Genomic DNA, 111,895 nt, shown 5'->3' with positions numbered 1-111,895 from the left:
TGTGCAGCTCCTTGCCGTCGAGCACCACAATCTGGTCGCCGCGGTCGATACCGGCCTTGTAGAGGCCCGAGCCAATCTGGGTGTTGTAGGCCACGATGCAGCGGCCTTCGTTATCAAACTCGACCTGGTTGGGCAGCGCCGCGCCCAGGGCGCGGGTCGGAATCACGGCCATGCCGGCCACCAGCAGGTTTTCGGTGAAGCGCGGCGTTTCGCGGCCGTACACATACTGCCGGAAGAAACGGTCGGCGAATACAGTGTCCTTGCTCACCTCGCCCAGCACGCGCTGTAAATCGCGGGTGGTGTAAGGCGCTGCGGGCGCGTAGTTGCTCTGCTTGCTACCAAACTGCTGCCACATGGCCTGCATAAACTTATCAAGCGAGGAGCGGTGATGCTGGCGCAACTGCAAATCCATCATCAGGGCAATGCCCGCGCCCTGGTCGTAGTACGACAGGCTGGTGTTCACCACGTTCATGGGCGTGCCGCCCTGGCCCGCGCCGTCGGTGAAAGCGGCCTGGCGGCTCATGTCGATGGCCGACGCGTAGCGCGCGCCGGGGCTGTTCTGGCGCAGATTCACCCAGCGGCTGATGTCGTCGAAGAACTCCTCGTCCTCAATCAGTTTAGCGCGGCGCAGGGCCAGGCGGCCGTAGTACTGCGTGAAGCCTTCGGCAAACCAGAGGTTGTCGCTCATATTGGCACGCTGGAAGTCAAAGGGTTCCAGGTCCTGGGGACGCAGGCGCTCCACGTTCCAGGCGTGGAAAAACTCGTGAGCAACCGTGCCTAGGTTTTTGGTCGCGTCCTCATCCTTCAGGGTCCGGGAACTGGTGAGCGAGGTCGAGTTGCGGTGTTCCATGCCGTCGCCAGTGGCCTGGCTCAGGTAGTCGGCTATAAAGGTGTAGCGGGCGAAGTCGAACTTGGGCAGCTCGCCGAAAATGGCCTTTTCCTCCTTCACTACTTTCTGCACGTTCTTGGCAAAAGCGTCCATCTCGGCGGCCGGGCCCTGGTAGAGCATGGCCAGCTCGATGGTTTGGTCGCCTTCCTGCCAGGTGCGCACCTGCTGGGCTCCCAACGATACGGGGCTGTCCATGAGGTATTGCAGGTTGGGCGCGCTGAAGGTGTTTTTTTCTTCGCTGGGCCGCAGCTGAGTGGCTACTTTCCAGGCGGGCGGCACGTCGAATTTTACCTCGGCGGCCCGGTCTTCGAGGCCGGTGGCGTAGCACAGCGTGGCGGGCAGGTTCAGGTGGGCGTGCTGCTGGTCGATGCCGGCGAACGTGCCATCGGTCTGGTCGCCGTAGAGGGTGTAGCTGAAGATAACCGTGCCGTCAGCCCCGGGCGTTACGTCCCAGCCGTAGGGGTCGGGGCGGTTCACCGGCAGGGGATGGTTAGCGCCGTCGGTAGCCACCACGTAGTAAACGTTTTTGGCAAAATCATGCACGGCGTAGCGGCCGGGCGAGCTGCGGGCCATGCGCACGTGCAGCGGGCCCCGAGGCACACCCGCAAAGGTGGCCGCCACTTTGGCTTCGTGGTGCACGGCATTGGGGAATGACAGCGCGTAGCGTATCGGCGCACCCGGCGCTTTGGATTGGGCCGCCGCCATGCCCACGCTCAGGCAGAAGGCGATGCCAACAGTAACAATGTGTTTCATAGGGTAAATTATAGCACAATAAGTAAACTAGCCATAATACAGGCTGGACAGGAAATGTAAAGTTGCGGAAAATTTACAATACAACCGCCGTTTTTACCCAAAATTAACGGACGGGGGACGTTAAAATTATGTTTCAGTCCGGCCAGGTCTAAATATGGCATATCTAAGCCGCGTGCTTACTCACTGAAACACCACGGCTTCGGTTGCTCCGTAGTAGAACCGTCCCTGCGCTTCGCCCCGCAGCCCCCGGGCCGTCAGGGCCGCGGCCAGGTCGGGCAGCTCGCGGGCGCGCAGCTGCGTAGTGAGGCGGAAAAACCAGAACATGGCCGCCAGCAACAGTCGCCGCCAGCCCCGGCGCGCGGGCCGGAAATCGGCCAGTAGCCAGCGCCCGCCGGGGCGCAGGGCGGCGTGCAGCCGGGCCAGCGCCCCCGGCAAATCAGGCGCGGCCACGCAGTCGAGCACGAAAAACGTTAGCACGGCATCAAATACCTCGGCAGGCCTAAGCGCATCCTGTGTACCATGCCGGAATTCGACCTGCGCCTGCTGGCCGGGTGCCAGGCGGGCCCGGGCCCGGGCCAACATGCGCGGCGAGGCCTCGAGGTACAGCACCGTAGCGGCGGGGCACCGGCGCAGTACTTCTGCCAGCACCCAGCCCGTACCGCCGCCCAGAATAAGCACGTGCGGCGCGCCAGTGGGCAGCCCGGCCAGGGCCGCCCGCTGCGTGTGGCGCAGGGCCGGGCCAAATACCAGCGCCGTCAGCGCATCGTAGCACCACGCCACGCGGTCGAAACCACGGAGGGGCGGGGCCGCAGTGGCCGGCAGACCCGGGCCGGCAGAGGAAAGAGCCACGTCGAAATCGATGAGAAAGAAAAAAAATGCCCCGGCAAGTAACTGAGAAACAATTGCCGATACCCCGAAAAGGCTCCGGAAAGCGAAAAAAATAGCAGAAAGGTTGCGTAGCCGTAAAACGGGTCTGTATCTTTGCAGCACCAAAAAGCCGCCACCCATCGGGCGAATGGCTTTTTAGTCTAGCATGCGCTTGTGGCGAAATTGGTAGACGCGCTGTCTTCAGGCGGCAGTTCCGCAAGGTGTGGGAGTTCGAGTCTCCCCGAGCGCACGTAGAAAAAGCCAGTCCTTCGGGGCTGGCTTTTTTATTTTACCTCGGTCCAGCTTCGGGGCTACGTCCAGCGGCCCGCCACATTCCGTATTCAACGCTATGAAACGTTTTGCTTCGCGCCTGCTGGCATTTGCGGGTTTGCTGACCGTCGAGGTTTTGTTTGGAGCGGTGTTGTTCGTTGTCGCTTTTGCCGTGTTTTTTTACCTGGTGCGCGTGGTGTTCGTGCATCATTCTCTGGCCCTCGATGGCTGGGCTTCGGACCTGGTCGATGGCTGGCAACGTACCTGGCCCGGACTGTACGGGCCCGTCCGGTTCGTTACGTTTTTCGCTTCGCTGCCGTTTTTGCTGCCGGCCAGTATCATCGCGCCGCTGCTGCTAAACCGGGCTGGCCACCGCCGCGAGGCCAAGGAGCTGGTGCTGGTAATGGCGGGCGCGGTGTTGCTCAATCAGCTGCTAAAGCTGTATTTCAACCGGCCCCGGCCGGCCAATGCCGTATTGCACACCTTCGGCCTGAGCTTCCCGAGCGGGCACGCCATGCTGGGGCTTACTTTCTACGGCTGCCTGGCCTGGCTGCTGGCCCGCCACTTCGGCCGGCCAGGCTGGGCAGCCCCGCTGCTGCTGTGGGCCGGCCTCATTGGCCTCACGCGGGTGTGCCTGCACGCCCACTACGCAACCGACGTGCTAGCCGGCTTTGCCGGCGGCGCGGCCTGGCTGGTGCTGTTCCGGGCCGGCCTCAAGCTGTTCTGGAAGGAGGAAAAGGTGCTTTTGGGCGAGGAGATTATTTAATCACCCGCCCGGGCTGGTACGTAGCTAAAGCTGCACCCGCACGCGCAGGGCCAGCAGCCCCTTCACGCCCTGCAGCTCTTCCAGCTCCAGCTCTTCCACCCCGGGTGCCAGCATGCCGCGGTCCTGCAGGTAGTCGATGTACTCGTAATATTCCACGGCCTCGCGGCTCTGCGCGTATACTAGGGCAATGGTGCCGGGCTGGGTGAGGCGCTCGCCGGTGCCCTGCACGGTGGCCTTGTCGATGCGCTTCTTGATGATTTCGTAGCGGATGTTGTAAGCCCCATCCACGTCGAACTGGCGCTCGTCCTGCCGGAAGCGGATGCTCAGGGGTTGGCCGTGGATGAGGATGAGCTGCGTCGTATCGAGCGGCACGGGCAGCATGGGCTTGAGGGCGGCGGTACGGCGCGTAATTTCCACCATCGTCAGCAGCTGCCACAGGCGCAGGTTTTTCAGGAACACCAGGTCGAAGGGCTTGTCCTGCACCAGCGTGCTGCCCACGTAAATATTGAACTCAACGCCATCGGTTTTGTAGCGCTGGAAGTAGTGCGGAAACATGAGCTGGGCCTTGTCCTCTTCCTCGTCGAGGTAGTCGCTCACGGCATCGTTGAGGGTGGTTATGCTCAGCTCAAAATCCTTCCGGCGCTTGTAGAGGATACCCAGGCGCGCATCAATGTTCTGCCAATAATTTGTGATGACCGGGCGCAGCTCGACCGTATGCGTGGCCAGATACTCGAACAACGGCTCCACCTCGCGCTTCAGCGAGTCGTAAATGTTGGCTTCGTCGCCCGAAAGCAGGCCCTCGCGCAGGCGCTTCAGATTCTTGCTGACGTAGAACTTCAGCTCGTCCAGAATGGGCAGCTGCTGGTACTCAGAGGCTTTTTTCAGTACTTTGTTGGCCAGGGTGAGGTGTTCCATCAGGTCGCCCTGAATGGCCTCGTTGCGCACCGTGCTGCTACCCCTGATGTCGCAGGAGCCGTGCAGGGGGTACACGTCCTCGAACACGATGGCTTCCATCTCGGCCGTGCGGTTGCCCTCGTCGAATTGGGCCAGCAGGTTGCGGGCCGCGTCGGTAAAGCGCCATTCCATGGTGGGGTGGATAGCGGTAAACTTCTGCTGCACAATGGCCTGCACGCGGGTCTGCTGGTCCTCGGCGTTGCGCTTCACGGCCACCGCAAACAGCGGCAGGAACTGGGCCACGGTGTCCATGTCGAACTCGTCGAGGCCGCCCACGTCGGGCGACCCAAGCTCCAGCAGGCCCACCGTGTCGTTGCCATAGGGCAACAGCGCCAGAATGGCCGAGCGAATCCCCAGTCCTATAATCTGCTCGCGCAGGTCTTCGGGCAAGTCGGAAGTAGCCAAGTCTTTAAGTACCAATGGCTCGCGGTTGCTGAGCAGGCGCTGGTAGATTTGTCGGAAGCTGCTGTCGGCCGCCTGGTGCTGCACCTGTTTGGTGAGGAAGCTGTGGTTGATTTTGCGCCCGAAATCCATAAAGGCCTTCTTCTTCTCGTCATAGGCCGCGATACCGAGCTGCAGCGCCGGCTGGGCAAAAAGTACCCGCAGCTTTTCCTGAATCTGCTCGAAGCGGGCCGGGGTTTGCAGCACGTCGCGTTCCAGTAGGTCGTATTTCAGCTCCGAAAGGATTTCCTGCTCCGTCACGTCGGCCAGGCGCAGCACATTAAACCCTTCCAGCTCAAAGTGCTCGGCTGGCAGCATTGCCTGCCACACCTCGGGCCGGTGGCGGTTGTGCAGCAGGGTTTCGCGCTGCTCGTCGCTCAATGGCGGTGCTTCGCCCACTACCCGTACGCGCACAAACGTGGAGTCGAATCCCACGCTGTAGTGGCGGTAAAGGCCGATTTTGTAATCGGGCACCGTGAAAACGATGGCTCCTAAAGCCGGAAGCTCGGTGCCGTACACGCGCTGCAACACCAGCTGGTAGGCCATCAGGCCCAGCTGCCGTTCCATGGTGGCCATGTCGATATTCAGGGGCTGCTTTACCAGACCGTCCTTGTTCAGCATGATGTCGCGGAACAATTGGGTGTTAAAAAAGCTGCGCCGCTGAAACGGTCCCACCGCCCCACTGATATCGGTGGACAGCGAAGCCGGCGGAAATACGGCCAGCATCAGGGTTTCCACCAGGTCGCAGTGCTCTTCTAGCAGCTTGGGGTCGGCCACGGGCTGGGTTATCCAGGGGGCCTGGGCCACCTGCGCGCCCACGGCCTGGGCCAGCAGCGCCACCCCGGCATTGGTCGACTGCTCGCGCTCGAGCCAATAATCGACCAGCGGCGCGAGGCTGAGGGAAGTGCGAAACGGAAACGATTGAGCAGTCGGGACCACAACAGCGGAAGGAGAAGAGTCTATTGCCATGAAAGCTTGCAGAAAGAGGAAGCGAGGAAGCGCGTTCGCCAGTCTATACGGACTGCACCCCGGCAGCGACTACCGTGTTACGGCCAGCACCGCGTGGCGTGAATTCAGGTTAGCATAGGTTGCCGTTTTGGTCGAGTCGGGCCGGGTAAGGGCCAGCTTGCGCGAATTGGTGTAGCAGGTACAGCAGCCGTTGCCCTCGAATCCTCCGCTCAACTTTACGCGGTCGATGACCAAGGCCAGCTTGCTGGGGCGCAGCTTGGGCTTCGTACCCGGGTAATACCGCACCACGTAGCTGAACGTGTCGAGCCGGGCACTGCCCAACTGGCTAAATGGAGTGGCGTTGCTAATGACCAGCGTGTCGTTGGCGGCAAGCTGCGCGGCGGTGCGTACCAGCGTAACCGTTTCAGGCTTGGGCAGGGGTACTGATGGATTTTTTAAGTCGGGATGCAGGTAGCGCACCAGCACCAGCGTATCCAGCTCATCTTTCGGAAACTTACTATCGAAGACAATGCGGATGGCATCGGCCTGGGCCTCATTGGGGCAGTCGCACACGTTGTTGGCACAGCAGCCCGCCAGCAGTACGCCAAGGCCCGTCAGGGCCGCCAATCGGTTAAGCAGAGATAAAGCCATCACGCGCCAAAGGTAAGGCCCGCCGCCCCCAAGTGGCCCAAAAGGAACCAACGGAGGGGCGGCGGGCCCAAAAATACGCGGCTGCCGGGGCAGGCGGCCTAGCGGCCGCCCGTTGCCGACGAGGAAGCCGCCGGAATAGTCGGGTTTTCTACGCTGCCACCGGCCAGCAGCAGCGGGCGCAGGCGAGCGGTGGCGGTATCAAGCTGCGGGCGAATCTGGGCTAGCGCGCCGCGCAGGGCAATAATGTCGGCCAGGCGTGGGGCAGTGGTTTGTGAGTACCCGTGGTACATGGCCACCTTCACTTCGGAAGTACCGGTGCCATTATAGGAGCCGAGCAGGTTGCCGGCAGCATCGCTCACCTGTAATTCGGCCTGCAGGGTGGTTTTATACCACTCCAGCGGCACGCCTACTACGGCCGGCAGCAGGAAAGTAAGCACCTGGGCCCCTTGCAGGCCGCGCCCGGTACGTAAGGTTTTTACCTTTTTCACCACCAGCTTGGCGTAGCCGTAGGTGGCCGAATCGGTGGGCTCGGTGAGGTTGATGCGGCATTCCTGCTGGAACAATTTGAGCGGGTCGTCGGGCAAAGCACCATCGTTCATGGCCAGGGGGCCCTGGTCAGCCAGAATTTCCAGCGGAGGCAGGCGGTTGGCGATAGCCGCCGTCGGCGTGCTCTTCATTTGGTTTTTAACCGAAACGCAGGAGCCTGCTCCCAGCAGGGCGGGTACCAGCGCCACCACCGACCATTGACGAATGATTTTCATAGCTTGAAGATAACAGGAAAGCCCGATAAAAAGAAGAAAAGCAAAAATTGTCTTATATTTAGACGAAAGCCCCACAACAGGATTTCTAAGGCTAAATTACGGTATTCATGTGGTATTGTGGCCATTTTGCCCGAATTTTTTACGAAACGAGGTGCCTGGAATTTGTCCGGGCACCTCGTTTTCGTTCAATTTTGTGGATTGCCGCCGGCTACTCGGCCGCCGGGTCGGGCCCAGTGTAGTCGTCCACAAACTCACCCTCCCAACGCGCCACCACGGCCGAGGCAAGGCAATTGCCGAGCACATTCACGGCCGTGCGAGCCATGTCCATCAGCGCGTCAATACCCAGGATGATGAATACCGGCCAGGCTGGCAGGTTGAACGAGGCCACCGTGGCCAGCAGAATTACGAGCGAGGCACGCGGCACCCCGGCCACGCCCTTGCTGGTGAGCATCAGGGTAAATACCATCAGCAGTTGTTGGCCGAAGGACAGGGGCACGCCCGCCGCCTGCGCTACGAATACTGCCGCCAGCGAAAGATAAAGCGTGGTGCCGTCGAGGTTGAAGGAGTAGCCCGTCGGCATCACAAACGCGACGATGCGGCGCGGCACCCCAATGCTTTCCATGGCTTCCATGGCCCGGGGCAGCGCCGCTTCGCTGCTGGTAGTGGCGAAGGCAATGCTCACCGGCTCGGCCACGGCCGCAATGAAGCGGCGTAGGGGCAACCGCGCAAACAGCGCCACCGGCAGCAGCACCAGCAAAACGAAGGCGATGAGCGCGCCATAGAGCGTGAGCAATAGCTGCAAGGCATTGAAAAGCGGCGCGAACCCCATTTTGCCCACCGTATAGGCCAGGGCACCACCCACGCCCAGCGGCGCGAAATACATCACGACGTTGGTAAATTTGAACATGACCTCGGATAAGCTTTCGCAAAGCTCCAGCATTACGCGACGGGGTCGTTCGGGCGTGAGGGCCAAGCCGATAGCGAAGAGAATAGCAAAAATGACGACTTGCAGCACCTGGCCCTCGGCCACCGATTTGGCAATGTTCTCGGGGAAGATGTGCAGAATAATGTCGGCGGCCGTTTGGGGGGGGGCGGCGGTCAGGGCCTCTTCCTTCACGCCCACGCGGCTGATGCCCACGCCGGCTTTGGTGAGGTTGATGGCCCCCAGACCAATGAAGAGGGCAAATGTGGTCACGATTTCGAAGTAGACCAAGGCCTTGATACCCATGCGGCCCACCTGCTTCAGGTCGGCGTGGCCGGCAATGCCCACCACCAGCGTAGCAAAAACCAGCGGCGCGATAATGGTTTTAACGAGCCGCAGGAAGGCATCACTGAGCACTTTCAGGCTCATGGCCACGCCGGGAGCATCGTGGCCCAGCTCGATGCCGACGAGCATACTTACCACAATCCAGAGCGTGAGCGAGCGGCGGGGCGCGGCGGCGGCGGCAATGGCGGCCAGCGCCAGCCAGCGAGCCGCTACCGGTACGGCCGGCGGCAGGCCCGTGCCAAGGACCGTGAGCAGGGCAGCCAGAATAACAAGAACGACAGCAAGTAGGAGTAGGCGGGATTTGAGCATGCGAGGGTGGGAGTACCGGAAAAAACGAATTGTGGGCCTAAAGAACGGCATTATCCGGCCAGCCGCCGCCAACTGCTTGGTATACTCGGCCCGACCCGGGCCAAAAAAATACCCCGTGCCGGTAGCACAGGGTATTAAGATGCAGCTAAGTTTGTGGGAAAAGCTTACAGCGACAGTAGGTAGCCGATGGTGAAATTGGTGTCGTAGCCGAATACAAACTGCTGGCAGCCGGTGGCTTCGGCCAGCGCTTGATAAATATTCAGGCCCGACTTGATTTTGGCCCCGCTCAGCTGCGGGTACTCGGTAGGCGCTTTGAGCACGGTGTAGGTTTCCTGACCCTGGCGTACGGCCTTGGCCAACTCATAGGGTACCCCGCCGATGATGAAGCATATGCCGCGCAGGTTGGCCGGAACTTGGGCAGCCTTCGCTTTTACCGCTGCGGCCACGGTGGCATCGTCCACGTTCTTCTCGTAGTATTTCGAGCCGAAGGTATCCTGCACGCGGGGTTGGCCGTCAACGTACCACGAAATCTTGCTGTTGGCCGAGCCCATATCCATTACGAAGCCTTTTTTGGCGTAGGCTTCCGGTAGCGCGGCGCGTAGGCCCAAGGCACCTTCACGCTCCGGTGTCACGGTCGTCACCACATATTTCAAGGCTTCCAAGCCCCGGGTAATGCGGCGGGTGTTTTCCGAGAGTGCCGCCCCCGAGCTTACCACGAAGTGAATGTCGCGGCCGGGTACGCCGAAGTCGAGCATCTTGCCGATATATGACTTGAGGCCGGCACGTACGTCTTCTTCAGTAGCCATGTTTTCCATTACCAGGCTGTTGCCAAATTCAGATTTCTCCATTTTCCAATTGCGCTTATCATCCACACGGATGATAAACATGTTGAACCCGCTGGCCCCCAGCTCCACTACGCCGCGTAGCTTGCCGTTCACTGGCACTTCGGAGTGGTAGCTGAACGCGGCTGCTACTGGCGCTGCTACTGGCGCTGCTACTGGCGCTGCAGGTGCCGGCATCACGTTGGCGACTGAGTTGGCTACGGGCACCACGCTGGCCGTGGCATCGGCCGGTGGGGCTACATTGGCTGGCGATTTCTGAATAAGCTCGCCGTTCAGGCTCAGTAAGTCGCCTTCCTTCATGCGCACTCGGGTACCGTTGGCCAGCACCACCGACTGCGTCTGGTATTCCACGCGGCTGCCGTTGGGCAGGGTTACGTCCTTTTCCAGCGTTTTAGTGGTAGCCCCGGTTTGCACCACCATCGTCTTGTTTACTACCGTGAACCAAGGCAGTGACCCATTACCGGTCTGGGCGCTACGCTTTTGAGAGCTGGCTGGTGCGGCAGATGCCACCAGCAAACCGGCCGCCAGTAACAAAGAAGAAAGTAATGAAGATTTCATATTTGCAGAAAAGTTTAAAGTTGAATTAATTAATGGAAAAGCGCAAATTCGACTGATGCAAATGTATTATCAATCGAAGTTATTTCACCCTCTGGTTAGTGCCGGATAGAAAATAGTTGTCGAAATGCTAAGCTCGACCGTTCAATGCAAGCATTTTCTCGGTGAACGGATGAGGAGGGATTTGTCACTTTCTAGGCGTTGCCGCGTATTTGTGTCACTTAGGCCTCCGTGTGGAGCCTTAGCCTTGTCTCAGCAATTATGCTCGTCTGGTCAATTACGCCCTTGATACTGCCCCTGCGGTACGTGTGGAAAATTTCCCGCAACGCGTCCACTACCAAAACCAACCTATTAGTGCAGGTAGCCGGTGGTGGGCACCATGGCCAAGGCGAGGCGGCCCCTAACGTGCGCTACAGCGAGACTCCCGAACTGCTGCAAGCCCAATTCGCCACGCTGCAGGCGCAGGGTCTGAGCGAAGTAGTTGCTTTGGCCGAACTGGATGCGCTACTGGCCGCGCACCCCGTGGCTCATGCCCTTAGTTTTGGTCTGGAAGCGGCGCTGGTGCAGTGGCTGGCTTCCCGCGCCGCGCAGCCGGTGTGGCAGTATCTGGGCGTGCCTGCCCCCGCGCCGGCAGCACCCACCGCGTTTTCGCTGCCCATTATGGCTCCGGGCGAAGTGGCCGATTTTCTGATTGCGCAAAACGCGGCCCGCTTCGATTTACTAAAAATCAAGGTGAATGCCACCGAGGGCCTCGACCTGCTGCGCGAAGTGGCCCGTGCCCTGCCCGGGCACCCCTTATTAGTTGATGGTAACGAAACCTGGCCCGATGCCGACGGCGTACTGCAATTTCTGGAGCTGGCCCACGCCTTGCCCGGCCTGCACCTGCGCCTGCTCGAACAGCCCCTGCCCGCCGCTTGTACCGATGACTACCGCTACCTGCGCCCGCGCAGCGCCGTGCCGCTGCTGGCCGACGAATCGGTAACGGACACCGCCGATTTTGCCGATATCACCGAGCAGTTCCACGGTGTGAACGTGAAGCTGATGAAAGCCGGCGGCTTCCGCCGCGGCGTTGACCTGCTGCGGCGTACCCGCGCTCATGGCCTGCTACCCATGCTGGGCTGCATGGTCGAAACCAGTGTTGGCATTGCCGCCGCCCTGCAAATCAGCGCCCTGGCCGATGTGCTCGACCTCGATGGTTTCCTGATTGTTCGCGACGAGCCCTTCGGCCTGGTGGCGGAGGCCGAAGGGCACCTGCAGCTGCGGGCGTAGCCGGGCCGGGGTTATTTCACGGGCGCGTTCAGCTGGGCATCGAGGTCCGTGAGCTGCGCGTCGAGGGCTTTGGTGTCGGGGAGGTCGGCGCGACCCTGGCTCAGGAGGCTGATTTTCTGGTTCAGCAGCTCAATTTTTTTGTTGAGCAAGGGTACGCGCTGGGCGGGTTCGGCGTAGCCGGGACCACGCTGCACCAGCTTTTCGTAGGTGGCGCTGGGTGGGGTGGGGGCAGCCCCTTTGGCGGCGGCGGCGCTGCCGGGCGTGGCGAATACCACGCCGCCATCGGCGCGTACGTAATCGCCCTCGCGCAGGGTTATTTTTTTGCCGTTGGCATTAAGCTTGTCGGCGGGCATTTCGACGATGCCGTTTTTATAATTGATTTTGACGCCGCTGGCCAGCTTCACGTTTTGCGTGAGTGGCGTTATTTGGCTACCGTCGCGCTTCACCACTTCACCGTTCTGCATCACAAACCGGGTGCTGGCAGTGGTTTGTACGGGGAAGCCGCCGGCTTGGGCTGCGGCCAGCTGGGGAGCGGCGGTGGCCAGCGTCGCCGCCAGCAAAAAGATTCTGAAATGTTGCATCGCAAAAAAAATTAGGAGGACGTGAATGCAGCCGCCTACGAAGATTGGCGGGGTTTTGGCCATGGGCCGGAGGGCTTCACCCAAAAAAAAATGAAATTACAGGAATAATGTTGCAACATTAAATGTATGTACATTATATTTGCACTCGATTCCAATAATAGCTATGCGCATCGAAGACGAAATCAAGCAGCCGCTGTTCCAGGACGAACACCAGAAAGCGATTATAAATCTGATTTATACCTCGGGCTGGCTGCAATTGCGCCAGGCCTGTGCCTTTAAAAAGTTTGCCCTCACTTCGCCTCAGTTCAACATCCTGCGCATTTTGCGCGGCCAGCATCCGCAGCCGGCTACTGTAGCGCTGCTCATCGAGCGCATGCTGGACAAAACCAGCAATGCCTCGCGCATCGTCGACCGGCTGGAAGAAAAAAAGCTTGTTACCCGCATCGTTTGCCCATCCAACCGCCGTGCCGTCGACATTCGCATCACGCCCGCGGGCCTCGCCCTGCTCGACCAGATTGATGCATCCGGTGCGCTGAAAGCCGCTGCCCATGCCAGCCTGAGCGAAGCCGAAGCCCGGCAGCTAAACGAGCTGCTCGATAAGATGCGCGACGCTGAATAATCGCTCGCCGCATTTCAGCTACTACACCACCTTTTTTCAAGTTCACCCTTTTAATTACCACAAACCATGAAAAATTTTCTCCTGCCCGCCCTGTTCGCCTTTGCCGTAATCGGTGCCGCTCCTGTGGCTTCGGCCCAGAAAATGAACAGCGCCAAGATGGCTACTAATGCCCCCGCTTACGCCCTGCAGCCGCAGCTGAGCACCCTGGGCTGGGAAGGCAAAGCCGTGACGCACGGCCACGAAGGCACCATGAATTTCACCTCGGGCGAGCTGCTGGTGAAGGGCAACGCCGTGGTAGGCGGCACCGTGACCGTGGACATGAAGACCATGAAGGCCACCGACATTAAGGATGCCGACAGCCAGGGCAAATTCGTAGGCCACATGAGCAGCGATGATTTCTTCGGCGTGGAAAAATTTCCCACCTCGACCTTCAAAATCGTGAGCGTAGCGCCCATCAAAGGTGCCGCTGCTACCGCCGATAACGCCACCATCACTGGCGACATGACCATCAAGGGCGTAACGCAGCGCCTCAGCTTTCCCGCTAAAGTGGGCGTGAAGGACGGGGTGGCCGCCGCTACCGGCAAAGTGACCATCGACCGCACCAAGTTCGGCCTGAAATACGGCTCGAAAACATTTTTTGACAGCATCGGCGATAAGGCCATCTACGACAATTTCGACCTGACCTTCAACGTGATTGCCAAGAAGGGCTAATTGCTCAACGGCCCGTGGCTGTTTGCCTACGGCTTGTTGCATTTAAAAAAGCCCGCCGGTTTCGGCGGGCTTTTTTTATTCGGGAATCTCAAAGGTGCGGGGGAGCTCAAATTTCAGGTTGTGGCTCTTTTTGCGGCGGTGCAATTCACTCAGAACATCGTTTAGTTCGGATTGATATTCGACCCACAGGTCTTCGTGCAGCGATTTGAGGATGAGGGTGGGCAGGCGGGCCGCCAGGCGGGCGGTGGCATTGTAGAAGCCGTCCCACACGCTGTCGAACTGCCCCGAGTAATTATCGATGCATTGGTGCAGAATATACACTAGCAGGTCGATTTCAAGCTGCTTGTTTTTGGTGATGCGGCGGGCGCGGGCGGCTTCCTGTACGCTGGCGCGCAGGGCCTTCACGAGGCTCCGGTTGAGCAGGCGGCCCGATACGGCCACGTTGAAGAGTTCGTGGATGCGGTCGGCGGTTTCTTCCTGCAGCTGGCCCAGCGTGACGTCGGCCAGCAGCTCGAAGCGGAAGGTTTCGTAGAGCTCGGCATCGCGGCGCACGGCGCGCAGCAGCAGGGCTTCCTTCTCGGGTTCGGAGAGGCGCTTGAGGGCTTTTTTGAAATCGGCGGACGGAACGGGCATGGGCGGGGAGAAAGCGGAAGCGGGCAGCAAGGCACCACCGCGCAAAATTGGGGCGAATCTGACGAAACGAAACCGTCGCCAACGGGGTTATTAACGGCTGCCCCACGCGGGGTTTCCTGCGTAAATTTGCCCTATGAACACGCGTCCGCAAACTGACTACGATGAAGACGTTCTGCTGCTCGAAGAAGCGGTGGAGCTGCGCAACCTGGTGGTGTACAACGATGACATCAACACCTTCGACCACGTCATCAAAACCCTGATGGAGGTGTGCGGCCACCAGCCCGAGCAGGCCGAGCAGTGCACGCTGCTCATCCACTACAAGGGCAAGTGTGCCGTGAAAGTGGGCACCTACGAAGAGTTGGAGCCCATGTGCACCGCCATTCACGACCGCGGCATTTCGGCCGACGTCATTTGATTTTTGGTGCTTGGTTGGTGGTGCTTGGTGCTTGGTTTTCGTCAGAGCCACACTGCTTGCCAAACACCAAGCACCACCAACCAAGCACCAATTATTCTGAATGGAGTTCCCCTCAAAACTGATTGAAAACGCCGTGGGTGAGCTTTCGCGGCTGCCCGGTATTGGTCGGAAAACGGCCCTGCGCCTGGCTTTGCACCTGCTGAAAGCCGAAATGGATACCACTGCCTCGCTGGCCGAGGCCCTGGCTAAGATGCGCTTTGAAATCACCTACTGCAAAACCTGCCACAGCATTTCCGACGCCGAGGAGTGCGGCATCTGCGCCAACAAGCTGCGCGACCACAGCCTGGTCTGCGTCGTGTCGGACGTGCGCGACGTTATCGCCATCGAAAATACCGGCCAATACAAAGGCGTGTACCATGTGCTGGGCGGCGTGATTTCGCCCATCGAGGGCATTGGGCCGTCCGACTTGCACATCGACTCACTAGTGGCCCGCGCGGCGGCCGAAGACTCGGAGCTGCGCGAAGTCATTCTGGCCATTTCGCCTACTATGGAGGGCGACACCACGGCTTTCTACCTCTCGCGCCGCCTGCGCGATTTGCCTAATGTGCACATCAGCACCATTGCCCGCGGCATTCCGATGGGCGGCGAGCTGGAGTATGCCGACGAAATTACCCTGGGCCGCAGCATCGTGGACCGGTTGCGGCAGGCGTAATCAGGGTTTTAGCTGGCAGCTTTCAGTCGTCAGCTTATAGCTTTGTCGGCCGGTTATTAGTACAGAAGCACACAATGAGCACAGCTAATAGCTAACGGGCATCAGCTAACAGCTACAAAGTGAGGCTCTCCGTAATCATTGTCAATTACAACGTCTGCTATTTCCTGGAGCAGGCGCTGCTCTCGGTGCGGCGGGCCGTGGAGAAGCTGGGGCAGCCAGTAGAGGTGTTTGTGGTGGACAATAACTCGGCCGATGGCTCGGTGGCCATGGTACGGGCGCGGTTTCCGGAGGTCATTCTCATTGCCAACCACGACAACCCCGGCTTCTCGAAGGGCAACAACCAAGCCCTGCGCCGCGCCACCGGCCAGTACCAGTTGCTGCTGAACCCCGACACGGTGGTGGAAGAGGATACTTTCCGGGCCTGCTGCGATTTCATGGACGCGCACCCAACCTGCGGCGGGCTGGGCGTGAAGATGCTCGACGGCCAAGGCCGTTTTCTGCCCGAGAGCAAGCGCGCGCTGCCCACGCCGGCCGTGGCGTTCTACAAGATGTTTGGGCTGGCCAGGCTCATGCCCAAGTCGCGCACGTTCGGGCGCTACCACCTGGGCTTTCTCGATAAGGACGAAACCCACGCGGTGGAGGTGCTGAGCGGCGCGTTTATGCTGCTGCGCCAGGCGGCGCTGGCTAAAATCGGACTGCTCGACGAAGACTACTTCATGTACGGCGAGGACATTGACCTCTCGTACCGCCTCACGCAGGCGGGCTGGCAAAACTATTATTTCCCCGGCACCCGCATCATTCACTACAAGGGCGAAAGCACCAAGCGCACCAGCGTGAACTACGTGTTCGTGTTTTATCGGGCGATGGTCATTTTTGCGCAGAAGCATTTTGCGCCGGGCCGGGCGGGCCTGTTTTCGCTGCTGATAAACGCTGCCATCTGGCTGCGGGCGGGAGCGGCCGTGGCCGAGCGCCTGCTGCTGCGCACCGCGCCGCTGCTGCTCGATGCCGGGCTTATCTGGACTGGCATGTATTTTCTGAAGACTTATTGGGAGCGCAACCACAAGTTCGTGCCCGGCGACTACCCGCCGCAGTACATGGCCGCCGCCGTACCGGCCTACATCCTGGTTTGGCTCACTTCAACCTACCTGAGCGGGGGCTACGACCAGCCGGTGCGCACTTCGCGCATTGTGCGGGGCGTGGCCGTGGGCACGCTGCTGATTTCGGCTGCGTCTAATTTCCTCGATGCCTGGCGCTTCTCAAAGGCCCTCATTATTCTGGGCGGTGTGTGGGTCGTGACGGCGCTGGTGGGCCGGCAGCTGCTGGCGCATTTTATCAAATACAAGAATCTGCGTCTGAGCGAGCGAAACCAGAAAAATATTGCCATCGTGGGCTCGGGGCCCGAAAGCCAGCGCGTGCGCCAGCTGCTGGAAGCCGCCCATGTGTCGGCCCGCGTGATTGGCTATGTGCGCGTGGAGCCGGAAACGCCCGTAGCGGTGGCCGAAACCCATGCATCCGTTCATTCATTCGCTCATTCACCCATCGAAGAGCCCCTGGGCGAGTTGCGCCAGCTGGCCGATATTATCCGGCTATACGCGCTAAATGAGCTTATTTTCTGCGGCAAGGACCTGCCAGCCAGCCAAATCATTGCCCTCATGCTAAGCCTACCGGCCGACCCGCCGGTGGCCTATAAAATCCTGCCCGAAGACAGCCAGTACATCATCGGCAGCAGCAGCAAGGACGCGCCCGGCGACTACTATACCCTCGACATTGAGCTGAACCTGAACCAGCCCCAGAAGGCCCGCGCCAAGCGCCTGCTCGACCTGCTGACCAGCGCCGGGCTGTTGCTGCTGGCTCCGCTGCTCGTCTGGTTTCAGCCAAAAAAGATGGGTTTCCTGCGCAACTGCGGGGCCGTGCTGCTGGGCCGCCGCACCTGGGTGGGCCTGCGCCACACACCCGGCCCGGCCCGGACGGTGCCAGCCGTGGTGTCGCCGGCCGATGCGGCCAACACGGCCGCGCCGCTTACCGAAGTCACCAAGCGCCGTCTGGAGCTGCTTTACGCCAAAGACTACGAGCCGGGCATGGACCTGACCGTGCTTTGGCGCTGCTGGCGGCGGCTGGGCGACGCCTGATGGATGGAGTCTTGATTCGGCCTACCTTTACCGTGCATCTTAAATTCTGCGAAATTCTGCGAATTATGTCTGAATTAACTACGCTTGCCGCCGTTTCGCCGCTCTCCAACCGGGTGCTCAACATGAGCGAGTCGGCCACCATTGCCATGGCTAAGAAAGGCCGCGAGCTCGCTGCCAAGGGTGTCGACGTCATCAACCTGAGCTTCGGCGAGCCTGATTTTCAGACGCCGCAGTATATCAAGGACGCCGCTAAAAAGGCGCTCGACGACGGCTACACCTTCTACACGCCGGTGCCCGGCATTCCGGAGCTGCGGCAGGCCATCTGCGATAAATTCAAGCGCGACAACCAGCTCGATTTCCAGCCCAGCCAGATTGTGGTGAGCACCGGAGCCAAGCAGGCGCTGGCCAACGCCATCCTCAGTCTGGTGAACCCGGGCGATGAAGTCATCGTGTTTTCGCCCTACTGGGTGAGCTACGAGGAGATGGTGAAGCTGGCTGGCGGCGTGCCCGTGGCGCTGTTGGGGACTCGCGAAAACGACTACAAGGTTACCGCCGCGCAGCTGGAGGCGGCCATCACGCCCCGCACCAAGCTCATCATGTATTCGTCGCCGTGCAACCCCACGGGCGCGGTATTCAGCCGCGCCGACCTGGGCGCGATTGCCGACGTGCTGGCCCGTCACCCGCAGGTGTACGCCCTGGCCGATGAGATTTACGAGTACATCAACTTCGTGGGCGAGCACGTGAGCCTGGCCCAGTTCGAAGCCATTGCCGAGCGGGTTATTACCGTGAACGGCTTCTCGAAGGGCTACGCCATGACGGGCTGGCGACTGGGCTACCTGGCCGCCCGCCAGGACATTGCCACGGCCTGCGACAAAATGCAGGGCCAGATTACGTCCGGTACCTGCTCCATTACGCAGCGGGCCGGGGTGGCCGCGCTGGCCGGCGGCCGAACCTCGTCGGACGAGATGGCCGCCGCCTACCGCCGCCGCCGCGACTTGGTGTTGGAACTGGTGAAGGACATTCCCGGGCTGGATACGCCCACGCCCAGCGGGGCTTTCTACATCTTCCCCGAGGTGGCGGCCTACTTTGGCCGCACCGCGCCCGATGGCAGCAGCATCCGCAATTCTTCCGATTTGGCGCTATTTATTCTCAACGACGCGCACGTGTCGTCGGTATCGGGCGAGGCGTTTGGCGCTCCGGAGTGCCTGCGCTTCAGCACCGCCGCCGCCGATGACAAGCTGGTAGAGGCCTTTCGCCGCATCAAGGCGAGCCTGGCGAAGCTGACGTAATTTTTTATCATTCCTGTCATCCGGAGCTTGCGAAGGACCTTATCATGAGCGAACGGTTTGCAGTAGCTCAACCGTGATAAGGTCCTTCGCTGCGCTCAGGATGACAGATTTTTACTATGAGTTTGCCTACTTCTGATTCTTCCCTGCAAACGCTGTTCAACGACTTCAATAACCTCCGCGTCCTCATCATCGGCGATGTGATGGTGGATGCTTACGTGTGGGGCCGGGCCACGCGCCTCTCGCCCGAGGCCCCCGTGCCCGTGGTGCACGTGGCCCGTACCGAAAACCGCTTGGGCGGGGCTGCCAACGTGGCCCTGAACGTGCAGGCCCTCGGGGCCACGCCGCTGCTGTGCGCCGTGATTGGCGACGACGCCGGCGGCGACCAGCTGCTCCAGCTGCTCCACGCCCACGACCTGCCCGCCGACGGCCTCATCCGCAGTGCGGCCCGGCCCACCACCGTCAAGCAGCGCATCCTGGCCCACGGCCAGCAGCTGCTGCGCATCGACTCCGAAATCGAAACCGACCTGAACGCCGAGGAAGCCGCGCAACTACTAGCCGCCTACGACGACCTGCTGGCCCGCGCCGACGTGGTGATTTTCGAGGACTACGACAAGGGCGTGCTCAGCGAGGCCATCATCACCGAGTGCCTGGCCCGCGCCCGGCAGCGCAACATCCCCACGGTGGTGGACCCCAAGAAGAAGAATTTTCTGGCCTACCGCGACTGCACCCTCTTCAAGCCCAACCTGAAAGAGCTGCGCGAGGGCCTGAAGCTGGAGTTCGGCGAGCCCAACGCCGACCGAGCCGGATTCGAGGCGGCCGTGGCCCGGCTGCGCGAGGAGCTGACGCCCGAAATCGTGCTGGTTACGTTGTCGGAGCACGGGGTGTTTGCCCAGCAGGAAGCTGAAAAAACCTACCTGCCGGCCCACCTGCGCACGATTTCCGACGTGTCGGGGGCGGGCGATACCGTCATCAGCATCGCGGCCCTGTGCGTGGCGTTGGGGCGGCCGGCGGCCTTCACGGCGGCGCTAGCCAATCTGGGCGGCGGACTCGTGTGCGAACAGGTGGGCGTGGTGCCCATCGAGAAGCAGCGGCTGCTGGAAGAAGCGGTAGAGGCGGGGCTGCGGTAGCCGCGAAGCCCCAGCGGGGCGGCATACTGGTAGCAACAATAGCTGCAAACGTGATAAAGCCCCGGCGGGGCGACACTTGTTGAACGAGTGCCGCCCCGCTGGGGCTTTATGATATTGAGCTTTGTGGTTACTATCGATATGTCGCCCCGCTGGGGTTACCACTAGGCTTTCTTCAGGAACTCAGTTTTGAGCACCATGGTGCTGCCGCCGGCGCGGCCTTCAATTTCGGCGGCACTGTTGGTGAGGCGAATGTTTTTGACCACCGTGCCGCGCTTGAGCGTGAGCGACGAGCCCTTCACTTTAAGGTCTTTGATGAGCGTGACTGAGTCGCCTTCGGCGAGCAGGGTGCCGTTGCTGTCTTTTACGTCCATTGTAAAGAGGGGAATTTAGGATTTGACTTGTGTCATCCTGAGCGCAGCGAAGGACCTTCTCACGTTAGAAAGCTACATAACTCTAACGTGAGAAGGTCCTTCGCTGCGCTCAGGATGACAAGCATTATTGCCGCCTTACCCCCGCCACGCCTTCACCGTTTCCACAAACACCCGCACGTTGTCGGGGTTGGTGTCGGGGTACACGCCGTGGCCGAGGTTGGCGATGTGAGGGCCACCGGCGAACTGGCGGAGCATGGCTTCGGTAGCGGTGCGTACCTGCTCGGGGGTGCCGTAGAGGGCGCAGGGGTCGAGGTTGCCTTGCAGGGTTTTGCCGGCGGCTTGCTGGCGCACCTGGGCGGGGTCCTGGTTCCAGTCGAGGCCGATGGTGCGGCAGGGCATGGCGGCAAACTCGGGCACGGCCCACCAAGCCCCTTTAGCGAATACGGTGACGGGCACGAGTGGGGCCAGCGCTTCGCAAATTTCGGCGATATAGCGGGCCGAAAACTCGGTGTACTGCGCGGGCGGCAGGATGCCGGCCCAGGAGTCGAACACCTGCACGACCTGCGCGCCGGCCGCTACCTGGGCTTGCAGGTAGGCGATGGTGGTGGCGGTGACTTTGGCCAGCAGGCGGTGGGCCAGCACGGGCTCTTTGTAGAGGAAGCCGCGGGCTTTGCTGAAGGTTTTGGAGCCGTGTCCCTCTATCATGTAGGCCAGGATGGTGAAAGGGGCCCCTGCGAACCCGATGAGCGGCACACGGCCGTTGAGGGCTTTTTTGGTGATGCGCAGGGCTTCGAGCACGTAGCCGAGGCCGTCTTCAGGGTCGGGAATGCGGAGCTTGTCGATATCCGCCGCCGATTTGATGGTGGTGGGAAAGATGGGGCCGCGGGCTTCCACCATTTCGTAGGGCAGGCCCATGGCGTCGGGCACCACAAGAATGTCGGAGAAAATGATGGCGGCATCCACATCAAGCGCGTCGATGGGCTGGATGGTGACTTCGGCGGCCAGCTCGGGGGTTTCGACCAGCTCTTTGAAGCCGGAGAGGCGGGCGCGAAGGGCGCGGTATTCGGGTAGGATGCGGCCGGCCTGGCGCATGAGCCAGACGGGGGTGCGCTCGGTGGCTTCGCCCCGGGCGGCACGCAGGAAAAGGTCGTTTTTCAGCATAATGGATGGCAAAGGTACGCCCGACGGGCGCTCAGGCAGGGGATTACCGCGTCAGGGCGGGAAACAGTACGCCGATGGCCGAGGCCAGGAAGTTAACCCCAATAGCCAGCGTGATGAAGCCGATGATGCGGGCCATGGCGGCCATGCCGGGCTTGCCCAGAAAGCGGGTGAGCCGCAGCGAAAACAGCAGAATCAGAAACGCCGCCAGCGCCACCAGCGCGAAGCCGGCCACGGTCATGGCCTTGTCTACATACGTTGGCCGGATGAGGCCGATGCAGATAGCCATCGAGCCCGGCCCGGAAAGCATGGGCATGGCCAGCGGCGTGAAGCTAATGTCATCCTTCTGCTTGCTGGCTTCCAGAGCTTCGGGTCCCACGCGGTCGCGGTTGCCGCCGGGTGTGAGCAGCTCGAAAGCGGAGCGCATCAGCAAAATGCCGCCTGCGATGCGCAAATGCTGAATGCTGATGCCAAAGAAGTTGAGAATGTACTGCCCACCAAAAAAAGCGACACTCAGAATGCACACCATGTACACGCAGGCCCGCAGCGCCGTGCGCGCCCGTTCGGAAGCCCGGTCGTCGGCCGTGAGGGTGAGGAAAACCGGCATCGCCCCGAACGGATTGACGATGGAAAACAACGTGGTGAAGGTGGCGAGCAGAATCTCCATAGACCACAAAGGTAGAAGAAGCGCTGAACCAGACAGAAAAGCCCTATTTTGCCGCTTCAACGGTGGTCATCTTTCCGCCATATATCGGTTTCAGCCGATTTTTCGCCCCTTTAGTTCTTTTCGCTGAATGATTCCTGACGCTCCTACCGCTGCCGCATCGAGCGGTGCCGACGACCGCCCCGTGACCGAAACGCCTCTGGTAGGCATTATCATGGGGTCAAAGTCGGATTTAAAAATTATGTCGGCCGCCGCCGAGGTGTGCCGCCAGTTTGGGGTGCCCTACGAAATCACGCTCGTATCGCCGCACCGTACGCCGCACCGCATGGTGGAATATGCCGAAAGCGCCCGCAAGCGCGGCCTGCGCGTACTAATTGCGGGTGGGGGTGGGGCAGCGCACCTGCCGGGGATGGTGGCCGCGTTCACCATCGTGCCCGTGATTGGGGTGCCCATCAACAGCACGACGTCCATTCAGGGGCTTGATTCGGTGCTGAGCATGATTCAGATGCCGGCCGGCGTGCCGGTGGCCACGGTGGGCATCGATAGTGCCGCCAATGCTGCCGTGCTGGCCATTCAGATGCTGGCCATCGGCAATGCCCGGCTGGCCGATGCGCTGGAGAAATACCGTACCTCCCTCAAAGACCGGGTGATGCGTACGATTGAGGAGCTGCGCAAAGGGGGCTTTCAGGACGACGTGTAAGTGGAGGCTACTATGCCGTTTCTGCTGCTCCTAGTCTTGATTCTGTTCCGGCCCCTTTGCGCGGCTTTATTCCCACCCAGCTTGCCATGTCCTCTCTTTCATCTCTATTACTGACCGCCAGCCACTGGGCGGTTTGGCTAATTGGCGGTCTGGCCATTGTGGCCACTCTGATGCCCTTGTTGCGCCACACTGCCTGGTGGATTCGGGTGTGCGACTTTCCGCGCCTGCAAATTGTGGCGGCTCTGGTGCTCATGCTGGCTGCTGGTCTGGCATTGGGCGGGGCCGGGGCCGGCCCCTGGCAGCAGGGGTTTCTGCTGGTTATGGCCGGCGCGGCCATCTATCAGGTTTCGCGCATCATGCCCTACACCCCCCTGGTGCGCAAAGATGTGGCCGACAGTACCCGCGCTCACAACCCCAATGTCGAGTTCAGCCTGGTGGTGATGAATGTGCTGCAATACAACCGCCAGGGGGCGCTGGCCCTGGCCACCGTGCGCGCCGCCGACCCCGACGTGATAATGGCCGTTGAAACCAACGAATGGTGGCACCAGCAGCTGCGGCCGCTCGAAAAAACCCATCCCTACACCTGCCACGAGCCCCTCGACAACACTTACGGCCTGCTGTTTTTTTCGCGTCTCCCGCTCAAAGCCTGCCAGATAAAGTACCTGCTCGACGACGATGTTCCCTCGCTGCACACCCACGTGCAGCTGCCCGACGGCCGTACCTGGGTGCGCCTTTACGGCCTGCACCCTAAGCCGCCAGCCCCTCAGGAATCGAAAACCAGTACCAAGCGCGATGCCGAGCTACTGCTGGTGGGCAAGGAAGTAGACCGCCGCGACGAACCTACCATCGTGTTCGGGGATATGAACGACGTGGCCTGGTCGCACACCTCCGAGCTGTTTCGGCGCGTATCGGGCCTGCTCGACCCCCGCGTGGGCCGGGGCCTGATGCCGACTTTTCATGCCGACTATTCGCTGCTGCGCTGGCCGCTCGACCATATTTTTGTGTCGCCGCATTTCCAGGTGGTCGATATGCGCCGCCTGTCGCATGTGGGCTCCGACCACTTTCCCATTTTTGTTCGCCTCAGCTTCGAGCCCCAGCATAAAGCCGAACAGGTAGAAAACGCCGAGCAGGCCGATGCTGAAGACCACGCCGAAGCCAACGAGAAAATTGCCGAAGGCTTTGTCGAAGAGCAGGAGGAAGAAGTGTCGGAGGCCACCAAATCGTAGCTTGCGCCTGGGCCTCGCTTGCCGCCGTGGCGGCAGGTTCGGTCCCGACAGACAGCTTAAACCGCAAGGAGCCGCCCAGAATTGAGCGGCTCCTTGTGGTTTGGGAGTTGTACCAGTTATTTAGCCGAAACGGTTTTCTTGGCCGTTACCAGCTGCACGGGCTCGAAGCTTGATGCTGGCATCTGGCGGCCGGTGGCCCCCACGTACAACGGGCGAATCTGCACCACGAGGCGGCGGTTGGCCGCCGTGAAATCGGTGAAGCCGGCGGCGAAGGCGGCGGGCGTGCTGCCGTTTAGCTGTTCGGGCTTCACGTTGAGGTCAATGTTGATGGGCAGCGTTTCGATGGCGCTGGCTTCGAGTTGGGTATTGACGCCGGTGGTGCCCGTCGTCAGCTCCTTGCCGTCGAGCAGCAGCTTGTAGTCGAGCTGCTTAAGCTGCACACTAGTCACGCTGGGGTTGCGGGCATACACCCGCATTTTGAGGTGCAGCGGCAGGTTGCCGGCCGCCAGCGCCGTTTGCAGCTGCGCCTGCTGTGCCGATGAAAAATCATCAGCCTGGCGTACAAACAGAATGTCCTGGCCGCCGAGCTTGGCTTCGTCCACGAAGTTGAGGCGGTACTGCATCAGCGTGTACGCCTCGTTTTCCATTGCTTCGGCCGATGCTTTTTTGCCGGTGGGCTTGTCCTTCACTTGTTCGCTCACGCTGCACGAATCAACACCAATGAGCAAGGCACCCAAAGCCAGCGCGCGGGCGGGAAACAGGAGGGAAGAAAATATTTTCATATAAAATTGAAGCCTAGCAAAGGCAATGGTTAAGGTATGACAAGCTACCTAGGCCGCGCTTACGAGAAAGACTACAGCAAAGGTTAAAGTAAGACACGGTGGTGCTTATCCAACTACGTTTTTAGGGTTTGTAGCAGGATGGAAATGAAAACTCCGAAAATACCGAGCAGCAAAATTCGAAAGCCATGAACCCGGTCGCGCGGCGAGAAAGCCCGCACCCGGGTACCGTCTGAAAGGATTCTTTGGTGGAAGTGCAGGTGCCAACCAATAATGATGCCCAGGAATCCGCCAAGCACGGCGAAAAGGTAGCCGGCCACAATCCAAGTTTTCTGACTTGGCTCGGGCTTCGCCATTTCGGCTACCCGGTGCCGCCGCAATAATCGCACGGTATCCGACGATACTTCGCGGCCGCGGAGCCGCAGCATATGGCGGGCCAGGCTTACGTCATAACTGTTCCACTCATCGGGCTTCACCAGAATTTCGAACAACTCATCATCGGTAAACCCGAACAGATAATGGTCGGGGGCTGGCTGCTGCACCAATAGGTCATTTTCCGCTTCCTCCAGTTGGCGAGCCTGCTCAAAATCGGAAGGTTGCAGGCGTACTATAAAGCGCGTTTCGGTAGCATTATTGGCCATGCTCACGTCGAAGTCAGGCTTAGCCCAGCCGGTTTCCACCAGAATCTGGTGGCGCTCAAGTAGCTCAAGCAGTGGCTGCGCTACAATTTCTGACGCAAAAGACTGGTAGGGGAGAAATGATTTCATCACTAAGTCGGGCAATTTAAACCTTGTTGCCGGTCTTTTGACAGTCAAAGGTTGCCCAGCGCGAAGCGAATACCTAAAAAAGGGCCGGAAGCATCTGCTTCCGGCCCTTTCAAATCAAACGGCAATCCAAAATTATTTGCCGTCCACTTCTTCATAGTCCACATCGGTGACGTGGTCACCGGCTGGCTGGCCCTGGCCATTGCCATCGGCTTGGCCATCGCCGCCGGGGAAACCCCCGCCGGGCTGGCCACCTTCGGCCCCACCGGCAGCATACATCTCCTGCGAGGCAGCCTGCCAGGCGGCGTTGATGGCCTCCATGGCGGTGTCGATGCGAGCCAGGTCCTTGGCTTCGTGGGCCGATTTGAGGTCGGCCAGCGCGCCTTCGATAGCCGTTTTGTTGCCACCGCTCAGCTTCTCACCGTACTCTTTCAGCTGCTTCTCCGTTTGGAAAACCATCGAGTCGGCGGCGTTCATCTTGCTGATGCGCTCGGTTTCGGCTTTGTCCGACTCGGCGTTGGCGGCGGCTTCGTCGCGCATGCGCTTGATGTCGTCGTCCGTGAGGCCACTGCTGGCTTCGATGCGGATTTTCTGCTCCTTGCCGGTGCCTTTATCCTTGGCGGTTACGTTCAGAATGCCGTTGGCGTCGATGTCGAAGATAACCTCAATCTGCGGCACGCCACGGGGCGCGGGCGGAATGCTATCGAGGTGGAACTTGCCGATGGTGCGGTTCTGGCTGGCCAGCGGGCGCTCGCCTTGCAGCACATGGATTTCGACCGAAGGCTGGTTGTCGGAAGCCGTCGAGAACGTCTCCGACTTCTTGGTCGGAATGGTTGTGTTCGACTCGATGAGCTTGGTCATCACGCCGCCCATCGTCTCAATGCCCAGCGAAAGCGGGGTTACGTCGAGGAGCAGTACGTCCTTCACTTCGCCCGTCAGCACACCACCCTGGATGGCGGCACCGATGGCTACCACTTCATCAGGATTCACCCCTTTCGAAGGCTTTTTGCCAAAGAACTTCTCCACTTCTTCCTGGATGCGGGGAATGCGGGTCGAGCCGCCCACGAGGATAACCTCGTCGATATCGGACGTCGACAGGCCGGCATCCGACAGCGCTTTTTTCACCGGGTCCATCGAGCGGCGCACGAGGTCGTCGGCGAGCTGCTCAAACTTGGCGCGGCTCAGTTTCACCACCAGGTGCTTGGGGCCCGAGGCCGTAGCGGTGATGTAGGGCAGGTTAATTTCGGTTTCGGTCGAGCTGGAGAGCTCCACTTTTGCTTTCTCAGCGGCTTCCTTGAGGCGCTGAAGGGCCATGGGGTCGTTGCGCAGGTCGAGGCCTTCGTTGTCGGCTTTGAACTGGTCGGCCAGGAAGTTGATGATAACCTGGTCGAAGTCGTCGCCGCCGAGGTGGGTGTCACCGTTGGTGCTCAGTACTTCAAACACGCCGTCGCCGAGCTCCAGAATGCTGATGTCGAAGGTGCCACCGCCGAGGTCATACACGGCAATTTTCTGGTCTTTGTGCTTCTTGTCGAGGCCGTAAGCCAACGCGGCCGCGGTGGGCTCGTTGATGATGCGCTTCACGTCGAGGCCGGCGATGGCCCCGGCCTCTTTGGTGGCCTGGCGCTGGGCGTCGTTGAAGTAGGCGGGCACCGTGATAACGGCTTCGGTTACGGGCTGGCCGAGGTAATCTTCCGCGGTTTGCTTCATTTTCTGAAGCACCATGGCCGAGATTTCCTGCGGGGTGTAGTTACGGTCGCCGATTTTTACGGCTACCGTGTTGTTCGAGCCGGGCGTCAGCTCATAAGCCACGTATTTGCTTTCGTTCTGGACCTCCGAAAACTGACGGCCCATGAAGCGCTTGATGCTGGCGATGGTATTCTTGGGGTTGGTAACGGCCTGGCGCTTAGCCGGGTCGCCCACTTTGCGCTCGCCCTTGCCCCCGTCGAGGAAAGCGACGATGCTGGGGGTGGTGCGGCGGCCTTCGCTGTTGGGGATGACCACGGGTTCGTTGCCTTCCATTACGGCCACGCACGAGTTGGTGGTGCCGAGGTCAATGCCGATTATTTTGCCCATGAGAGGGGTGTGTTGGTTAAAGGGAGTGGAATATGTCAGGTTCAAAGCAGCTTTGCAGCCGCTACCCCGGGGTTACAAGCAACGTACCAGCGTCGTTTTGGTGACAGATTGTCACCGAATTCAGGCCTGGGCAGAGGTTATGCGACGCGGTGGCTGGAATTGTTTCGGGCGGGTGGGCTTTTCCTGACAAGGGGACGGGATGGGAGTTTCTGAAGCTTTAGAAGCAACTTTAGCATCATTTCTTGGCTGGCGCAATTAGGAATGTGTTATCACCAGCGTCAAGAAATTGGGGTGCAATCAGGTCGCCAATATTGAAATCTGTATTTAATTCTGAAATGTTAGACTCCAATACCTCCGATAAATCGGGCTCATTGATGAAATCAAAATCATATGATGGCAGGGCGCGCGGATTATTGATTGATACAATTCTCATCATTGATTCAGAGAGGACCGTCGCTTCAGCCTTCAACCATAGCATCCCTTCATAATCCCGAACCGGAAGGCGAATTTTATAGGTAATTTCAGAATTAATGCGTTCAGGTAGAAAGATGTCGAGGAAATAGGTGAGGATTTCAGTGAGATTTTCAGGACCGCCAACACCTTCGAAATTTCCCTTCTCAACCTTATACCCAAACCAGTTTGTCGTACTGCGTTCGTGTAGCACGTAAGGCATCTCACTTGCATCAAGGCAAGTGTCTTTTAAATTGATTGAGACTATCCATCCAGGATTGTCCAGTGTCTGAACGGAGATGCCATGCCAAATGGAAACGCCATTATCATGTTCCCAATCGCCGTCGCAGTTGATGGTGTACCAGCGCTGAATTCGTTGTAATAAGTCCATGCAGCGAATTACGATGAATCTGGCAAATCAGCGCCCCAGAAAAGCTCGCGTCTGCTGCTCCCAATCGGCGGAATAGCGCTGCCAGTAGGGCTCGTGGCCCACGCCGGGAAAATCGTAACGGGCTTTGGGACCGGCGAGGTGGGCAAAAATGGCATCGGTTTCGGCGCGGGTCACGCGCGGGTCGGCGGTGCCCCAGAGCAGGAGGGTGGGCGTGCGGATTTGGCTGGCGTAGTGCGCGGCGTTGAGCCCGAAGCCCCAGAAACTGTTTTGCAAACCGCCCCAGAACACTAGCAAATCAGCCATTGGAAACGCCGGGACGTGCATGGACTCGAAGCGGTTGTAGGCCGTTTGGCGCATGTTGCCGTAGGGACATTCGAGGATGTTGGCGGTGGGGCGAATACCCAGTTCCGCCTCGGCTCGCAGGATGGCCACCGCGCCCATGCTCACGCCATAGAGAATTAGGGTTTGGTGACTCGCGGCCGGTGGCTGATGCCTGGTCGAGTCGTTCAGCCAGCGCACGGCGGCCGCCACATCGTCGGCCTCGCGGTAGCCCACGGTGGTCCGAAAACCGGCCGAATTGCCGTTGCCAGCCTGGTCCACGAGCAGCACGTTGTAGCCGAGGTGGCGGAAGTAGCCGGCCTCGTGGATGAGGTGCGACTTGCTGCTGGTGTAGCCGTGGAACAGGGCCACCGTGCCCCGGCTGCGGCTGGAATCGGGCCGGGCATACCAGGCTTCGAGCAGACCGTTGGGGCTGGCAATGGTCACGGTTTCGACCGGGAAATTGGGTTTGGGGCCGGTGCGGGGCTTGGGATTGCGGATGCCGGTGAGCAACATCCACAGCTTCCGGCCCGGGCCGAGCTGCTCGGGGTTGGGCGAGTGGACGCCGGGCTCGTTGGAGAAATGCGTGAAGCGCCAGGCGTGGAAAAAGGCCACGGCATTCATCGCGCCGAAGATGGCGAGCAGGAGCAGGAATAAGCGGCGGCGATACAGCATTCGGATGGTAGCAAGTGGCCAGGGAAGCGCATAGCCCACGCCACCGAAGCCGCCGCCAGAACGGGCAGCCGCCGCAAAGATTGTTTCCCGCGTCGGCAAAATCCGGGTGGTTTTCCTATAATTTATCATGGCGGGCCAGGCCAAAAAAAGGCCTAACCCGAAGTCTTGTCGCCTGCGCGGCAATTCTCCAGGGTGGGCCCGTTTGCTAAGCGGCAAAACAGTAGGCAGCTGCTCAGGCTCGGAAGTTGGGCGGCCTGCGGCAGCGTACGCCGGCTTGCCAGCCGGCTACGACTGGTGTTGCGCCAGCATTTGCTTTTCCTGCTCGGCGTGGTTGGCGGCAAACTGCTCGCGCTGCGCGGCCGTGCGAGTGGTGCCCAGCTTCTCCAACTGCTGGCGGATAGCAGCAGCCGACATATCAGTGCCGTACACCGGCGTGCCCGGCTGCTGCCGCCACGACTCGTGCAGGCTGCCGCCGTCCACGGCATCGAAGCCCAGCTCATCCACCAGCGCCATTACTTTCTGCTTGGCGGTGGCATCGTCGCCGGCCACGGGAAGCGCAATGCGGCCGGGGGAGCCGGCGGGCTGGCCTGCGTTTTCGAGGTGCGCCGCATAAATGTTGTTGAACACCTTCACCACCGGCCGGCCCAGGTGCTGCTGCACCCACTCGCTTTCGGTCAGGTCGCCATCGAAGTCGGCCATGTGGCCGTCGCGCAGCAGGGGGTAATAATTGCTCGTGTCAATTACGGGTACATCGGCGCGCACGCCGTCGAATAGGTCCTGGGGCAAGTCCGGGATGTTTTTCAGCGGAATGGTTACGATGATGAGGTCGCCGTGGCGGGCGGCCTCGTGAGCCGTGACGGGTGTGGCACCGGTTTTGGTGGCCAGGTCGTGCAGGGTTTCCGGGCCGCGGGAGTTGGCCACGTACACCGTATGGCCCAACTGGGTGAGGCGGCCCGCCAGGGCCCCGCCGATGTAGCCGGCTCCAATAATTCCAATATTCATCAGCTGAGAGATTTAAAAGGTTGCGCGCAGCGGCTTCGTGCTGCTGCAAAGGGGGGAACAGCCCGGGGCGCTATTTGCTTTTTTGAGCCGCCGCGAATACTGCCACCCGGGCTTTAGCGGAAACGGCGGCTGGCGGGGGCGGGGGCTTGGCGCAGCAGCTGCACTTCGGCCGCTGTGAGCTCGCGCCACTGGCCGGGCTGTAGGGCACCCAGGCCCAACGGGCCGATGGCGGCGCGCACCAGCCGCAGACAGGGCAGGCCCACGGCGGCGCACATCTTGCGCACCTGCCGGTTCATTCCCTGCGAAACCCGGATTTCGAGCCAGCTGGTGGGAATGCTGGCCCGGTAACGGATGGGCGGGTTGCGCGGCCAAAGGTGGGCCGGCTCGGGCAGCTCGCCGGCCTCGCCGGGGGCAGTGAGGCCTTCTTTTATCTGCACACCGCGCCGCAGCTGCTGCAACGCCGCTTCCGAAACCAGCCCTTCGACCTGCGCCCAATAGGTTTTCGGAACTTTGAATTTGGGGTCGCTCAGGCGGTGCTGCAGCTCCTTGTCGTCGGTGAGCAGGAGCAGGCCTTCGCTGTCGAAATCGAGCCGGCCTACCGGGTATACGTCGGGCACGGGCACAAAATCCTTGAGCGTGGCCCGGCCATGCTCGTCGGTGAACTGGGTGAGGACTTCGTAGGGCTTGTTAAGCAGGAGGTAGCGCATTCAGAATTGTCAAATTCGAACGTCATGCTGAGCGCAGCCGAAGCATCTCTATCGTGGAAGTAAATCGTTTACTATTGCGGTAGAGATGCTTCGACTGCGCTCAGCATGACGTTGGTTTTAGTCCGTTTTTTACTCCCACCAACGGTCCTTTGGCAGCGCAGCCCCCAAAGTTACCGGCTGGCCCAGGCGCGGCGTGGTTATTAGTTGCCCCAGCCGGGTTGCCTCGGCGGTGGCGCGGGTCACGGGCTCGTTCCAGGGGTGGAGCGACTCGGTGAACGCGCCCCAGTGCACGGGCAGCATCACGGCGGCGCGCACGTCGCGGGCGGCCTGCACGCTCTGCTCGGGCTTCATGTGGATATCGGCCCAGCCCGCGTTGTACTGTCCGCATTCAACCAAGGCCAAATCGAAAGGCCCATACTGCCGGCCGATGGCGGCAAAATGCGGTCCGTAGCCGCCGTCGCCAGTATAAAAAACGCGCTTGCCGGCCCCCTGCACCACCCACGAGCACCACAGCGTGGAATTATGGTTGGTGAGGCCACGCCCCGAAAAGTGGCGGCTGGGCGTGCAGCGCAGCGTGAGGTTGGGTAGCCGCACGCTGTCGCCCCAGTTCATTTCGGTGATGCGGGCGCGCGGCACCCCCCAAGCCCGCAGGTGCGCGGCAATGCCCAGGGGCACGTAGAACTGACCCACCTTGTCCTTGATTTTCTCGATGGTTTCGAAGTCGAGGTGGTCGTAGTGGTCGTGCGAAATGAGCACGGCGGCGATGTAGGGCAGCTGTTCGGGCCTGATGGCCAGCTCGGGGTTGTAGCGTTTGGGCGTGGCCCAGCTCACGGGGCCCATCTTCACGCTCAGCATGGGGTCAATCAGAATGTTCTGGCCCGCGATTTCGAGTAGGCTGGCCGAGTGGCCGAACCACGTTACGCGCACCATTTCGGGCGTTTTGCCGATGATGGCCAGCGAGTCGAGCGGCTGCTGAGGCAATGGGCCCGGCGGCGCGGCATCGGGGGCTTTATGGAAGAAAAAATTCCACATCACGCCAAAGGTGCTGCCGCCGGTGAGCTGGCGGGTGGGCAGCAGGTTCACGAATTCACCGTCCTGGTAGTGGCCTGATTTCGCGAAAGTCGCTTTTTCCTGGTCTGTAGGCGTGCCGCCCAGCTGCGGGCTGAGGTTGGTGAAGGCCACCACTGCTACGAGCAGGGTGCCAAAAATGTAGCCGGTTGTCACAAGGAATTTCTTGAAAGATTCGCGCATAAATTGATTGAGCGGGATAAGAAGTCAAAGCGGTGGGCATGCTGCGTTTGAAGCAGAACGCTCGGCATAACCGCCGCTTTCAGGATTACTAAACCCCATTAGTTGCTTTAGCTCCGGCCAGGGCTACGATGTCGCGCACTTCGAGCACGGGCTTGGAATACCCGAAACTGGCTGCGTTAACCATGGCCCGGCCCACTTCCTGCATCGTGCATACGTATTGGGGAGCCACTTTGCGGGCCAGCGGATAGAGCCAGGCAATGGCCCCGTACCACTTCAACACATTGCGCTGGCCGGATGTAATCTGCATAAAACCCGGCCGAAATAGGTAAGCCGCCCGGCAGGGCAGGGCCCGCAGTTCGTTTTCGGTGCGGCCCTTCACACGGGCCCAATGCTGGCGGCTGGTTTCGGTGCTGTCGGTGCCCGCGCCCGACACGTAGTTAAAGGTAAGCTCCGGGTTCAGGCGGGCTAGGGTGTGGCCCACGGCCAGCGTCAGGTCGTGGGTGATGCGCTCATATTCCTCCTTCGAAATGCCCACCGCCGACACGCCCGCGCAGAAAAAGCAGGCATTGTAGCCCATAAGCTGGCTTTCCACGGCGCTCAAATTGGCTAAATCGGGCACCAGCAGCTCACTCATCTTAGCGTGCGTGCGGCCGGTGGGCTTGCGCGTGAGCACCATTACGTGCGCCACGGCGGGATTTTGCAGGCATTCGAGCAGAACGCCCTCGCCCACCATGCCGGTAGCGCCGGTTAAAATGACTCGGAGTTTCATGTTGGCTTGGTAAAGTAGGAGGGGGGACGGTTCGGGAGCGGTTCTACTTTACGCCAATGCCAAAAAGAACGGTGTAGCGACGCGACCCTTCGCGCCTCCGCGGTGGACGAGGTCCCCACAGGGCGAGCGCCGCGCCGTGACCTTGCGCAACGCTACATGATGCACAAGTTACACGCTGCCCGAATACTTGCGCACGGCCCATTCCACCGTCAAAAAGCCCAGAATGACGAAGAAAATCCACTTCAAATTGATTAAATCCTTCAGGTCGTCTTCGGTCGTAATCACCGGCTTGTAATTGGCTTTGAGGATGTCCTGGGCCAGCTTATCGATTTGCGCCGGGTAATACAGCCGCGAGCCGCTACGCCGCGAAAGCTGCGCCAGCAGGTTGTGGTCGGCTTTCGATTCCAGGGCCTCCAACGGCTGCGACTGCACCAGCAGCTCGCCGGCATCCTGCTGGGCCTGGCCGCCAAGCGTGGCGCGGGCCTGGTACTTATATAGGCCGGCCGGCAGCGGGCCCAGGTGCAGCGGCGAGCCATCCTCAGCATTGGCGAAGCTGAAACGACGGGTTTGCTGCTTGGCGTCGGTTAGCACGAGGTCGATTTGCTGGTTGTAGAGGCGCTCGAAGACGGCGTTGTAGGTTTCGGCTCCCAGCGTCACATCGTCCTGGGTGCCGAAGGCGTCCTGCGTGGGGTACACGTCGAGTCGCTTTTTGTTGGCGTTTTGGGTGAGCAGCTGGAGCGTGCGAATGATGAGGCGGTCGTAGGCTTCGGGCTTGTCGTCGTGGGCCACGGCTTCGCTCAAGCGCCACTGCCAGCTGCCGTCGGTGAGCAGCGTGGCCCGGCGGGCATCGGCGGGCCCGCCAAACACCAGCAGCGGCTTCTGGGTGGCTACGCGGCCCACCTGCTGCCAGAGGGCGGCCTCGGCCCCGGCCCCCAGGCGGTAGTCGCCAAACGGCACCGGCGCGGGCGGATACTGCGCGAAGCGGCGGGCCGATTCCTCGTCCGTCGCAAACCGGGCGAAGTCAGGGTTGGGCAAGGGCGTCACCTCATCGGTCTGCGCCCCGCGCGGCTGAATGGTGAGGCCCGCGCCCAACTGGTTGTAGGCCCCCAAATCGGACTGCGCCCCCAGGATGTAGAACGCGGGCGTGCGCTTGGCCTTCACCTGCGCCAAAATCTCGCTGCCGAGGCCGCCCTGCGCCGGCAGCTGGTGCAGAATGGCCACGTCGAAGTCGGTATCGGCTTTTAGCGGGTTCACGCCGGGCAGAGTCAGAGTCAGGTCGAAATTATCGTTGGCCAAGATGGCGGCGCGCAGGGCCTTCAAATCGGGATGGGGGGCCGCGCCGGCCAGCAGCACGCGCAGCTTGCCCTTCACGATTTCGACAAAGGCCGTGCGGGCGTTATTCAACTCCGTAAACTCGCCCGCCTGGGGCGCGATGCGGACTTCGTAGCGGCGCTTGCCGGGCGCGGGCGCGGTAAGCTGGAAAGTAGTGCGCACCCGGCGGCGGCCGGCGGGCAGGGCCACGCGGCGGCTATCGAGCACTTTGCCGCCGTCGCGCAGCTCCACGGTGGCCGCGCCGCCGACGTAGCCTTCGAAGCCCAATTCGGCCTCAATCGGAAACTTATTGCCGCTGAAAGCCACCCGGTTATACGTAAGGCCAGTCAGGCGCAAGTCGCGCTTGGGGATAGTGTCGCCCACCGCCACGCTGTAAATCGGGAAGTTAAACTCCGAATAGGCAGGGCTGCGACCCTGGTTCACGAGGCCGTCGCTCAGGAGCACCACGCCGGCCAGGTTGCGGCCGTCATAGGCCTCGCGAGTGCCGGCCAGCAGCTGGTCGAGGTCGGTAGTAGAGACTGAGAAGCGGAGCGAATCGGGCCGGGCCGGCCGGCCGGGAGTAGATGTCAGCGTTCGAGTTTCGACGGTGAAGCCTTTGCCGCGCAGTGTTTCGGCCAGCTTCGTGAGGCCGGTAGTGGCCTGGCTGAGCACGTTTTTGGGCGTGAACAGCTCCACCGACTGCGAATTGTCGACGGCCAGCACCAGCGTGGGCGCTTCGGTGCGCGTGGTGGTGGTTTTAATAACCGGGGCCAGCAGCAGGTAGCACAGGAAGCTGACCACGGCAAAGCGCAGGGCCGCCAGTGCGTAGTTCAGCCGCTTGCTCCAGGGTGCTTTGGCCGAGTATTGCAGCGCCGCGTAGCCCGCGCCCACGGCCAGGCAAAGCAGGATAAACCAGGGGGAATAAGAAGTGGTCAGCAAAAGAGAAAGAAATAACAAGGAGATGCCCGCAGCGTGTCAGGTAGGATTATCGAGTTCGGTGAGGGCTTGCACTACTGAAATGACGGGTAACGTACTGGCCCGAAAATCTTTTGGGTTGCGGGTAACAATAGCACTGATGGCAGGATGCGCAAGCGCCACAAAATACTGGATGCCGTCTTCAAAATCGGTAAAATCACTCGCCAGGGCTTGGCGAATGGTTGCTGCATCGACGGGAAGAATATCCACTAGCTGCTCCAGCTGTACCAATAGCTGCCGAGTCTGAGCCGCCGAGGTTTGCCGCCGCACGATGTATTCAATGTTGGCAAATGACAGACTGGCCGCAAACAGCCGGGCCTCGCCCGTTGCCCCCGTCTGCATCAACTCCGTGGCATCATCGCCGAAGGGCTGCCGTCGGGTCAGGAAATCGATGAGCACGTTTGTGTCGAGCAAATAATGTTTCATCGATATTTTTCCGCGAGCGCGTCGCCCAGCGCCTTTTTGTAGTCAAAGTCAGGTGGCAGAATAATGCAGCCAGCCAGGGCTTCGACTGCCGGTGACAAGGGCCGGCGTGGGCGGGCGGGCACCACCACCGGCCGCAGCAATTCGGCCACCAACACCGATAAATCGGTGCCCGTGCGCCGGGCATATTCCTGGGCCTGGTTAATTAAGTCGTCGTCGAGGGTGAGGCTGAGCGTAGACATAAGCAACAAGATAGGCGCGGCAAGTTAAGTCAGCCGACTATGGCTAACGGTTGAGTACGGCAACCAGTTCGGGACTATCGAAGATGCTGACCGGCGAAATCACGGTTTCATTCAGCGGCAAATGGTTGCTGTAGCGCTCGCGCAGCTTAGCCCGCACGGCGGCATTGCTCAGGTCGAAATCGCGCAGGTGCTGGAGTTGCCCCAGCCGCCGGCAGAGCCCGCGCTCGTACACCTTCCAGATGAGCTCGGAGCAGTAAATCCGGTCATCACTCCAGCCGAAATACAGGTCGTAGTTGTGCCCCAGCATGGGCTGTCCGGCCGCTTTTAGCCGGGCCAGCGCGGTGGGCGTGAGCACTGTGGCCGCATCGCGCAGCCGCTTGGTCACGAAGTGGCCGCCCTGGCCCCGCGCCACCCAATCGGCCAGCGGCGTCAGCTTCACCGGCTGCACAGCTTCAAATACCTGCCAATTAGCGCCTTTTCTATAAACGATGCCGCAGTGGCTCCAGGCCGAGTGCGTGGCCAACTGAATGGCCCGGCTTTGGGCCGATTGCGAGGTGTGGAAAATCAAGTCGCCGTCGCGGAGCTGGGGCGCGATTTGGGCGGTGACTGCGGTGGCAGCTCGGTGGCTTTGGAAGCGGAGCAGGTGGTGGTGCAGGCGCGGGTAGGCGACGAGGGCGAGGCCAGTCAGGGGCAGGAAGGAGATAAGGAGCCAGCGCTTCATTCTGAGTTATAGCTGTATGTTTCGAGTCAGAAAGCAATTGATTACAGACATGACACAAATACTCAGCTCGCCAAATGCTCCTGATTCAGAAATACACGACTCAATTGGGCAATTGTATAAGGTATTCACAAAATATCCATCTAATCCCAAGATGGATGGTAGCCCGTATTTCCAGGAAGAAATTACTCAATGGAACCGACTGGTAGCTGCTAAGCCCCTGCGAGAGCTTTCCGTTGATGACCTTCAAGTTTACTATTTCAAAGCCATGACAACTTGGGGGGAGGTCAATGATTTTAAACATTTTTTACCTCGCATATTTGAGCTGTTAGCTGAGTTGCCAGTTGATTTTGACGAATGGGTAACTTTGAGTAAGCTCAATTATGGTCATTATCAGGATTGGCCAGATAATGAAAAGAGTGCCGTAAATCGTTTTTTGTTAGTGCTCTGGCAGAAACTATTAGTTGAGGAATCAGATATTGTAGATGCTTATTTTGAAGGATATTTCCCTGCTATAGCTAACGTTTATCCCGATTTCGGTCAAATGCTGGACTGCTGGCTAATAGCCGATAATCCACAGAATAGTCGCCGTTTAGCTGAATTTATTTGCCGCAACGAAAAAAAGATATTAAAAAAACAGTTATTGCCCGGCTATGAGGATATGCCTTATCAAGGCCAGTTATTCTTTCAGTGGTTGAGAAGCCCCGTGGTTCTAAACAAATTAAAACAGACCGTGCCATCGGCATCATATCCTTACCTGGCTATGGAGTTATTGCCAGTGATACAGCAGCTGCAACAGCCGCTATAAAACGGCACGGTCTGTTTTCAAATACAACTTACGTCAGCATCCCGCCATCCACTTGCAGCACTTGGCCGGTGATGTAGGCGGAGTCATCCGACGCCAGAAACGCCGTCGCCTTCGCCACATCCTCGGGCCGGCCGCCTCTTTTCAAGGGAATTGCCTTGCGCCACTCGTCCACCTGCTTGGGGTCGAGGGCATCGGTCATTTCGGTTTCGATGAAGCCGGGGGCCACCGCGTTGCAGCGGATGTTGCGCGAGCCCAGCTCCAGGGCCACCGATTTGGTGAAGCCGATGATGCCGGCCTTGCTGGCGGCGTAGTTGGCCTGCCCGGCGTTGCCCTTAATGCCCACCACGCTGGTCATGTTGATGATGGAGCCGGCCTTAGCGCGCATCATGGGCTTGGTGGCGGCTTTGGTGAGATTAAATACCGACTTGAGGTTTACGTTCATCACGTTGTCCCACTGCTGCTCGCTCATGCGCATCAGCAGGCCATCCTGGGTGATGCCGGCGTTGTTGACGAGGATGTCGAGCTTGCCAAAATCGGCCACCACGTCCTCAATCAGCTTTTCGGCCTGCTTGTAGTCGGAGGCGTCGGAGCGGTAGCCTTTTACCTTGGTGCCAGCAGCCGAAAGCTCGGTTTCGAGGGCCTGGCCTTTTTCAACTGACGATAAATACGTGAAGGCGACATCGGCGCCGAGCTGGGCAAAGTGCGCCGCGATGGCGCGGCCAATTCCTTTGGAAGCACCCGTGATGAGGGCCACTTTTCCGGTGAGTGTGTTGGTCATGGGGCGAAGGTAAGTGTTGTGAGCTGTTAGCTTATAGCCGTTAGCTGTTAGCTTTGATAACTGTTTGGCGCGGCTGAAAGGCCGATTTTGAAGAAAGCTAACAGCTAACAGCTTGTAGCTAATAGCTTACAAAAATGGACATCTGTATTCTGGGCGCGGGCCCCGGCGGGGCCGCCGCCGCCCTGCACCTCGCCAACGCCGGCCAGCCCTGCCTGCTGCTCGACCGCGCCGCGTTTCCGCGCGACAAAATCTGCGGCGACGCCCTCAGCGGCAAGGTCATCAACGAGTTGAAGCGCATCGAGCCTGGCCTGCACGCCAAGCTAGCCGCCTCGCCCCTCCAGATTCCGAGCTGGGGCATCGATTTTATCGCGCCCAACGGCCGCAAGCTCGCTATCCCCTTCAAGCCCACGTTCGACAAAGCCACCGATGCCACCGCCGGCCACGTCGCTAAGCGCATCGATTTCGATAATTTCCTGGTCGAAGAAGTGCGGCAGCGGCCGGAAATCGACTTCCGCGAAAACGTGGACGTGGCCCGCACCGAGCGCACCCCCACCGGCTGGCAGCTCTTAGACAAAGCCGGCCACGAAATCGCCACCTGCCGCCTGCTACTGGTCGCCAACGGCGCGCAGTCCGAATTTGCCCGCAAAGTGGCCGGCCACGCCCTCGAGCCCAACCACCACTGCGCCGGCCTGCGTACCTACTACGACGGCGTGAGCGGGATGAGTCCCGATAATTTCATCGAGTTGCACTTCATCAAGGACTTTCTGCCGGGCTACCTCTGGGTGTTCCCGCTGCCCAACGGCCAGGCCAACGTGGGCGTGGGCATGCTTTCAAAAACGGTGGCTGACAAAAAAATAAATCTGCGCCAGCGCCTCGATGAGATTCTGGCCACCCACCCCACGCTGGCCCCGCGCTTCGCCGGGGCTACGCGGCTGGGCCCGGTAAAGGGCTTTGGCCTGCCGCTGGGCTCGAAGCGGCGGGCGCTGTCGGGCGCGAATTACTTCCTGCTCGGCGATGCCGGCTCGCTCATCGACCCATTTTCGGGCGAGGGCATTTCGCACGCCATGGTGAGCGGCCGCCACGCCGCCATCTGGGCCGTCGAGGCGTTAAAAAAAGCCGATTTCAGCCCCGAATTCCTGAAAAACTACGACAAGGCCGTGTACAACCGCCTCGGCCAGGAGCTGCGCCTGAGCCGCGTGATGCAGCGGCTGCTCAACTTTCCCAGCCTGTTCAATATCATCGCCAACCGCGCCGTGAACAACCCTACGCTGGCCGAAACCTTGTCCATGATGTTTATGGATTTGGACCTGCGCGAGCGGCTGCGCAAGCCGAGTTTCTACTTCAACTTGTTTTTTGGCGGGAAATAGGGGCGGAAACCTCAACAAAAAAACCGTCATGCTGAACGCAGTGAAGCATCTCTACCGCACCAGTAATTATTTACTTTCGCGGTAGAGATGCTTCACTGCGTTCAGCATGACGGTCTCTTGCTCTAAACTCGTCAGCCAGCCTACTTCTTCGCCGGCATGGGGCGCGGGGTGCGCGGGGCCGGGGCGGGCTTGATAGCCGCGCGGCCGTCGGCGTTGCCCACGTAGCGGCGCAGGCTTTTGGCGGCTTCGGGGTTCAGCTTAGCTGCTTTTTCGAGGTCGCGGCGGGCTTCCGACATTTTATCGAACGACGAATAGCTGATGCCGCGGTATTCCCACGCATCGGCGTAGGTCGAATCGAGCTGGATGGCGCGGGTGAAGTCGGCCACGGCGGGCTTGTATTGGTACATCTGCATCCGGGCCACACCCCGGCCGAAGAACGACTCCTTATCATCGGGCCGGTATTTGATGGCGGTGGCAAAGTCCGTGGAAGCAGCTTTGTACTGCTTCATCATCAGGCGGTTCACGCCCCGGTTGTAATAAGCGTCGGGGTTGTTGCGCTGGTACTTGATGGCTGAGGTGTAGTCGGGCAGCGCGGCGGCGTACTCTTTCAGGTAGCTTTTGGCTTTAGCGCGCTGCAACAGGGCGGTGGCATTCCGGGGGCGGCCCTTCAGGGTGGCATCGGCATCGGCCAGCATCTGGCGGTAGTCGGCGGTGCTCAGCTTCTTCTCGCGTTCTCGCTCGGCCGAAGCAGCGGTAGCCGACAGCGCGTTCGGGTCGGGGCGGTCGGCGGCCAGCGCGGCGGCCGAAGCGGCATCGGAAGCTACGGCGGTGGCGGGCGTGGCGGCAATGCCGCTGGCCGCGCCCGTGGTGCGGGCGTCGAGGGCCGTATTGGCCGCGCCGGTCGAGTCGGGCCGGCGTGCCTGCGTCACGGCCGGCATACTTATCGATTGGCTGGTGTTCGACGGCTTTTCCTTTTCCTTGACCGTAGTGGCGCAGTTGCTGAGAAAAGCCAGCAGCCCGAGGGCCGCCAGGGGCGAGCGGAAACGTGATTTCATGGAGTGCAGGAGGAGTTGTGCCCGGCCGGGAGCCCCGGCGGCGGGGTTTATACGGAAGCGAATCAACAATAGCTGCGCCAATGTGCCGCCAGTAAGTCGGCGCCGGACGCGGGCTTGATAGCGCGCGGTACGGAGGCGGAGTTATCTTTGCGCCAGAATGAAAAGAGCCGGCCGCCGGTTCCTTTTTTTACCATTTCCTTTTGAAGATTTATGGCATTGCAATTTGATTTGGTCGTGGTCGGCAGTGGCCCCGGCGGGTATGTGGCCGCTATCCGGGCTTCGCAACTAGGCCTGAAAGTGGGCGTAATCGAGCGCGAGTCGCTGGGCGGCATCTGCCTCAACTGGGGCTGCATCCCCACCAAAGCGCTGCTGAAATCGGCGCAGGTATTCGAATACCTCAACCACGCCGCCGACTACGGCCTCAAGGCCGAGGGCATCGGCTACGATTTTGGGGCCGTGATTTCGCGCAGCCGGGGCGTGGCCGATGGCATGAGCAAGGGCATCAACTTCCTGTTCAAGAAGAACAAGATTGAAACCATCATCGGTACCGGCAAGCTGCTGGCCCCCGGCAAAGTGGAAGTGACCAAGGCCGACGGCAGCACCGAAACCGTGGAGGCCAAATCCATCATCCTGGCTACCGGCACCCGCTCGCGCGAACTGCCCACGATGCCGGTTGACAACGTGAAAATCATCGGCTACCGCAAGGCCATGACCATGGAGCAGCTGCCCAAGCGCCTCGTGGTGGTGGGCTCGGGGGCCATCGGCGTCGAATTTGCTTATTTCTATCGCACCATGGGCTCGGAGGTGACGCTGGTGGAGTTCCTGCCCCGCATTGTGCCGGTAGAGGATGAGGAAATTTCGCGGCAGATGGAAAAGTCGTTCCGCAAAATCGGCGTGAACGTGCTTACCAGCGCCGAAGTAACCAAGGTGGATACCAGCGGCGAAGGCTGCCATGTGACCATCAAAACCGCCAAGGGCGAGCAGGTAATCGAGTGCGACGTGGTGCTGAGCGCCGTGGGCGTAACCACCAACCTCGAAAACATCGGCCTCGAAGAGCTGGGCATCAACGCAGAGCGCGGCCGCCTAGTAGTCGACGACTTTTACCAGACCAACGTGCCCGGCATCTACGCCATCGGCGACATCGTGCCCGGCCCCGCGCTGGCCCACGTGGCCTCGGCCGAAGGCATCATCTGCGTCGAGAAAATTGCCGGCCATCACCCCGAGCCGCTCAACTACCAGAACATCCCCGGCTGCACCTACGCCTCGCCCGAAATCGCCAGCGTGGGCTACACCGAAGCCGAAGCCAAAGCCAAAGGCTACGACGTGCTGGTGGGCAAATTCCCCTTCTCAGCCTCGGGTAAAGCCAGCGCTGCCGGCGTAAAAGACGGCTTCGTAAAAGTCATCTTCGACAAGAAATACGGCGAGTGGCTCGGTGCTCACATGATTGGCGCGAACGTGACCGAGATGATTGCCGAGGTAGTGGTGGCCCGCAAGCTCGAAACCACCGGCCACGAAATCATCAAGGCCGTGCACCCGCACCCCACCATGTCGGAAGCCATTATGGAAGCCGCCGCGGCGGCATATGGCGAGGTGATTCACTTGTAGCTTTCAGACGCTTTATAGACCAAGAGGCCCGGCTGATTCAGCCGGGCCTCTTTCGTTTGTAGGTAACATGATGTTACGTACGCCGTGTTTCTGCTATTTAAGAAGCCAGCTTCGTACAGTAACTGGAATGGCTTTTTGAAGCGCAAAGTAGTGAGTGCGTAGCGTCATTTTACAAGCGCATAAAAAGGCTGTTCCCGGATAAAACATTGCGCCTCCCGTTGCGAAAGAGAATCGGACTTATAATGAGGAGACGTGCAGAAATCGACGCCCACCCTGGCTCCAAACACGGACACTATCCAGTCACAATCCCCACTGTCCAATTGTGCATAGCACACCGTTCTTCCGCTGGTATTCAGCGCCTTTTGGGTGGCGTCGCGGCCATAGTATCGCACACATAGCTCAATGAAGCGCAAATGAATTTTAGTATGGTCCGTCTCTGCATTTGCCAGAAAAGGCGCGAGCAACTGAATGGCTTCGGGTAACCTGCCGAGCCTTTCATAAGCGTAAGACACCAGCGTCGTCACATTTACATTGCTTTCGTAATACTCATTCATATCGGAAAATCCGCCATTTTCGAAACCACCTTTTCGATGTGTCCAATCATCTTGATAGAAGCTTACGACAGCTTGGTAGTGTTTTGTCGCTAGGGGGGAGTTTCCGGATTTTTCAGCCTGTATGGCCTGCTTAATTAGGTTTGTCAAGTAATTCGGTGTCATCACTGGATAACTTGAACGCATATAAGTGAAAATGCCGGTTTCAACGACTGTCGTATCCAGCCTGTTATTAACCACAAATACAGTGTCGTTGTGTCTAATCACCGTATCCGCAAAATAGTAGAGCTTTTCTTCGAGGTCGCAATCAGGACATTCCGGAAACCGGGAATCTGATAGTTGTGGCCGAGAGTTCGTTCTTTCTGGTTGAGAGCAAGAACATACCGCAATTCCGAGAAGCAATAGCAACAGTGAGCAATTCATGAAGTGAGTGAAACGCAGTTGGTAAGGAATTCTAACCAATTGCTTAGAAAAACCAGTTGTCAAGTATTACTTGGCAACTCGAACTTGGGGAGAATTTATGCAGTTTTTGCATAAAACTACCCGCCGGCTGGCTGATAATGTCCTAGTGACCCTCACGCTGCCCATCGCCGAAAGCAAGCCGGAAGACAAGTCTACTATGGTAAAGCTGATGGCGAACCTGATTAATCCGAAAAAATACCCCTGAGCCGTAATCAATGGTTAGTTCATGAACTTCTAATCTGGAAGCAAGAGATACACAGCGTAACACCATTTTTGCCTAGGCGTTGCATCTGTTGAGGTGGATATTCAAGATTACATTGCCCGTGATATTCGTAATTCAACCAAAATTGAATATCATTTCTCAATACTCCCAATTGAGCAAGTTCGTCGTACTTGCCTTCTAAAATGTCTAAAAAGACGTTGATAAAATCGAAGTACTCATCATTGGAACCTGTGACAACCTGGTATGTCCAGATACCATCAGCGGGGTTGCTGAATTGTGCCGGCATTTTTCCGAGCAAGGTTGATATGGCAGCGTAAGTTTCTGGATTAGCATCATAGTCGATGGAGAGGTTGTGGAATTTGCTCTCTTGATTCTCCGAGGTGTCAGTATGCATTATATAATCAAATCTGGTTAATCCTGCACCGATTCCAGCGGCACTGCCGCCGCCTTCCGCTTCCAGCTCACCAGCCACACGCCCAGGAAGATGAGCGCCGCTTGCCCGGCCTTGCCCCAGGTGAGGTGGTCTTTGCCCAGGGCCACGGCGATGAGTACGGCCAGCACCGGCTGCGGGTAGATGTACACACCCAGCAGGGCGGGGGAGGCGTATTTCAGGGCCCAGTTGTTCAGCAAATAGGCTAGGATGGTGAGGAAGACCACCATGTAGCCGATTTCGAGCCAGATGAGGAGCGGGAAATGGGCGTAATCGGCCTGCACGGCATCGCGCCAGCCGAAGGGTACCGCGATGAACGCGCCCACTAAAAACACCCGCGCCAGCACCGTGAAGGCGTGGTATTTGCGCATGAGCGGGGCCGACAGCACCAGGTAAATGCCAAATACCGTGGCATTGGCCAGAATGAACAGGTTGCCCAGCGTGGCATTGGGGTACGCCGCCGCCTGGCTATTGCGGCCCAGAATGAGCAGGCCCGCGCCCACCATGCCCACGGCAATGCCCAGCACGCGCGGCAGCGTAATCTTCTCGCTCAGCAGCAGGGCCGAGGCAATTACTACCACGATGGGCGCGATGGTTTGCAGCAGCGACGCGCTGATGGGCGACGTTAGGTTCAGGCCCGAAAAAAACAGCAGCTGGTTCACCCCAATGCCCAGCACGCCGCACGTAAGGGCGCGCAGGTTGTCGGCCCGGCCGATGATTTTATCCTGCGGGGCCACGAAGTATTTGATGACGGCAAAGAACAGCGCCGCCCCCACAATGCGCAGCGTAACGATGCCGAACGGCCCCATGTACTTCGGCATCACATCCTTGGAGAGCGAATAGTTGGCCGCGTAGATGAGGGCAACGAAAAAGAGGGCCGCGTGCACGCGGAGGGAATTGCGCATAAAGGTGGCGTAAGCTTCAGCTTGCGCTGTTGGCTGGTAGTCGAAAGCGTCGGCCTTTAACCCGAACTTTGCGGTGCTTGTTGCCGCCTTTCAACGGCAAGCTAAAGCTTCCCGCCCGATGAACCTCTTCCCCGACGACGAACCTGCCGCCTTCAGCCCGCCGCCCGGCCCCGGGCCCGATGCCCCCCTGGCCGAGCGCCAGCGCCCCCGCCGCCTGGCCGACTACGCCGGCCAGCAGCACCTGGTGGGTGATACCGGCGTGCTGCGCCGCTACCTCAACGCCGGCCGCCTGCCCAGCCTGATATTGTGGGGGCCGCCCGGCGTGGGCAAAACCACCCTGGCCCACCTGCTGGCCGCGGAGTTGAAGCATCCCTTTTCGGCCCTCAGCGCCATCAATGCGGGCGTGAAAGACGTGCGCGACGTAATTGAAAAGGCCAAGCGGCAGCGCGGCACGGTGCTCTTTATTGATGAAATCCACCGTTTCAGCAAGGCGCAGCAGGATGCGCTGCTGGGCGCGGTGGAGCACGGCACCGTGACGCTGATTGGCGCGACCACGGAGAATCCCTCGTTCGAAGTCATCCCGGCGCTACTCTCGCGCTGCCAGGTGTATGTGCTCGAAGCACTGGGGGCCGACACGTTGCACGGGCTGGTGCAGAAAGCCCTGACCGAAGATGCGGCGCTCCAGCAAAAAAAAGTCGTTCTGAAAGAAGACCACGCCTTGCTGGCCCTGAGTGGGGGCGACGCCCGCAAGCTGCTCAACTTGCTCGAAATTGTGGTGCAAAGCACGCCGCCCGATAAAAAGGGCGTCATTCAGATTACCGATGCGGTGGTGCAGGAGATAGCCCAGCGGCCCCTGGCCCGCTACGACAAGGGCGGCGAGATGCACTACGACGTGATTTCGGCCTTTATCAAAAGCATTCGCGGCTCCGACCCCAACGCCGCGCTCTACTACCTAGCCGTGATGCTGGAAGGCGGCGAGGACGTGAAGTTCATTGCCCGCCGCATGCTCATTCTGGCTTCCGAAGACATCGGCAACGCCAACCCCAACGCCCTGATGCTGGCCACCAGCTGCTTCCAGGCCTGCACCGTCATCGGCCTGCCCGAGTCAGATTTGATTCTGGCCCAAACGGTTATCTACCTGGCCACTTCGGTGAAGAGCAACGCCGCCTACCTGGCCATCCGGGCGGCGCAGGCCGAGGTGAAGGCCAACGGCGTGTACCCCGTGCCGGTACCGCTGCGCAACGCCCCCACGCGCCTGCTGAAGCAGCTCGGCTACGGCCAGGAATACGCCTACTCGCACAACGGCGAGGGCAACTTCGAAGCGCAGGAGTTTCTGCCCGACGCGCTGAGCGGCAAACGCTTCTACGAGCCCGGCCACAACGCCAGCGAGGTAAAAATACAGGAGCGGCTGCGCGGTTGGTGGGGCGAGAAGTATGGGTATTAGGCACCGCTTCTGGCTGATAAATGAACGGCATGCCGAGCGCAGCCGAAGCATCTCTACTGGGTAAGTAATTCTGCCGATTGATTTTACTCTCGCAGTAGAGATGCTTCGACAAGCTCAACATGACGGGATACCTGTAATGCCGCCGCTTTTGCAACGATGAACTCATTACCTGCTCGCCCCAATCCCATTGATTCGGCCCCCGGGCCTACATTTACTCTCTCAACCTTTCAACTGCATCATGCGTCAATTCTTCAAATTCGTGCTGGCTACCCTCGTGGGGCTGGTTGCGTTTAGTTTTATCGGTTTCTTGATTCTTGCCGGCATTATCGGTGCGGCTGCCAGCAGCGACGGCAAGAAAGAAGTAGCCGCCAACTCCGTGCTGGAGCTCAAGCTGAATGAGCCCCTGACGGAGCGCGGCCGCGGCCGGGAATTCGGCCCCTTTGGCGGCAATAGCTCGACCGGCCTCATTGAAATCAAAGAAGCCATTGGCCGCGCCAAAACCGACGGCGACATCAAAGGCATTTTGCTGAACCTGGAGCTGGTGCAGGGCGGCATGGCTTCGCTGGAGGAGGTGCGCGACGCACTGCTCGACTTCAAGAAATCGGGCAAATTCGTGGTGGCCTACCACGAGGTGAGTTCCGAGAAGAGCTTCTACCTGTCGTCCATCGCCGATGAGATTTACCTGCATCCGCAGGGTACCCTGGAATTCAACGGCCTGAGCTCGGAGGTGATGTTCTACAAGCGGCTGTTCGAGAAGGCCGGCATCGAGCCCTACATCTTCCGCGTGGGCTCCTTCAAGAGCGCCGTGGAGCCGTTTTTTCGCGAGAATTTCTCCGACTCGGCCCGCTACCAGACCGTGTCGTTCCTCAACTCCATCAACGGGCATATGATTGGCCAGGTGGCCAAGTCGCGCGGCATCGCCCCGGCCCGCCTGAAGGTGATTTCCGACTCGATGCTGGTGCACAACGCCCCCGATGCCCTGCGCCTGAAGATGGTGACCAAGCTCGGCTACTTCGACGAGGTGCAGGACTATATGCGCGGCAAGCTGGGCCTGGCCAAGGACAAAAAGCCCAACCTGGTGAGCCTCGACGACTACAGCAGCGGCGATAAAGCCGACGAAAAAGAAGGCACTACCAGCGGCAACCGCATTGCCGTCATCTACGCCGAGGGCGACATCGTAACCGGCAAGGGCTCCGACGACAACATCGGCAGCACCAAGTTCGCCGAGGCCATCCGCAAGGCCCGGCTTGATGATAAGGTGAAGGCCGTAGTGCTGCGCATCAACTCGCCCGGCGGCTCGTCGCTGGCTTCGGATATCATCTACCGCGAAGTGTCGCTGACCAAGAAGGTGAAGCCGATTATTGCCAGCATGAGCGACGTGGCGGCTTCGGGCGGCTACTACATTGCCATGGCCTGCGACACCATCGTGGCGCATCCAAATACCATTACGGGCTCCATCGGCGTGTTTGGGGTGCTGCCCAACATTCAGCCACTGTTGGCCGACAAGCTCGGCATCACCGTCGACCGCGTGACGACCGGCAAGTTTTCCGACCTACCCACCATCACCCGCCCGCTGACGGATTTTGAGAAAAAGGTGTTGCAGGGCGAGGTGAATAACATTTACGCCGACTTCACCAGCAAAGCCGCCCTGGGCCGCCACATGCCCGTCGAGCGCCTGCGCCGCCTGGCCTCGGGCCGTGTCTGGAGCGGCCTCGAAGCCAAAAGCAACGGCTTGGTCGACGTGCTCGGCGACTACCAGGATGCGCTGAACATTGCCGCCGCCCGCGCCCACCTCAAGGCCGACGATTACCGCGTGCAGCGCCTGCCCCGCCAGCGCTCGACTTTTGAAGCCCTGATGGCCCGCTTTGGCGGCGATGACGTTGAAGTGAAAACCCGCGCCATCAAGGCCGAGCTGGGGCCGCTGTACCCGGCTTATGCGCAGTACCAGCAACTGCTGCAACTGCGCGGCGTGCAGGCCAAGCTGCCGTATTCGCTCGAAATCAAGTAACTCTCATCAATAGGAAACTATCATCCTGAGCGGAGCGAAGGAGCTTGTCACGTTTGAACTCATTGTTCAGGCGTGTCAAGGTCCTTTGCTCCGCTCAGGATGACAAATTTTAACCAGAATAGAAATGCTTTCCCATCTTAAAGAAGCCGCTTCCTACATCCAGGCCAACTCGCAAAATTTCCAGCCCGAAATCGGTATTATCCTTGGCACCGGCCTCGGGGCACTGGCTAAAGAAGTCGAAGTGGCCCACGAAATCAACTACGCCGATATTCCGCACTTCCCGCTGAGCACCGTGGAGAGCCACGCCGGGCGGCTGCTGCTGGGCCGCATGGGCGGCAAAAAGGTGGCCGTGCTGCAAGGCCGCTTCCACTACTACGAGGGCTACAGCATGCAGCAGGTGGCCATGCCGGTGCGCGTGCTTAAGCTGCTGGGCATTGGGCAGCTGCTGGTGAGTAATGCCGCCGGCGGGCTGAATCCCGACTTCAAAATTGCTGACCTGATGCTGATTGACGACCACATCAACCTGCAGCCCGGCAACCCACTCATTGGTCCCAACCTCGATGAGCTCGGCCCACGCTTCCCCGACATGTTTGCGCCCTACGATGCCGACTTGCTGGCCCGCGCCGAAGCCGCCGCCCAGGCACTGGGCCAGGCCGGCACCACCCGGCGCGGGGTATATGCCAGCGTGCCCGGCCCCATGCTCGAAACCCCCGCCGAGTACCGCTACCTGCGCACCATCGGGGCCGATGCCGTGGGCATGAGCACCGTGCCTGAAGTTATTGCCGCCCGCCACCTGGGTCTGCCGGTGCTGGCCGTGTCGGTCATTACCGACTTGTGCGCGCCCGGCCACCTCAAGCCCGTGGTGCTGGCCGATATTTTCGCCGCCGCCGCCGCCGCCGAGCCCCGCCTCACGGCCTTAATTAAGAAGGTAGTGGAAGGGCGGTAAGCCGAGGGATTGTTGAGCTGAACGCAGTGAAGCACCTTATCACGCTGGAATAAGTCGTTCCGGCGTGGTAAGGTGCTTCACTGCGTTCAGTAAGACGGCTGAGAAAAAAAACTACGGCTGGGCCGAAAAGGTGCGCTCCTCGGTCATGCCGTTTCTGTTGGTGAAGCTGTAGCGCAGCTCGGTAGCCGAAAGTGCCGCGACGCTGTACTCGGTGCTGGTGCCCTTGTTATCCGTGAGATGCAACATGGTGTTGTTGGTCATTAGCATCCAGGTGCCGGGATAGGTGGTGCTGGTGGCCAGCGTTTTCTGGGTGTAGCTGCCGTCGGCCCGGAACGTGAGCGAGTACTGGTCCTTGATGTTGGCCCCGGTACCGGTAACCTGGCCGCCTTCCTTCACCTGGTCGAGGCGCCAGCTGCCGGTGGTGAGCTGCTGCGTAGCCGTGAGGGTGGTTGGCACCGGCATGTCGGGCGAGTCTTTTTTGCAGCTGCCGAGGCTAATGGTAGTTAGCGCCAGCGCGAGGAGGGTGTAGCGGAAGGAATTCATGGGAAAGAAAAAATGAAAATTAGGGTGAGTAATGCTCGTAGGATGCCGCGTCGGCTGGGTTGGTTGCCTGGGCGGCAGCTTATTTTCAGTTGAGCTATTTCGCCAGCACTTTGGTGGCGTTCGTGCCGCTGAGCACCGTGAAGATGCCCACGCCGCCCTGCACGTTGCTGTAGATGCCCGAGGGCTGCGCAAACGGGTTGCCATTGGCCTGACGGGCGTCGCGCACCGACTGCCGGAATTGGAAATACGCCAGGTCGGTGTGGTAGAGGGTGGCCGTCACGGTATCGCCGGGGTTGAAGCGGTAGCTGGTGCCCAGCACAAACGGCTTGCCGTTGAGCAGCCGGTCCTGCACCGAGAAGTCGACTTCCGGCGATTTCAACAGGGCTTTTTTGGCCGGGTCGCCCTTGTGCAGCTGCAGGCGGTAGCAGTCGTCGGGTGTGGTCGGGTCGCGGAAATTGGTGAGGAAATATGCCTTGCGCTCCTTTCCGGTTTTGTCGTTGAACTTGTATTCCACCGAATCAATCGGAATGGGGGCCAGCACGGTGGTGGTGCCCGTGATGTGGCGGCCCTTGGTGTCCCGCACGTCGATTTTAAACACGTCGCCGGCTCTCGCGACCAAAATATCGCGGCCAATGTGCGAATGGAATTTTTCGCCCGAAGTCGTGTCGACCAGCGCCTTGTAGTTGGGGTTGAAAGCCAGCGGTACGGGCACGCCGTTGGGCAGCGTCAGGGTCACCGTCACGTCGGTGGGCACCTGCGGTAGCACTGCGCCCAGGTAGGGCACGGAGGTCGTCACGGCCAGGCTGGGCACCTTGCCGGGCTCCAGGTAACACTCCAGCACCAGCTCGGCCGAGTAGGTGGGCAACGGCACGTTGATGTCGTTCTGCAGCTTGCCGCAGCCGGCCAGGGCCAGCAGCAGCAGGGCAATGGGAAGTTTAAATGAGGGAGGCATGGACTGGGATAATTCAGGCTGTCATGCTTCGACAAGCTCAGCATGACGGGCATGGTGTTAGCAGCAAAGCGTCAGAAGCGGAAATTGTACGTCAGCGACGGGATAACCGGGAACAGCGAAACCTGCTTGGCCGCGAAGCCCGTGACGCGGTCGGTGGCCTTGTCGCGCACGGTGTCGAAAAACACGAAATAGGCGTTGCGCCGGTTGTAGGCGTTGTAGATGCTCAGCGTCAAATCCTGGTTGCGGCGGGAGCCGATTTTATACACCGCGCCGAGGTCGAGCCGGTGGTAGGGGATGAGGCGGTAGGAGTTGCGGTCGGGGTAGATGGGCACCGGGCGCGGGTCGATGCCCACGCTGGAGCCCGGAATATCCTGCACCCCAAAGCGGCCCAGCGGCAGCGTGGTCAGGTTACCCGAGGTGTAGATGAAGCTGGCCGTGAGGCTCAGCCGCGCGTTGAGCTGGTGAATGACCACCACGGTCAGGTTGTGGCGACGGTCGTAGTTGGGGTGGAAATCCTGGCCGCCGTTCACGCCGTTGGTGCCGTTCTGGGGCTGGAAATTGCGCCAGCTCCAGGCCAGGGTGTAGCCAATCCAGCCGGTGGTGCGGCCGGTTTTCTTTTCCAGATACACCTCGTTGCCGTAAGACCAACTCTTGCCGAAGATGAACTCCGCGTCCAAATCCGGGTTGGCAAACAGCTGCGCGCCGTCGCGGAAATCGACCTGATTCCGGCCCCACTTATAGTAAAGCTCGTTTGTGAGCAGGTACTTGCCGCCAAAAAGCAGAAAACTGCCCCCGCCGCTCACCTGCTGCGAGCGCTGCGGCTTCACGCGTAGCCGCGAGGGGTACCAGATGTCCGTCGGCAGGGTCGCGCCCGAGTTCGTGACGAGGTGCACGTACTGGTACATCAGCGCGTAATTCAGCTTGAACGAGGTTTTGTCGTTAAGCGAGTAGCGGGCCGCCGCGCGCGGCTCCAGGCCGCCGTACTGGTTGTCGCCGCTGCGGAAGCCCGACAGGCGCAGGCCGCCTTCGAGCTGCAGCTTGTCGGTGGCCTTGTAGTTATCGGAAGCGTAAAGCGCGCCATCCTGGCCGTAGTAGTTGATGTCGGAGCCGAAGTTCACGCGGCCGTCGGCGGAGTTGGCATCGAGCCGGCCCACGCCGAACGTGTGCTGGGTGAGCATGGCCCCGAACTTCAGCTGGTGCCGGTCGTTGGGCGTGTACTCGAAATCGGTACGCCCGGAGTAATCCGTGATGCGCGAGCCCAGCGTGAAGCTGAACTGGTCGAGCTTGTTGGTGAGGGTGTATTTGTAGTCAGAAACCGAAGCCGTGGTATTCACGAACAGCTTGGGCGAAAACACGTGGTTCCAGCGCAGCGAACCCAGCGTATTGCCCCACTGAAAACTGAAATTGAAGCCATTATTGCTGCTGAAGCCAAACACGTCGCGGCCCAGGTAGCCGGTCAGAAACAGCTGGTCTTTCTCGCCGAGCGTGTAGTTGGCCTTGGCGTTGAGGTCGTAGAAGTAGTAGTCGGGAATGGGGCTGTAATCGGGTTTGCGCTCGTTACGCTTGTTGATGGCCCGGGTGAAAATGTCGAAATACGTGCGCCGCCCGCTCACGATGAACGAGCCTTTGCCCTTGTTGATAGGGCCCTCGAACGTGCCGCGCGACGAAATCAGCCCGATGCCGCCCGTGGTAACGTACTTCTGCCGGTCGCCCTCGCGCAGCTTCACATCCACTACCGACGAGAGCCGCCCGCCAAACTGCGCCGGAAAACCCGACTTATACAAATCCACGCTCTGTACCGCGTCGGAGTTGAACACTGAGAACAGCCCGAACAAGTGGTTGGGGTTATACACTACCGTGTTATCGAGCAGCACCAGGTTCTGGTCGGCCGAGCCGCCGCGCACGAACAGGCCACTGGTGCCCTCGCCGCCGCTCTGCACGCCAGGCTTCAGTTGCAGGGTCTTCAGAATGTCAACTTCCCCAAACAGGGCCGGCAGCAGCTTGGCCTCCCGAATACTGAGGTGCTCGACCCCCATCTGCGTGGTTTTCAGCTTCTGCTCCAGCGACACGCTGCCAGTTACCAGCACCTCGCCCAGCTCCTGGTTACTCTCTTCGAGGTCGAAGCTTAGGCGCTGGCTTTTGGTCAGGTTCAGGTCGCGGGTAATGGTGCGGTAGCCGATGGATGTGACCACCAGCTGCACCCGGCCGGGCGGCAGCGGCAGGCGGTAGTGGCCCACCGAGTCGGCGGCCGTACCGGTAGCCAGTGCAGGCACGGCTACGCTGGCTCCGGGCAGCGTTTCGCCGTGGGCCCCGCGTACGGTACCGCTCAGGATTATGCGTGCGGCATCCTGCGCCCGGCCGGGCACCACGTTCAGCAAAACCAGAAAAGGAATAATCCAGAAACAGCGCGTCGTCAAACCAAAAACCATACAGCAGCGAACAGGGCGAAGCACAAAGGTAGCCCTCCCGCAACGCCGTCTCAGGCCGGATAGTTTGTGCCTGATGGGCTATTGCTCCACGAAAGGCCGCAGCGCCTGCGCAATTTGCGGGGCGGCCACCACGCCGGCCTGCCGCCACACTGGCTGCCCTTTGTGAAAGAGTATGAGCGTCGGAATGCTCTGCACGCGGTATTGTTGGGCCACGGCCTGGTTGCGGTCCACATCAATCTTGATGACGCGCAGCTTGCCACCGTGCTGGGCCGCCACCTGCTCCAGAATGGGAGCCATGGTTTTGCAGGGGCCGCACCAGGTGGCAAAAAAATCGACCAGCACGGGCATGCCGGGGCTATCGATGAGTTCGGAGAAGGACTTGCGGGGCACGGGAGGAATTGAAAAAGTGCGAAGTTCGGGATGATAACGGCGGATGCCGCGGCGGCGGGGCCGGAGCGGTTCCAGCTTCCGAATACGTGAAAACGAAAAAGCCCGGCTATGGGCCGGGCTTTTAGTTACGTTTGGCTGGACGGCTAGCGCTGCACCACCGAAATATCGTTGCCGACCTCGGGGAAGATGAAGTGCCCGCCCACGGCCCGTACTCCTTTCACGCGGCACTCCCAGGTGTAGCGGCCCGGAATGGCCGAGGCCGCTTCGCCCGATTCGGCTTTAAAGTACTCGGGGTCCGACGCATCGGTGGGGAAGAGAACATCGACCCCGGTTTGGCCTTTGGCCAGCTCCTTCACCAGGTAATAGTCTTTGCCATTACGTTCGTTGTGCACGATAAAGGTGGCGGTATAAGGGCCGAGCTGCCCGTATTTGTCAAGAACGCCGAGCTTGATTTGGGCGGTAGTGCTCACCATCCACGTTTGCGCCTTGGCAGCGGGGGCAGTAGCGAGCAGCAGCAGACCCAGTAGCAGGCCGGCAACCGGCAGTTTGCGGAGCAGGGAGGCAGGTACGAGTATCATCACAGGTTAATAGAGAAAAATGAGAAAACCGTTGAAGTACAACTGCAGAATGCCGTTGCATAATGCTGCTAATGGCACGCATTGTTTGCCAAGTTAGTACAGTAAACTTGGTTTCGCAAATAGTTAGCTAATAGCCAGTAGCGACTGTGTGTAAATATTTATTCCAGTCGTGGGCTGGCCGGTGACTTATTCGGCGAGTGAAAGAAAAAAGTCGGCCACAGTAGCAAATACCCGGGTGGGGGAGATGGTAGGTGCCGTCAAGATAGTCCGATTTTTTTGCGTTTAGGGCCCTGGCTGCTGCGCTGGCTTTTGGCGCAGCCAGGCTGCGGCAGTATTTTTTTCCTCAGCTTTGGCTCATGAACCGCTATTTCGTGCCTTTCGCGCAGCTTCGGCAGCAACCCACCGTGGTGGTCGACAGTGTGGGAAACGGGGCCACCCTCACGCTGGCGCATTGGCGCGGAGCCCTTACCCCGCCCGCGCTGCGCGACGATACCAGCGCGGGCTCGGCGCTGCGGGCGCTGCACCACCCCGAAACGCCCGGCCTCGAAGCGGCGGCCGTGACGGCCAATCACTTCGATGTGGACGGCTTCGTGGGCGTGTGGAGCTTGCTGCACCCGGAGCTGGCCCTGCGCCACGAAGCATTGCTGCGTCTGGTGGCCACCCTGGGCGATTTCCGCGAGCTCGACTTCGCGCATCCGCTCGCCAGCCCCGCGCTGCAAGTGGTGTGTTGGCTGAATGGGGAAGAAAAAACACGTTTTTACGAGCCGTTTGGGGCCCCGGCCCGCCGCCGCCGCGAGGACGAGGCTTCGGCTGAGAAATTCACCTGGTTTCTGCCGCGCCTCGCGGAAATACTTGAAAATCCGGAAGCTGGCCGCGCCGTCTGGCAGCCCGAGTATGAGCGGGTGCAAGCTGCCGCCGCCCGGTTGCAGCAGCCGCCAACGCACCGCCGCAATTACCCCAAAATCGGGCTAACCGTGATGCAAACGCCCACACCAGTGCCTTACTACGCCCTGTTTGGCCCCACCGCCGGCTTCGATACCGTGCTGAGCCTGTACGAAGGCCAGCGCTATGAGCTCGAATACAAATACACCACCTGGATTGACCTCGAAAGCCGCCCCACGCGGCCGCGCCTGCCATTAGCCCCGCTGGTTGCCCGTCTGAACGCGCTGGAAACCAGCGGCCGCGCCTGGGCCGCCGACGGCATCACCGACACCGGCCCACTGCTGCGCCTCACCGGCCAAAAACTTACCAAAGCCCAGCGCTACGCAGACCCTGATGGCCGACCGATTTACGCCTCTTCCATCTCCCCGGAAATATTCGAGGGAGAAGTCGTGGCGTTTTTCCAGGCTGGCTACGCGGGCATTCAGCCCAAAAAATATTGGACCTGGGCCGAGGTGAAGGCCGCCGGGATGTAGCGTCGCACACGTGCGTCTCTACGCCGCGCAGTCGGTTTCGTCGCCGCGGCCGTCTACGATGTGCACGGTGCTGTTGCCGCCCGCGCCGGGCCGCACCCGAATCTGGGTACCGATGCGCTCCTTGAGGTCGGAAACGTGGGAGATGATGCCAATCATTTTGCCCGAGTGCTGTAACCGTTCCAGCGCATCGAGGGCCGTGTTTAGGGCATCGGGGTCGAGCGTGCCAAAGCCCTCATCGATAAACAGCGACTCGATGCGGGCCTTGTGGCCGGCCAGTTCGCTCAGGCCCAGGGCCAGGGCCAGGCTCACCAAAAAGCTTTCGCCACCCGAGAGCGAGGCCATGGGCCGCACGGTGTCGGCCTGGTCGTGGTCGACGATTTGCAGCTCCAGGTTGCGGTTGGGCGTTTTGAGAATGGTGTAGCGGCCCGTGAGCTGCCGCAGGCGCAGGTTGGCCAGCCGGGCCAGGTGCGAGAGCGTGAGGCCCTGGGCAAACTGGCTGAACTTGTCGCCGCGCGCCGAGCCAATCTGCTCGCTCAAGTCCTGCCAGCGCTGCTCTTCCTGCTGGCGCACGGTGAGTTCGTACAGGCCGGCCGCCAGGAGTCGGCGGGCCTCATCGTCCTGCCCGAGCTGGTTGCCAATCGCGCCCAGCTGCTGCTGCAAAATGTCATCGGCCGCCGAAAGCGTGTTGAGCTGGGAGGCAAGCTCGGCGGCGGCGTGGGGCGTGAGGCCGGCCTCGGCGTGGCGGTTGAGCTCGGCGGTGAGGTCGGTGAGCCGGCGGGTGGCGGCGGCCTGGTTGGTGCGGTGGTCCTGGCGCAGCTGGGTGAGGTGCCCGGCCTCGGCGGCGGGCAGGAGCAGGGCGCGGGCCTCCCCGGCCGTGGCAAGGCCGGCGGTGGCGAGCGCGGCGGCTAGCTCCGTTTGGCGGATTTCGGCGGTGGTGCGGTACTGGGCTTCTTCCTGCTGAAGCTGGGCGAACAGCGTGCGGTTTTTGGTTAGCGCCTGCTGGTGGCTTTCGTGTTCGGTTTGGGCGGCCTGCAGGGCGCGGGCCAGGGCCAGGGTGTGCTGGTGCAGCTGTTCCTGCTCGTGGGCCGGGTCGGGGCCGGAGTAGCCGGCCAACCGGGCGTCGCGCTGCTGCCGAAGCGTCAGCTGCTCGGCGGCCAGCGTTTCGGCACTGGCCCGGAGCTGGGCCCGCAGTTGGTTCAGCGCCTCCACCTGCGAATCGTATTGCGCCTGCTGCCGGGTGAGGTCTTTGTCGAGGCTGTTCCGGGCCTCCAGCTGCGCGGCGTAGATGGCCGCCCGTTCGCCGAGGGTCGCCAAAACCCCGTCGTAGGGCTGCGCTGGAGGCAGTACCAGCGCGTGGGGAGCCAGCATGCCCTGAATCTCGTGGCGGTAGTTGGCCGCTTGCTGGCGGTAGTCGGTCAGCTCATTTTTTAGGTTGGCCAGCTCATTTTGAGTCGTTTCGTGGCGCTGTTGGGCCAGGGCGGCTTCGCCTTTGGCCTGGAGGGCCTGGGTGCCGGCCGTGCTGTGCTGCTCCTTTAGCTCGGCCAGTATTTTCTCCAAGCCGGCCAACTGCTGGCAGGTGGCTGCGGCCGCCGCCTGGGCCGCGCGGGTTTCGGCGAGGCGCAGCTGAATGACGGCGGGGTCGGCCGGGTCGGGCAGGGCGGGAGCCAAGGCATCGTCCAGCTCAGCGGCTTCGGCGCGGGCCAGGGTGGCCGCTTCGGCGGCTTCCTGGCGGCGTAGCAGGCGCTGCTGCTGCTCGGTTTGCCGGCGCACCAGGGCCTTGTCGGCCAAGCTCAGGGCCTGGTCCAGCTGCGCGAGGGCCGCTTGCTGGGCGGTTACCCGTTGTTCCTGCTCATCGGCCCCGGCCGTGAAATCGGCGGCAAAAGCGTGCTCCAGCGCGCCGCAGAGCGGGCAGGGCTCGCCATCGCGCAGCTGGTGGCGGTGCGTATTGAGGTCGGCCAGCGCCTGGCGGGTGCGCAGCTCGCGCTGGTAGCTTTCGAGCAGGCGCTGCCCGTCGTCGCGCCGGGTTTTGAGGTGGCTGAAGTCCTGCTCGGCCGGGCGAAGCGCCTCGGCTTCGGCCGCGTGCTGCTGGTCGATTTCCTGGGCGCGGGCCTGCTGTTTCTGCGCCACTTGGGCCAGGGGCAGCAGGCGCTGGCACAGATTCAGCTGCGCCGTGAGGGTGGCCTCACGCCCGGCGAGAGCGGCCGCGTCGGTATCCTGCAGCAGGGCGTCGCGCTCGGCGCGGTGGGGGCGGCCCTGGGCCACGAGGCGCTGCTGGTTGGCCAGGGCATCGGCTTCGGCTTTTTGAAGGCGCTTGAAGTCATCGGCCGCCGACTGCAGGGTTTTCAGCAGCTCGTTCTGCCGGGTTTCTAGGGCCCGTTGCGGGGTGGTCACGCCCTCCAAATCCAGCAGCTCCCGCTTAATTTCGGCCAGCGCCGCGGCCAGGTCGTTCTCGTGGTTATGCGCCAAAATCCAGCTTTCGAGCGTGGTTTTTTGCTCTGTCAGCGTCGCCACGGTCTGCCCTTGCTGCGTGTGAATGGCCTCCTTGGCGTCGTATTCCCGCTGCGCATCCGCCTGCGCCTGCGTGGTTTTGGCCAGCTGGTTCTCGGCGGCCGCCAGGGCAATATCAGCTTCCCGGGCCAGGGTCAGCACGGGCCGTAGCGTGGCTTCTTTGGTTTCAGCCGTGGCGTGCGCCTCCCGGGCCTCGGTGAGGGCACTGTTGGCCTGGCCCACGGCCGAGGCCAGGGCCGGGTGCGTCAGTTCCAGCTGGTGGAGGTTGTCGGCGAGGCGAAGCAGGGTTTGGTGGGCGTCATCGGCCCGGGCCAGGGGAGTGGCCACGGCGGCGGCGCGGGTGTGGCCGTCGAGCCGGGCAAACTCGGGTTGCAGGGTTTCGTCGGCGCGGTGCAGGCGCTCCACCTCGCGGGCCGTGTCCGTGAGCTGCCGGTCGAGCTGGTCCAGAATGGTGCGCCAGGTCAGGCCCAGGGTCAGCTCCAGCTGCTCTTCATAGTGCTGTTCAGTCAGCTGGTGCAGCACGTCGAGCTGGGTTTCCAGGGCCGCCCGCTCTTCGTCGGCCAGCAGCCGGGTCGCTTCCAGCTTGGCACGCAGCAGCTTGGTTTTCAGCTCTTCCTCCCGGGCCTTCTCATAGGCCGCCACACTCAGCCGTGAGTAGATGCCCACGTTGGTCATCTTCTCCAGCAGGGCGCTGCGCTCCTTTTCGGGCGCGTGCAGGAAGCGCGCAAACTTGCCCTGGCTCAGCAGTACCGACTGCTCAAACTGCCCAAAATCCAGTCCCGAAACCTCGCTCACCCGCGCCGGCACCGCCTCCTTACCCGATACCACTGCTACGCCCGACGGGCTCATGACCAGCGTCATGGCATCCTGGCCGAGGCCGCCTTTGTCGTCGCCCCGGGTTTTGCGCTTCACCTCCCAACGCGAGCGGTAGCGCACCCGGTCCACCGTGCCGGTGTCGGGGTTAGTTTCGAGTACTTCGAATTCCACTTCCGAAAACGCGTGGGGTGCGTGGCGGCTCACCATCTCGCCCACCTGCCGGTCGTGGCGTGGTACGCGGCCGTAGAGGCCCACCGCAATGGCATCGAGCAGCGTGCTTTTGCCCGCGCCTGTGGGCCCCGTAATGGCAAAGAGCCCCGTATCGGCCAGGGGCGTTTCGTCGAAGCGAATCAGGAACGGTCCGGGCAGCGAGTTCAGGTTAGCGAAGCGGACGCTGATAATTTTCATGGCCTAAAATTACGCCCATCTTGTCCGCAAAAGGCGGGCGAGATGGGCGCGGAGTCAACTGAAATGCGGCGAAAGCAGCCTATTTGGCTGTTGCCGAAGTAGCCGCATGCTGGCGGCGTTTATCCTCCGTCAGGTAAAACTTTAATTCCTGGCGGTACGTCTGCAGGCTCCAGCCCGGGCGGGCCGACCCAATGTAGTTGAGGTTGGCCCGAATGGCTGCTTCTAGTTCGGGTGGACAAGTGCGGCTCGTCGAGTCGGCAAGTAGGGCCGTGTGGCAAAGGCCGAGCTGGGTTTCGAGCTGGGTGATACGGTCAGCCGCATCGCCGGCCACCACGTCTTCCGGGCACCGCTTCATCACCAAGCTTTGCCCGCGGTAAGTCGTTGTGGTCGTCGTTCGGGCAAGAATGGCATCGTTGGCTTTTTTCTGGTCGGCAATCATCCGCACTAAGCCAATAACAGCCCCGGGAGCGCCCGCATAGGAGGACTGGCCATAAACCGGAGTCGAAAAATAACCACCCAGCATAAGCAGTATGGCAGGATATAAGATTATATGTTTTTTCACAAATTTTGGGCTGAATGATGAGTTAAAAGTATTGAATTATGTGCGCATTTCGGAAATCAGGGCTATTCCCGAATAAGAATTCCGACTAATAAAAAGTCATGCAGCGCATCAAACAGCGATGAAGTATCCCGCCTGCCCATTAATCAGGCACCCGCTTGGCGATTAACTTACAGCCACAAGCGAAATGCTTCGTCAAGCTCTGCATGGCCTTTTACTGTCCGGAAAAGTCCATGAAATTGTCGCCGGGCACTGGCCATCATCCGGGCGTTTCACCCGTTCCGGCCGCCAGCTCGGCCTCGCCCAGCAGCTGGCGCAACTCGCCGAACGTGGCTGTGAGGGCCGCCGCCCGTTCCGGTGGCAGGCCCGCCACCCGCCGGCCAAATACCTCATCCACGGTCAGCTCGTGCAGCTGCGCGAGCGGGGCCAGGTCGGCGGCGAGGTCGGGCTGCTCGGTGGCGCGCTGGTGGCGTACGCCGCGCGGGGCCACTACTTCCAGTTTCTTTAGCTCCAATACTGCCTGTACGCGGCGCTGCACCTCGGCGGGCGTTTCGTCGGAGCGCACCAGCACGTCGGCCCAAGCCACGAGCGGAAAGGCCGCGTTGTCGTAGGCCAGAATGTCGGCCTCCACCTCGTCGAGCGTGCCGTGGAAGCGCTGCAGCCGCCGCGCCACCGGCACCGGCAGGGTGGTAATCGTGGGCGCGCCGGCTCCCTTAAACTCCAGTAGCAGCACCTGCTGCTTATCATTGGCCTCGGTGAAAGACAACGGCACCGGCGAGCCCGAGTAGCGGATGTGGGCCCGGCCGCCCACCACCTGCGGGCGGTGCAGATGGCCCAGGGCCACGTAGTCGAAGGCGGCCGGGAAATGCTCGGCTCCCACCAGCCCCAGCCCGCCGATGTGCACGTCGCGCTCGGCCCCCTCGCGGGCCTCGCCGCCGGCCGCGTAAAGGTGGCCGGTGGCGAGCACGGCCATGTCCTGCTCGCGCAGGCGGCGCACCACGTCCAGCTCCGACAGCGCTGCATAGTGGCCGGCAATGCTCTGGCGAATGCGCAGCTGGCGGTCGTCGGGGCTTTCGCCGGCCACGGCCAGGCGAATGTCGCGGTCGCGCAGGAAGGGCACGGCGCATACTACCAGCCCGGGCCGGCCGTCGGGCCCGGCCAGGTGCAGCACCTGCTCGGTATGGTCGGCGGGCACGCCGCCTACTACGTGAATGCGCAGCTGCCGCAGCAATTGCCGCGAGGCATTGAGCATGGTGGGCGAGTCGTGGTTGCCGCCCACCACCACAATGTCGCGGCAGCCGGTGCTCTGCATCCGTACCAGGAAGGTGTAATACTGCTCCTGCGCCGTGTAGGAGGGCGACTGGGTGTCGAAGATGTCGCCGGCAATTACCAGCGTATCAATGGCCTGGGCCTTCACCGTGATTAGCAGCCAGTCGAGGAAAGCCTGCTGCTCGGTGGTGCGTTCCTGGCCGGTGAGGAAGTGCTGGCCGAGGTGCCAGTCGGCGGTGTGGAGAACGCGCATAGGGTAGAGTAATTCAAAAAGTAGCGCGGATTGAAAGTCCGCACTACTTCAAAGATACCGTCCAGGCCAGCCAGTAATGCCTAGTAGCAAGTCGTTAATTTCCCCTTCCTCATTATAGTCCGGCTTTGCTGGTGCTGTTTTTAAAGTCAAACCCTTGCAGGTAGGCAACTTTCCATTTCCCATTCTCTTTCACAACCCTAAATCGATAAGTAAATGCTTTCCAGCTTGCGTCGGTATTTGCGTCAAGTTTTCCCCATTTCCAGTAGGCCATGCCTTGGTGGTTATCTAAGGTGATGACGTTTGTTTTGATAAAATCGTACGGATTTGGCTTATCGTATGGAACGTCTTGGCATAAAGTCCAGGGGTCGACATTACTGGCGAAATTGAGCGGCGGCAATTCGCCATTGGCGTGCCATTTTTCAATTTCTTTTCTTCTTATTTTCTGGTCAAGTGTCAGAATTATTTGATTGTAATTCTCAATAAATTCTGCTGCGAAAAAATTGGCCGCTTTCAGCTTCTCAAGATTCAGCTTGTGCATTTTTAAATTCATGCCAATGCAATAGTCACTTTTATTAGTAGTCAATAGTGGCAGCAGATTAATTGATTTTGCTGATTCGCCCCAATTCACCACTTGCCTGATAAGCTGTTGAATTTGCGCTTTATCATCTGCCGGTTTTATTGTTTTTCCGGCAGTCTCAGAAGTTGTTTTAGGGGCAGCCTGTTGCCAACTAAAAAGCAAGTGCCCAGCTAATACAACTAATGTGAAGTAGCGCATCTATTATTTTTCGACGTTATTTTTTTAGCTTTAAGCTGCTGTCTAATGCTCGGCCGGTGCCTGAAAATCCGTCACGGCCTCGCCCAAATCCAGCACCTGCGCGGCGGGTAGCGCGGCCTGCACGATGCTGGTGCCCGCCGCCGAGCGATAGCCGCCCGCGCAATGCACGAGGATGGGTTTGCCGGTCGGGATTTCGTGGGCGCGCTCGCGCAGTTCGGGCAGCGGAATGACCAGAGCGTTAGCGAAAACCGGCGTTTGGGCCTCGTTGCGGTTGCGGATATCCACAATGGTGAACTGTTCCGGGTGCTCGCGTACCTGGGCCACGTTCACGGCGGGGGCGGTGGTGGGCAGGGTTGGCGGGGCCAGCAGCGCGCCTTTGATATTGCCTTCGTAACCAATTTTGGCGGTTTTGCGCACCACGGTGTCGAGGGCGATTTTGGTGTCGGCCAAAAGGTAGAATTTTTCATCCGGCCCAATGACCGAGCCCAGCCAGGTTTCGAACTTGCCGCCGTCCTGCAAATTGATGGCACCGGCCAGGTGACCGGCGCGGAATTTGGCCGCCGGGCGGGTATCGATGAGCAGCACGCCGGGCTCCGGCGTGTCGGTGCTGCCGAGGTGGGGTACGGCCCGGATGCTATCCTCGAAACTGGGGGCACCCTGGCGGTTGAGTTGCACGTCGTGGCCGAAGTATTTGGGCACGAACGGCTGGTCTGCGAGCAGCACCTTGATGAAATCCTGCTCCGACATGGGCTGCAGAGCGTAGTTGGTTTTCAGCTCTTTGGCAATGGTGCTGTCCAGGTCGAGACTAGTGGTTTTGCCGCAGAGCGAGCCGGGGCCGTGGGCTGGGTACACCTTGGTGCTGCCGGGCAGGGTCATCAGCTTGTTGCGGGTGCTGCGGTAGAGCTGGGCGGCCAGCTCCTCGCGCTGGTGGCCACCACCCGCTTCGTTCTCGCGTAGGTCGGGCCGGCCCACGTCGCCCACAAACAGCGTGTCGCCGGTGAACACGGCCCGGCTCTGGGCCAGCTCATCGAGCAGCAGAATACTGATGCTATCGGGCGAATGGCCGGGGGTATTGATGGCATGCAGCTCGACGCTGCCGAGCTTGATGCGGTCGCCGTCGTCGAAATCCTCATGGGGGTATTTGGCACCCACCAGCTTGCTGCAATAGATGGTGGCCTCGGTTTCCTCGGCAATTTCCAGGTGCGACGATACGAAATCGGCGTGCGGGTGCGTCTCAATCACGGCGATGATGTCGGCCTCGTGCTCGTCGGCAAAGTCGTAGTAAGGCTGCGGGTCGCGGCCCGGGTCGATAACCGCAATCTGACGGCCACAGCGGATGGCGTAGCTGGCGTGGGCCAGGCCCTTGTCGTAGAACTGCTGAATTTGCACGGCCGAGGCCGTGCTACTGGGAAGGGGAGGCATAGCGGAAAGACGGGCTTCGGGCCGGCTGGTTTGGCCAAATATAAGCAGCCGCTATAGATGAGTGCGACCGGTTACGGCAACGGCCTGGCGATACCTAACTTAGCAGCTTGCCAATGGTGTATCTACAACCAGCACTACTACCACGAAGCGGCCCGCCCGGTCAGCAGCCTTGCGCTTGCGCAACTCTTTCCACAACAGTTATAAAAAATAGTGCTTTCTGCGCGGCTTTTCTGCTGCTGCTGGTGCCGGCTTGGTGCCGGGCCCAATGGGTGGTTGCCCCAGGCTCCCCGCATCATTCCAGTTATCAGACAATGCGCAGCCTGCAGATAACCGCCGATGGGGCTATCTGGGCCAATTGCTTTCGACCCCACGGCATGGGGGATTTCGATTCGTACGTCTACACCTCAACGGATGCCGGCCAAACCTGGCCCCAACGCTTGGTGGGGCGCGGAAATTTCGGCCCGATGCCCGGGCGTGTCGCATCGGGCACTATCGCATTCGACATCTGGGCATTGGATGCGGGCAACGCCTGGATGGTCACGTATGATTATGCCACCACCCAATCTCAAGTGCTGAAGACGACGACCGGGCCGTTGGGTTTTGACACCCCCCTCGCCCTGCCCACCCCGAAACCAATTTGGTACGTCCGCTTCTTCAATGCAACCGAAGGCATTGCGCTGGCTGCCCCGGATATGGCAACCGGTAGCTGGGGCATCTACCACACTACGGATGGGGGAAGCACCTGGGCCGCGAAAACCGTGGCCGGCGCGATGCCCGCCAACGAAGGCTTTATGTCGTGCGAAGTGGTTGGGCGCAGCATGTGGGCCGTCACGAATCTGGGCAAGCTCATTTTTACCAACGATGGCGGCCAGACCTGGACGGTGGCCAGCCCGGGCATTGCCAAGTATCGCGTGGTGTTTCGCAGTGCCACGCAAGGCCTGGCGTATGGCTACGAGCCCGGGGCCCCGGGCGCACCATTACTGGTGCGCCGCACAACCGATGGCGGCCAGACCTGGACCCCGGTGGCGGTGACTGGCCTGATGCGAACGACGCAGGTAGTGGCCGTAGTTGGCAAGCCGGGCACGTACCTCAGCGTGGGCGATTACCCGCAGTCGGGCAGTGCCCTCTCGAAGGACGATGGCTTAACCTGGAGCAGCCTGGAATCAACTTACAGCCACGATGCCGTGGCGACGGGCCCTGGCAATCAGGCCTGGGCTACCGCTACCGACGACGCCGTGACGAAAACGATGATGCAGCTGAATGCCAGCGTGCTGCCAACCCGGGCCAGCAACCCGGCCACGCGACCGGGCTACCCGAACCCAACCCCTGGCGTGGTCACGATAGAAGCGGCCCCGTATGCCCGGCAAGCCATTTTTTTCGACGTGGTGGGGCGGGTTGCCGGGCAACAGCTCCTGCCCACCGGCGCTACCCGCCTGGACCTAACCGTGCTGGTCCCCGCCATCTACCGCGTGCAATTGACCGGACCCGGTGCCGCGCCCGTGCACTTTCAGGTAGTGCGCGAATAGCTGGCTGGTGTTGGCTGACTCGCGCCGCGCCTTCCCAATTTTAAGTGGCTGGTGGCTGGGCTATCCCTGCCGCTCGTCACAAATGCAAAAATCCCCGACCATAATTGGTCGGGGATTTTTAGTTTTAGTTGGAATGCGGCCGAGAATTAGGATTTGGCCTTCATCTTCATTTTGCCGTCCTTCATCTTATCGCGGTGCTCCTCTTTTTTGGCCTGATACTTCGCGTATTGGTCGGGCGTGAGGATGGTTTTGAACTGGGCCTCGAAGCGGTCGTGGGCAGCCTTCATTTCGGTGCGGCCAGCTTTGCGGTTGGTGGCGTACTTCGCTTTGAGGGCGGTGGTTTCCTGCTGGCGGTCCAGCATTAGACGCTCCACTTTAGCTTCCTGGTCGGCGTTGAGGCCGAGCTCCTTGGCCATTTTGCCGGCGCGGTGGTCGGCCATCTTGGCGGGGTCTTTCGGGCCTTTCTGATAGTGGCGGGCGGTTTGCCGGGCATCGGTGCCGGTGGCTTTCACCGGGGCGGTTTGGGCGAAGCTGGTGCCGGCGGTGGCAAATGCCAGGGCGGCGAGCAGAAACAGGGTCTTTTTCATGGGGTTGAATAATACGGGGTGGTGAGGGGAAGAACCGCTGCACAAGCAGGCTGGTCGTGCATTGGGTAAGACAAGCCTTGTGCCAGAAGCAGGGTTAAAACTGCCCGGCGGCACCCAAAACCGGCAACCATCGACCAACCGGCCGGATTCACCGGCCTGGCGGTGCATTACTCCGTCGGAGCCGGGGCGGCCGGGCGGGCCCCGGGGCGCATTGGCCGCCGGCCGCCGGGCAGCTTGCCGGTCTGGTCCACTTTCATCTGGGTATACTTGGCAAATTGCTCGGGCGTGAACACTGTTTTCAGCTGCTCATCGAATTTTACCTCGGCGTTTTTCAGGTCCTGCGGCGAGCCGTAGCGGCGGCCGTTGGTGACGCGGCCTTCGCGCAGGGTTTGCAGCTGCTCGCGCTGGGCCAGCAGCACGGGCAGGAGCCGGGTTTGCTGGTCGGCGCTCAGGCTCAGCTCCTGGCCGAGGTACTGAACGCGCCGGCCCACCATCTGCTCGGGGGTTTGCTGGAGGCCGCCGGCGGGTGGCACGGTGCGCACAATAGTGCCGGGAGTAGCAGTGGCGGCCGGGGTTTGGGCCATGGCGGCCGAGGTAGTGGCCCCGCCCAGGGCGAGGAGTAAAAGGAGCTTTTTCATGGAGTGAAACGGAAGAAAACGAGGGGTGAGCCGACGGTAGTACGGGCCATCGGGAGGCAATATCGGCGGGGCTAAGCAAGGAGCGGGCCAGCCGGCCCGGCAGCCCCGGCGGGAAACGGAGCGAAATTGCTGCCTATATTTCGGCCCCGCTGCCGTGGGTGGCCCGTTTTGGGGCGCTGCAGACGTCTAACGGACTCGTATTTTTCTCTTCATTCCCACTTTTTCTTTCTCATACACATTCCTACTCATGGCAAGTATTTTCGCCAAAAAACCTCTGGCCGTACTGCTGGGCGAGGCTAACTCGACCGGGCACGGCACCCTGAAACGGACGCTGGGCGCGGGCAACCTTGTGGCCCTGGGCGTGGGCGCTATTATCGGGGCGGGCCTGTTTGTACGCACCGCCGCTGCTTCGGCCCAGGCTGCCGGGCCGGGCGTGACGCTGGCCTTCATTCTGGCCGCCTTCGGCTGCGTGTTCGCGGGCCTGTGCTACGCCGAGTTCGCGGCCATGATTCCGATTGCCGGTTCGGCCTACACCTACGCCTACACCACCATGGGCGAGTTTGTGGCCTGGGTAATTGGTTGGGCCCTGATTATGGAGTACGCCCTGGGCGCGGCCACCGTGAGCATTGCCTGGAGCGAATACCTCAACAAGCTGCTGGAGGTCTTCGGTACCAGTATACCGTATAACCTGTGCCACTCGCCCTTCGAGCACGCCGTCATCAATGGCATCGACCAGCGCGGGCTCGTCAACCTGCCGGCGCTGTTCATCATTGTGATGCTCAGCCTGCTGCTGGTGAAGGGCACTCAGGAATCGGCCATGTTCAACGCCGTGATTGTGGTACTGAAGGTGCTGATTGTGGTCGTGTTCATCGCCGTGGGCTGGCAGTTCATCAACCCAGCCAACCACACGCCCTACCTCATTCCGGCTGATGCCGTGGTGAAAAACGCGGCCGGCGAAGTGGTCCGCACCTACGAAGGGTTCTTTAAGCACGGCATCGGCGGTATTATCGGCGGGGCGGGCATTGTGTTCTTCGCCTTCATCGGTTTCGATGCCGTGAGTACGGCGGCCCAGGAAGCCCGCAACCCCAAGCGCGACATGCCCATCGGTATTCTGGGTTCGCTGGCCATTTGCACGGTGCTCTACATCCTGTTCGGCCACGTGCTGACGGGCGTGGCCAGCTGGCGCGAGTTTGCCGACCCGGCCCTGGGTGGCGAGGCCAGCGTAGCCTATGCCATTCGGGCGCACATGCCCGGCTACGGCTGGTTGGCTACGGGCGTAACGGTGGGCATCCTGCTCGGCTTCACGTCGGTTATTCTGGTGATGCTCATGGGCCAGAGCCGGGTATTCTTCTCGATGGCCAAGGACGGCCTCATGCCCAAGGCGTTTTCGGAGCTGCACCCGCGCTTCAACACGCCCTACAAGTCCAACCTGATGCTGATGGTGTTCGTGGGCCTGTTCGCGGCCTTCGTGCCCGGCTCGCTGGCCGGCGACCTCACCTCGTTCGGGACGCTGCTGGCTTTCGTGCTCGTGAGCCTGGGCGTGTGGATTATGCGCAAATCGGACCCCGACCAGCCGCGCCCCTTCCGCGCGCCGCTCTCGACGCCTAGCTTCCCGCTGGTGCCCATTATGGGGGCGTTGGTGTGCACGCTGCTCATCGTGGGCCTCGATTCGTTCACGCTGCAGGTAGCCGTGGGCTGGATGCTGCTCGGCTTCATCGTTTACTTCCTCTACGGCCAGCGCAACTCCATGCTCCAGAAGGGTGTGGTAGTCGTACCCACCGAGATGGACGAGGAAGCCTTCATCAAGCCCGACTCGAATAATCGATAGATTAGGCGAAGTGCTAAGCGAGTGGGGCGAGCCTTTAACGGGCCACTCCCAACGCATTATTTACGCAAAAAGCCCCGCTGGTACGTACCAACGGGGCTTTTTGCGTGGGCAGAGCTTTTGCTCCGGGTCAGAGCGGGGCGGGTAGCACGGTGCGATAAGTAGCCAGCCACGCCAGGGCCGCGCGCTCGTCGGTGAACCAGCTGGCCCGGAAAGTACTGGCGATAACCAGGGGAGGGGCATAGCTGCGGGCGCGCAAGGCCTGCCAAAATTCGGGCCGGGCCACGAAGGCCAGCGTGGGCACGCGGCCGAGCACGCGGTGCACGCGCGGCAAAAATTCGTCGCTCAGCCACTCATACACATCGGGCGGGCGGGCGTCGGCATCGGCGCGGCCATCAAGCAGCCAGTAGGGGCAGTGGTGCTCTTGAGCGGTGGCCAGCAGCATTTCGCAGGCTTCGGTGAACTCGATGGTGGTGAGCGGCCGAAGTACAGTGCCGCGCAGCAGGGCAGGCGCATGCTGGTAGCGCACCATGTAGAAGGGCTGGGAAAGGGTTGACATAGCGGGCTGAGGAAATGCAGGGCAACGCACTTGCCACGGTGCCATAAGCAGCCGAAATCGCTCAAGCCCAATGCCGGACACTAGGGGAGAGTGGCGAATGCCGGGCAAAGGTAGACCCGTGACCGGGCGCTTCGCGGCGGCTTCGCTGGTTAGGCCACGGGCTTCACCTCACTTTTGAGCTTAAGCACGCGGTCGCCGTTTTCCTGCACGATGACGAAGGCGGGGTCGGTGGCCGAGCCGTTGCGGTGAATTTCAGCGCCCTTAATCGTGCGGGTAATGGGCTCTTTGTGAGTTGACTCAATTTTGCCTACGGCCGTGCCGGTGCCGTATTTCCAGGATACTTGGGTGCCTTTGCGCATGGCGGAATTAAGGATTAGCAAACGTAATTACCAGACGTACGCACGAAGCTTCGTTGCCGTTGGGGCTGGCCTTGGGCTGAGCGGGTTGGGGGGCGCTGCGGCCGGCCCAGCCAACCCAACGGCGCGGCGCTGGTTGAGCGCACGCCCCGCGAGCGCGAAATCCTGCGCCTGGTGGCCGAGGTGAAATCAAACCAGGCCATTGCCGGGGCCCTGTTTATCTCGGAGCGCACCGTGGAAACCCTACCGCACGACCATTCTCACCAAAACCAGCTGCAAGTCGGTGGTGGGGCTTATGCAGGACGCCATCAGGCCCAAGCTGTGGGGCAGGGACGGCGGCGGAACGAAGCAAAATGCGCGCTGCCCGCCCAATATTGAGCAGCTGCGCCAACCCGAAGCAAAGCCTTTTTGATACTCGCTACCCCGTTTCGCCGTTCTTTGCGGTGTTCAACCATGCGTGGTGCCTTGTGGCCGCGCCCCCATCCATGCCTCGTTTTCTGCTCTTGTTGCCTTTGCTGCTGTGGCTGCCGGTTAGTGTTAGTGCCCAAACCAGCACGTTCGTGCCCGATGAGCGGGCGTACTACGGCCTGATTGACCGGGGCAGCGGGCGCTGCCTCGACGTGGCCAGCGCCAGCACGGCCAGCGGGGCGGCGGCCGTGCAGTGGGAGTTCACGCACGCCAACAGCCAGCAGTGGCGCTTTGTGCCGGTGCGCCAGGGCAGCGAGTACTACCGCATCGAGGCCCGCCACAGCGGCCAGTGCCTCACGGTGCCTACGGCCGGCGAAAGCACGGCGCTGGTGCAGCGGCCATTTCAGGGCAGCGCCGAGCAGCAGTGGCGGCTGGTGCCGGCCGGGCCGGCGGGTAGCTTCCAGCTCGAAAACAAGAGCGAGGCTCGGGTGGCCGCACTGGCTGCCTCCGATAAATTCAACGGCACGCCGGTGGTGGCTCAGAAAAGCAACGGCCGCGCCAGCCAGCAGTGGCGGCTATTCCGGCTGCGCCTGAACTTGCTCGACGGCCCGTCGTCCTTCGGCGCGCCGCAGCAGTTGGCCGGCCCCGTGAACTCGCCGGGCAATGAGCTGCATCCCATCCTGAGCCCCGATGGCAACACGCTGTTCTTTGCCCGCACCAAGTATGCCGGCAACACCGAGGGCAACACCGACTCGGGCGATGCCTGGGCTAGCCGCAGCGCCGACCAGGGCCGTACCTGGGGCGCGCCCGCGCGCCTCGATGCCATCAATACCCAGCAGAACAACGAGGTGGTGGCCAACAACTTTGGCCGGCTGCTGGTGCGCGGTACCTACGAGCCTAACGGGTTTCGCGACGAGGGCTTGAGCACGGTAGCCGAGGCGGCGGGCCTGAATGGCGTGGCGAAGGGCGTAAGGCCCACGCCCATTGCCATCGAAAATCTCTACTCGGCTTCGCCGGCTACGGGTTTCTTCGTGAATTCGGGTACCGGTCCGCGCGACCCAATTATGGTGCTTTCGCTGGAACGGGGCGACTCGGAGGGCGGTAACGATTTATACGTGAGCTTTCACCTGGCCAGCGGGGGCTACTCCGCGCCGCTAAGCCTGGGGCCGGTGCTGAACTCGCCGGGCTTCGACTTCGCGCCCTGGCTCGCGCCCGACGGCAAAACGCTCTACTTCGCCTCGTATGGCCACATGGGCTACGGCTCGGCCGACATGTTCGTGAGTACCCGGCTCGATGACTCGTGGACGAAGTGGAGCGAGCCCCGCAACCTCGGCCCGGCCCTGAACGGGCCCGGCTTCAACGCCTACCTGAGCCTGACTCCCGACGGCAAAACGGCCTATTATTCGTCGTCGGCCACCGCCAACGGCACCAAGGACATCTGGCGCACCGGCCGCGCCGTGGTGGCCGACTCGCTGCCCCAGCCGGTTGTGGCCGAAGTATCGGAAACCGCTGGCCGGGCTTTTCTGAGTGGGCGTGTGCTCGACGCCCGCACCAGGCAGCCGGTGCCCGGCGCGCTGGTAAAGGCCAACCTGCTGGGTACCGGCCGCAACAGCACCCAGTTTAACGCCACCAGCCGGGCCGACAATTCGGGCAACTACCAGATGTCGCTGCTGCCGGGCCGCTACGCGCTGTCGGCCATCGGCGGCCTGCTCACGATGAGCGACACGCTGAATGCCAGTGGCTCGCCGCGCCGCGATATTTTGCTGAACCCGGCCGTGGTGGGCGAAAAAGTTGATTTGCCCAGCATCATCTTCGCCCAGGGCAAAGCCACGCTGCTGGGTTCGTCTTTCATCGAGCTCAACCGCCTGGCGATTGCCCTGCAGGCCGCCCCGGCTACCGAAGTACGCCTCGAAGGCCACACCGATAACGTGGGCCCGGCCGACAAAAACCAGCAGCTGTCCGAAGACCGGGTGGCCGAAGTGAAGCGCTACCTCGTGGGCCGTAGCATCGACGAAAAGCGCATCACCACCATCGGTTTCGGCGGCACCAAGCCCCGCTTCGGCAACGACCGCGAAGAAACCCGCCGCCTGAACCGCCGCGTGGAGCTGGTGATTGTGAAGTAGCAATAGGCCATTGCCTTTGCGCCGGTACCGTTGCGCGATGCCGGCGGCACAGGCGTTTTCGTTCAATGCCGGCGGAGCGAAGGTTCCGGCTTGCGCCCCCGCCAGGTAACTCCATCGAGCACGTAATGCGTGGACTGCGGCAGGGCCAGCAGCGGCACCAGCCACCTCAATAGCGCGGGGTTGGCTCCAGGGGGGCAGGCGCTGAAACCAGCCGAACACCCCGCCGTGCGCGCGCCAGACCAGCCCGTGCCAGAGCCCTTCTTCAAGGAAAGCGAACCCTCCCACCGTGCCCAGAAAAACCGCCACTCCATAGCGCCCGGCCCAGGCACTGCGCCGTATAGGTGTAGCCACTTGGGCTGGTTTCGGCCCGAACTACAGCCATCATTTGGCATTTCTTTCGTCTTCCGTTTTACTATGACGGCCACCATCCTCTCCGAAAACCCGCTGGCCGGCCTGCCCTCCGCTTCGGGCGTCGAAATCATCGGCCCCGTCGCCTACATCATCGGCGACGACTCGCCGGTGCTATACCAACTCGACGCGGCCACGCTGGCTCAAACTGGCCGCATTGCGCTGTTCGAAGCGGCCGCCGATTTCGCCTCCGGCCGCATGCCCAAGCCGGTGAAACCCGACCTGGAAGGCATGGTGGCCCTCACCTGGCCCGACGGTCGCCCCGGCCTGCTGCTGCTGGGCTCGGGCAGCCAGCCCAATCGGGCCCGGGGCTGGTTTGTGCCCATCGAAAACCTGGTGCCGGAGGCCGTCGACCTGGCCCGGCTTTACGCCCAGCTAGCCGCCCAACTGCCCGCCGGCGTGGTCCTTAACCTCGAAGCCGCCGCCACTACTGCAACCGAGCTGCTGCTGTTTCAGCGCACCGTGGGGCGGACCGATGCGGCGCTGCTTTTCGTGCTGCCGCTGGCCGAAACGCTAGCTTTTCTGACCAACGCAACAGCTACAAACCCGCCTGCCGTGCATCAGCTAGTGTTGGAACTGCCGCTGATTGACGGCTGTCCGGCCGGCTTTTCGGGGGCCACGTTCGCCGATGGGCGGCTGTTCGTGTCGGCCTCGGTGGAGGATACGGACGATGCCGTACTCGATGGCACGATGCTAGGCTCCTTCGTGGGCGTGGTGGATGTGGCGGCCGGCACGGCCACCCTGGCCCGGCTAGCCTGGGCCGATGGCCGGCCGTATTTCGGCAAAGTGGAGGGGCTGGCCGTTCGTCGGCAGCTGGCTGACGGCCACTTCGAACTGTTGCTCGTGACCGACGACGATGCCGGTGGCAGCACCGCCGCCACAGCCCACTTGGTGCTGTAGGGGCCGCCGGCCGGGCCGCCCAGGCACCGGATATTTCCACCACTAATGCTGTTTGCCAGGGCCAAAGCGATGCTTCATGGGCTGGTGGGGCGTGGCTGCCGCAAGCGGCTATCCGGCACCGGGCGATTTATTGGTCGGGGGGGCTTGGTGGCCCGTCGGTTTGGGGGTAAATTTGACTTCCTATGGCCCTGCGCGGCTGAGGTATCATGACCATTCTACCGTTTTAACTGGCGATGACTTTGTTCTCCCAAGCCCCGGAAACGCTGTATTTTCAGAACGTGGCCGGCCGGCTGTATTACCAGGCGGGAGCCCAGGTGGTGCGCCTGGCGTGGGCGGGCGAGCGCATTGCGCTGCCGGCCATTCAGGAATACTACGAGCAGGTACTGGCCCTGATGCTGAGCACCGGCACCCACAAAATTCTATCTCACCACGGGCAGCGCGCTCCGTTACCGGGCCCGGCCCAGGAGTGGCTCACCGGCAACTGGATTCCGCGTGCCATTGCTCAGGCCGGGGTCCGCTACTGCGCCATTGTGGAAGGGGCCGACCCCATGCACCGTCTCTCCACGCAGTCGGTGGTGTCGGCGTCGCCCAGCGGCCTGCAATTCCGGCGCTTCGCCGAATTGAGCGAAGCCGATGCCTGGCTGCGCCAAGTGCGCGGCTAGGTGATTACATAGATGACGAGCACATGATGCCGAACGCAACCGCGGTGTTGTGCATGGGGTAGCAACGCAATTGACTGGTTTACTACTGCTCGCCAGATGCCTCGGCTGCGCTCGGCAAGGCCTGCCGAAGAACTTTGTCGCTACCCCTTGCCCTCGGCGGTCAGCACTTGCTTTTTGGCCGGATTGACTTTGCGCCCGCGCGGAGTTTCCTCATCGCCCAGCACCATGCCCCAGGGCTTAAGCGACTCGATGCGGTCGAATACGATTTTGAGGATGGCGATAACGGGCAGGGCCAGAAACATGCCGGCTACGCCGCCGATGGCGTTGCCCACCAGCACGCCCACGATGGCAACCAGGGCGTTGACCTGAATTTTGGACGCCACGATGCGCGGAATCAGGAAGTGGTTGTCGGTGAACTGGATGAGCATGTAGGCCCCCAGCACCGCGATGGAATGGCCGTAGCCGGGCTTGGCTACGAAGGCCATGAGCATGGGCAGGGCAATGGCAATGAGCCCGCCGATGTATGGAATGAAGTTGAGCAGCGCGCCCATCACGCCCAGCAGCAGGGCGTAGGGTACTCCGATAATGAGCAGGACCGTCACGTTGAGCGCGGCCACGATGCTGCCCTCAATGAGCAGGCCCACCATGTAGCTCTGGATGGCCGCTTTGCTCTCGCGCAGCACCTCGCTCACGCCGGTATCGCGGCGGTGCCCCGAAAAGGCCTGCACCAGAAAATCAACCAGCCGCTTCTGATACAGAAACAGCAGAAAAATATAGACCGGAATCAGCGTAAACGTCACCAGCAGTCCCGATATGGCTGAGAGTGTACCGCCCAGCAGGCCCTGCGCCTTGGTGCCGGCCTCGCCCACCCAGCTTTGCAGCTTCTGGTCGCTCAGGCCGAAGCGCGACTGTAGCCACTCGTGTACATCGGCCGTAGTCTCGGCAAACTTCTTCTTGAACATCGGCATCTGGTCCGACAGCTGGGCCGCTTCTATTGAGATGAAGTACACCAGCCCGAGCACCGCCGCCACGCCCAGTACCACCGTGAGGGCAATAGCCAGCAGCTGCGGCACGCGCCGACGCAGCAGCCATTGCTCCACCGGGTGCAGCATAATGGCGAAAATGGCCGCGAAAAACAGCGGGAATATAATTTCCGAGGCGATGTGGAGGGTGAACACCAGCAGCGCCAGCCCCAGCAATATGAGCGGGGCTTTCACGTAAAGTGGGAACTGCAGCTCGCGGGTGGGCGGCACGGGGTCGAAGTCAGCCATGGTCAAAAATAGCCGCCGGCAAATAGTCGCTGGCTGCGCCCCATACGGCCTACGCGCCCGAGTGTTGCCACGACGGGGCTAACCAGGGAGGTTATTTGCGGAAATCCTCGACCACGCCCACGAACATGGGCGCGGGCACCGGGGCCTGCTGCCCGGTGGGCGTGAGCAGCCCCGAAAGCGCGTCGACGCGGTAGCTGACGAGGTTGTTGGAATTCTGGTTGGCCACCAGCAGCAGGCGGCCGCTGGGGTCGAGGGCGAAGTTGCGCGGGGTTTTGCCCTGCGTGTCCACGTCCTGAATGGGCACCAGCGTGCCGTTGCTGCTGTCGATGGCGAACACGGCAATGCTGTTGTGGCCCCGGTTGGAGGCGTAGAGGAACAGGCCGTTGGGGGCCACGTGCACGTCGGCGCAGGAGTTGTCGCCGGAGTAGCTGGCTGGCAGCGCCGACACAGTTTGCAGCTCGCGGAAGTGGCCGGTAGCCGCGTCGTAGGCCAGCGTGGTCACGGTCGAGTTCAGCTCGTTGATGAGGTAGGCGGTTTTGCCGTTGGGGTGAAAGGTGAGGTGGCGCGGCCCGGCCCCAGGCTTGGCCCCGAAGGCCGGCTCGGGCAGGCGCGTGAGGCGGCCGGCCGGCGCATCGAGGCGGTAGCCCACTACCTGGTCGGTGCCCAGATTCACGGCGAAGGCGAATTTGTTGGCCGGGTCGGGCAGCAGGCAGTGGGCGTGCGAGGCATTCTGGTTTTTGTGCGGGCCGCGGCCGGTGTGCTGGTCGGTGGTGGGCGGGCTGAGCGCACCGTCGGTCGCCACGGGCAGAATGCTTACGTTGCCACCTATATAGTTGGCCACGAGCGCATTTTTGCCGGTGTGGTCGAGGCTGATGTAGCAGGGCGATGCACCGCCCGAAGGCTGCTGGCCGAGGGGTTTCAGCCCGCCCGAGTGCGGGTCGATGACGAAGCTGCTCACCCCGCCACCTGGCGCGCCCCGGAAGGTCTGGGTTTCGCTCACGGCGTACAGAAACCGGTGGTTGGCCGCCAGCGCGAGGTAGGTGGGGCTTGCCCCGCCCAGCTGCCCGCTGAGTTTGGTGAAGGCCCCACTGGTCGCGTTCACGCGGTAGAGGTAGATGGTAGTGTCCTGCGCGCCGCCCACGTTGGTGCCGATGTAGAGCAGGTAGTCGGCCGGCAGGGTGGCCGTCGCGGGCCGGCCGCAGCCAGCCAGCAGGGCGCTGGCACCCAGGGCGAGGCCGCCCAGCAGCCCACGGGAAAATGTCGAAAATCGCGAAACAGGATGAGTCATAGAGCCGGAAGTAGCGAAAGCTGCAAAAGTGCCTCAAGCTACGCCAAATGCCGCCGGGCCACCAACCGCCAGTTCCTAAAATTCGGCTCCGCAGCCAGTTTTCACCCATTGCAAAGTCCTGCATCGGCTGTTTTTTGTTCGCCGCCGGGTGCTCCGGCCCGCCGCCGGGGCTACTTTTGGCGGGCCGTTCCGGGCCATTTAGCGGCGCGGGGGCGGGCGGGGAGTGGCCCCGCCGCGTTTTTTCTCATTGGGCACCGGCCGTGGCCGCGCCTTTATTTCCCGCTCGCCGTGTCTGCACCCCGACCCACCTCCGCTCCCGATTTAACCGCCGAAAAGCTGCTCGCCGCCACCACTGCCGTGGGCTGGGTGCGCGACGGCATGCGCGTGGGCCTGGGCACGGGCAGCACCGCCGCTCCGTTCATCACCCTGCTCGGCCAGCGGGTGCGCGAGGGCGGCCTGCGCATCGAAGCCACTGCCACTTCCCGCGCCAGCGAGGAGCTGGCCCGCCAGGTGGGCATCCCGCTACTGGAGCCCCGCCGGGGCCTGCGCTTCGACCTCACCGTGGACGGGGCCGACGAGCTCGACGCCCAGCTGCGCCTCATCAAGGGCGGCGGGGGGGCACTGCTGCGCGAAAAAGTCATCGCCACCGCTTCCGACTACCTGCTCATCGTGGCCGATTCCACCAAGGCGGTGGGCCAGCTCGGCCGCTTTCCGCTGCCGCTCGAAGTGGTGCCCTTCGCCCTGCCCTGGGTGATGGACGCCGTGGCCGACCTCGGCGGCGCGCCCGTGCTGCGTATGAGCAAGGATAACCCCGCCGAACCAGCGCATTCCGACCAAGGCAACCTGCTCGTCGACTGCCATTTCCAGCTGATTGCAGACCCCGCCGCGCTGGCCGCGCAGCTCATCGTCATTCCCGGCATGGTCGAGCATGGCCTGTTTCTGAGGCTGGCCCGCGCCGCCGTGGTGGTGCAGGGCGGGCAGGCGCAGGTGTGGCGGCCGGGCCAGGCCCCGGTGGCGGCCAGCCAGTTCACGGACCTCCCGTAGCGGCGGCCTTCGATGAAGTCAACCTCTCGCTTCACCCTACCGGCCGTACCCGCCGTGCTGCTCGCCATCGTGAGTGTGCAGGGTGGAGCGGCCATCGCCAAGGGCTTATTCCCGGTGCTGGGGCCGGCGGGCACTACCAGCCTGCGGGTGGGTATTTCGGCGCTGGTGCTGCTGCTGGTGGTGCGCCCGCGGTTGGGGCGCCTGTCGGCGGCGCAGTGGCGGGCAGTGGTGCCGTATGGGCTGGCGCTGGGCCTGATGAACCTGCTGTTCTACTGTTCCTTGGCTCGCATTCCGCTGGGCCTGGCCGTGACGCTGGAATTTATCGGGCCGCTGGGGCTGGCGCTGGCGGGCTCGCGCCGCTGGGGCGATGTGGTGTGGGCGTTGCTGGCCGCCGCCGGTATTGCGCTTATTGCTCCGTGGCACGGCCAGGGTATCGACCTGCTGGGCCTGGGTTTTGCGCTGGCGGCCGGCGGATGCTGGGCCGTGTACATCGTGCTGGGCCAGCGCACGGCGGCCGTGCTGCCGGGCCAGCAGGCCGTGGCCATCGGGCTGCTGTTTGCCGCGCTGCCGGTGCTGCCGGTGGGCGTTGCCAGCGGCAGCCTGGTGGGCCTCACGCCTCACCTAATGCTGCTGGGATGTGCGTTGGCCGTATTTTCCAGCGTGCTCCCGTTTTCGTTGGAGATGCACGCCCTGCGCATCCTGCCCACGCGTACCTTCAGCATCCTGATGAGTCTGGAGCCGGTGGCGGCCGCGCTCTCGGGCTGGCTGCTGCTGGGCGAGCGCCTGCTGCTGGCGCAGTGGCTGGCGGTGGGCTTTATTGCGATAGCCAGTGTGGGCGCTACGCTAACGGCCCGCCGCCCGGTGGCCGCTTTTGGTGGCGAGCAGGTCGTCGACAGTTAGTCGGGTTGGGCGTTGCTATTGCTGAGCTGGCCCGCCGCCGCTTCGTCCAAAAACCAGTGCTGCTCGCCGGCCGAGGGGGCCACGAGTTGAGCGGGGAATTCCTCCGCGTTGCGCGCGCCCTGGCGCACGCGCCGTACTGCCGCCGCCTTGTCAGCCCCGAATACCAGAAAAGCCACCGCCCGCGCCTGATTGATGAGCGGGGCCGTGAAGGTGAGGCGGTACATATCAACTTCGGGCACAAACACGGCTTGTACTTCGGCTGTAGTAGCGCGCAGCACCTCCGTGTGCGGAAACAGCGAAGCCGTGTGCGAATTATCGCCCAGGCCCAGCAGCACCAAATCGAAGCGGGCCGGCTTGGGGCCGAAAAAATCGTTGACTTCCTTCGTGTAGGCCGCTGCCGCATCGGGCGGCGGCAGGTCGGTGTTTGGCGCGAAAACCTGGGCGTCGGCAATGCCCACCGGGGCCAATAAGGCCGTTTTAGCCATCAGGTAGTTGCTCTGCGGGTCGCTTTGTGGTACGTTGCGCTCATCGCCGAAAAAGAAGTACACCTGCGACCAAGCCACTTGATTACGGTAGGCGGGCGAGGCCAGCAACTCGTAGAGTTTTTTGGGCGAGCTGCCGCCCGACAGGGCCACGGCAAAGCGACCGCGCGCGGCGATGGCCTCGGTGGCGCGAGCCACAAAATAGCCGGCCAGCGCGTGCAGGGTAGTTTCGGTGGTAGGATGGATGTGCAGGGACATGAGCTTGTTTTCAGAGGAGTAGCTAGCTGGGAAGGGAGTCAAGGAGGGGCTCCCTGAACGTCATGCCGAGCGCAGCCGAAGCATCGCTACCGCAGTAGTGAATAGTTACTTGCAGGGTAGCGATGCCTCGGTTACGTTCAGCATGACGTTCAGGCGAGTATTTGCCTCACGGCTCAGGCTTTTTTCTGGTCGTTGCCCTTCAGCGGCAGCGTAAACCAGTGAAAGCCGTCGCGGGCAATCAGGGCTTCGGCCACTTCCGGGCCCCACGAGTCGGCCGAGTAGTTGGGGAAGCTCAAGCTCGGGCGGTTCTGCCAGGAGTTGAGGATGGGCATCACGAGGTCCCAGGCTTCCTCCACCTGGTCGCCGCGCATAAACAGGGTCTGGTCGCCGAGCATGGTATCGAGCAGCAGAGTTTCGTAGGCTTCCGGGGCCTCGGTGGTGTAGGTGCCGTGGTAGTCGAACACCATGTCCACGGTGTTCAGCATCATGTCGAGGCCCGGGCGCTTGGCCTGCACCTGCAGGCGAATACTCATCTCAGGCTGAATGCTGATGATGAGGCGGTTCTGCTGCCAGCTCTCGGCCGTGCCGGCCGGGAAAATGGAATGCGGCACATCCTTGAACTGCACGCTGATGATGGAGGCCGAGCGGTGCAGGCGCTTACCCGTGCGCACGTAGAACGGCACGCCCTGCCAGCGCCAGTTGTCCACGAAAAACTTCACCGCCGCGAAGGTTTCGGTATTCGATTTTGGGTTGGCGTCGGCCTCCTCGCGGTAGCCGGGTACTTGCTGGCCCTCCAGCCAGCCCGGGCCGTACTGCCCACGCACGGCCGACTCGCGCACCGCCTCGGGCGTGAAGCGGCGCATGGCCCGCAGCACGTCCACCTTGCGGTTGCGCACCTCGTCGGCGGTGAAATTCACGGGCGGCTCCATGGCCACCAGGCACAGCAGCTGCAGCAAGTGGTTCTGAATCATGTCGCGCAGCGCGCCCGAGCCGTCGTAGTAGCCGGTGCGGTCGCCCACGCCCAGCTGCTCGGTCACCGAAATCTGCACGTGCTCGATGGTGTTGCGATTCCAGAGCGGCTCCATTATCGCGTTGGCGAAGCGGAAGGCCATGATGTTCTGCACCGTTTCCTTGCCCAGGTAGTGGTCGATGCGGTAAATTTGCTGCTCGCCGTAGTGCTGGGCCAGCAGCTGGTTCAGGGCCCGGGCCGACTCCAAATCGTGCCCGAACGGCTTCTCAATCACGATGCGCACCCGGCTGGGGTCGGTGTCGGTATGGCTCTTGGCAATGCCCGTGGCGATGATGGGAAAAAACTCGGGGGCCACCGCCAGGTAGTAGATGATATTGGCCGGCGCGCCCCATTCCTGCTCCAGCACCGCGATGCGCTGGCCGAATTCTTCGTAGGCGGCGGGCGTTTTCACATCCGAAATCTGGTACTGAATGTGGGGCGCAAACCGGGCCCATGCTTCTTTCGTTGCCTTGCCGCTGCGCGAAAACTGGTTGAGGTCGGCCAGCAGGTTAGTCCGAAACTCTTCATCCGTCAGCTTGGTGCGGCCCGTGCCGATGATGGCAAACTGCGCGGGCAGCCAGCCATCGAGAAACAGATTATACAGCGCCGGCGAGAGCTTGCGGGCATTCAAATCGCCGGTACCGCCAAAAATGACGAAAACGGTGGGCGGGATGGTGGGAGCAGTGGTGTTCATGCCGATAAGGGGCGGAAATGAGACGTTAAAACGTGTTCAGAAAGCAATAAGGACCGTCATGCCGAGCGTAGCCGAGGCATCTCGCGTGTGGCAGTAATCAATGCCGTACAACAATGCGAGCGAGATGCCTCGGCTGCGCTCGGCATGACGGTAAGTTGAGTAGTACTAAAACTTAGCTGTTCGGCTGCACCGGCTCCTTGGCCGGGCCGTGCTCGTCCACCTGCGCGTCTTTTTTATTCGAGGCATCCTCGTGCTCCGGCGTCCACTGCGTGTGGAAAACGCCTTCCTTGCCGATAATCTCATAGGTGTGCGCCCCAAAATAGTCGCGCTGGGCCTGAATGAGGTTCGACGGCAGGCGGCCGGTGCGGTAGGCATCGAAGTAGCTCAGCGACGCCATGTAGGCCGGCACGGCCAGGCCGGCGGTGGCAGCGGCGGCCACCACGGCGCGGGCCCCGGGCACGGCGGCGCTCACCACGGCGCGCACCTGCTCGTCGAGCAGCAGGTGGGCCAGGTCGGGCGCGTGCTGGTAGGCGTTGTAAATCTCCGTCAGGAAGCCCGAGCGAATGATGCAGCCACCGCGCCAGATTTTAGCAATCTCGGCCAGCTGCAGCTCATACTTAAACTCCACCGAAGCCCGGCTCAGCAGCTGCATTCCCTGGGCGTAGGTGATGGCCATGCTGAAGTAGAATGCTTGCTCGAGCTGCGCCACAAACGCCTCGTGCGCCACCAGCAGCGCGCTGGCCACGGGGCCATACAGCTCCTGCAATTGCTCGCGCAGGGCTTTGTCTTTTGATAAATTGCGCATCGTCACGGCCGTATCCACGGTCGAGAGCGGCGTTTCTAAATCCATGGCGACCTGCGACGTCCATTTGCCGGTGCCCTTCGAGCGGGCCTCGTCCTTGATGTCGTCGAGCAGCAGGTGGTCAGTATTGGGGGCGATGAATTGGAAGATATCCTTCGTGATATCCAGCAAAAAACTTTGCAGCCGCCCCGCGTTCCACTTGGCGAATACTTCGCCGATGGCCGCGTTATCCATTCCCAGGCCGGTTTTCAGCACGCCGTAGGTTTCGGCAATGAGCTGCATCAGGCCGTATTCGATGCCGTTGTGCACCATTTTCACAAAGTGGCCGGCCGCGCCCGGGCCGATGTACGTCACGCACGGCTCGCCGCCCACGTGCGCCGCAATGGCCTCGAACATGGGCTGCACCACGCGGTAGGCTTCCTTGTCGCCGCCGGGCATCATGCTCGGGCCGAAGCGCGCGCCTTCCTCGCCACCGCTCACGCCCATGCCGAAAAAGTGGAAGCCGCTTGCGGCCAGGGCCTTGGCGCGGCGCTCGGTGTCGGTGAAGTGCGAGTTGCCGCCGTCGATGATGAGGTCGCCGGGGGCGAGCACCGGCGTGAGCTCGGCCACCACGGCATCTACGATAGCCCCGGCGGGCACCAGCAGCATCACCGCGCGCGGCGTTTGCAGGCTACCGATGAAGGTGGCCAGGTCGGCGTAGCCGGTCACGGGCTTGCCCTGGCCTTCCTTGGCTAGCAGGGCCACTTTGGTGGCGTCTTTGTCGTAGCCCGAAACCGGGAAGCCGTGGTCGGCCAGGTTCAGCAGCAGGTTGCGGCCCATGGTGCCAAGGCCAATCATGCCGAAGGAAGGGCGGGAGGGAGGGTTGCTCATCAGCGAAAGCGTAGGAATAAGGTGTCGGAAGAAAAACCGGCGCGTGGCCGTGGTACAAGCCCCAAGGGCCCGCCGAAGCTGGCCGCGAAAGCCAGCTTTACGGTCAGCCGAGGGGCCGTTGCGGCCATGCCGCGCCCAATGTACGGCCCGAGGGGGCGGTTTCGTTGCCCTCATTCAACATTCACCAACCGGGCCGGACCTTGCCTGAGCGTTTCGGCAGCCGCCTGGGTTGCGGCTGGTTGCGCGCCCGTTTGCCCTATGCCTTACTTTATTAGACAGACCCCTGGTGCCCGTCCCATCGAGGCCACGCAGTGGTTTCCGAACCAGGAGCTGCCCGGCGTCAGCAGCGAATCGGCGGGCCACCCGGGCGGGCATGGGCTGCTGCCCGTGCCGCCCCATGCCTACGTGCACACCCGCAAAGGCACCCTCACGGTTTTTGCCAGCGACTGGGTTATCACCGAGCCCAACGGCGAGCTGCACGTGTGCCAGCACCGCCTGTTCGAGCAAAACTACGCCCCGGTGCAATTGGATATCGAAACCGGCCCGCCCATCGCCTAGCCCCGCCAAACCGGCCCCCGAAGAGCCAACCACCGCTGACCCTGCCCTGCGCGAGGCGCTACCTTTGCCGCATGGAGTTTCAAAAAAAGAAGTACCTGTTTCGCGGTATGGATGGCTACGGTGGTTTCCGCAGCGGCCAGGAATACGAGCTGGAGCTGGGCCTGAGCCCCGCCGACGACGAGCGCCCGGCCGAAATTATCATCATCAACCCCGTTTCCCGCCTTTGGATGCATTGCAGCAAGCAGGAGTTCGCCGCGCGGTGGGAGAAGCGGTAGGGGCAGGAAAACCCGTTTAGGCCACTAAAAATGGGGCAACCTCACCCGAATAGGTGAGCGTGAGCTGGTGCATGGCCCGCGTAACCGCCACGTAAAGCATGCTTTTATCGACCTCCGTTTTATAAGTGCGAGCGGAGGCAAAGGGCACGATGACTTCATCGAATTCCAGTCCCTTCGCCAGATGGGCCGTCGTGATGATGATGCCTTCCTTGAAAGCCGTGGACTCATCCGTAAGCAAATAAATGGCGGGACCTTCTAGTGCCTGATGCGCCTGCTCGGCCTGCCGGAGGGTTTTGCAGATGATGCCCAGCGAATGATTGCCGGAGCGTTGGAAGGTCGTAATCAGCTGCTTGATGGCCTGCAGCTCCTCGCTTGGGCTGCCGAAGCGGGCCACCACGGGTGCCGGCCCATGCCGCTCCAGGGGGATGATGTTTGGGTTGGGCGTGATGCGCTGCGCGAAGGCTGTAATCTCGACCGTGGAGCGGTAGCTGCGGTAGAGCTTCACCACTTCGGCTTGGGGGAAAACCCGCTCGATGGTTTCGGCGGAAGACGCGCTGTATGGATTTACGGTCTGACTGACGTCGCCAAGAATGGTCTTGCGGCACCCGAATAAGCGCGATAGCACGGCGTACTGCACGGGGGTATAGTCCTGCATTTCGTCCACGAGCAGGTGCTTGACGTGGTCGTAGGCAGTGATGCCTTCCAGGCGCAGGCGCAGGTAAATCAGCGGAAATACGTCGGCGTATTCCAGGTGTAGGCCCTGTCCGAGCTTCAGGAGTTCGGGTTTGCCCAGCCAGCGGTAAAAATCCCGGTACAAATCCGGCACATGGTGGAACCGGAACATGCGCGGAATGGCCTCCCCAATCGTCGCTTTCTCGTGGTTGGTGAGCTTCCGCTTGGTGGCGTCGCGCACGTAGGCCCGCACCTCCTCGGCTACCAGCGCAAACCGTTTCAGGAGCGGCACCCGGTGAAAGGTTTTGAACTTTGCCAGCAGGAACGGCAGCGGCACCGTGGTCTGCCCCACCCGCAGCTCCTTCACGGTGAAGTAGTTGTTCTCCACGTAAAGGAGGTACTGGTTCAGCTGGGTCAGGAATTCAAACGACGATTTGAACCGGATGCGCTCAATAAACGCAGCATCGTGCGTATCCAGCAGCGCCGATACCTGGTCGAAAAAGGTCTGGAACGCGTACTGGTGGTCGAGCAAATCGGCCGCCAGCTCCTCCATGCCCAGTTCGGGAATGTGCTCTTCGCCCAGCTCGGGCAGCACGTTCGAGATGTAGTCGGCAAAGACTTTATTGGGCGAGATAATGAGCACATCCTTAGCCCCAATGGTCTCGCGGTAGCGGTAGAGCAGAAATGCAATCCGGTGCAGGGCAATCGAGGTTTTACCCGAGCCAGCCACCCCCTGAATGACCATTACCGGCGCGGTCTCGTTGCGGATTACCGCGTTCTGGTCGCGCTGAATAGTCGCGACGATGTTTTTCAGCTTGTCGTCGGAGGACTTGGCCAACTCGCGTTGCAGCACATCGTCGTGGATGTTCACGTCGTTTTCAATCATGAACTCCAGGCGGCCGTCCCTGATTTTATATTGCCGCTTTACCTCGATGGTGCCCTGCACCATGCCGCCCGGGGTGGCGAAGGCGGCTTCCCCCAGCTCGAAATCGTAGAACATGGACGAGACGGGGGCTCGCCAATCGTAAATCAGGCTCTGGCGCGGCTGCTCGTCGATAAAGGAATAAATACCGATGTACACTGGCAAGGTGGCCTGCCCCCGCGGTACGAAATCGATGCGTCCAAAGTACGGCGACTGGCCCAGCTTGAGGAGCTTGCGTTTCCGGGCCACGGCCGCTTCGCCCGTAAACGCCATGCGGTCGATGGATTGGCCGGCGGCCACCATGTCGGCCTCGTCCATGCCGGACTGCTGCTCGTGGATGTACTGCTTTTTCTCCCGCAGCTCGTCCGAAAACTGCTTCACGGAGCCGTCTACCCGCCGGATGCCCAGCGTCAGCTTCTCCTTAATTTCTTCAAGGTATTCTCGTTCTTCTCGTTCCGTTGCGTTTATCACTGGCAGTTCTGGGGAAATGGGCTTTAATGGTGAGTACAAATTTCGGGTGGGAGTAGCCGGAATTGTCGTTTTCTCGCTGTCTGTGCTATAGATTATTTTACTCCAGAAACAAAAACGCCAGAAACGAAGCCGACACTTCCGTGTCTAAGCTCCATTTCTGGCGTTTTTTCATCGAATGTACCCGGAGCCGGGGTAATTGGAACTATCAGATTTACGGCCCTAACCTTCTGATTTACTACTCATTCACTCCGCCTCTAAACGCGGTTGATTTGGTCTTGGTAGCAGTATTGGTAGCAGCAGCTTGATTAGCTCGCTTCGCCCACCAATTTCACGTCGTAGCGGGACGCTATGTCCAGCAGAATGCCGCGCAGCTGCGTCGAGTCGTGGGCCAGCATTTCCAGCAGCACCAGCATCCGGTCAAAGGCCTCGTTGGTGTTGGCCGGCACGCTGCGCGTCACCACGGCTTGCACCTGCCACAGTTCCTTCAAATCACTTTGCGGCAGAATGAATGGGTCGTAGAACTGGTTGTCCGATAGCAGCTCAATGGGCTCGCCGCGCTTCACCGGGCCCCGCAGCCGCTTCACCATAATCCGGTCGCGGGCCACCACCACGTACACGTGCTTGGGCTGAATCAGGTCCAGTCGCTCGGTGCAGGTGGCCACCACCAGGTCGCCCTGATTCAGCGTCGGCTGCATGCTGTTGCCGGATACCTCAAACGCCCGCACCGTCTTACCACCCGGCATGTCCGGGATGCTCAGCGTCTCCGGTTCCTCCATGGTATCGTCCACGTCGCGGGCCAGCAGGTAGCCGGCCTCGGCCTTTCTCGGCACTACGATGATGACTTCTTTGCCATTGGCATCCACCGTCACCACCGAGGGCATCCCGGTGTAGCTGGGCGTTTGCTTCACCTCCGGTTTGGCGTCGTCGGCCTTGAACATCGGCTCGTCGCCGCGCATCAGCCACTCCGAACGCATCTGCGGGTAGTGGTCTAGAATATCCATCAGAGTTTCATAACCCGGCTTGGATTTATTCTGAATTAGCTTATACAACTTTTGTGGACCTTCGTAGCCCAAATTCTTGGCTAACTGGTAAGCCGACAAGTTGTAATGGGTCATCAGTTCACTGATGCGTGTGCCAACGTGTGCTCTAGGGTCCATTATTTTTGCTGTTACTCAATAAACTTTTTTTGCTGTTACAAACTTTAGTAGCCACATTTGGGCTTCGAAGTCTAAACAAAGATACGTAATAGCAAACAAAATGGAACAGTTCGCAAAGATTATTTCTGAGCTACGGGCTACGTTGCCCAAGCGCAACGATTTTGCCAAGCGCACGGTCGAATTACTGGCCACCAAGGGCCTGGTTTACTCCAAGCAGCAGGTCTACAACATCCTCTTGGGCCGCTACCACAACACCGATGTGGCCGAGGCCTTCATCAGCGTGGTGGAGGCCGAAAAGAAGCGGGTTGCCGCCCTCCAGGTCCGGGCTACCAAAGCCACCGCCGCCTAGCCATGCAAGTAGCTCTCCTCGTCCCCGAACAAGAGTGGCGGCAGCTGCTGGCCGACGTGCAGCGCCTCAAGGCCCTGGAAGACGCCACCAAGCCCGCCCCCGCGCCCCCCGACCGCCTTTTCAACGTCCGCGAAGCCGCCGAGTACCTGCGCTTCACGCCCGAAGGTATCCGCAAGGCCCGCCGCGCCGGCCGCCTGTCAGGTGTGCGTCTCAACGAGAAGGAGTGGGGCTTTCGCCTCTCCGAACTCGACCGCTACGTCAAGCGCTACCACCGCCAGCTGCCACCCCCAACCACCATGCCCTTGGGCCGCCCGCTGATGGCCCAAGCCGCCTAATTCCCCCATCATGTCCCCGCTACTTCCTATCGTCGGCCCGGTTGGGCCCTGCCCCGGTGCGCCCGAAGCCACCGCGTCCATCATCGCCATCCACAAGGTCAAGTTCAAAGACCAGCGCCTGACCTGTGAGTTCACCGAGCAGCGCACCCAGGAGGCCCCGCCGCGGGCCTTTGCCCTGACGTGCGCCGAGCAGATTCACCCCGACCTGGCCCACCGCCTCAGCCGCCTGGTGCCGCACCTCTGCCTGCTCACCGAGCAGCTGAACGAAACGCCCGACTTTTGGCCCGATACGGCCGAGGAACTGCCCGCCCGCTTCCAGGCCTTCACCGTCACCGGCTTCGCGATGGGTAAGGGGCAGTCCGGTGTTACCCTCATCGGCCAGCGTGCCCTTACCACCGGCAAGGTGCTGAACCTGACCAGCCCCTACGTCAGCTTCGACGACGAAACCGATGCCGCCTATGCCTACGCCCCCCTGCTGGAAACCGAGCTAGGCGAAGCTCTGACCGAGGTTGAGGCGGCCTTACGCGGCAAATGCACCGACTACCGCCAGCTCGACCTATTCGAGCAGCCGCAAGCTGCCAACATCACGCTGGTGTCCACGCGTCCCGAGGCATGAACTTCATCCGTCACATCCGCACGGCCTTCGACCTGCTGGCCCGGCACCCCGACGCCACTCCGCACCACGTCAGCCTCTACGTGGCCCTGTTCAGCCAATGGAACGAGGAGCGGTTCCCGGAGTCGGTGCTGCTGGTGCGGGCCGAAGTCATGCGCGCCGCCCATATCGGTAGCGCCGGCACCTACCTCAAGTGCCTGCGCGAGCTCTCGGCTTACGGCCTCATCACCTACCTGCCTTCCCGGTCCGAGCACCGCCCCAGCCGCTGCCTCATGCACGAGTTGCAACCCGCTCAGCATGAACCACCGCTTGCACCAGAAGTGGACCAAGCACTGTACTCAAATGAGTCCGCAGCTTGCACCACATTTGGTGCAAGCACTAGCATCAAATCTGGTGCAAGCACTGGTGCAAGCCGTGGTCAAGCCGTGGTCTCTTTGTATAAACAGGTAGAAACAGAAGTAAACAGAAACAAACCTGTTCTATCAATCAAACTAGATGAGGCGGCAGCTGAAAAAAAAAGAGGGGAGGAGCTTCTCTCCGACGACGAGCTTTCAGCGCTGGACGATTCCGAGCTGACCGCCCAGGAGCCACCCCCCAAAGCAAAAGTTGCGCGAAAAGGAAAGGGTCCCACCGCCCGCCGGCCCCAGCGCCCGGAAATCCCCTTCGCCGATTCCGAGCTGGCTCCCCTCGATGCCTTCATGGCCGCCTTTGCCGGCACCGACTATGCCCTGGCCGACTTGCACTTCTACCACGAGAAAATCCTGAACTGGCGGCAAAAGGGCGACGTCCCCCTTCGGCGTGACTGGCTCGCCACCTGCAAGCAATTCTTCCTCAACGATGCCGCTGACAATCGTCTCAAACTCGCCCCCGGAACTCACCAGTACCGGCCTGGTCACTACAGCCCCGACCCCGGAACACGGCCTGCTCCAACTGGCTACCGCTCCAAGTACGATGCGTGAGCTGGCCAGCACCCCCAACCCCCAGGCCCGCGCTCTGCTGGCTGAGGTATCGGTGGGCCTCACCGTGGCCCAGGCCGTGGCCGCGCCCAAGCTGTTCCAGCTCCGGCACCGCTTGGGTGAAACGGTCCTGACCAAGCTGCTGGTTGTCATTTTGCGCGCCTTCATGGACTCGTTGCGCGTGCCCGACAAGCCCGACGCGGCCGACATTCTGGAGCTGGCCGACACGCTTGCCCACACCTACACCCACGACAGCCTGAAGGACATCATCTTGGCCCTGAAAGAGGCCCGCACCACCGGCACCAAGTTCTACCAATCGCTCGACGTAAGCACCCTCTACCGCCTCATCGCCGAGTACTTCACTCGCAAGACCGCCTACCTCGAAAACCGCCACCTCGACCAGAAAGCCACCGGCGCCGGCCAACAGGCCCAGGCCGTGCAGCTGCTCGGAGAAGCCGCCCCCCGGATGCTCGAAAACGTGGCCCAGCAGATTCCCGCCGAACACCCCAACGCCGAGGCCTTGCGCCAGAAGCTCACCATCACCAACCAGAAAGCCCGCCGCGGCCTCATAACCCCCGAGCAAGCCGAGCAGCAGCGCGCCGAAGTCCGCAACGCCACCGAGCGCAAGCCCCGCCAATCCTGGCAAGCCAGCCCCGAGGCCCAGCGGCTCATCGACCAACGTCACCGCGCCGAGAACGATTATTTGATGGAAAAATACCGCCCATGATAGCCAAGCACCGAAAGGGCGCCACTGACGAAGTCACTGCCGCCTGCTCCATGCGCCGCGGCGTGTTCAGCGACTTGCATTCTTAAGTTGTCAGCTTCTGATGCCTGACCTGTAGCCCCTTCCTGAAAACCGATAGCTAACCGCCACCCGCTAACCGTCACCAGCTAACCGCTCAAAACCAAATGCCAACCCCCATCGTCATCAGCTGCTTCGACCTAACCACTACGCTCGTGCAGCCGTGGGCCGAGGCCGGCTACCTCTGCTACTGCGTCGACCTGCAACACCCGCCCGGCGAAACCCGCGAGGGCAACATCATCCGCGTCGGCATCGACGTGCGCGAGTGGTTGCCGCCCTATGGCCCCGTAGCCTTTGCTGCCTTCTTTCCACCCTGCACCGACACCGCCATTTCCGGCCGCGCCCATTTCCGCCGCAAGGGCCTCGGCAGCGTCATCAAGGCCCTGCAGCTGTTCGAGTGGTCCGCTCGCCTCGCCGCCTGGTGCAATTGCCCCTACTTCATCGAGAACCCGGTGAGCACGGTCAGCACCTATTGGCGCCCCCCTGATTTCCGTTTCGACCCCTGCGACTTTGCCGGCTACCTGCCGCCCGAGCGCCAGCTCAGCGAAGCCTATACCAAGCGCACCTGCCTGTGGACGGGCGGCGGATTCCAGCTACCCGTTCACAAGGCCGTGGTGCCCATCTTAGGCTCCAAAATGCACAACCTGCCAGACTCAAAGAACCGCGCCAACCTGCGCTCCGCAACGCCCGTCGGCTTCGCCCGCGCCGTATTCGAGGCTAACAATGGGCACAATAGCTGATAGTCTGGTTAGTAACACTTAATTCCCAGTCAGCAATTGCCCTAATATCAAAATGGAAGGTTGCCGTCTTTACCATACCCCGCTGCCGCCATTTTCTGCTCCTGTAGTTCTAAATTGTATTTGTACCGGGCAGCTCTTTCCTCATAAGTAGGTGGCACTTCCACTTGCCACAGGTATTTTTCATCGTCATAATTGCGGCGGATGCCAGTGTCGTCATGGCGTAATATCAACTGGTCGCCAGGGAGCAACTTATATGCTTCTATGAGCTTATTATGGACCGTAACAACTACGTAAAGCACGCCCGCGACATGAAAATAGTGGGTAGGCAAACAGCCGGCTACATGCTTGCCGTCGCGATAATAATCACACGAGCCACCAATGTGAAGTGGCCGGTCATCATCACCCCAATCCAGTGAGTCAGGCAAGTCGTTACGGTCGGTGGTCCACAACCATTCAGGCCACGTGGGTTTGTTTCCAGTAGTCGGGTCAGGATTAAATGCGGTTGTTTCAGGATTCATTTTCGAGAAGGTAATGGGTGAAGTAAATGCGCTACTAGCGCGGTTTCGGAGTTGGTGTACAGTAGAGCGAAGCGGTGCTTCGCGTCCACGCGCTGTGGGTAGTCGTTCGCGTATCGGTCGGGGACGCGAAGCACCGCTTCGCCCTACTACCCGGCGTGTACAGTAATGCCGAAACCGCTGTAGTGTGGTTCGAAACCAGTCCCTGGTTTGCTGGCCGGGGACTGGTTGACCAATAGAATCAAGTGCTATTCCCAGGGTGGAAATAAACTTCTGGTAATCAGAACTAGCGTATCACGTACACCACGGTAGCTGACGCTTCCACCCCACGGCCGGTAGCTGCTGCTACCTGTTGCCCGTTCAGCAGTATGACGCCCGATATGTCCGAGTTAGCAGCGCTGGTACTTGGCAGGGATATCAGAAAATTTACATTGTCGCCCCTTTTCATCGTGCGTCTAAAAGTGACGCTTCCCGGCAAAGCCTGTGTCGCAAGCGTCGTGGTTCCCCCCGTCTCATTCGTGTAGGCAAAATAAGTAGCGTTGGTGTTGGTCGTCGACGACACGCGGTACTCAACCTGATAGCTTGTCTCTGTCGAAACAGGAGCAGGCGTTGGCTCATCACCCTTGCTGCAGCCGCTCATCAGCGACATGCCAATTGCCGCCATTGCGGATAAAAGAAAAGTGTTTTTCATAAACGCTGAAGCCTGATAGGGATGGTTTTGCAATCAGTCTTCCCGCTTACAATACCAACTTCAAAGCCAATTTTAGCTTTTTTGCCCAAACTCCCGAAAAACAGGCAATAATGCACACTTATATTTTTGGCACGATAATTTTATTATAAATATTCATTTGTTAATCAGTTTATTAGCTTAATTTTTACTCGCAAAAACAACATCATTTACACACCTAACTGTAAAAAAAACTCAATGCCCCAAAATAAATATTTTACACAAAATCGCCAAATAATTAGCGCCAAGTCAATAATAGTTAGCTTGTGGTATCAATATTGATAGCACGGAATCTTGCCCAAATTTGCGCAAGGCTTTTTATCCTGAAAAAATAAAACCGTGCCAAGTCTTTCCACATCGGCACCCCGAGTCACCACGCACGCACCACCATCGCCACTGTGCCAAGCTTACCCATGGTCAGCACATCGGCATCACTGCCTCACCTGAAGTAAGGCAAGTCAGGCCAGTAATCCCGCAAAAACGCCCCTCCAGCAATAGCTTGGAAGGGCGTTTTAGTTAAGAAAAAGTAGCGTTTGGGTCGGGCTCTTGTTCTAATTGCTTTTCTCCAATGCCCCCTCAGCCACTCCCTGCATCCCTCGCACACTCGTCACCACGTCATACATCACCCCCTCACCAGCAAGCAGCGCGAAGTGCCGACGTCCGCACTTAATCTTCATGTTCTCCACGTCCCGCCGCAGCTGTTCATCTAGCGTCGACTTCGTTTCCGCCACAAAATAAACCCGTCGGTCAGCCTCTAGCACCACCGCCCAATCCGGTACATAATTGCCAATCGGTGTCGGCACCTTGAACCCCCGCGGCAGCTTGAAAAAGAACTTAATCGAGGTATCAGCTTCCAGGTCTCGCGCAAACGTCCGCTCCGTGTCGCTATCCACCGGCACGTAGTTGTACAGCGTTTTCTCCGGGTGTTCGCTCACTGCAAACAAGTTGCTTAGAAACGTCTCAATCTCTTCGTTCGCAAACAGCTTCATTTCGTACTCCTGGCCCGCCAGCTGTTCGTACACCACCCCAGCTACTAGCAGCTTGTTCAGCGTCCGCTGAATCACCCCCACCACGTTATCAAGGAACAGTTGCGGGTTCACTTCCAGCTCCCCGTACCGTTCCGATTGCGTCAGTATTTCATATATCGTCCGCCGCGTGATATTCACTCGCTGCTGAATGTAGGCATACACATCCGGTATCGGATACCGCACCACTTCCGTCTTACTGGCTGACGAGCTGGTCAGCGTAGCCGTCACTCCATCTTTCTGGCTCATACCCAGCCGCGCCACCTCACTCACCAGTTTCGGCCGAACCGTCTTCGGCACCCGCTTCACGTCGCCCAGCTCTTCGACGGCCAGCCTGATTAAGTCGGCCGTTTCGTAGCTCACCCGATAGCGCGTCTTGTGCTTAATCCGGTCCCATATTTCAAAAAACAGCGGGCAGTTATCCGGCGTGATTTCCTTCGTGCGCTTAATCGTTGCAACGTCCCGCACGTTCTTAATCCGCCCCGCAAACGACACGCTCGTTTCTTCCTCAATCTCCGTCTGTAGCGCACGAGCGAAGCTGTCGTAGCTCTCATTCGCTACCACCGTCAGCACGTTCAGTGCCTTGTCCATCACCCGCTGCCCCAGCGAGTTCACCGGTAGCCGCAAGCCGCGCCCAATCTCCTGCCGCTTCCGTAGCGTACTCTTGGCCTCGTTCAGCGTGCAAATCTGAAACACATTGGGGTTGTCCCAGCCCTCACGCAGCGCCGAGTGGGAGAAGATAAATTGCACTGGCTCCGCCCGCCCGAGCAGCCGCTCCTTATCTTTCATTATCAGGCTGTAAGTGTCGTCGTCGGCCTTGGTTGAGCCGTTCGTATCCTTCAACCCCTTTTTATCCTGTGAGAAGTACCCCGCATGGACGGCCGCCGCCTCATGCGGTATCAGGTTCTCATAAGCTGGCTTCGCCGCCAGCTCCCGAAATGCTTCTTCAAACCACACCCCTAGCTTACCCAGCGTAGGCTTGCCGTCCTCAGTCAGCCCCCGGTAATTGGCCACCCGGTCAATGAAAAACAGCGACAGCACCTTGATACCCCGCGGCTGCAGTTGCTTCATCCGCTCAAAGTGGTGCAGCACCGTTTGCTGAACCTGAAACTTCATCACGTCCTCTGTCTGCCCCCCCTTCGATTCGCCCACGTTCAGCCGCAGCCCCCCACTAAACTCAATCCAACCCTCACCGGCGTTGATGCTCTCCAGAATGTACCCCTGCTTGTAAGCGTCGCGCCCGCCCGATAAATCAAATAAGTCGTCGCCCACCTTCACCGCCTTCTCTGCCTTATTCACTCCCGTCTTGCCGTTCTCATAAAACGACACCTTCGCGCCGATGCTTCGCTTGCCCGGCACTATCGCCCGCAGTTCCGCGAATGCCGCGTTGTAGTTGCCCCCGCCCGTGATTCCATCCACCCGAATCTGTTTTACCAGCCCCCGGTCATACGCTTGCACCGGGTTCAGACTATACACCAGGTTGTACAGGTTCTTGTGCGTCGCCGAGTAGCGCAGCAGGCACAGCGGGTTCAGGTTCACCAGCGCCCCCCGCCGCACGTCCGTTTCCATGTTTTGCGGCTCGTCCACTATTACCACCGGCCGCACTCCCTGTATGTACTCTATCGGCTTTACCCCGCTTTCCCGCTTGGTATTGATAATGTTATTGTCCTTCGTGAAGGCATCAATGTTCATCACCAGCACCTGTAGCGCGTCGCTCGTCGCGTAATTGCGCAGCGCCCCCAGCCGCCCACTGTCATACACGCTAAAGTTTATCGGCACCCGCCCGTACAGCGTCTGGAAATGCTCGTGGGTAACCTTCAAGCTATGTAGCGTCCCCTCACGGATAGCCACGCTCGGCACCACCACCACGAACTTGCGAAACCCATACTGCTTGTTCAGCTCATAAATAGTGCGCAGGTAGGTATACGTCTTGCCCGTGCCGGTTTCCATTTCCACAGTCAGGTTCAGCCCAATTGTGACCGTCGCCCCGCCCTGGCTCAGCGTCGTTGCCGCCAGCTCTGCTGACCGGCCAACCCCGTTCCGCTTCTGCACCTTTTGGATATTTTCAAGCAGTTGCTCATCACTTAGCACCAATTGATTTCCGACGCCTCGCTCTGTAAATTCCAGCGAAGCCCCTTCTTGTTGAAACGACGTGTCAAACCCGCCCTCGCCCAGCGGTTGCCCTGCAAATACGTCCACCACTGCCCGCACGGCATCAAGCTGGTAATCTTGCGAACTATCAAATTGCAATTTCATATGATGCGGGGAACAGGAGCACTTAAACTTTTTAAAACCGTTTCTTTTATCTTATCAAGCCCTTCTACAATGTTCTCATTGGGCATTATATTATCTAAATAAAAGATACCTCTATTGGATAAATGGTCTATAACGGTGAAGCCGATACGGTCGCGTTGACTATTTCCCTCGATAGTAAATAAGAAGAGTGGGACATTAAGTTGAGTAGCCAGCTTTATTGTAGGTAGCCATGTATTGTAGTTCGGCCCATTTTTGAAGAAATAAGGCGAAGGTTCACCTTTAGGACTTTCTAAAGGGTGAACTTGGGTATATATATTTTCGATAATGCAAGCAAAGCGCTTGTCTTTGAACATATACCCGTCGATATTACCACCCCACGCCATTCCATGCTTCGTCAATACACTGTCAAAAACCGATTTTTCAACTCGAGTGGCAGCCGTTATTAGTAATGGTTTGGGCTGACTCATGCCCTTAAGTGATGCCCACCATTTAATGAACTGGTCTTCGTTCATGGTAAGCATAAGAGTAGCAGAAAAATCTGGCTCAAACCGAATCAGATTTGCATAAAAGGTGCCTTCCTTATAGACTATGTAATAAAATGGAATATCAAGTGCCTTGGCCAAGTAATACTTAGCTTTTGCCTGTAGCTCAGGGAAAAGAATCGATAAATTAACTTCTTCGCCGTCATTGTATTGTACTGCCTCTACAGCTGCAGAAAAATCGAGGTCAGCTGTCAGCGTAAGTCCTTGTAGCGAAAATAATGATAGGTGCGTAAAGAGCCGGTTAGTAAAGTTGTGTTCACGTTCTGTAGTGCGAATAAGCATATTGCGGTTGTAATCTTAGATGAAATTGATTTGTTCAATGCCTGCTTCACGCATGGTAAGTGCCGCGTTGGTTTTGCTCTGGTCGCTCTGGAATCCCCTATCCAAGATTTCAACCTTGACTTTGCCGCTTCCAAGAATCGAATCCAAATGATTCTTATTAAAATTGTCGGCCAAGCAAACCACTGTTTCCTGATTAATCAGGTACAAATCATCTAAGCCATCAAGTGTAGATAATTGCATTGATAAACCGTAGCCAAGTCTTAAGCCTATTTCGAATATGAAATCAGCTTTACCATGCTTCAGCTCTGGTTCCAAGTAAAATTGCAATTGTTTAGCCGAGCTAATATCTATTGCTTCATTCCATACAGGAAGAGCGGTTCCAGACAATTTGAATGCTCTAAAACCTAATCCATCACTAGCGAACATTGATTTTTTCTGTTCCTTAATAGCAAGTCGGATTCGCTCCTTAGTGATTTCTGCAATGCTTTCATAACCAGCATCAATTGCAGCCTGATTGCTTTTAATTGGTTCAGCAAGTTGAGTTAGTAGAAAACGGCATTTCACGCTTTTCTCAGCGTTAAATTCCATTACAGCTTGAGCCGTTGTGCCAGAACCTGCAAAAAAATCTAATACGAGTTCTCCGTCGTTTACAACTAGTTCAATACATCGTTTAATTAACCCAACAGGTTTAGGATAGTCGAATAGGGATTTTCCGCCAAAGAGCGCTTTTAAATCGCGGCTGGCACTCTGCGAATCTCCCACTTCGTTTCTTGTCCAAAGTGTCATGGGTGTAATACTATCCTTTACATCCGTCAAGAATCGTTTCAGCCGGGGAACATTTTTGCCTTCCTTTCCAAAGTAAATTCGGTTATCAGCTTTTAGCTCTTCGAATTTTTCTTTGGTTACCCGCCAGCAGTAACCATCAGGCGGGTAGACAACCCGACCGTTTGGTGTTGTGATAGGATATACTTTGCTCGGTACCACAGGACCAACATCCAATCCACCCGAAGTCCAGGGTCCGCGAGGGTCGTCGTCAATATTTTTGTAGCGTTCAAGTGCTTCTCCTTCTCTGGTTAAGCCCTTGATTGTAAAGTTCTCTAGGTTCTTTGCATAGCATAGAATGTAATCGTGACTTTCTGAAAAGTGCTTTTTTAAGTTGATAGGCGAAAAAGCGCGTTGCCATACTACTTGTGCAACAAAATTTTCAGCGCCGAAGACCTCATCAAGCAGCTGACGAAGATTCATTGCTTCAGTATCATCGATAGATACGAAAATTGCTCCATCCTCACGAAGTAAATTGCGCGACAGATACAGACGTGGGAGCATCATGCTTAACCAAACTGAATGGAACTGGCCATTGTCTTTGCTATTGGCACGCCATAAGTCTAGTTTATTGAGATAACCGTCCTCGTTGAGTTGGCCAGACCTTTTACCAAATACTTCTTTTCGCTCCGTGTAATCATCTGGATATACAAAGGAGTCATTACCAGTATTGTAAGGCGGGTCAATGTAAATCATTTTAACCTTCCCGAAGTAGGACTTCTGTAGCACCCGAAGTACTTCCAGATTCTCCCCCTCGATAAACACGTTCTCCGCCGTGTCGAAATCCACGCTACCCTCGCGGTCCGGCACCAGCGTAGCCGTGGTACGTTTCTGAATCTCCCGGTAGGCCTCAGCCTTCCCTGGCCAGTTCAGTCCGTACCGTTCTTCGCCTACATACACATCCTCGCCCAGCACTAGCTTTAGTTTGTCGACGTCCAGCTTGCCTTCAGCAAAGATTTCTGGCATCAGCTCACGTAGCCGTGCCAACTTCTCAGCTGCCACATCTAGGCTTTTGCCGTCCAAACGAGTGGCTTTAACAGTGTCCGGCGTAGCATTTTTAGTAGCAGAATCCATATAGTTAACAAAGTAGGGTAGGGGGAAAGCAAAGATGCCTCTAAGTTGCACAACAGGCAACTATCTTGCACCAGTATTGCCTGGCCTAAAACCTCATTATTAGGCTAGCGTGCTGACAGCCTTAGTCCTTTCCGTAGCGAAAATAATTCTACCCCGATGCCCCACGTTGAACTGTTCGAGAAGCTGGCCGTCCAGCGCCGCCGCCACGCCGAAACCCTCAATCACCCCGACTTTGTTGGTGTCCGGCGCATGGTTACCCACCGCCACCAGACCGACACGCACTTCCTTTACGAGCTGCTGCAAAACGCCAACGATGCCCAGGCCCTCGAGGCCTGCTTCGCCCTCTACCCCGACGGCCTGGCGTTCTACCACGATGCCATCCGTAACAACGGTGCTCCCTTCACCATCACCGACCCCGACCAGCCTGCCGCTGCCACGCCAGGCCACGTCAACGCTATTACCAGCATCGGTCACGGCTCCAAGTCTACCAACCCCGACGACCAGCCCCAGCAAGGCAACACCATCGGCAAATTCGGCACCGGCTTCAAGTCCGTCTTCATCTTCACCAAGACCCCGCACATCTACGACCAGGACTTTGCATTTCGCATCGAAGACCTCATCGTCCCCAACCTGCTGCGCAACGACGAAGCCAAGCCCCATTTCCCGTGGGATGCCAAGCTGCACCCCACCTTATTCTGGTTCCCCTTCAACGCCGGCAACGACGATTGGAAGGCCAAAGCCCACCGCGACATTGCCGCCGCGCTGACTACCCTACGATTCCCGCTACTGTTCCTGCCCAACCTGCGCGGTATTTCCTGGCAGGTTTTCGACTATCCCAGCGCTACCCCCAAACAGAAGCCCGCTGCTCACGGCTCCTACCTGCGCGACGACGCGCCCGTCCCGAATGCTACGCTGCCTCTACCAGGAGTCAGTGTTCAGCTCACCACACTGCGCCAGGAAAGCGCCGCTGCCCCCCGTAGCGCGGTCACCGTCAGCAACCACCGCTTTCTGACCCTCAGCCAGCCCGTACCCGACCGCCCCGACCTCAGCACTACCCTGGCCTTCGCGCTCCGCGCCGACGGCACCCTGGAAGCCGACCAGCGTTTTGAAACCTTCTGCTACTTCAGCACCAAGGAAAATCACGAGTTGCGTTTCATCATTCAAGCCCCCTGGTCGCTCGGTGACAGCCGCGAGCTGCTGCGCGGTGGCGACCCCTGGAATGTTGCGCTGATAAAACAAGCCGCTGACCTGCTGGCCAGCGCCCTCACCACATTCCGCGACCTAGCTCCATTCCCGCATTTCGGTGCCCCCGTACCCGACGCGCCCGCCCGCCCAAGTTCACTGCTCACCGACGACCTGCTTCGGCTATTCCCTCTCGACCGCACCCCTCTCGATGCGGGTGCCGAGCGCAGCGGCGTTTCGTTTGTGCCCTTGCACGAGGCAGTCACCGCCGCCCTCAAAATCCGGCGAGTACTGCCCACCAGCACCGGCTCCCACGTCAAGGCTGAGAATGCTTACCTCTCCGAATCCGAAGAGTTGTTGCTCACCTTCGCAGAGCCCCAGCTCCGCCAGCTCACCGGCAACCCCAAAGCCGCTTGGATTTTCCCCAGCCTCAACAAAGGCCAGTCCGACCTGGTGCGCTATGTCATCTCTCTCTTGCCTGGCGGTCAGCGCAAACAGCAGTACACTGCTCCGAAAGTAGCTGCCGAATTCACCAATGCCTTTGCCGCCCAGCAGCCCACCGCCTGGTTTGCCACCCTCTACCGTTTCCTCGACACCGGCCCGGGCCGCTCTTTGCTCATCACCGGCGAACGCCCCTTGCGCGACAAGCCCATACTCCGTCTTGAGCCCGACACACCCGACACCCCCAATACCCAACTTCCTGTTTGGCACTCCGATGGTACCCCTCAGGTATTCCTGCCATCGGATGCCCCTTTGCCGGGTATTCCTACCCTGCATCCCGACCTGGCACATGAACCCACGCTGGCCGGCTTCCGCCAGCTCATCGGCATCGGCGCGCCCGACTTGCTTGCCTTGGTCGAAAGCCAGATTTTACCGCATTACAGACCTACTCCTGGCATTCAGGTCACCGACGAAGAGCACATTAGTCATTACCGTACCCTGTTGCAGTGTTGGGCAGAAACTGCGCCCGACCGGGCCCGTCGTGAACGCTTGTGCGAATTGCTGGCCGACAAGCATATTATCCGCCGCCGCGGCAAATCCGGTGCTCAGGCTTGGTGCCGCCCCGGCCAAATCTATCTGCCATCTCCCGAGCTGACCCTCTATTTCCACGCCACGCCCAAAGTGGCAATGGTCAACCTCGAATTTTACGCCCCTCTCAGCCCGGATTACAGCCCCGAGCAGTTGCGGGCGTTCTGGCTGGCCGCCGGTGCGGCCGAGTTGCCCCGCGTCGAAACCTTGGAGCAAGAGGCCACCGAAGACGACGAGAAAATGTGGCGTTCCAAAGGCTGCAAAAGTGTCAAAGAAGAGGAAGTAATGGACTTTTCCCTTGACAGCCTCATCGACAACATTTTACAGGTTACGCCCGATTGGTCCAAAACGCTATACGGCTTCCTGCTGCGTCGGCTTCACAGCGAGGCTTACCTGTTGCATCGCTACCATACCTACACATACTACGGTACTCCATCCCAGCACCTGAGCGCATCCGGCATCGTTCAAGTGCTGATGCAGCATCCTTGGCTGTACGACCAGGCCGGACAACTCCAATCCACCAGCTATTTTCAAACCCACCCCGCCGAGCTGGCTACCCACTACGACCAAGAAAGCGACGTGGCCAAGCAACTGCTGCGTGCCCTTAGCATCCAGGACGAGCGTGAGGCCTTACTCAGCGAACACTTTAGTACCACTGAGCTGGAAGCGCTGCGTCTGCTCACCCAGCAGCTTAACAGCGGGCGGTCGGCTACCGATATTCTGGCCGCACTCCGTGCAGCCCAACCCGGCAGCCTGCCTACAAGTCCCACCGATGGAACTGGCCCCGGCCCGGAAGCCGGCCCTGGTCCCGTAGGGGCTGATTCGCCCTCGGGTAGTTCAGCACCTCGCCCAACTCCCACCAGCACGACACCAGCCGAGTATCTGGAGTTACGTCGTAAAGCCACCGAAGCTGCCCGTCGTGCCCGCGCCGAGCAGGAGCAGGCCCGCATCGATGCCTTACGCCAGGGCCACCAGCCGCTAGCAACCCCCACGCCCGACGAGCAGCCTGACACTGACCCGGCTGCTGCGGCCGCCGAGCGTACGGCCAGCGCCCGCGAGCGTGAAGAGCAGCAGGCCGACGAGCGCGCCGATGCCCTGCAGTACCGCGCCGAGTTGGACATTGCCCTTGAAACTCTGCCTCGCTACTCCTACGAGTGGTGCAAAAAGGCGCTGGAACTGGAAGCCTTGCTCAGCGGTGAACAGTACGATGCTGTCACTGAGGTGCGCGTTTCTTTCGCAAAAGGCAGCCTCGACCCCATCGATAAGAAAGAGCGCACGCTCATCCTGCGCGACCCGGCCCGATACATTCCCCGCAACATTGAGGACCGACCCAACCTGGAGTTGGAGTTGACCCTCGCCGACGGCTCCACCAAAAGCGTCCTCGTTGACATTGCCAGTGTCAAAGATTTCACCCTGCGCGTCAAACTTCCCAAAACCTTGCACGAAGCAGGCGTTGACCTGGCTCAGGTGCGTCGCTTCACCATTCGTGTTGCCTCGCCTGCTTTCTTGGCTGAAACCCTGCGCACCCACTTCAACCAGCTCAACTTCGCTCCCGATAAAGACCTGCAGGCCGACCTTCCGCCCCCGCCCCGCATCCGCTTCATCTTCGGCCCCCCCGGCACCGGCAAAACCCAACACCTCGCCGACAAGGAAATCCGCATCCCAATGCAGAAGCGCGGTAGCGACATCCGCATCCTGGTCCTGACCCCCACCAACAAGGCCGCCGACGTGCTGACCAAGCGTCTGCTAGAACCCAGCCGCGACAATCCGCGTGTCAAGGTTGCCCCCAGCTGGCTCGTACGCTACGGCACCACAGCCGACCCTGAGCTTGACCAGTTGCCCGGCTTGGTTCGCGGCCCCCAGGACACCGACCTCGATGCCATGTCCTGTTGCACGGTCATCACCACCATTGCCCGTTTTCCCTACGCCACTTACAGCGCCGGCTTCACCCCCCAGCCATTGGCCAAAGCACCGTGGGATTACATCATCCTCGACGAGGCTTCCATGATTCCGCTCATCGCGGCTCTCAACGTCATCTACCAAAGCCCCAACTGCCGGCAGTTCATCATCGGCGGCGACCCGCTGCAAATCCCGCCCGTTGTGCTAGCTCCCCAGCTGGCCGAGGAAAACCTCTACTCGCTGGTGCAGCTCAACGATTTCGCCACGCGCCAAACCACGCCGCACCAATACGAAGTGGTTCCGCTCGAAACCCAATACCGCGCCACGCCCCCGCTCGGCCAGCTGTTCAGTGAGTACGCCTACCGCGGCCTGCTTTCCCATGCACGCCCACTCACCGGCTCCAGCCCCAACCCCCGGCCCAACGGCGCTCCCTTTCAGGGCCGCCGCGACGCCACCTTTGGCAAGCTGACGCTAACCGACATTACCATCATCCGCTTTCCTGTCCAACCCGGCGAGAGTATTCTCCAGGCCCGCCGCCTGCAGCAGGGCAGTCAGTACCACCCTTATAGCGCCCTGCTCACCGCTGAAATTGTGCGCCACGTCGCGCAGAACATCACGTTGCTCACCGACCCCACCAAGCCCTACCGTGTGGGTGTCATATCGCCCTACACGGCCCAGGCTTCCTTGGTGCGCGAAGTATTGAAGCAGATGCAGCTGTCCGCCGAAGTCATCGATGCGAACGAAAATGTGGGCACTATCCACGGTTTCCAGGGCGACGAGTGCGACCTTGTTTTTGCCCTGTTCAGCCCCCCCGAATACATTGCCGCTAAGCCTCGCTTCAAGCCCATGCTCGAACGCGAGTACATTCTCAACGTCGCCATCAGCCGCGCCAAAGACCGCCTGGTCCTGCTGGTGCCCGACGAGAAAACCCGTAACCATGATGCCCTCAAAGAGCTGAACTACTTGCTCGACTTGGCGCGCACCAACACCCAAGCCCTTGGCGGCACCCTGACCGACTACCACGCCGACGACATCGAGCGCGCCCTCTTCGGCCGCGCCGACTACCTCACCGACCATTCCTTCAGCGCCGGCCACCAGACTGTCAACGTATACGGCCCCACCGAACGCCGCTACGAAATACGCCTCTCCGACACCGCCATTGACGTGCAGTTCAACTTAGCTGCTGCCCTCAACTCCGACCGCAAATAATTGAAACGCTACCCCACTTTTAACCCCGACGAGAGCGTCCAGAAAACTGATTCACTTTCTGGTTACTCATTGAACTTACGCACTATGACACTATTCATGCTTTAACGTTCTGTTCATGTTCTTTCGACTTCGACCGTTCCAACATACTATTCTCACTTACTGCCTTTTCCTAGCATCCTGCCAGAAGGAGGCAGTCGCCCCAACTCCCGTCACGCCCCCAGTCGGCCCCATCACCCCAACCCAGCCCGCCCTAACCGAGCACCTCACCCTCGGCAACCCCAGCGGAGCCACCGCTGATATAACCCAGCCCACCAATTACCTGCTCAGCAAGCCCCAATACGCCCTGAGCTACCACCGCGACCGCGGCATCCCCAATTGGGTCAGTTGGCATCTAAGTACCGACTGGCGCGGCAGCGCCGCCCGCCAGGACGACTTCCGCCCTGACGCCACCTTGCCTGCCGGCTGGTACCAAGTGCAGGCCAACAGCTACACCGGCTCCGGCTTCGACCGCGGCCACAACTGCCCCAGCGCTGACCGGACCAACACCGTAGCCGACAACTCGGCCACGTTCCTCATGACCAACATGATGCCCCAGGCCCCGCGCAACAACCAGCAGACGTGGGCTAACCTGGAAGACTACACTCGCACCTTCCTCAGTACCGGCAACGAGGTATACATCATTTGCGGTAGCTACGGCAGGGGAGGAACCGGCACCAACGGCTACGCCACCACCCTCGACAACGGCCGCGTCACCGTCCCCGCCCGCTGCTGGAAAGTCGTCGTCATCCTACCCACCGGCACCGACGATGCTACCCGCGTCACCAGCAGCACCCGCGTCATCGCCATCGACACCCCCAACGACAACAGCATCAGCACCACTTGGGGCACCTATCGTACCAGCGTCGACGCCATCGAAACGGCCACCGGTTTGGATATCCTCTCCGCTGTTCCAACCGCCGTGCAACAGACGATAGAGGCCCGGGTTGACAACGGCCCCACGAGTTGAACCAGGCTCAATAAATTCCGATACCCATTCCGATAAATAACGGCCTGCCTGATAATTTATTAAGTGGCATTTTCTCTAATCGATTCCGATAACTTTTCGGCCCTCAAATGCCCGTCATTCCCGGTGAGCAAGCCATTGCCACCATCCTCAAGCACGACAACAAAACCACCAGCTACAAAATAGCACTGCTCCGAGCCATCAACGACGTGGTGCTCATGTACCCCGACGTTGCCCGCCAGGGCCAGCCCGTAGCCGTACCGTTGAGCCGCTTGGCTGAATTGTGGGTAGCCTACTATTGGCCCTTTGCCGACGCGCAGCAGCCTATCTACCAGGGTGCCCGTGCCATCCGCGATGAAGCCACCCGCAACGACGTAGCCTTCCGCCCAGCCCTCACCAACCTGCGCGCCGAGTGGCAGCAGCTGGTACGACTCACTCCCCAGCCTGCCGACGGCTTCTTTCTGCTCACGGAGATGCGTACGCCCCGTCGGCGCGCCACCTACTCACCCGCGCTGCAGCAGGCCTACCGACAAACCGTCGCGGCCACTGCCAAAGCCATTCAGATGCCCATCAAGTACGCCGGCCCGGGCCATTGGTCGGTATTTGATGCGCCCGCCCGCTACGACCAGTTGCCGCCCGCTGTCCTGCCATTGCCCGGTACCCAGCCCCAGGACACTTGCGTCGTAGTACCGGCTAGCTTGTGGGAAGCCTTCCACCGGCTCTCCCTTTACGTCGAAGCCCTCTGCCTGCACGAGTGGTGCATGTTCACCGAAGGCGTCACCCAGGACAACGACCGCCAGGCTGCTCGCGGCGAAGTTTATACCCTGCTCACTGCCCGCCCCGACAACCGCCGTCCGCTTTCGTGGGAGCGCAACCAGGTTGATATTCTGTTACACGAAAACCACCATTTTACTTGCCCCTGGACGCAAAAGCGCCTCACCCAGCCGCAGCACTACGACCTCGACCACCTGCTACCATTAGCGGTGTATCCGGTCAACGAGCTCTGGAATTTGCTGCCCGTCGACCGTGAGTTCAACCAGCACACCAAGCGCGACAAAGTGCCCGATGCCAAGCGCCTGACCGCTGCCGAGCCGCTGTTAGCCGCCGCATACAGCACTTACCACCAGTCGCCAGCTCTGCAAAAGGCCGTGCGCGAAGATGCTGCCCTGCGTTTCTCCGGCCTGAGCACTGACCATACTTTCGCCGCCATGCTGGCCAGCCGCGCCGTGCGTTTCATCGACGACGTTGCCGCCGCCCGCTACGTTCAGCGTTTTTAGCCCATGCAGTACCACAAGCTTGTTCGTGACCGCATTCCCGCCATCATTGCGGAGTCCGGCCGTCAGTGCCGCACTACGGTGCTCAACGAGCCAGCATTTCGTGCCGCTTTGCTGGCCAAGCTGGTCGAGGAAGCGCAGGAAGTACAGGCCGCGCCGCCTGAAGAACTGCTAACTGAACTGGCCGACATTCTAGAAGTGTTCGATGCCATCCTTTCTTCTCATGGACTCACACTGGCCCAGGTTCAAACAATTCAGCAACAGCGCCACCAGACCCGCGGCGGCTTCGAAAGCCGCCTGCAGCTTGATTGGGTAGGGGAGTAATAGAGTAGTTGTCGCCGGCCAAATCACGGCCAAACTGCGGCCAAACCACGGCCAAACCACGGCCAAACTGCGGGTTTGTGGTCATCAATGCTGCTTCGCGGACACGAATGCCTGTTTTGCGGACACGAATGTCCGCGCAACGAATGTGCTCATGCTGTTTCCTGTGCCCATTCCAAGCACCAGGCTTTTCAAAATCGTCGCCTCAACGGCCGAGCTGGTGTACCAGTAGGGACCAAGCTGTTCTGGAAAAGGGACTAAGCTGAACTCAGGCAAAAGTGCCACCAGTACCTCTCTGCGCACGTTCGGCCATTGTTAGGGACCAAGCACCAAAGAAAAAAGGCCCAAGCTGAAATTGTCCTGAGTGCTGCAATTACTGCTCGTTTCAGTTCATGTGTCGGACACGCCTCACGCCACCTCTTGCGCCCATTCCCACTCCTCGTCCTCTTCATTCGCTCGTGCTAGCGCCATCCGTACCACCGCTGCCAGGCCCAGCAGCCCCACCGACGCCGCTTCAGTCGGCCGCTGCCGCTGAAATAGCCGCACCAGATATTCCACCAGCACGGCCGGGGCCGGCCGCTGGTCCATCAGCGCCGGCAGCCCGGCCCGCCATTCCCAGGAAGCGCCCGGTCGGGTAACCACCAATTCCCGCACCACCCCTGGCGTGCTCTGCACCCGCACTCCCAGCAGCATTATCAAGTTTGCCATTTCGTTTCTGTAAAATCTGCTCAAATAATTTGATTCCTGATTCAGGGGTGGGAAGCGTTTAACACTGCACCTGCCACAGCTCGCCCCACTTCGTCGTAAACGCCGGGCTTTTCGCCCCCCGCTTCATTCCCCACGGCTCCTGCTGACCTGCCGTTGTCACGGCCGCGCCCACGCGCACCGCGCCGCCCCCATAGCGCTTGTTCAGCGCATCCAGCGCGCCCATCAGCCTGGCGCGCTCCGGCGAGCGGGCGGTATCCGCGAACAGCGCCGCCTGTTGGTTCGCACCCGCCCGCTCCAATCCATCCAGCACAATCCCAGCCTTCACGTACCGCATGCCCGGCCGCCACAGCCGCTCCATTCCCCGCCGCGCCCAGCCTGCCAGTACCAGCGTGTCATTCGTCGCCGTGGGCAGGGTCAGCTGCGCCGAAAAGGAGTAGGGCGGGGGCGTGTTGCCGTACCGGCTGGTTTCGATAAACACCGTCATCAGCCGCGCCGCCATGCCCTGCGCCCGCAGCTTTTCACCCGCCCGCGTCGCGTGGGTGGCCACCGCCCCAGCCACGTCTTCCATCTGCGTGAGCACTTGTCCAAACGAGCGGGAGCAGCACATCGACTTGCGCGCCTCGTCTTCCACCGTCACGCTCGAGCACGGAAACCCCCGCAGCTCGTGGAGCATCCGCGCCCCCACCACGCCGCCCAGGTTCTTGCGCGCCCAGGCATCGCCCACGCCCGCCAGCTGCGCGGCCGTGCGAATGCCCGCCGTGTGCAGCTTGGCAGCCGACCGATACCCGACGCCCCACACATCCTCCACTGCCACCTGCGCCAGCGCCTCGCGCCGCTGCTCTTCGTCATCCAGCACTACCACCCCCAAGCCCGAGTTGGCCGAGTTGGCCACTTGGTTGGCCACTTGGTTAGTCAACTTGGCCAGTCGGTTGGCCAACTTGGCCAATGTCTTGGTCGGAGCCACGCCCACGCATACCGGAATGCCGGTGCGTTGCCTCACCGCCCCGCGCACGTCGCTGGCCCAGCCCGGCAGGTCGAAATGCCGCTGCATACCGTGCAAGTCCAGAAAGGCCTCGTCAATCGAATAGATTTCTACCGCCGGGGCCCGCTGCTGCAGGTACCACATTACGCGCCGGCTCATGTCGCCGTACAGCTCGTAGTTTGAGGAGCACGCCACCCCGCCGCGCTGCTCATATTCTGCCTTCACCTGGAAGTAGGGCACGCCCATTTTTAGCCCCAGCGCTTTGGCTTCCTGCGACCGGGCCACGACACAGCCGTCATTATTTGACAGCACCACCACCGGCCGCCCTTCCAGCTCCGGCCGGAACACCCGCTCACACGAAGCGTAAAAATTGTTGCAATCGACCAGGCCGAACATAAGGCAGTAGGGTAGTGGGCTCGCTTCTTTGGGAAGGGGCCAGGGTAAATACCAATAAGTCAGGTGCTCTTCGCCTAAGAAGCCAGGGGCTCGTGGAGCCTAAATAACTATTGGGGCCGCACGTAGCTCAATCCCCGTCTTCCTTCCGTCACGAGAGGATGCAACACCAACACCACCACCCCAAAAATTCTCAAGTCATCTGCATTCCGCACCACGATGGGCTTATAGGCTGGATTCTCCGCCACCAACGCCACCGAGTCCACCCGCTGCGACAACCGTTTCACCGTGTACTCCCCCTCCACGCAGGCCACCACAATATCCCCGTCCTGCGCCTGCATGCTGCGGTCCACCGCCAGCACATCGCCATCGTGAATGCCCGCGCCCGTCATGCTCTGACCGTGGGCCCGGGCCAGAAACGAAGCGTCCGGATGCCGCAGCATCAACCGGTTCAAATCCACGAGCTCCGATTCATAGTCGGCGGCCGGCGAAGGAAACCCGCACGACAGCAACATATTCATCATGGGCAGGGGATGCGCTGAAAGTAGGGGATAGGCTTTGCCCAATAAAATGACATGGTCCATCTGAAAATAGGTTAGGGCTGTTAAATATTGTAGACGGCTAAGGTTACTTTAGTTGCTTAGCCGCCACAAGTATACGGCTTGACTAACAAATTTAGTTTGTGATTGCTAAATATGATGTCAATTTTAGTTTTAATAAACTGACCTATAGCATAATAAAATTTAGTATACAGTCCCCGTAGTACCATTCAATTATGCCGCGAACCAAAACGAGCGGACCATCTGGCCCGCTCGTTTCGTTTCCTCCCTACACCTCAAAATGCGGCCGGTCCTTGAACCCCGGCCAGTCGCCGCCCCAATGCACCCGTGCATCGGCTGCTTTCATCAGCCGCGCAAACTTGCTCAGCAGCAGCCCCGACCACGACACTGACCCATCGGCCAGTAGAAAGGCCACGTCCAGCGCCCGGCTTGGGAGCGTGTTATGCTTGCTTTCCCCGCCGCGCTTGTACGTCACCACCGGCCCCGGCGCGCTCCGTCCGTGGGTGTACAACTCATCCTGCCGTTCCGGAGACCGGTACCCTTCCGTCACAATCGGCAGCCCCAGCGCCATCAGAACCGGGTCACCCATCCAGCGCCGCAAGGCCACCTGATAGGCTTCCACCAGTTCCGTCCGCACCTGCGACAGCCGCGTGGCCTGCCGCAGCCGTTGCGCCACGTTCAGCCGCGGCGGCGGAAGCAGCCGTAACCTCGTCGACACACTATTCTGCTCCGTTGCCATTGCTCCCGTTGCCGCTATTGCCGGCCTTCTCCCCGGGCACTGCTTCCACCGGTACCCTCACCACTTCCTCGGGCTTCTGCAGGGTCTTGCGTATCGTCGCCCAAATGGTCACAATGGCCACCAGCGCCTGAATTATCAGCCGTCCGTAGTGCTCAATCGCCGTCGGGTCGGGCGGCACTAATTCGTGCGTGGCCACTTGCCCAAGCAGGGCCGTCATTCCAATGTGGGCCAAGTGCCCGGCTTTCGTGCTGCTGAACATATGCATGTTGTCTAAAAAAAGTTGATAGTCACTATTGACCTTGCAAATTTACACCAAATAGACAATTTTGGTTGCATATAGCAGACGACTTCATAAATGCCAGTATAATTGCATTTTTAATAGTTGAAGGATTGGCGTTTTGAGTGACATGCAGTAGTTGGGCGGCCCCCCGGCCCTCCGCGCTGCTCCGGGCCGGGGTCAGGCTGTCCAGGGGTCCGCTTCGCTGCCGTGCTGCGCACCACTCCCGTTGGTCGTGCCCTTCCCATCCTTCCCGCATTCCCCCGACGCTGCAGCTGCTGAGTGCGACGACCGCCCTACGCTCCGGCCCACCTCATTTCGCTCCCTACGCCAACGCTGCGCCCCGTTCATCGCTCCTGACGTCCCTCTTCACTCAGCTTGCTATGGCTCCGGTCGCTGCATTCGGCCGGCCTACGCTACCGAAAAACCACCCCACGGCCCGCTTCCCGCTGGTCAGCCAGCCGCCCACCGCCAACCTCCCGCACCGCTGCCAGGCCGCGCAAGGCCCCAAAAAGGCCCTAACGCCGCCCGCCAGCACCCCCTGATGCGGCCGCAGGACACCGGCTGGAAAATGCCGGCCACCTGCCCCTGAAGTCTGCGTTCAGGCCACGCAGGCCAAACAATTAGGCCCGCTTCGCGGAGGGTTTCATTGGGGAGTACCCCAAGCCCCCGCCATCATGCCCCGGCTGACGCCCGGTCATCTTCCTCGGCTTCCGCCGCCTCCCGTTGGTCGGCCGCTACCGCCTCATAAGGCCGGCTCCGCTGAGTATCCATTGGGGGCCTCAGGCCGCCCCCAAACCCCCAGGCCAAGGCATTCAGCTTCTTTGGTCAGGTGCCCGGCCGGGGCCAGCGGGGCCGCTTGGCGTGGGCTCAGTCCAGGGGCAGCATCTCCACCTTGCGGCCCAGGCGTCGGGCGGCCTTCAGCGTGCTCAGCGTGCCCTTGCTGCGGCCGTCCCATACCACCAGCACCAGCGCTGCCCGCTTCACTATCTCGGCGTTGCGCACGTGGGTAGCGGCCGTGGGGCCGTGGGCGGCATAGTCCGGCCGCAGCTCGGTCAGCGGTACCCCGTGGGCCCGTGCCCAACTGGCCGCTAGGGCGTCCACCCCGGCCGCCCCGCCGCTCACCACTTCCGCTGGCTCCAGTTCAGCCAGCCGCGCCAGCAGGGCGGCGCAGCTTTTCACGCCCCGGCTGCCCACCACTGCTACTACTCTTTTATTGTCTTTTTCCATGCTTAAAGATACGAAATAAATACTTGTGGTAAAGCAAACTTTTATAAATGTTTAGTTTGTAATTACAAATTTTGTTTGTATCTTTAGAGAGTAGAAAGGAAGGACCTAGCTACTCGCCCACCCGGAGGCCTACGGCGCGGGCACCCCACGGCTAACACATACAGCCATGCAACCCAACCAACTTTTGCAGCTTGCCGCTGCCGCCTGGAAAGGCCCCGCCCTCTGCCCGTTCGCCGGCATTTGGGTTTCGCAGTCCGCCGCCACCTACGACCAGGGCGGCACCTCCTGGTACATCAGCCTCAAGCTGGCCGAACCAGCTGCCGAAGGGCAGCCCCGCCCGGACTTCAAAGGCACCGGCAAGTGCCCGTTTCATGCGCTGCGCGAGGCCTTCCGCTCTATGCGGGCCACGCACCCCGGCTATGCCTTCGGGGCCGTGTGGGAGGTTATCAAGGCCGAGGATGAGTTTGCCGGCGTGCTGGCCCATGCTTAGCCTGGTTCTAGCCCCAGCCGCGCCCGCTACGGGTGCGGCTGGTGGCCAAGCCGCTATCAAAATGGCCGCCTTGCAGGCCACGCTGGCACGGTTGGCGGCCAAGTACCCGCCCCGGCCACAGGTAGCGCCCGTGCCCGCGCCGGCACCCATCGACCCGGCTACCACCGCCGTCCGCCACGCGCTGGCCCGTGCTCATTCGGTTATGTTCGATGCCCGCGCCGCCAAGTACGCGCTACGCGACGATTACCGCTCCGGGCCCGGCCGCTTTGCCCAGCTGCGTGCCGCCATCACGCGCTACCAGCAGGCCCAAGCTACTTATGACGCCGCCGCCGCTGCTTTCCACGCCAGCCCCGCCGGTGCCGCTTTGCAGGCCGCCCGCGCCAAGTACCCCCGCTTTTAATCACCCGGCTCGCGCCGTAGCAGCGCGGGCCCAAAAGCCCCCCCATCATGCAGTACGAACCAACGGAGGCCGAGCTAAACGGCCTGAGCGGCGATGAAATGGCCGCCGATGAAGCCCAGGCCGCCTACTACGAGCAGCAAGAGGAGTGGGAGCGCCAGGCCCACTACCACCACGAGCAGGAGCAAGAAGCGTGGGAAGAAGGCGAATATGAGCAGATGATTTTCGAGGTCGAAGGCTACTAGCGGCCCGTCTCACCACTCCCATTCTTTCACCAGGGGCCGCCAAGCCGGGCGGCCCCACACAAAGCGCCCCATCATGTCAAAAACCGCTACCACCTACCAACCCCAATTGCTCGACCCGCACAGCGCACAGCCGCAGCCGGTCAGCCCCGCCAACGGCCGCAGCTTCAAGCTGGCCGAGTTGTACCGGTTGCTCGATTGCCAGCTGGTCGATGTCATCCGCCTCACGCGCGAGCTGATTCTCATCATCGACGACGAAGGCAAGTTCCGCAACCCCGCTTACCTCAATCTGGTGGCCACCTACCTGTGGTACCACCACCAGCCCGAAGCACGTGGCGTCGACAGCATTGTGGGCCGCGCCATTCTGTGCCACGACAAACAGTTCAAATAACCAACAACGGCAACGGGGCCGGCCGCTAACAGGCCCCACCTTTTTCATTTCCAACCCTCAACCATTTCCCATCATGTCCACCAAAGCCAAACCCCAACGTACCGCCACCACCGAAGCTGGTGCAACCCTCACCACTGCCCCCGAGGCTCCCGTGTTCACGCTCAGCGGCCCCATTACGGCCGTACCCGCCTACCTCACCGAGAAGCTGGACGAGGCCACCGGCGAGCTGGCTCAGGTCTCGC

Annotated in this window: 107 protein-coding genes and 1 tRNA gene (2 of these 108 only partly in view); 46 read left to right on the top strand and 62 right to left on the bottom strand. The window is 60.5% G+C overall.

Annotated features, from left to right (window positions below; translation table 11 throughout):
* Together ABIB44_RS04825 and ABIB44_RS04820 are read right to left on the bottom strand one after the other, a co-directional pair.
* Window positions 1–1,642 carry the 5' portion of a M61 family metallopeptidase gene (locus ABIB44_RS04825; protein ID WP_354583483.1) on the bottom strand. It extends 221 nt beyond the left edge of the window, so 1,642 of the gene's 1,863 nt are visible here — the first part of the coding sequence; its start codon is at window positions 1,640–1,642; its stop codon lies beyond the left edge, outside the window.
* A 180-nt stretch (window positions 1,643–1,822) separates the two neighbouring features.
* On the bottom strand, window positions 1,823–2,491 hold the full coding sequence (locus ABIB44_RS04820; RefSeq protein ID WP_354583482.1) for a class I SAM-dependent methyltransferase: 669 nt from the start codon (window positions 2,489–2,491) through the stop codon (window positions 1,823–1,825).
* A 186-nt stretch (window positions 2,492–2,677) separates the two neighbouring features.
* Between ABIB44_RS04820 and ABIB44_RS04815 the strand changes: the two genes are divergently transcribed.
* Both ABIB44_RS04815 and ABIB44_RS04810 read left to right on the top strand, forming a co-directional pair.
* Window positions 2,678–2,759: transfer RNA gene (locus ABIB44_RS04815), tRNA-Leu, on the top strand.
* Between the two features lie 99 nt (window positions 2,760–2,858).
* Window positions 2,859–3,545 carry a phosphatase PAP2 family protein gene (locus tag ABIB44_RS04810; RefSeq protein ID WP_354583481.1) on the top strand — a complete coding sequence of 229 codons (687 nt, stop codon included), beginning with the start codon at window positions 2,859–2,861 and terminating at the stop codon, window positions 3,543–3,545.
* A gap of 24 nt (window positions 3,546–3,569) precedes the next feature.
* Here the strand turns inward: ABIB44_RS04810 and ABIB44_RS04805 are convergent, their stop codons facing one another.
* From ABIB44_RS04805 to ABIB44_RS04785, 5 genes are all read right to left on the bottom strand, one after another.
* Window positions 3,570–5,879, bottom strand: coding sequence for a GAF domain-containing protein (locus ABIB44_RS04805; RefSeq protein ID WP_354583480.1), 2,310 nt, complete (start codon window positions 5,877–5,879; stop codon window positions 3,570–3,572).
* 99 nt (window positions 5,880–5,978) lie between these two features.
* Window positions 5,979–6,542, bottom strand: a complete 564-nt coding sequence (locus ABIB44_RS04800; protein WP_354583479.1) for a hypothetical protein — start codon at window positions 6,540–6,542, stop codon at window positions 5,979–5,981.
* Between the two features lie 95 nt (window positions 6,543–6,637).
* Complete coding sequence (locus ABIB44_RS04795; protein ID WP_354583478.1) at window positions 6,638–7,300, bottom strand: hypothetical protein; 663 nt, start codon at window positions 7,298–7,300, stop codon at window positions 6,638–6,640.
* Window positions 7,301–7,508: 208 nt separating this feature from the next.
* The gene (locus ABIB44_RS04790) at window positions 7,509–8,876 is read right to left on the bottom strand and encodes a dicarboxylate/amino acid:cation symporter (RefSeq protein ID WP_354583477.1); all 1,368 of its coding nucleotides are present in this window, start codon (window positions 8,874–8,876) and stop codon (window positions 7,509–7,511) included.
* A gap of 164 nt (window positions 8,877–9,040) precedes the next feature.
* On the bottom strand, window positions 9,041–10,276 hold the full coding sequence (locus ABIB44_RS04785; RefSeq protein ID WP_354583476.1) for a DUF6799 domain-containing protein: 1,236 nt from the start codon (window positions 10,274–10,276) through the stop codon (window positions 9,041–9,043).
* Between the two features lie 303 nt (window positions 10,277–10,579).
* On the opposite strand from ABIB44_RS04785, the gene ABIB44_RS04780 reads away from it, so the two are divergent.
* Window positions 10,580–11,542, top strand: coding sequence for an enolase C-terminal domain-like protein (locus tag ABIB44_RS04780; RefSeq protein ID WP_354583475.1), 963 nt, complete (start codon window positions 10,580–10,582; stop codon window positions 11,540–11,542).
* An 11-nt stretch (window positions 11,543–11,553) separates the two neighbouring features.
* Here ABIB44_RS04780 and ABIB44_RS04775 read toward each other — a convergent pair whose 3' ends face one another.
* Window positions 11,554–12,123 carry a DUF6799 domain-containing protein gene (locus tag ABIB44_RS04775; protein ID WP_354583474.1) on the bottom strand — a complete coding sequence of 190 codons (570 nt, stop codon included), beginning with the start codon at window positions 12,121–12,123 and terminating at the stop codon, window positions 11,554–11,556.
* Window positions 12,124–12,286: 163 nt separating this feature from the next.
* Between ABIB44_RS04775 and ABIB44_RS04770 the strand changes: the two genes are divergently transcribed.
* Both ABIB44_RS04770 and ABIB44_RS04765 read left to right on the top strand, forming a co-directional pair.
* Window positions 12,287–12,742, top strand: coding sequence for a MarR family winged helix-turn-helix transcriptional regulator (locus ABIB44_RS04770; protein ID WP_354583473.1), 456 nt, complete (start codon window positions 12,287–12,289; stop codon window positions 12,740–12,742).
* 66 nt (window positions 12,743–12,808) lie between these two features.
* On the top strand, window positions 12,809–13,453 hold the full coding sequence (locus tag ABIB44_RS04765) for a YceI family protein (RefSeq protein WP_354583472.1): 645 nt from the start codon (window positions 12,809–12,811) through the stop codon (window positions 13,451–13,453).
* Between the two features lie 75 nt (window positions 13,454–13,528).
* On the opposite strand, the gene ABIB44_RS04760 is transcribed toward ABIB44_RS04765, so the two are convergent.
* Entirely contained in the window at window positions 13,529–14,086 is a 558-nt protein-coding gene (locus tag ABIB44_RS04760; RefSeq protein WP_354583471.1) for a ubiquitin family protein, read from the bottom strand.
* A 133-nt stretch (window positions 14,087–14,219) separates the two neighbouring features.
* Between ABIB44_RS04760 and ABIB44_RS04755 the strand changes: the two genes are divergently transcribed.
* The 5 genes from ABIB44_RS04755 (at window position 14,220) to ABIB44_RS04735 (ending at window position 19,758) form a co-directional block, all read left to right on the top strand.
* Window positions 14,220–14,501, top strand: a complete 282-nt coding sequence (locus ABIB44_RS04755) for an ATP-dependent Clp protease adaptor ClpS (protein WP_354583470.1) — start codon at window positions 14,220–14,222, stop codon at window positions 14,499–14,501.
* A 100-nt stretch (window positions 14,502–14,601) separates the two neighbouring features.
* On the top strand, window positions 14,602–15,213 hold the full coding sequence (recR, locus tag ABIB44_RS04750) for a recombination mediator RecR (protein ID WP_354583469.1): 612 nt from the start codon (window positions 14,602–14,604) through the stop codon (window positions 15,211–15,213).
* Between the two features lie 119 nt (window positions 15,214–15,332).
* Window positions 15,333–17,342 (top strand): glycosyltransferase, encoded by a 2,010-nt coding sequence (locus tag ABIB44_RS04745; protein WP_354583468.1) that lies wholly within the window; start codon window positions 15,333–15,335, stop codon window positions 17,340–17,342.
* 65 nt (window positions 17,343–17,407) lie between these two features.
* Complete coding sequence (locus ABIB44_RS04740; protein ID WP_354583467.1) at window positions 17,408–18,631, top strand: pyridoxal phosphate-dependent aminotransferase; 1,224 nt, start codon at window positions 17,408–17,410, stop codon at window positions 18,629–18,631.
* 116 nt (window positions 18,632–18,747) lie between these two features.
* Window positions 18,748–19,758: a bifunctional heptose 7-phosphate kinase/heptose 1-phosphate adenyltransferase gene (locus ABIB44_RS04735; protein WP_354583466.1), complete on the top strand. Its 1,011-nt coding sequence runs from the start codon at window positions 18,748–18,750 to the stop codon at window positions 19,756–19,758.
* A gap of 161 nt (window positions 19,759–19,919) precedes the next feature.
* On the opposite strand, the gene ABIB44_RS04730 is transcribed toward ABIB44_RS04735, so the two are convergent.
* The 3 genes from ABIB44_RS04730 to ABIB44_RS04720 form a co-directional block, all read right to left on the bottom strand.
* Window positions 19,920–20,129 carry a zinc ribbon domain-containing protein YjdM gene (locus tag ABIB44_RS04730; RefSeq protein WP_035567109.1) on the bottom strand — a complete coding sequence of 70 codons (210 nt, stop codon included), beginning with the start codon at window positions 20,127–20,129 and terminating at the stop codon, window positions 19,920–19,922.
* A 135-nt stretch (window positions 20,130–20,264) separates the two neighbouring features.
* Window positions 20,265–21,293: a uroporphyrinogen decarboxylase gene (hemE, locus tag ABIB44_RS04725; protein ID WP_354583692.1), complete on the bottom strand. Its 1,029-nt coding sequence runs from the start codon at window positions 21,291–21,293 to the stop codon at window positions 20,265–20,267.
* Between the two features lie 40 nt (window positions 21,294–21,333).
* Window positions 21,334–21,954 carry a MarC family protein gene (locus ABIB44_RS04720; RefSeq protein WP_354583465.1) on the bottom strand — a complete coding sequence of 207 codons (621 nt, stop codon included), beginning with the start codon at window positions 21,952–21,954 and terminating at the stop codon, window positions 21,334–21,336.
* Between the two features lie 127 nt (window positions 21,955–22,081).
* Here ABIB44_RS04720 and purE point away from each other — a divergent pair, with 127 nt between their 5' ends.
* Both purE and ABIB44_RS04710 read left to right on the top strand, forming a co-directional pair.
* Entirely contained in the window at window positions 22,082–22,651 is a 570-nt protein-coding gene (gene purE, locus ABIB44_RS04715; protein WP_502916481.1) for a 5-(carboxyamino)imidazole ribonucleotide mutase, read from the top strand.
* An 86-nt stretch (window positions 22,652–22,737) separates the two neighbouring features.
* A complete protein-coding gene (locus ABIB44_RS04710; protein ID WP_354583464.1) occupies window positions 22,738–23,877 on the top strand; it encodes an endonuclease/exonuclease/phosphatase family protein in 1,140 nt (379 codons plus the stop codon).
* Window positions 23,878–23,993: 116 nt separating this feature from the next.
* Here ABIB44_RS04710 and ABIB44_RS04705 read toward each other — a convergent pair whose 3' ends face one another.
* From ABIB44_RS04705 to ABIB44_RS04645, 13 genes are all read right to left on the bottom strand, one after another.
* On the bottom strand, window positions 23,994–24,659 hold the full coding sequence (locus ABIB44_RS04705; RefSeq protein ID WP_354583463.1) for a hypothetical protein: 666 nt from the start codon (window positions 24,657–24,659) through the stop codon (window positions 23,994–23,996).
* A 113-nt stretch (window positions 24,660–24,772) separates the two neighbouring features.
* On the bottom strand, window positions 24,773–25,423 hold the full coding sequence (locus ABIB44_RS04700) for a hypothetical protein (protein ID WP_354583462.1): 651 nt from the start codon (window positions 25,421–25,423) through the stop codon (window positions 24,773–24,775).
* A 132-nt stretch (window positions 25,424–25,555) separates the two neighbouring features.
* The gene (gene dnaK, locus ABIB44_RS04695; protein ID WP_354583461.1) at window positions 25,556–27,493 is read right to left on the bottom strand and encodes a molecular chaperone DnaK; all 1,938 of its coding nucleotides are present in this window, start codon (window positions 27,491–27,493) and stop codon (window positions 25,556–25,558) included.
* Between the two features lie 235 nt (window positions 27,494–27,728).
* A complete protein-coding gene (locus ABIB44_RS04690) occupies window positions 27,729–28,334 on the bottom strand; it encodes an immunity 53 family protein (protein ID WP_354583460.1) in 606 nt (201 codons plus the stop codon).
* A 27-nt stretch (window positions 28,335–28,361) separates the two neighbouring features.
* On the bottom strand, window positions 28,362–29,327 hold the full coding sequence (locus ABIB44_RS04685) for an alpha/beta hydrolase (RefSeq protein WP_354583459.1): 966 nt from the start codon (window positions 29,325–29,327) through the stop codon (window positions 28,362–28,364).
* 285 nt (window positions 29,328–29,612) lie between these two features.
* The gene (locus ABIB44_RS04680) at window positions 29,613–30,329 is read right to left on the bottom strand and encodes an NADPH-dependent F420 reductase (RefSeq protein ID WP_354583458.1); all 717 of its coding nucleotides are present in this window, start codon (window positions 30,327–30,329) and stop codon (window positions 29,613–29,615) included.
* 113 nt (window positions 30,330–30,442) lie between these two features.
* Complete coding sequence (locus tag ABIB44_RS04675; protein WP_354583457.1) at window positions 30,443–31,036, bottom strand: pseudouridine synthase; 594 nt, start codon at window positions 31,034–31,036, stop codon at window positions 30,443–30,445.
* 129 nt (window positions 31,037–31,165) lie between these two features.
* On the bottom strand, window positions 31,166–32,287 hold the full coding sequence (locus tag ABIB44_RS04670; protein WP_354583456.1) for an MBL fold metallo-hydrolase: 1,122 nt from the start codon (window positions 32,285–32,287) through the stop codon (window positions 31,166–31,168).
* An 88-nt stretch (window positions 32,288–32,375) separates the two neighbouring features.
* A complete protein-coding gene (locus ABIB44_RS04665) occupies window positions 32,376–33,056 on the bottom strand; it encodes an NAD-dependent epimerase/dehydratase family protein (RefSeq protein WP_354583455.1) in 681 nt (226 codons plus the stop codon).
* Between the two features lie 168 nt (window positions 33,057–33,224).
* Window positions 33,225–35,306 (bottom strand): VWA domain-containing protein, encoded by a 2,082-nt coding sequence (locus ABIB44_RS04660; RefSeq protein WP_354583454.1) that lies wholly within the window; start codon window positions 35,304–35,306, stop codon window positions 33,225–33,227.
* A 36-nt stretch (window positions 35,307–35,342) separates the two neighbouring features.
* Window positions 35,343–35,768, bottom strand: coding sequence for a type II toxin-antitoxin system VapC family toxin (locus ABIB44_RS04655; RefSeq protein ID WP_354583453.1), 426 nt, complete (start codon window positions 35,766–35,768; stop codon window positions 35,343–35,345).
* Window positions 35,765–36,007: a DUF6364 family protein gene (locus tag ABIB44_RS04650; RefSeq protein WP_354583452.1), complete on the bottom strand. Its 243-nt coding sequence runs from the start codon at window positions 36,005–36,007 to the stop codon at window positions 35,765–35,767. Before ABIB44_RS04650 ends, ABIB44_RS04655 begins: the two co-directional genes overlap by 4 nt.
* A 43-nt stretch (window positions 36,008–36,050) precedes the next feature.
* On the bottom strand, window positions 36,051–36,728 hold the full coding sequence (locus ABIB44_RS04645) for a YiiX family permuted papain-like enzyme (RefSeq protein ID WP_354583451.1): 678 nt from the start codon (window positions 36,726–36,728) through the stop codon (window positions 36,051–36,053).
* A gap of 49 nt (window positions 36,729–36,777) precedes the next feature.
* Here ABIB44_RS04645 and ABIB44_RS04640 point away from each other — a divergent pair, with 49 nt between their 5' ends.
* The gene (locus ABIB44_RS04640) at window positions 36,778–37,533 is read left to right on the top strand and encodes a hypothetical protein (RefSeq protein WP_354583450.1); all 756 of its coding nucleotides are present in this window, start codon (window positions 36,778–36,780) and stop codon (window positions 37,531–37,533) included.
* Window positions 37,534–37,561: 28 nt separating this feature from the next.
* Here ABIB44_RS04640 and fabG read toward each other — a convergent pair whose 3' ends face one another.
* Entirely contained in the window at window positions 37,562–38,311 is a 750-nt protein-coding gene (fabG, locus tag ABIB44_RS04635; protein WP_354583449.1) for a 3-oxoacyl-[acyl-carrier-protein] reductase, read from the bottom strand.
* Between the two features lie 134 nt (window positions 38,312–38,445).
* Here fabG and ABIB44_RS04630 point away from each other — a divergent pair, with 134 nt between their 5' ends.
* Window positions 38,446–39,678 (top strand): NAD(P)/FAD-dependent oxidoreductase, encoded by a 1,233-nt coding sequence (locus ABIB44_RS04630; protein WP_354583448.1) that lies wholly within the window; start codon window positions 38,446–38,448, stop codon window positions 39,676–39,678.
* A 140-nt stretch (window positions 39,679–39,818) separates the two neighbouring features.
* Here ABIB44_RS04630 and ABIB44_RS04625 read toward each other — a convergent pair whose 3' ends face one another.
* Window positions 39,819–40,733, bottom strand: coding sequence for a tetratricopeptide repeat protein (locus tag ABIB44_RS04625; protein ID WP_354583447.1), 915 nt, complete (start codon window positions 40,731–40,733; stop codon window positions 39,819–39,821).
* Between the two features lie 210 nt (window positions 40,734–40,943).
* Between ABIB44_RS04625 and lpdA the strand changes: the two genes are divergently transcribed.
* Window positions 40,944–42,338, top strand: a complete 1,395-nt coding sequence (gene lpdA, locus ABIB44_RS04620; protein WP_354583446.1) for a dihydrolipoyl dehydrogenase — start codon at window positions 40,944–40,946, stop codon at window positions 42,336–42,338.
* Between the two features lie 164 nt (window positions 42,339–42,502).
* Here lpdA and ABIB44_RS04615 read toward each other — a convergent pair whose 3' ends face one another.
* Entirely contained in the window at window positions 42,503–43,375 is an 873-nt protein-coding gene (locus ABIB44_RS04615; RefSeq protein WP_354583445.1) for a hypothetical protein, read from the bottom strand.
* Between the two features lie 43 nt (window positions 43,376–43,418).
* Between ABIB44_RS04615 and ABIB44_RS04610 the strand changes: the two genes are divergently transcribed.
* Window positions 43,419–43,556 (top strand): hypothetical protein, encoded by a 138-nt coding sequence (locus ABIB44_RS04610; RefSeq protein WP_354583444.1) that lies wholly within the window; start codon window positions 43,419–43,421, stop codon window positions 43,554–43,556.
* Between the two features lie 19 nt (window positions 43,557–43,575).
* Here ABIB44_RS04610 and ABIB44_RS04605 read toward each other — a convergent pair whose 3' ends face one another.
* Together ABIB44_RS04605 and ABIB44_RS04600 are read right to left on the bottom strand one after the other, a co-directional pair.
* The gene (locus tag ABIB44_RS04605; protein ID WP_354583443.1) at window positions 43,576–44,046 is read right to left on the bottom strand and encodes a hypothetical protein; all 471 of its coding nucleotides are present in this window, start codon (window positions 44,044–44,046) and stop codon (window positions 43,576–43,578) included.
* Window positions 43,986–44,909, bottom strand: coding sequence for a DMT family transporter (locus ABIB44_RS04600; protein WP_354583442.1), 924 nt, complete (start codon window positions 44,907–44,909; stop codon window positions 43,986–43,988). Before ABIB44_RS04600 ends, ABIB44_RS04605 begins: the two co-directional genes overlap by 61 nt.
* Before the next feature lie 118 nt (window positions 44,910–45,027).
* Here ABIB44_RS04600 and ABIB44_RS04595 point away from each other — a divergent pair, with 118 nt between their 5' ends.
* The 3 genes from ABIB44_RS04595 to ABIB44_RS04585 all read left to right on the top strand — a co-directional run bounded on the left by ABIB44_RS04595 (window position 45,028) and on the right by ABIB44_RS04585 (window position 49,307).
* Complete coding sequence (locus tag ABIB44_RS04595) at window positions 45,028–46,353, top strand: replication-associated recombination protein A (RefSeq protein WP_354583441.1); 1,326 nt, start codon at window positions 45,028–45,030, stop codon at window positions 46,351–46,353.
* Between the two features lie 238 nt (window positions 46,354–46,591).
* Window positions 46,592–48,361: a signal peptide peptidase SppA gene (sppA, locus tag ABIB44_RS04590; RefSeq protein WP_354583440.1), complete on the top strand. Its 1,770-nt coding sequence runs from the start codon at window positions 46,592–46,594 to the stop codon at window positions 48,359–48,361.
* A gap of 124 nt (window positions 48,362–48,485) precedes the next feature.
* Window positions 48,486–49,307 (top strand): purine-nucleoside phosphorylase, encoded by an 822-nt coding sequence (locus tag ABIB44_RS04585; RefSeq protein ID WP_354583439.1) that lies wholly within the window; start codon window positions 48,486–48,488, stop codon window positions 49,305–49,307.
* 111 nt (window positions 49,308–49,418) lie between these two features.
* On the opposite strand, the gene ABIB44_RS04580 is transcribed toward ABIB44_RS04585, so the two are convergent.
* From ABIB44_RS04580 to ABIB44_RS04560, 5 genes are all read right to left on the bottom strand, one after another.
* Window positions 49,419–49,850 (bottom strand): lipocalin family protein, encoded by a 432-nt coding sequence (locus tag ABIB44_RS04580; RefSeq protein ID WP_354583438.1) that lies wholly within the window; start codon window positions 49,848–49,850, stop codon window positions 49,419–49,421.
* Window positions 49,851–49,944: 94 nt separating this feature from the next.
* On the bottom strand, window positions 49,945–50,802 hold the full coding sequence (locus ABIB44_RS04575; RefSeq protein WP_354583437.1) for a DUF4249 domain-containing protein: 858 nt from the start codon (window positions 50,800–50,802) through the stop codon (window positions 49,945–49,947).
* Between the two features lie 71 nt (window positions 50,803–50,873).
* Entirely contained in the window at window positions 50,874–53,219 is a 2,346-nt protein-coding gene (locus ABIB44_RS04570) for a TonB-dependent receptor (protein ID WP_354583436.1), read from the bottom strand.
* Window positions 53,220–53,309: 90 nt separating this feature from the next.
* Window positions 53,310–53,621 carry a thioredoxin gene (gene trxA / locus ABIB44_RS04565; protein ID WP_354583435.1) on the bottom strand — a complete coding sequence of 104 codons (312 nt, stop codon included), beginning with the start codon at window positions 53,619–53,621 and terminating at the stop codon, window positions 53,310–53,312.
* 143 nt (window positions 53,622–53,764) lie between these two features.
* Window positions 53,765–54,199 carry a hypothetical protein gene (locus tag ABIB44_RS04560; protein WP_354583434.1) on the bottom strand — a complete coding sequence of 145 codons (435 nt, stop codon included), beginning with the start codon at window positions 54,197–54,199 and terminating at the stop codon, window positions 53,765–53,767.
* A gap of 356 nt (window positions 54,200–54,555) precedes the next feature.
* Here ABIB44_RS04560 and ABIB44_RS04555 point away from each other — a divergent pair, with 356 nt between their 5' ends.
* Window positions 54,556–55,614: a DUF6687 family protein gene (locus ABIB44_RS04555; protein ID WP_354583433.1), complete on the top strand. Its 1,059-nt coding sequence runs from the start codon at window positions 54,556–54,558 to the stop codon at window positions 55,612–55,614.
* Window positions 55,615–55,632: 18 nt separating this feature from the next.
* On the opposite strand, the gene ABIB44_RS04550 is transcribed toward ABIB44_RS04555, so the two are convergent.
* The 5 genes from ABIB44_RS04550 to ABIB44_RS04530 form a co-directional block, all read right to left on the bottom strand.
* Window positions 55,633–59,346 carry an AAA family ATPase gene (locus tag ABIB44_RS04550; protein WP_354583432.1) on the bottom strand — a complete coding sequence of 1,238 codons (3,714 nt, stop codon included), beginning with the start codon at window positions 59,344–59,346 and terminating at the stop codon, window positions 55,633–55,635.
* A 79-nt stretch (window positions 59,347–59,425) separates the two neighbouring features.
* Window positions 59,426–59,869, bottom strand: coding sequence for a hypothetical protein (locus ABIB44_RS04545; RefSeq protein WP_354583431.1), 444 nt, complete (start codon window positions 59,867–59,869; stop codon window positions 59,426–59,428).
* Window positions 59,870–60,164: 295 nt separating this feature from the next.
* On the bottom strand, window positions 60,165–61,427 hold the full coding sequence (locus tag ABIB44_RS04540) for an exonuclease SbcCD subunit D C-terminal domain-containing protein (protein WP_354583430.1): 1,263 nt from the start codon (window positions 61,425–61,427) through the stop codon (window positions 60,165–60,167).
* Between the two features lie 112 nt (window positions 61,428–61,539).
* Window positions 61,540–62,202, bottom strand: coding sequence for a hypothetical protein (locus tag ABIB44_RS04535; protein ID WP_354583429.1), 663 nt, complete (start codon window positions 62,200–62,202; stop codon window positions 61,540–61,542).
* A gap of 42 nt (window positions 62,203–62,244) precedes the next feature.
* Entirely contained in the window at window positions 62,245–63,624 is a 1,380-nt protein-coding gene (locus ABIB44_RS04530; RefSeq protein WP_354583428.1) for an MBL fold metallo-hydrolase, read from the bottom strand.
* 311 nt (window positions 63,625–63,935) lie between these two features.
* Here ABIB44_RS04530 and ABIB44_RS04525 point away from each other — a divergent pair, with 311 nt between their 5' ends.
* Complete coding sequence (locus tag ABIB44_RS04525) at window positions 63,936–65,150, top strand: WD40/YVTN/BNR-like repeat-containing protein (protein ID WP_354583427.1); 1,215 nt, start codon at window positions 63,936–63,938, stop codon at window positions 65,148–65,150.
* A 146-nt stretch (window positions 65,151–65,296) separates the two neighbouring features.
* Here the strand turns inward: ABIB44_RS04525 and ABIB44_RS04520 are convergent, their stop codons facing one another.
* Entirely contained in the window at window positions 65,297–65,737 is a 441-nt protein-coding gene (locus ABIB44_RS04520) for a DUF4890 domain-containing protein (protein ID WP_354583426.1), read from the bottom strand.
* A gap of 167 nt (window positions 65,738–65,904) precedes the next feature.
* Entirely contained in the window at window positions 65,905–66,375 is a 471-nt protein-coding gene (locus ABIB44_RS04515) for a DUF4890 domain-containing protein (RefSeq protein WP_354583425.1), read from the bottom strand.
* 247 nt (window positions 66,376–66,622) lie between these two features.
* Between ABIB44_RS04515 and ABIB44_RS04510 the strand changes: the two genes are divergently transcribed.
* Window positions 66,623–68,203: an amino acid permease gene (locus ABIB44_RS04510; RefSeq protein ID WP_354583424.1), complete on the top strand. Its 1,581-nt coding sequence runs from the start codon at window positions 66,623–66,625 to the stop codon at window positions 68,201–68,203.
* A 127-nt stretch (window positions 68,204–68,330) separates the two neighbouring features.
* Here the strand turns inward: ABIB44_RS04510 and ABIB44_RS04505 are convergent, their stop codons facing one another.
* Together ABIB44_RS04505 and ABIB44_RS04500 are read right to left on the bottom strand one after the other, a co-directional pair.
* On the bottom strand, window positions 68,331–68,759 hold the full coding sequence (locus ABIB44_RS04505; protein WP_354583423.1) for a hypothetical protein: 429 nt from the start codon (window positions 68,757–68,759) through the stop codon (window positions 68,331–68,333).
* Between the two features lie 149 nt (window positions 68,760–68,908).
* Window positions 68,909–69,118 (bottom strand): hypervirulence associated TUDOR domain-containing protein, encoded by a 210-nt coding sequence (locus ABIB44_RS04500; protein WP_354583422.1) that lies wholly within the window; start codon window positions 69,116–69,118, stop codon window positions 68,909–68,911.
* Window positions 69,119–69,247: 129 nt separating this feature from the next.
* Between ABIB44_RS04500 and ABIB44_RS04495 the strand changes: the two genes are divergently transcribed.
* From ABIB44_RS04495 to ABIB44_RS04480, 4 genes are all read left to right on the top strand, one after another.
* Window positions 69,248–69,493, top strand: coding sequence for a LuxR C-terminal-related transcriptional regulator (locus ABIB44_RS04495; protein WP_354583690.1), 246 nt, complete (start codon window positions 69,248–69,250; stop codon window positions 69,491–69,493).
* Between the two features lie 107 nt (window positions 69,494–69,600).
* Window positions 69,601–71,646 (top strand): RICIN domain-containing protein, encoded by a 2,046-nt coding sequence (locus ABIB44_RS04490; RefSeq protein WP_354583421.1) that lies wholly within the window; start codon window positions 69,601–69,603, stop codon window positions 71,644–71,646.
* Between the two features lie 414 nt (window positions 71,647–72,060).
* A complete protein-coding gene (locus tag ABIB44_RS04485; protein WP_354583420.1) occupies window positions 72,061–72,954 on the top strand; it encodes a DUF6929 family protein in 894 nt (297 codons plus the stop codon).
* 233 nt (window positions 72,955–73,187) lie between these two features.
* The gene (locus ABIB44_RS04480; protein ID WP_354583419.1) at window positions 73,188–73,616 is read left to right on the top strand and encodes a hypothetical protein; all 429 of its coding nucleotides are present in this window, start codon (window positions 73,188–73,190) and stop codon (window positions 73,614–73,616) included.
* 140 nt (window positions 73,617–73,756) lie between these two features.
* On the opposite strand, the gene ABIB44_RS04475 is transcribed toward ABIB44_RS04480, so the two are convergent.
* Both ABIB44_RS04475 and ABIB44_RS04470 read right to left on the bottom strand, forming a co-directional pair.
* Complete coding sequence (locus ABIB44_RS04475) at window positions 73,757–74,887, bottom strand: AI-2E family transporter (protein WP_354583418.1); 1,131 nt, start codon at window positions 74,885–74,887, stop codon at window positions 73,757–73,759.
* A 91-nt stretch (window positions 74,888–74,978) separates the two neighbouring features.
* Window positions 74,979–76,175, bottom strand: a complete 1,197-nt coding sequence (locus tag ABIB44_RS04470; RefSeq protein ID WP_354583417.1) for a lactonase family protein — start codon at window positions 76,173–76,175, stop codon at window positions 74,979–74,981.
* A 288-nt stretch (window positions 76,176–76,463) separates the two neighbouring features.
* Here ABIB44_RS04470 and rpiA point away from each other — a divergent pair, with 288 nt between their 5' ends.
* Window positions 76,464–77,219: a ribose-5-phosphate isomerase RpiA gene (gene rpiA, locus ABIB44_RS04465; RefSeq protein WP_354583416.1), complete on the top strand. Its 756-nt coding sequence runs from the start codon at window positions 76,464–76,466 to the stop codon at window positions 77,217–77,219.
* A 12-nt stretch (window positions 77,220–77,231) separates the two neighbouring features.
* Window positions 77,232–78,119, top strand: coding sequence for an EamA family transporter (locus ABIB44_RS04460; protein WP_354583415.1), 888 nt, complete (start codon window positions 77,232–77,234; stop codon window positions 78,117–78,119).
* On the opposite strand, the gene pgl is transcribed toward ABIB44_RS04460, so the two are convergent.
* The 3 genes from pgl to gnd form a co-directional block, all read right to left on the bottom strand.
* The gene (gene pgl, locus ABIB44_RS04455; RefSeq protein ID WP_354583414.1) at window positions 78,116–78,859 is read right to left on the bottom strand and encodes a 6-phosphogluconolactonase; all 744 of its coding nucleotides are present in this window, start codon (window positions 78,857–78,859) and stop codon (window positions 78,116–78,118) included. The two genes, ABIB44_RS04460 and pgl, sit on opposite strands and share 4 nt — an antisense overlap.
* 173 nt (window positions 78,860–79,032) lie before the next feature.
* The gene (gene zwf / locus ABIB44_RS04450) at window positions 79,033–80,562 is read right to left on the bottom strand and encodes a glucose-6-phosphate dehydrogenase (RefSeq protein ID WP_354583413.1); all 1,530 of its coding nucleotides are present in this window, start codon (window positions 80,560–80,562) and stop codon (window positions 79,033–79,035) included.
* 172 nt (window positions 80,563–80,734) lie between these two features.
* Window positions 80,735–82,234, bottom strand: coding sequence for an NADP-dependent phosphogluconate dehydrogenase (gene gnd / locus ABIB44_RS04445; protein ID WP_354583412.1), 1,500 nt, complete (start codon window positions 82,232–82,234; stop codon window positions 80,735–80,737).
* A gap of 258 nt (window positions 82,235–82,492) precedes the next feature.
* Between gnd and ABIB44_RS04440 the strand changes: the two genes are divergently transcribed.
* Window positions 82,493–82,792 (top strand): hypothetical protein, encoded by a 300-nt coding sequence (locus tag ABIB44_RS04440; protein WP_354583411.1) that lies wholly within the window; start codon window positions 82,493–82,495, stop codon window positions 82,790–82,792.
* 71 nt (window positions 82,793–82,863) lie between these two features.
* The gene (locus tag ABIB44_RS04435) at window positions 82,864–83,067 is read left to right on the top strand and encodes a hypothetical protein (protein WP_354583410.1); all 204 of its coding nucleotides are present in this window, start codon (window positions 82,864–82,866) and stop codon (window positions 83,065–83,067) included.
* 16 nt (window positions 83,068–83,083) lie between these two features.
* Here ABIB44_RS04435 and ABIB44_RS04430 read toward each other — a convergent pair whose 3' ends face one another.
* A complete protein-coding gene (locus ABIB44_RS04430) occupies window positions 83,084–85,132 on the bottom strand; it encodes a HelD family protein (RefSeq protein WP_354583409.1) in 2,049 nt (682 codons plus the stop codon).
* A 305-nt stretch (window positions 85,133–85,437) separates the two neighbouring features.
* Window positions 85,438–86,133, bottom strand: coding sequence for a S24 family peptidase (locus ABIB44_RS04425; RefSeq protein WP_354583408.1), 696 nt, complete (start codon window positions 86,131–86,133; stop codon window positions 85,438–85,440).
* A 256-nt stretch (window positions 86,134–86,389) separates the two neighbouring features.
* Here ABIB44_RS04425 and ABIB44_RS04420 point away from each other — a divergent pair, with 256 nt between their 5' ends.
* From ABIB44_RS04420 to ABIB44_RS04395, 6 genes are all read left to right on the top strand, one after another.
* Window positions 86,390–86,638 (top strand): hypothetical protein, encoded by a 249-nt coding sequence (locus ABIB44_RS04420; RefSeq protein WP_035559982.1) that lies wholly within the window; start codon window positions 86,390–86,392, stop codon window positions 86,636–86,638.
* Window positions 86,639–86,640: 2 nt separating this feature from the next.
* Window positions 86,641–86,973 (top strand): helix-turn-helix domain-containing protein, encoded by a 333-nt coding sequence (locus tag ABIB44_RS04415; RefSeq protein ID WP_035559979.1) that lies wholly within the window; start codon window positions 86,641–86,643, stop codon window positions 86,971–86,973.
* 10 nt (window positions 86,974–86,983) lie between these two features.
* Window positions 86,984–87,589 (top strand): hypothetical protein, encoded by a 606-nt coding sequence (locus tag ABIB44_RS04410; protein WP_354583407.1) that lies wholly within the window; start codon window positions 86,984–86,986, stop codon window positions 87,587–87,589.
* On the top strand, window positions 87,586–88,545 hold the full coding sequence (locus ABIB44_RS04405; RefSeq protein WP_354583406.1) for a hypothetical protein: 960 nt from the start codon (window positions 87,586–87,588) through the stop codon (window positions 88,543–88,545). The genes ABIB44_RS04410 and ABIB44_RS04405 overlap by 4 nt, the downstream gene beginning before the upstream one ends.
* Window positions 88,538–89,269 carry a hypothetical protein gene (locus ABIB44_RS04400; RefSeq protein WP_354583405.1) on the top strand — a complete coding sequence of 244 codons (732 nt, stop codon included), beginning with the start codon at window positions 88,538–88,540 and terminating at the stop codon, window positions 89,267–89,269. Before ABIB44_RS04405 ends, ABIB44_RS04400 begins: the two co-directional genes overlap by 8 nt.
* Before the next feature lie 182 nt (window positions 89,270–89,451).
* Window positions 89,452–90,084 carry a hypothetical protein gene (locus tag ABIB44_RS04395; protein ID WP_354583404.1) on the top strand — a complete coding sequence of 211 codons (633 nt, stop codon included), beginning with the start codon at window positions 89,452–89,454 and terminating at the stop codon, window positions 90,082–90,084.
* A 47-nt stretch (window positions 90,085–90,131) separates the two neighbouring features.
* Here ABIB44_RS04395 and ABIB44_RS04390 read toward each other — a convergent pair whose 3' ends face one another.
* The 5 genes from ABIB44_RS04390 to ABIB44_RS04370 form a co-directional block, all read right to left on the bottom strand.
* A complete protein-coding gene (locus tag ABIB44_RS04390; protein ID WP_354583403.1) occupies window positions 90,132–90,602 on the bottom strand; it encodes a hypothetical protein in 471 nt (156 codons plus the stop codon).
* Between the two features lie 283 nt (window positions 90,603–90,885).
* On the bottom strand, window positions 90,886–91,290 hold the full coding sequence (locus tag ABIB44_RS04385; protein WP_354583402.1) for a hypothetical protein: 405 nt from the start codon (window positions 91,288–91,290) through the stop codon (window positions 90,886–90,888).
* A 587-nt stretch (window positions 91,291–91,877) separates the two neighbouring features.
* Window positions 91,878–94,607: a restriction endonuclease gene (locus ABIB44_RS04380; RefSeq protein WP_354583401.1), complete on the bottom strand. Its 2,730-nt coding sequence runs from the start codon at window positions 94,605–94,607 to the stop codon at window positions 91,878–91,880.
* The gene (locus ABIB44_RS04375; RefSeq protein WP_354583400.1) at window positions 94,604–95,431 is read right to left on the bottom strand and encodes a hypothetical protein; all 828 of its coding nucleotides are present in this window, start codon (window positions 95,429–95,431) and stop codon (window positions 94,604–94,606) included. Before ABIB44_RS04375 ends, ABIB44_RS04380 begins: the two co-directional genes overlap by 4 nt.
* Before the next feature lie 15 nt (window positions 95,432–95,446).
* Window positions 95,447–97,327: a site-specific DNA-methyltransferase gene (locus ABIB44_RS04370; protein ID WP_354583399.1), complete on the bottom strand. Its 1,881-nt coding sequence runs from the start codon at window positions 97,325–97,327 to the stop codon at window positions 95,447–95,449.
* Between the two features lie 156 nt (window positions 97,328–97,483).
* Between ABIB44_RS04370 and ABIB44_RS04365 the strand changes: the two genes are divergently transcribed.
* The 4 genes from ABIB44_RS04365 (at window position 97,484) to ABIB44_RS04350 (ending at window position 105,247) form a co-directional block, all read left to right on the top strand.
* Window positions 97,484–102,646, top strand: a complete 5,163-nt coding sequence (locus ABIB44_RS04365) for a DEAD/DEAH box helicase (protein WP_354583398.1) — start codon at window positions 97,484–97,486, stop codon at window positions 102,644–102,646.
* A 115-nt stretch (window positions 102,647–102,761) separates the two neighbouring features.
* Window positions 102,762–103,652 carry a DNA/RNA non-specific endonuclease gene (locus ABIB44_RS04360; protein WP_354583397.1) on the top strand — a complete coding sequence of 297 codons (891 nt, stop codon included), beginning with the start codon at window positions 102,762–102,764 and terminating at the stop codon, window positions 103,650–103,652.
* A 107-nt stretch (window positions 103,653–103,759) separates the two neighbouring features.
* Entirely contained in the window at window positions 103,760–104,926 is a 1,167-nt protein-coding gene (locus ABIB44_RS04355; protein ID WP_354583396.1) for a DUF8808 domain-containing protein, read from the top strand.
* A gap of 3 nt (window positions 104,927–104,929) precedes the next feature.
* Window positions 104,930–105,247 (top strand): pyrophosphohydrolase domain-containing protein, encoded by a 318-nt coding sequence (locus ABIB44_RS04350; RefSeq protein WP_354583395.1) that lies wholly within the window; start codon window positions 104,930–104,932, stop codon window positions 105,245–105,247.
* Between the two features lie 405 nt (window positions 105,248–105,652).
* On the opposite strand, the gene ABIB44_RS04345 is transcribed toward ABIB44_RS04350, so the two are convergent.
* The 5 genes from ABIB44_RS04345 to ABIB44_RS04325 form a co-directional block, all read right to left on the bottom strand.
* Window positions 105,653–105,952, bottom strand: coding sequence for a hypothetical protein (locus ABIB44_RS04345; protein WP_354583394.1), 300 nt, complete (start codon window positions 105,950–105,952; stop codon window positions 105,653–105,655).
* Window positions 105,953–106,010: 58 nt separating this feature from the next.
* Window positions 106,011–107,330 carry a Y-family DNA polymerase gene (locus tag ABIB44_RS04340; protein WP_354583393.1) on the bottom strand — a complete coding sequence of 440 codons (1,320 nt, stop codon included), beginning with the start codon at window positions 107,328–107,330 and terminating at the stop codon, window positions 106,011–106,013.
* A 107-nt stretch (window positions 107,331–107,437) separates the two neighbouring features.
* Window positions 107,438–107,851, bottom strand: coding sequence for a LexA family protein (locus tag ABIB44_RS04335; RefSeq protein WP_354583392.1), 414 nt, complete (start codon window positions 107,849–107,851; stop codon window positions 107,438–107,440).
* A 304-nt stretch (window positions 107,852–108,155) separates the two neighbouring features.
* Window positions 108,156–108,605 (bottom strand): M15 family metallopeptidase, encoded by a 450-nt coding sequence (locus tag ABIB44_RS04330; protein ID WP_354583391.1) that lies wholly within the window; start codon window positions 108,603–108,605, stop codon window positions 108,156–108,158.
* Window position 108,606: 1 nt separating this feature from the next.
* Window positions 108,607–108,891, bottom strand: a complete 285-nt coding sequence (locus ABIB44_RS04325) for a hypothetical protein (RefSeq protein WP_354583390.1) — start codon at window positions 108,889–108,891, stop codon at window positions 108,607–108,609.
* Window positions 108,892–109,286: 395 nt separating this feature from the next.
* On the opposite strand from ABIB44_RS04325, the gene ABIB44_RS04320 reads away from it, so the two are divergent.
* On the top strand, window positions 109,287–109,448 hold the full coding sequence (locus ABIB44_RS04320; protein WP_354583389.1) for a hypothetical protein: 162 nt from the start codon (window positions 109,287–109,289) through the stop codon (window positions 109,446–109,448).
* 325 nt (window positions 109,449–109,773) lie between these two features.
* Here ABIB44_RS04320 and ABIB44_RS04315 read toward each other — a convergent pair whose 3' ends face one another.
* Window positions 109,774–110,133, bottom strand: coding sequence for an SLOG family protein (locus ABIB44_RS04315; protein WP_354583388.1), 360 nt, complete (start codon window positions 110,131–110,133; stop codon window positions 109,774–109,776).
* Between the two features lie 166 nt (window positions 110,134–110,299).
* On the opposite strand from ABIB44_RS04315, the gene ABIB44_RS04310 reads away from it, so the two are divergent.
* The 5 genes from ABIB44_RS04310 to ABIB44_RS04290 form a co-directional block, all read left to right on the top strand.
* On the top strand, window positions 110,300–110,623 hold the full coding sequence (locus tag ABIB44_RS04310; protein ID WP_152559829.1) for a hypothetical protein: 324 nt from the start codon (window positions 110,300–110,302) through the stop codon (window positions 110,621–110,623).
* Window positions 110,616–111,023, top strand: a complete 408-nt coding sequence (locus ABIB44_RS04305; protein ID WP_354583387.1) for a hypothetical protein — start codon at window positions 110,616–110,618, stop codon at window positions 111,021–111,023. The genes ABIB44_RS04310 and ABIB44_RS04305 overlap by 8 nt, the downstream gene beginning before the upstream one ends.
* A 47-nt stretch (window positions 111,024–111,070) precedes the next feature.
* Window positions 111,071–111,265 carry a hypothetical protein gene (locus ABIB44_RS04300; protein ID WP_354583386.1) on the top strand — a complete coding sequence of 65 codons (195 nt, stop codon included), beginning with the start codon at window positions 111,071–111,073 and terminating at the stop codon, window positions 111,263–111,265.
* Between the two features lie 73 nt (window positions 111,266–111,338).
* A complete protein-coding gene (locus tag ABIB44_RS04295; protein ID WP_354583385.1) occupies window positions 111,339–111,653 on the top strand; it encodes a DUF3846 domain-containing protein in 315 nt (104 codons plus the stop codon).
* A gap of 73 nt (window positions 111,654–111,726) precedes the next feature.
* Window positions 111,727–111,895, top strand: the 5' portion of a protein-coding gene (locus ABIB44_RS04290) for a hypothetical protein (protein ID WP_354583384.1). Its footprint extends 563 nt past the window's final position; 169 of the gene's 732 nt are visible here — the first part of the coding sequence; it begins with the start codon at window positions 111,727–111,729; its stop codon lies beyond the right edge, outside the window.

Origin of the sequence: Hymenobacter sp. UYCo722 (assembly GCF_040547115.1) — a bacterium.
Classification (GTDB): Bacteria; Bacteroidota; Bacteroidia; order Cytophagales; family Hymenobacteraceae; genus Hymenobacter.
Note: the sequence above shows the minus strand (reverse complement) of the source record. Positions and strands in the feature narration are given on the sequence as shown.

What these genes read in the sequence shown, in the direction of transcription:
- ABIB44_RS04810 (WP_354583481.1), top strand. Translation starts at nt 2,859, where the DNA reads ATGAAACGTTTTGCTTCGCGCCTGCTGGCATTTGCGGGTTTGCTGACC.
- ABIB44_RS04795 (WP_354583478.1), bottom strand. Translation starts at nt 7,300, where the DNA reads ATGAAAATCATTCGTCAATGGTCGGTGGTGGCGCTGGTACCCGCCCTG.
- ABIB44_RS04790 (WP_354583477.1), bottom strand. Translation starts at nt 8,876, where the DNA reads ATGCTCAAATCCCGCCTACTCCTACTTGCTGTCGTTCTTGTTATTCTG.
- ABIB44_RS04785 (WP_354583476.1), bottom strand. Translation starts at nt 10,276, where the DNA reads ATGAAATCTTCATTACTTTCTTCTTTGTTACTGGCGGCCGGTTTGCTG.
- ABIB44_RS04775 (WP_354583474.1), bottom strand. Translation starts at nt 12,123, where the DNA reads ATGCAACATTTCAGAATCTTTTTGCTGGCGGCGACGCTGGCCACCGCC.
- ABIB44_RS04770 (WP_354583473.1), top strand. Translation starts at nt 12,287, where the DNA reads ATGCGCATCGAAGACGAAATCAAGCAGCCGCTGTTCCAGGACGAACAC.
- ABIB44_RS04765 (WP_354583472.1), top strand. Translation starts at nt 12,809, where the DNA reads ATGAAAAATTTTCTCCTGCCCGCCCTGTTCGCCTTTGCCGTAATCGGT.
- ABIB44_RS04760 (WP_354583471.1), bottom strand. Translation starts at nt 14,086, where the DNA reads ATGCCCGTTCCGTCCGCCGATTTCAAAAAAGCCCTCAAGCGCCTCTCC.
- ABIB44_RS04755 (WP_354583470.1), top strand. Translation starts at nt 14,220, where the DNA reads ATGAACACGCGTCCGCAAACTGACTACGATGAAGACGTTCTGCTGCTC.
- recR (WP_354583469.1), top strand. Translation starts at nt 14,602, where the DNA reads ATGGAGTTCCCCTCAAAACTGATTGAAAACGCCGTGGGTGAGCTTTCG.
- ABIB44_RS04740 (WP_354583467.1), top strand. Translation starts at nt 17,408, where the DNA reads ATGTCTGAATTAACTACGCTTGCCGCCGTTTCGCCGCTCTCCAACCGG.
- ABIB44_RS04735 (WP_354583466.1), top strand. Translation starts at nt 18,748, where the DNA reads ATGAGTTTGCCTACTTCTGATTCTTCCCTGCAAACGCTGTTCAACGAC.
- ABIB44_RS04730 (WP_035567109.1), bottom strand. Translation starts at nt 20,129, where the DNA reads ATGGACGTAAAAGACAGCAACGGCACCCTGCTCGCCGAAGGCGACTCA.
- ABIB44_RS04720 (WP_354583465.1), bottom strand. Translation starts at nt 21,954, where the DNA reads ATGGAGATTCTGCTCGCCACCTTCACCACGTTGTTTTCCATCGTCAAT.
- purE (WP_502916481.1), top strand. Translation starts at nt 22,082, where the DNA reads ATGATTCCTGACGCTCCTACCGCTGCCGCATCGAGCGGTGCCGACGAC.
- ABIB44_RS04710 (WP_354583464.1), top strand. Translation starts at nt 22,738, where the DNA reads ATGTCCTCTCTTTCATCTCTATTACTGACCGCCAGCCACTGGGCGGTT.
- ABIB44_RS04705 (WP_354583463.1), bottom strand. Translation starts at nt 24,659, where the DNA reads ATGAAAATATTTTCTTCCCTCCTGTTTCCCGCCCGCGCGCTGGCTTTG.
- ABIB44_RS04700 (WP_354583462.1), bottom strand. Translation starts at nt 25,423, where the DNA reads ATGAAATCATTTCTCCCCTACCAGTCTTTTGCGTCAGAAATTGTAGCG.
- dnaK (WP_354583461.1), bottom strand. Translation starts at nt 27,493, where the DNA reads ATGGGCAAAATAATCGGCATTGACCTCGGCACCACCAACTCGTGCGTG.
- ABIB44_RS04690 (WP_354583460.1), bottom strand. Translation starts at nt 28,334, where the DNA reads ATGGACTTATTACAACGAATTCAGCGCTGGTACACCATCAACTGCGAC.
- ABIB44_RS04685 (WP_354583459.1), bottom strand. Translation starts at nt 29,327, where the DNA reads ATGCTGTATCGCCGCCGCTTATTCCTGCTCCTGCTCGCCATCTTCGGC.
- ABIB44_RS04680 (WP_354583458.1), bottom strand. Translation starts at nt 30,329, where the DNA reads ATGAATATTGGAATTATTGGAGCCGGCTACATCGGCGGGGCCCTGGCG.
- ABIB44_RS04675 (WP_354583457.1), bottom strand. Translation starts at nt 31,036, where the DNA reads ATGCGCTACCTCCTGCTTAACAAGCCCTACGAAGTCCTCACCCAGTTC.
- ABIB44_RS04670 (WP_354583456.1), bottom strand. Translation starts at nt 32,287, where the DNA reads ATGCGCGAATCTTTCAAGAAATTCCTTGTGACAACCGGCTACATTTTT.
- ABIB44_RS04665 (WP_354583455.1), bottom strand. Translation starts at nt 33,056, where the DNA reads ATGAAACTCCGAGTCATTTTAACCGGCGCTACCGGCATGGTGGGCGAG.
- ABIB44_RS04655 (WP_354583453.1), bottom strand. Translation starts at nt 35,768, where the DNA reads ATGAAACATTATTTGCTCGACACAAACGTGCTCATCGATTTCCTGACC.
- ABIB44_RS04650 (WP_354583452.1), bottom strand. Translation starts at nt 36,007, where the DNA reads ATGTCTACGCTCAGCCTCACCCTCGACGACGACTTAATTAACCAGGCC.
- ABIB44_RS04645 (WP_354583451.1), bottom strand. Translation starts at nt 36,728, where the DNA reads ATGAAGCGCTGGCTCCTTATCTCCTTCCTGCCCCTGACTGGCCTCGCC.
- ABIB44_RS04640 (WP_354583450.1), top strand. Translation starts at nt 36,778, where the DNA reads ATGACACAAATACTCAGCTCGCCAAATGCTCCTGATTCAGAAATACAC.
- fabG (WP_354583449.1), bottom strand. Translation starts at nt 38,311, where the DNA reads ATGACCAACACACTCACCGGAAAAGTGGCCCTCATCACGGGTGCTTCC.
- ABIB44_RS04630 (WP_354583448.1), top strand. Translation starts at nt 38,446, where the DNA reads ATGGACATCTGTATTCTGGGCGCGGGCCCCGGCGGGGCCGCCGCCGCC.
- ABIB44_RS04625 (WP_354583447.1), bottom strand. Translation starts at nt 40,733, where the DNA reads ATGAAATCACGTTTCCGCTCGCCCCTGGCGGCCCTCGGGCTGCTGGCT.
- lpdA (WP_354583446.1), top strand. Translation starts at nt 40,944, where the DNA reads ATGGCATTGCAATTTGATTTGGTCGTGGTCGGCAGTGGCCCCGGCGGG.
- ABIB44_RS04600 (WP_354583442.1), bottom strand. Translation starts at nt 44,909, where the DNA reads ATGCGCAATTCCCTCCGCGTGCACGCGGCCCTCTTTTTCGTTGCCCTC.
- ABIB44_RS04595 (WP_354583441.1), top strand. Translation starts at nt 45,028, where the DNA reads ATGAACCTCTTCCCCGACGACGAACCTGCCGCCTTCAGCCCGCCGCCC.
- sppA (WP_354583440.1), top strand. Translation starts at nt 46,592, where the DNA reads ATGCGTCAATTCTTCAAATTCGTGCTGGCTACCCTCGTGGGGCTGGTT.
- ABIB44_RS04585 (WP_354583439.1), top strand. Translation starts at nt 48,486, where the DNA reads ATGCTTTCCCATCTTAAAGAAGCCGCTTCCTACATCCAGGCCAACTCG.
- ABIB44_RS04580 (WP_354583438.1), bottom strand. Translation starts at nt 49,850, where the DNA reads ATGAATTCCTTCCGCTACACCCTCCTCGCGCTGGCGCTAACTACCATT.
- ABIB44_RS04575 (WP_354583437.1), bottom strand. Translation starts at nt 50,802, where the DNA reads ATGCCTCCCTCATTTAAACTTCCCATTGCCCTGCTGCTGCTGGCCCTG.
- ABIB44_RS04560 (WP_354583434.1), bottom strand. Translation starts at nt 54,199, where the DNA reads ATGATACTCGTACCTGCCTCCCTGCTCCGCAAACTGCCGGTTGCCGGC.
- ABIB44_RS04555 (WP_354583433.1), top strand. Translation starts at nt 54,556, where the DNA reads ATGAACCGCTATTTCGTGCCTTTCGCGCAGCTTCGGCAGCAACCCACC.
- ABIB44_RS04550 (WP_354583432.1), bottom strand. Translation starts at nt 59,346, where the DNA reads ATGAAAATTATCAGCGTCCGCTTCGCTAACCTGAACTCGCTGCCCGGA.
- ABIB44_RS04545 (WP_354583431.1), bottom strand. Translation starts at nt 59,869, where the DNA reads ATGCTGGGTGGTTATTTTTCGACTCCGGTTTATGGCCAGTCCTCCTAT.
- ABIB44_RS04540 (WP_354583430.1), bottom strand. Translation starts at nt 61,427, where the DNA reads ATGCGCGTTCTCCACACCGCCGACTGGCACCTCGGCCAGCACTTCCTC.
- ABIB44_RS04535 (WP_354583429.1), bottom strand. Translation starts at nt 62,202, where the DNA reads ATGCGCTACTTCACATTAGTTGTATTAGCTGGGCACTTGCTTTTTAGT.
- ABIB44_RS04530 (WP_354583428.1), bottom strand. Translation starts at nt 63,624, where the DNA reads ATGCCTCCCCTTCCCAGTAGCACGGCCTCGGCCGTGCAAATTCAGCAG.
- ABIB44_RS04525 (WP_354583427.1), top strand. Translation starts at nt 63,936, where the DNA reads ATGCGCAGCCTGCAGATAACCGCCGATGGGGCTATCTGGGCCAATTGC.
- ABIB44_RS04520 (WP_354583426.1), bottom strand. Translation starts at nt 65,737, where the DNA reads ATGAAAAAGACCCTGTTTCTGCTCGCCGCCCTGGCATTTGCCACCGCC.
- ABIB44_RS04515 (WP_354583425.1), bottom strand. Translation starts at nt 66,375, where the DNA reads ATGAAAAAGCTCCTTTTACTCCTCGCCCTGGGCGGGGCCACTACCTCG.
- ABIB44_RS04510 (WP_354583424.1), top strand. Translation starts at nt 66,623, where the DNA reads ATGGCAAGTATTTTCGCCAAAAAACCTCTGGCCGTACTGCTGGGCGAG.
- ABIB44_RS04505 (WP_354583423.1), bottom strand. Translation starts at nt 68,759, where the DNA reads ATGTCAACCCTTTCCCAGCCCTTCTACATGGTGCGCTACCAGCATGCG.
- ABIB44_RS04500 (WP_354583422.1), bottom strand. Translation starts at nt 69,118, where the DNA reads ATGCGCAAAGGCACCCAAGTATCCTGGAAATACGGCACCGGCACGGCC.
- ABIB44_RS04490 (WP_354583421.1), top strand. Translation starts at nt 69,601, where the DNA reads ATGCCTCGTTTTCTGCTCTTGTTGCCTTTGCTGCTGTGGCTGCCGGTT.
- ABIB44_RS04485 (WP_354583420.1), top strand. Translation starts at nt 72,061, where the DNA reads ATGACGGCCACCATCCTCTCCGAAAACCCGCTGGCCGGCCTGCCCTCC.
- ABIB44_RS04480 (WP_354583419.1), top strand. Translation starts at nt 73,188, where the DNA reads ATGACTTTGTTCTCCCAAGCCCCGGAAACGCTGTATTTTCAGAACGTG.
- ABIB44_RS04475 (WP_354583418.1), bottom strand. Translation starts at nt 74,887, where the DNA reads ATGGCTGACTTCGACCCCGTGCCGCCCACCCGCGAGCTGCAGTTCCCA.
- ABIB44_RS04470 (WP_354583417.1), bottom strand. Translation starts at nt 76,175, where the DNA reads ATGACTCATCCTGTTTCGCGATTTTCGACATTTTCCCGTGGGCTGCTG.
- ABIB44_RS04460 (WP_354583415.1), top strand. Translation starts at nt 77,232, where the DNA reads ATGAAGTCAACCTCTCGCTTCACCCTACCGGCCGTACCCGCCGTGCTG.
- pgl (WP_354583414.1), bottom strand. Translation starts at nt 78,859, where the DNA reads ATGTCCCTGCACATCCATCCTACCACCGAAACTACCCTGCACGCGCTG.
- zwf (WP_354583413.1), bottom strand. Translation starts at nt 80,562, where the DNA reads ATGAACACCACTGCTCCCACCATCCCGCCCACCGTTTTCGTCATTTTT.
- gnd (WP_354583412.1), bottom strand. Translation starts at nt 82,234, where the DNA reads ATGAGCAACCCTCCCTCCCGCCCTTCCTTCGGCATGATTGGCCTTGGC.
- ABIB44_RS04440 (WP_354583411.1), top strand. Translation starts at nt 82,493, where the DNA reads ATGCCTTACTTTATTAGACAGACCCCTGGTGCCCGTCCCATCGAGGCC.
- ABIB44_RS04435 (WP_354583410.1), top strand. Translation starts at nt 82,864, where the DNA reads ATGGAGTTTCAAAAAAAGAAGTACCTGTTTCGCGGTATGGATGGCTAC.
- ABIB44_RS04425 (WP_354583408.1), bottom strand. Translation starts at nt 86,133, where the DNA reads ATGGATATTCTAGACCACTACCCGCAGATGCGTTCGGAGTGGCTGATG.
- ABIB44_RS04420 (WP_035559982.1), top strand. Translation starts at nt 86,390, where the DNA reads ATGGAACAGTTCGCAAAGATTATTTCTGAGCTACGGGCTACGTTGCCC.
- ABIB44_RS04415 (WP_035559979.1), top strand. Translation starts at nt 86,641, where the DNA reads ATGCAAGTAGCTCTCCTCGTCCCCGAACAAGAGTGGCGGCAGCTGCTG.
- ABIB44_RS04410 (WP_354583407.1), top strand. Translation starts at nt 86,984, where the DNA reads ATGTCCCCGCTACTTCCTATCGTCGGCCCGGTTGGGCCCTGCCCCGGT.
- ABIB44_RS04405 (WP_354583406.1), top strand. Translation starts at nt 87,586, where the DNA reads ATGAACTTCATCCGTCACATCCGCACGGCCTTCGACCTGCTGGCCCGG.
- ABIB44_RS04400 (WP_354583405.1), top strand. Translation starts at nt 88,538, where the DNA reads ATGCGTGAGCTGGCCAGCACCCCCAACCCCCAGGCCCGCGCTCTGCTG.
- ABIB44_RS04395 (WP_354583404.1), top strand. Translation starts at nt 89,452, where the DNA reads ATGCCAACCCCCATCGTCATCAGCTGCTTCGACCTAACCACTACGCTC.
- ABIB44_RS04390 (WP_354583403.1), bottom strand. Translation starts at nt 90,602, where the DNA reads ATGAATCCTGAAACAACCGCATTTAATCCTGACCCGACTACTGGAAAC.
- ABIB44_RS04385 (WP_354583402.1), bottom strand. Translation starts at nt 91,290, where the DNA reads ATGAAAAACACTTTTCTTTTATCCGCAATGGCGGCAATTGGCATGTCG.
- ABIB44_RS04380 (WP_354583401.1), bottom strand. Translation starts at nt 94,607, where the DNA reads ATGAAATTGCAATTTGATAGTTCGCAAGATTACCAGCTTGATGCCGTG.
- ABIB44_RS04375 (WP_354583400.1), bottom strand. Translation starts at nt 95,431, where the DNA reads ATGCTTATTCGCACTACAGAACGTGAACACAACTTTACTAACCGGCTC.
- ABIB44_RS04370 (WP_354583399.1), bottom strand. Translation starts at nt 97,327, where the DNA reads ATGGATTCTGCTACTAAAAATGCTACGCCGGACACTGTTAAAGCCACT.
- ABIB44_RS04365 (WP_354583398.1), top strand. Translation starts at nt 97,484, where the DNA reads ATGCCCCACGTTGAACTGTTCGAGAAGCTGGCCGTCCAGCGCCGCCGC.
- ABIB44_RS04360 (WP_354583397.1), top strand. Translation starts at nt 102,762, where the DNA reads ATGTTCTTTCGACTTCGACCGTTCCAACATACTATTCTCACTTACTGC.
- ABIB44_RS04355 (WP_354583396.1), top strand. Translation starts at nt 103,760, where the DNA reads ATGCCCGTCATTCCCGGTGAGCAAGCCATTGCCACCATCCTCAAGCAC.
- ABIB44_RS04350 (WP_354583395.1), top strand. Translation starts at nt 104,930, where the DNA reads ATGCAGTACCACAAGCTTGTTCGTGACCGCATTCCCGCCATCATTGCG.
- ABIB44_RS04345 (WP_354583394.1), bottom strand. Translation starts at nt 105,952, where the DNA reads ATGGCAAACTTGATAATGCTGCTGGGAGTGCGGGTGCAGAGCACGCCA.
- ABIB44_RS04340 (WP_354583393.1), bottom strand. Translation starts at nt 107,330, where the DNA reads ATGTTCGGCCTGGTCGATTGCAACAATTTTTACGCTTCGTGTGAGCGG.
- ABIB44_RS04335 (WP_354583392.1), bottom strand. Translation starts at nt 107,851, where the DNA reads ATGATGAATATGTTGCTGTCGTGCGGGTTTCCTTCGCCGGCCGCCGAC.
- ABIB44_RS04325 (WP_354583390.1), bottom strand. Translation starts at nt 108,891, where the DNA reads ATGCATATGTTCAGCAGCACGAAAGCCGGGCACTTGGCCCACATTGGA.
- ABIB44_RS04320 (WP_354583389.1), top strand. Translation starts at nt 109,287, where the DNA reads ATGGCTCCGGTCGCTGCATTCGGCCGGCCTACGCTACCGAAAAACCAC.
- ABIB44_RS04315 (WP_354583388.1), bottom strand. Translation starts at nt 110,133, where the DNA reads ATGGAAAAAGACAATAAAAGAGTAGTAGCAGTGGTGGGCAGCCGGGGC.
- ABIB44_RS04310 (WP_152559829.1), top strand. Translation starts at nt 110,300, where the DNA reads ATGCAACCCAACCAACTTTTGCAGCTTGCCGCTGCCGCCTGGAAAGGC.
- ABIB44_RS04305 (WP_354583387.1), top strand. Translation starts at nt 110,616, where the DNA reads ATGCTTAGCCTGGTTCTAGCCCCAGCCGCGCCCGCTACGGGTGCGGCT.
- ABIB44_RS04300 (WP_354583386.1), top strand. Translation starts at nt 111,071, where the DNA reads ATGCAGTACGAACCAACGGAGGCCGAGCTAAACGGCCTGAGCGGCGAT.
- ABIB44_RS04295 (WP_354583385.1), top strand. Translation starts at nt 111,339, where the DNA reads ATGTCAAAAACCGCTACCACCTACCAACCCCAATTGCTCGACCCGCAC.